Here is a 115,343-nt window from a genome sequence, read left to right on the forward strand (position 1 = left end):
GCGTATTGCGGCAGGGCGATGAGCTCGCTCAAGATCGGACGGCATTTGGTGCTCGCCATGTTGTAGAGCATCTTCACATAGTCAACGCTCACCACCATGTCGGTGCCGTGCTCCTCCGACCACTTGTCGCAGTTGGGGTCGTTGAGGACGGCTTGGCACATGAGTGCGTTCAACAGCAGGCGCGCCTTGGGCAGGAAGGCGTACTTGATGCTGCCTTTGTCCAGGATCTCCTTCGTGATGCGGCCCAGACGCTCTTGGATCTTGTAGCAGAGCACGATCCGTCGCGGGTCGGCATTGAGGCGGCCCGGGGTGAACATCATGTCATAGATCTTGTCGTCCTCGAAGGCAGTGCGCATGCTGCGCATCTTGTCGATCTCGCCTTCGCTGGCCAGGAACGTCTGTGCCAGCTTCAGCAGGCCGATGGCACGGCTTTCACTGATGCCGAGTTCCTCCAATTCCTCGGCGCTGTGCCCTTCAAAGCTGCGCTCCTGCCGTTCGTAGAAGATGCCCAGCTTGCGGAAGGCATCCTGCAGCTGCAGCTGGATCATATCGTTGGCACGCAGGTTCCACGGCTGTATCGGGGTCTGGCGGTTGTTGTTGATCGTCACGCTCACCACGAACTCGTCCGGCGCTTCGCTCACCACTTTGGCCATCACGTGGATGTGCTTCAAACGGTTCTTGATGCGGCTGATGTCCTTGTGGTCTTCGTGCTTTTCGAGGAACCGGCTGATCGTCGTTACCGTCTGAGCACCGTTGAGCAGGCGGGGCTCAATGATCTCGCTCACGCCGTTGGCGTTGTGCGCGAACTTGGTGCAGCTGAAAGTCACTCCGTTGTGATCGAACAGGAAGCGGCTCTCGTCTTGGCTGCCATCGATAAGCATGTCCTTGAAGGCACGCTCCATGGCCCGGTTGGCCGGGCTGGTTTCGGGCATGCCGTACCGGATGTTGCGCTCGAAGAAACGGTCGCCCATCTGTTTGTGCATGGTGTGCAGGTCCCAAAGGCGCATGAACCCTACGTGCAGGCTCTCACCATCGGGGCCTTCGGCGTTCAGCACGCTGCCCAGCTCAAGCTCGAAGCGGTGTGTGCGGTGCTCGGTCGAATTACCGCTCTTGCCCGTAACGCTCTTGAAGACCACCACCATGGTGACCCGCTTCCCGGAGAAGTAGTTGTTGATGACGAACTGCTTGTTCTCGAGGTCTTCGCGCAGTTTGTCCAGCACGATGCCGCGCTCGGCTTCAGCGGGGTCGCCCAAGAAAACGAACTGGAACTGGACCCTGTCGATGCTGTCACGGTCTTCCTTAAGGCTCCTGCGGAGGCGCTTGGTCAGCGCATCATCGGCCGAAGCATTGCTGAAAATGTGCTCCAAACCACCACCCAGAAGTTGCTCGAAAGCAGGGCGGAAGGTGTCCGCATTCTTCGAGTTGCGGAAGATGAACAGGTGGAGGGTCTTCTTCTTGGCGTCAACATGGAAGCCATCGATGCCCGTGGAGCTTCCGCCGAAGGCCACCTGTTCAGACGCTTGCTCCCGGTCAAGGCCAACGATAGCCTCCAGATACAGCAGTCCGAAATAGTCGTTCGGGGCTCCTCCATGCTTTCCCTTCAGCTCTTTATGGGCGGCGGAGATCTTCGCGTCTGTGATGGACATGGCCTTCGTTTTCAGTTAGGGCCGTGAAACTGCACAGTCCCGACCATATCCGCAAGCCTTTTGGTCGGGAAAAGTCACGGCAAGGACCCGTTTAGGGGTCAATTCCCGCTGAAGTAGCGGCAAACAGCCACCCCGTCGGACCCGTCCACACGTGCAAGGAACAGGCCCGCCAACCCGGGAAGTTCGAGCTCGGAAACACCGGCAGCCCAGGTCCCGGCCCAGATCGGTCGACCGGTGGCGTCCAGCACATCCACTTGGGCCGGAACCGCTATGGATCGGAACAGCCGGTTGCCCACCGCCCATAATCGAGGCTTGGGTTCGCCAGCATCGTCCACCCCGGCGCTAAGCCCCCAAATGGCATCAACCCATTGGGGGTTGTCGATGTAAGGGTTGCGGTTCAGTTGGACAGCAAAAATGGCGTTGTTGCGGTCAACCTCCTTATTGTCCACGGGGTCCTGGTTATGCCAGGCATACAACATGCTTTGGGCCCATTGGCTGAATTCGCCTCCGGTGAGCATCGGGCATGGCCACGTGGAGGTCTGGTCCATGTAGCGCGTGAGCATGTAGAAGTAGCTGCGGGCCAGGTCCCCTTTGTACAGGTCGATGGGTTCGAACGCATCTTGTCCTCCGCAGCCTTGGTTCACGCATGGACCGACCTTGCTGCCGTTCTGGCTGGTCCAATCGGGGTTGGTGACTTCACCATAAACAAAGCTGCCCCTCTTCTGGTTCACCCAACCATCGGTCGGGTAAATGTGGAACAGGTCACTGTTCATAGGGGGCTGGTCGTTGAACCAGCTCAGTGGAAAGCTGTGCTCACGATTGAAACAATCGCCTTCGCCCGTGTAGGTGCCGCACTGGTCGACCCCGAACGTGTACAAGTAGGGTTCGTTGGGGCCCGGGACATCGCTGTAGATGTCCCAGACATAACCGTCAGGCCGGTCGTCGGTGCTCTGCATAAGCCCCCAAAGAGCGCTGTACTGCTGAACACTATGGTTGTCGATGATGTCGCGCAGCGCTAGGCGCAAGGGTTCGCCGCTCAGGCCGAACGTGCTGTCGTAATAGCCGGGCGGGGGTTGGGCCACGGCAGTGCTTCCAACGAGCAAGAACAGGGCAGCGCTCTTCATGCCGCCAAAGTACCTCCTCAGGGTGGGAACGACGAAGGCGGACCAGGGCCCGCCTTCGCTTAGCGTTCGTATGGCGATCATTCAACCACGATGCGGGCAGTATGCACCAATATGCCGTTGCTCGTGGCCAGCAGCGCGTAGAGCCCAGTGGCCAGATCAACCGTGATCAGCGTGCCCTTGGAGGTGTTCAAGCTCTGCTGCTTCACCAGCGCGCCGTTGGATGCCACCCACTGGAATTGGGCGCCCGTGAACGAACCCAGGTCAATGGTCAAGGGCTGACCTTCGGATACGAGCGTCGGGAACAATGTCACCGCGTTGTTCCCGGTTTCTTCGATACCGGCCGCAATACCGCACAGCGCACCATCGGCGATGGAGACCGGCTGGAAAGCGATGGCGAGGTCGTTGACGACCATCGGCTCGGTCTGCTGAACCATGGTCGTGGTACCGACCGTGTTGGCCACGCCAAGATTATCAATAACGGTAGCCGAAGCTTCAGTGTACAAGCAGCCAGGAGGACTGTCAGGTGCGAACCGCGCGGCGTAGGCATTTGACTCCCAGGTGTTGTTATCGTATACGTTCCCCGCAAGATGCGCCGCACCACCTTCGCCGCTCAAGCAAAAAAGACCTGAGCTCATGTTCGAATTCTGAACGAACCGGCTGAGGACATCACCATCGGCGTTCACGTGCAGCAGGGATCCGTATGTCCCGTTGGCGATCATGAAGGTCCCATCATCCAAAGGGCGCAACGACTCGAAGTAGTAGTCGTCCATGTAATGCTTCATCCAGAGGATCGTTCCCGAAGGGCTCATCCGCATCATCATCGCGTAGCTATCTTGCATACCGGCGAAGAGCAGGTCCCCGTTCGGCAGGATCTCCATATTGCGAAGGTGACTATAGGTGGTCACTTGATAATAGGTCTGGTTCCAGACCACGTTGCCATTGGCGTCCACCTTTATCACGAAAGGCCAGTCGCGGTCCTTGCCGCAGATCACACAGCCACCATCGTCCGTCGGTTCACAATCGAAGGTGGGGTGCTTGTCATAAAGCGTGTCCTCCGTGCTTGTGAAGCTCTTGGCCCAGATGGGTGCACCATTGCCACTGAGCTTGGCAATGACCGGGTCCATGGTGGCCGGGATACTGAGTAGCAAGTCGCCATTGGTTTGTTCGCTGACCTTGGCCGCACGATAGGAGTAGTCCATATCGTACATGTTCCCGAACTGTAGTTGCTTGGACCAGATGAGGACACCGGTCTGGGAGAACCGGAGCAAAGTGCGCATTTCGCCCATTGAGCCGTATCCGTTCACGAGCGCATAGACGTCTCCGTTCGCGAATTGGCCCATGGTGGAGGCTGTTCCCAAGCTAATGCCTGCTTGTTGCGCGAAGGACCTCGCCCAGATCGGCTCACCGCTTTGGTCCGTGCGCATGACGATGAACGAATTGGTGGCCCAATCCAACATGGCCAAGGCATAGCCTCCATCCGCGAGCAAGGATGCATTGCTCACCTCCAATTGGGTGTTGTCAAGCGTGTATTTGCGCTCGAACTCCTGCGCTGCAACATGCAGTCCGGATAGAACGAGCGCTATCAACGGTAGAGCCTTTCTCATGGTGGTGGGGCGATGCCTTGTGGCAATTCAGTGTGAAAGTAGGGTTTGCCCTGACCAGGGCGCACCAGCCGCACTACCATCTTTGGCATCCTGATGAAGGTCGCGGTGATAGGAGCCGGTGCTGCGGGGTATTTCGCGGCCATTTCCGTGAGGGAGCATTGGCTTGGAGCCCATGTTGAACTGTTGGAAAAGGGTAGCAAGGTGCTGGCCAAGGTCCGCATCAGCGGTGGTGGCCGTTGCAATGTCTCCCACGACCAACCGGAACCTCGGAAATTGGCCCTGCACTATCCGCGGGGCGGTCGATTCCTGAAAAAGGCCTTCGAGCAGTGGAGCGTACAGGACACCGTGGCCTGGTTCGAGGCCCAAGGGGTGGAGCTGAAGACCGAAGAAGATGGACGGATGTTCCCCGTAACGGACGACTCGGGGACCATTGTTGAGGCGTTGCGGTCGGCGGCGCACAAGGCTGGTGTGGTACTGCGGATGAACGCCGGGGTCCGGGCCCTTCGGAAGACCGAAGGTGGGTTCGCCATCGAACTCGAGGGCGGGCAAGGGTTGGTCATGGACAAGGTTATTGTTGCCGCCGGTGGCCACCCCAAAACCGAAGGCTACGCTTGGTTGGCGGACTTGGGTGTTCCAATCGTCCAACCGGTTCCATCGCTCTTCACGTTCAACCTGATGGACAAATCCATGAGCGAGCTCATGGGCGTTGTGGCACCCAAGGCCGTCGTACGACTGGCCGGATTGAAGCTCGAAGAACAGGGGCCGTTGCTCATCACGCATTGGGGCTTCAGCGGCCCGCCGGTGCTGCGCCTAAGCGCTTGGGGAGCCCGCGAGCTGCAGGCCGCGCAGTACCGCTACACAGTGCAGGTGAACTGGGTGGGCCGTCCGGAGAACGAAGCTCGCGCGGAGATGGACAACGACTGGTCCTCACACCCCAAGAAGCAGGTCATCAATGCTTGCCCGTTCGATCTGCCGGAACGGTTATGGGCGTGGCATTTGGACAAGGCCGGCATTCCCGCAACAAAGCCCTGTGCCGAGGTGGGCAAGCATGATCGCAACCGGCTGCTGGACCGCCTGGTGAACGACCGTCATCCCGCCCAAGGCAAAACCACGTTCAAGGAGGAATTCGTTACGGCCGGTGGGGTGGACCTCACCTCAGTGGACCCCAACACCATGCAAAGCCGTACGCTGCCTGGTTTGTTCTTCGCCGGTGAGGTTCTGGACATCGACGGCATCACCGGTGGGTTCAACTTCCAAGCGGCGTGGACCACAGGCTGGGTAGCCGGAAAACACGTTGGCTACTGAGAGGAAAGGTCTAGGCTCGCCAAAGCGCAGGGATTGTGAGGATAACCCAAGCCGCTTCGAGGATTATGAAGCCCCACTGTTTCGCCCGAATGGCATCTATCAGCAGCAAAATGGCACCGAACAGGTTGAACAGATTGTAGGCAAGACTCTCTTGGCTGATCTTCCCAGTCTGTGAAAGTCCGTAGCCAACTAGTAAGAGCGCAGCGCCAATAAGTTGGGGTAGTTGTTTCATGGTGCGCCAAGGTACCCGTGCCGGATACATTCGCGCCCCAATTCAAAAGGACATGGGTCTCCAGTGCGGTATCGTAGGTCTGCCCAACGTGGGCAAGAGCACGCTCTTCAACTGCCTCAGCAACGCCAAGGCGCAAGCGGCCAACTTCCCGTTCTGCACCATCGAGCCCAACGTGGGCGTCATCACCGTGCCCGACAGCCGACTGAACAAGCTGGCCGAACTGGTGAATCCGCAGCGCATTGTGCCCACCACCGTGGAGATCGTGGACATTGCCGGCCTGGTGAAGGGCGCCAGCAAGGGAGAGGGGCTGGGCAACCAGTTCCTCGGCAACATCCGCACTTGTGACGCCATCCTGCATGTGCTGCGCTGTTTCGACGACCCGAACGTTGTGCACGTGGACGGTAACGTGAACCCTGTTCGCGACAAAGAGGTCATTGACACGGAGCTTCAACTGAAGGACCTCGAAACGGTTGAGGCCCGCATCGGCAAGATCGCCAAGCAGGCCACAACCGGCGACAAGGATGCCCGCAAACGCATGGACCTGCTGGAGCGCATCAGGACCGTGCTGCTGAAGGGCCAGAGCGCCCGCGCCGCCGTTGAAGCCAACGACGATCCGGAGATGGTGCGCGAGCTACAGCTGCTCACCACCAAGCCCATCCTATACGTGTGCAACGTGGACGAGAAGAGCGTGCTCACCGGCAACGCCCATGTGGAAGCCGTGAAGCAGGCCGTGGCTGTCGAGAAGGCCGATGTGGTGGTGATCGCAGCGGCCATCGAAGCAGAGATCGCATCGCTGGACAGCCCCGAGGAGCGCGCCATGTTCCTTCAGGACATGGGACTGAGCGAGCCCGGCGTGAACAAGCTGATCCGTGCGGCCTACCACCTGCTGGAGCTTCAGACCTACTTCACCGCAGGTGTGCAGGAAGTGCGGGCATGGACGATCCACAAGGGTGACACAGGGCCCAAGGCGGCGGGGGTGATCCACACGGACTTCGAGAAGGGCTATATCCGCGCCGAGGTTATCGGATACGATGACTACATCACCTTGGGCACCGAGGCCGCGTGCCGTGCTGCGGGCAAGCTGCGCACGGAAGGGAAGGAGTACATCGTGAAAGACGGCGATGTGATGCACTTCCTCTTCAACGTCTAGGACCACCGCCAACCCCGGCCAGTTGATCGCTTTGGTCGAAGCCCCGGGAACGCCCGATCCAACAGACCTACTTTAGCCGTAAGTGCGGCTTTACACGTGGACAACACGCCCAACGAGGCCCAACAACTCATTGCCAGCGGCAAGCTGGAAGCCTTTGTGTTGGGTACGCTACCGGCCGATGAGCGCTTCGCTGTCCTGAGGGCATGTGCCAACCACCCGGCGGTACGCGAAGAACTGGCACGCTTGGAGGCGGCTTTGGAGCGTTCGTCGCAGTGCACAACGGAAGTCACGAAGCCGAACCTGAAGGCCAGCATACTGGAACGATTGAAGTCGGCTGCCTGGCACCAGGACGAGCCCGGCACGCCGCCTATCCTGCACGCCGGTAGCTCCCGCAGTGATTACGCCCAATGGCTTGACCTGCCGGAAATGGTACCGCCCGCAGACTACGATGACCCGTTCTTCATTCCGATCGGACAAACTGCCCAGGCACTCACGGCCATCGTTTGGATGCACAAGGGTTCGCCTGAGGAAGTGCACACCGACGTTATTGAGAAGTTCCTTGTCATCGAAGGCAATTGCGAGATCCGCACTGCCGCCTCAACCACCCGGCTCAGCCCTGGTAGTGTGCACAGCATTCCCTTGCATGTGGTGCACGAAGTAGTGGTGACGAGCGCAGTACCGTGCAAGGTGATCGTGCAGCGCGTAGCGGCGTGACCGGTTGCGCAACAGCGAAGGCCGCCCCGTACGGAGCGGCCTTCGCCTTATTGGGAGAAAGAAGAGGTTACTCGCGGATGAAGCGCTCGGTGAAGAGCTCCCCGTCCACAAGGACCTGCACCAAGTACATGCCTGTGCCGAAGTCCCCACCGAGGCTCAAGGCTGTCTTCAAGGTACCTCCTCCCGTAGCGGTCTGTTGGCCGAGCACACGCTTGCCCATGGCATCGAACACGTCGATCTGGGCGGTGGTGCTTTCCTCGCTCAGGTTGTCGATGACGATGAACAGCGTGTTCTCCCGGTTGGGGTTGGGGTACATGCTCAGGTGCGGAGCATCAGTGCCGAACTCCACCGAGCGCATCATGCCATCATCCAAGCGGATGCGACAGGCCTTGCCGAACTCCTGGTAGTTGCCACCCACGAGCGGGCGCACGCGCACGTTCAGGTCGAAGTTCAACGGCAGGGGCGAGGTCTGGAAGTTCAAGCGGCACTGGGTGGTGGGCTTCAGGATGCGGCGGCTGTACGAGCCGTGCGGATCGAAGAACCAGAACTGGTAGCCCGTTGCCCCGGCAACGCCCTGGCAGTAGATGAAGTCGTTGCGCACCAGATCGGTGCGGTCGCACCAGTTGGGCTTCACGAAAGTGGGCCCTATGGGCACGCACCATTCGTTGGGCGAGGTGCTCATGCTGCCGAAATCGCCGTTAGCATCGATAATGCGCAAGCCCGTGCCATCGGTCAGTACAAAACCACCGCCAGTGATGCCATCCCCACCGGCGTCCATCACGATCAGGTCGTAGCAACCGGCCGAGAGGCAGATGTTCCCGGTCTCCACTGTTCCGCCGGGCGTGTCCATGTAAGGACCTCCGCTGGCAACCAAGACATTGTCGGGTTCGGTCCGTACCTCCCAGGTGGTTTCGCTGCCGAAGTCATCGGTGTTGATGGTCAGGGTTGCCGTATTGAACGCCGACTGCACCTCGTACGCCCCGATATCGCGCGCTGCACCGAAGACGGGCAATGCACGCTGGTCCGGTGAAGCGTCGAGCGGGTTCCCGGCATTGATCGCCGGACTTCCACAGCCAAGAGCGTGGGTCATAGTGCTGCCGCTGTTGCTGGCCAATGCCAATAGCCCGGGATCGCTACCAACGATGTTCCCGTTCACGCCGTTGCTGATGCCCGTGGCACCGCTGCTATTCTCCAGCAATGTGAAGTCGGCAGTCGCGAAGGCACCGTTGAAGTCCGGGCCGGTGGTTGCGCTGTTGTCACCGATGAGCGCGCTGTTCACGTTCACCGCAGTGGCGATCACATTCACGCCGCCACCGGTCGTTGCCGAGTTCGCGGCAATCGTGCTGCCCGTGATGTTGAGCGTACCGCCTTCAACCTGCACGCCACCGCCATTGGTTGCTGAATTGCCGGAAGACGTGCTGTAGTTCATGTTCAGAACGCCCGTTGGCCCAGCTTGCAGGAAGAGACCGCCACCATCGGGCGCCATGTTGTTGCTGGCCGTGCTGCGCACCACCGTCAAGGTGCCGGTGCCGGACCCCCAAAGGCCACCGCCCTCGTTACCGGCCGCGTTGCCGTCCACCGTGCAAGTGGTCACCGTCATGGTGCCTGCGCCTGTGACGTGGATGCCGCCACCATTGCCTGGCGTGGCCGCCGCGATCGCGCCTGCCAGCGAGCAGTCGTTGTCGTTCACCACCGAGTTGGTGATGCTCATCATCGATGCGCCGTTCTCTATACCGCCACCGGCACGCACGGTCTCGTTCATGCTGATGGTGGCGCCCGTGATGTTGAAGGAACCGCCAACGGAGAGGATCCCTCCGCCGCTGCCGAACGTGGCGCCGTCCGCTGTGTTGCCTGTGATCACCGTTGCCCCTATGGAGTTAACGATGTTCACGGTGCCCAGGTTGTTGAAGATGCCGCCGCCGCCTTGCAGGTCCAGCGCACTGTTGGGCATGGCCGGGTTCACGGAGCCGTGTGCCACGTTGCCCATGATGTCGCAGTCGTCAATGGTCATGGTGCCGCTGCCGTTCCAGAGCCCGCCGCCTTCGGCCGCTGCCGCGTTGTTGGTCACGGTGCAGCTCGTCACCGTCATGTTCCCGGGACCCGTGATGTGCACACCACCTCCGTTGCCCGGGGAAGCACCAGTGCTGTTGCCACCGATGATCACGTTGGTGAGCGTCGCCGTTGCGGTTTGCCCCGCTTTGGCAAAGAACTCGATCCCGCCCCCTGCGCGCGTGGCGCTATTGCCGGTGATCGTGCTGTTCAGCAGCACCAAGGTGGCCGTGCTATCGTTCATGATGCCGCCACCGCTGCCGGCCGCTCCTGTTGCCGAGTTGTTCGATATGGTCGTTCCGTTCTGCACCGTCAACGTTCCCTTCAGATTGAAGATGCCGCCGCCACCTTGGTCGGCCAGCGCACCGGCTGCGGTGTTGCCGTTGATGGTGGTGCCGATCACCGTCATACTGCCTGTTCCGTTCCAGAGGCCGCCTCCTTCGGTGGTTGCTGTGTTGCCGTTCACGGTACCGCCCGTGACGGTCGCGCCGCCAGGACCGGTGATGTGCAGGCCGCCTCCGTTCCCGGGGGCGGGCCCGGTGCTGTTGCTGTCCAGGGCCACGTTCATCAGCATGAGCATGGAACCCGCCGCATTCTGCTCAATACCACCGCCAGCGCGCACGGCGCTGTTGCCCACGATGTTGCTGTTGCTCACGCTGAGCTGACCGCCAATGTCGTTGAGGATACCTCCGCCGCTACCTGCTGCGCCGTTGGCGATGTTGTCCATCACCCAAGTACCGTTCTGCACCGTTAGGATGCCGCCGTTGTTGAACAGGCCGCCACCGCCCTGGTCAGCCGGTGCACCGCTTGCGGCGTTGTTGGTGATGATGCATGCATCCACCACCATGGTCCCACTACCGTTCCAAAGCCCGCCGCCTTCGGCCGCGGCCGTGTTGTTGGTAACAGTGCAACTGGTCACCGTCATGTTGCCCGGACCGGTTATGTGGACACCACCTCCGTTGCCCGGAGAAGCTCCAGTGTTGTTTCCGCTTATGGCCACGTTGGTGAGCGTTGCGGTTGCCGTTTGCCCTGCCTTCGCGAACATTTCGATGCCGCCGCCTGCGCGTGTGGCGCTATTGCCAGTGATCGTGCTGTTCAATACCACCAAGGTGGCCGTGCTATCGTTCATGATACCGCCACCGCTGCCCGCAGCGCCAGTGGCCATGTTGTTGATGATGGTGGTTCCGCCCTGCACGGTCAAGGTTCCTTTCAGGTTGAAGAGGCCTCCACCGCCTTGGTCTGCCAGGGCACCGGATGCCGTGTTACCGGTGATCACGGTACCGTTCACGGTCATGCTTCCTGTGCCGTTCCACAATCCGCCTCCTTCAGTGGTGGCGGTATTGCCCTGCACCAGCCCCCCGGTGATGGTCGCGCTGCCCGGGCCGGTGATGTGCACGCCGCCACCGTTGCCGGGTGCCGGTCCTGTGCTGTTCATGGTAAGGCTGGCGCCGGTGAGTATCATGGATGCTCCCGCACCGTTCTGCTCGATGCCCCCGCCCGCGCGCGAAGCGCTGTTTGCTCGACAAAGTGCTCCCGGAAACCGTGAGCGTTCCACCTGTATTGTTGAATATTCCGCCGCCACTGCCCGCTGCGCCCGAGGCTGAATTGCCAGTGATGGCAGAGCCCGACGAAACGGTGGTCGCACAGCCACCGTCGGCATAGATGCCGCCGCCGCCATACGTCGCAGCCGCACCGGCGGCGGTGTTGGCTCGCACCCACGAGCCGGTCAGCATCAGCGAGCCGCCTGTACAGTGGATACCTCCACCGCGCAAGCCTGCACTGCTGTTCGTTACCGCCGTCGCCATCATGCTCACCATGGAGCCGCTACTGACCACCGCGCCACCGTTCGTGGCCGAGGTGCCCATGGTCAACTTCATGGAGTTGATGGCCACGCTGCCTGCGCCCATGATATTGAAGATGCGGCTGGCGTTGTTCCCGCTGACCACCGTATTGGTCGTGTCGTTGCCAGTGATGGTCAACGAGGTGGTAATGGCGATCTCGCCGGTCGTCAGTACGATCGGAATGCCGTTCGTGGCCGCATCGAAGACGATCACATCACCACTTGCGGCTGCAGCCACCGTGGCCCTCAATGAGCCGGGGCCGCTGTCCGCGGTGGTGGTCACGGTAAGTGTGGCCGCGTTGATCGATAAGCCGATCAACATGAATGCAACGACAACGGGCCATGGTTTGCCTGGGGAACTTCGTTTCATGGGTTTGGGTGTAAGGGTTCGAGGGACATACGGGCCATCGGGGGTGATCGGATTGTGCCGACGGTAAAACGAGAGCAGAAGCCTTGACGCTGGACCACGGTGCCGTCAACGGCCTGTTCCAAGGGAATCGACGGTCCTGAAGGGTATAGCGTGTGCCCGGAAAATGAAGAAGCCCCGACCGGACGGGGCTTCTCCTAAGGAAACGATCGTACTTCACATCTGTACAATGTCGCCCCTGAGCGTTTCCACCAGCGCACCGATGTCCGTCACGATGTCGCTTGGCACGTTGTTCTGCGCTGCACCGATCACCAGGTCCTGGATGAACTCATCGTATGCGCCGTCCGTCACCAGTCCGGTCATGCGGTTGTTGGTGGCGGGGTTGTGCGCATCCACCATGTTCATGCCGGTGTAGCTGAAATTCTGGGCCCCTGTAGCCACTGCGAAGAACTCGGTAAGGTTCTCGCTGAGGATCGCAAGGTTCGTGGTGTTCCCGCCGCCGACTTCCGCCAGTAGCACGGCGAAGTAGGGTTGAAGACCAGGGTCAGCGGCAATGACGAAGATGGTACTGTCAACTACTGAGCGCAATCCCAGATAACCGGTCTCGATCATGGTGCCGGTGTTCGCAGGGTCATCCACGAGAGCCGTTCCACCCAAGCGCTGATAAATGGTGGGGGTTGGGGACGGGTTCGGTGCTGGGGGTTCTTCCTCATCTTTTTTGCAACCGGAGAGGAGCATGCCGCAGCAGAGCGCTGAAAGCAGGGCGGTGGAGAGTTTCGTGTTCATGGTCGTTCTGTTATGGTTTCGCGGTTTCAATTGAACCAACCGGCTATCCAATCGCTGAGTTGGCCGGTTGGTGAATTCTTCTGAATGACAGGACAGGTGCCTTCGAGGTCGGAAGCGGACATCGTTACCGCGTGGCAGGCCACGTTCGAGATACCAGCGACACGTTCGAATACTTGTTCCGCGGACTGTTCACCCCGGTCGTACGAATAGGAGAGGGCCCCTTCGGCCACGTTCACGTAGCAATGGCCTACACCGGGCATTCCCTGCACAACGCTCCGTAGGTCAATGGCCTCAGAGCTGTCCAACGGTGCCTCGAACCGGATCAGGGCCAACTGCATGTTGTCGTTGTGCCCGGCCGGTTTGCGGGTGACCGCCTGGATGTGCCATACAAGGAGGCCGAACAAGAGGACAATGGTGACCAGCACGCCGAGGAGGATCTTCTTGAGCATGTTCATCGCGTTCGTTGCGCGGGCGGTTACCCGTTCGCGATGACATACGCGTGATGATCCGTGATCGGATCAGCATACCGGAGGATTTTCGGGGTCCTTACACGTTGCCGAGAAGCACCATGGCTTCCAGCGTAGGCGACGGCACGCCGCCTTCAGCTTCCAGCGTAACCGCGAATGCCTGGGCATCGGGGATGGATTTCATGCGCTGCACTTGGGCTGCGCCGTCCTTGCTGTCGAACATGCCGGCATCGATGGGCACTCCACCGGCCAAGGCCCAGAGCTGGTATTGTTTGCCTGCTGGTGGTTCAGGCAACGAGAGGACGTCCATGTACACGTCGTTGGTCTTCTCGTCCCAGAAGATGCGCGCCTTGGCGTCGAGCGTGGTGCCGACGCCGCCCAACGCCACCATGCGCTTGTGCGGGTCGAGCACCACGGCCAGTTGCGCGTTGCTGGCTTCCATGGCGGTGCGTTGCACTTCCATTTGTTCGGCCAGCACGGTGCGATCGTTCTGCATTACGGCTATCTGCTGTTCCATGGTGCCCACCTTGGAATACAACATCCAGTTGCCGATGCCGCTCACGAACAACGCTGCAACGCTGGCGGCTGCCAACCATTTCACGCTACCGCCGGAAGTCGCGGGCTTCATGCGAACCACGGTCGCCCTGTCCTTAGCCTCAATGGTGTTCATCACGGCCGCACGGGTGCGCAAAGGAGCCGGCTTCGCACTGTGTTCGGCCATGGCTTCCAGGGCGCGCTCAAGGCTGTCCAATTCGGCGCGCACCTCGGCATTCTCGCGGCGAAGCATCTCCACGAGCGCGGCTTCGCTTGCACTGGTCTGCCCCAGCACATGCGCCTCCAACAGGCCCGATGCTATGATCTCCGCGGCGGTCATGCCAGTTCCTTGAGTGCTTCCCTGAGTTCGAGCAGTGCAGTGCGCGTCCTGGACTTCACCGTGCCCAAGGCAATGCCCGTTGCATCGGCGATCTCCTGTTGCGAGTATCCTTGGTAGTAGGCGAGGTCGATCATCTCGCGCAGTTCGGGCTTCAACTTGCCAAGCACCTTATCGATCCCCAGGTTGTCCAGGCGGGCACGCTCTTCATCGCTGCCCAACCGATATACGTGTTTGTCCAGCGTGCGGATCGCTTCGCTGTTCTGGTACTGCTTGGTGCGCACGAGGTCGATGGCGGTGTTCCGTGCGATGTTCACCATCCAAGTGAAGGCGCGCCCCTTGGCCGCGTCGTAGCTGCGCGCGCTGCGCCAGATCTTCACGAAGGTGTCCTGCAACACTTCCTCCGCGTGCTCGCTACTGCCCACAATGCGCAGCACCACACCGTGGATGGCGGCGCTGTACTGGTCATAGAGCCTCCCGAAGGCGTCCTGGTCGCCTTGCTGCACTGCGGTCAGCAACACCCCGCCTTTATCGGCTTCCGGGTTCATGGGAGGGCGCCAATGTAGCGGCGACCGGTCCGAGCGCATGCATGGACCAAGGCTTCAACCGGCGAATTCCAGTACTACAACGGTGGCGTTGTGGAGCATGTGCAGCACCACGCCCACCCAGAGGTGGCCTTCGCGGGCGCGCACCCAACCGTAGAGCAGTCCGGCAAGCAGAAGCCAGTACATGCTCAGCATGCTGAAGTGCACGAAAGCGAACAGGATGCCCGTGACCATGATGGCCGCTTGGGTGCCGCTCAAGCGATCCAACTGAAGGAAGAGGATGCCGCGGAAAGCCAGCTCTTCGGTGAGCGCAGGGAACACAGCCGTTGACACGAGGGAAAGCGCTAGCGGGAACGGCGACCACAGGAAGATCGTCGAGTAGTCCTGGTCTTCGAGGTCGAATAGGTCTATGATCCACGGCATGGTGATCAGTACGAAGAGCGTCAACATGGCCTGCAAACCGAGGTACGATAGCGCACGCGGAACGGACAAGGCCTTCGGCTTCAGCGAAGCGAACAAGGTCCGTCCGAAGACCAGTGCCATGAAAACCACCAACAGGAAGAACCCGAGGTCGAAGGCCAGCACGGCTTTGTAGTCCTCCCAGATGCTGACGAAATAGCTTCCGAGGATGTACGCGGCTATCAGTCCGAAGGCGAGGAAGAACCGCTTGGTGTCCTTCCAGCCATCGCGCGTAGGCCTCGTCCCCACAGGACTTCCACAGGCCGAACAGAAAGAAACACCATCGCGCATGGGTGCACCGCACATAGCGCACGGTGCAGGTCCTTGTGGGGCCGGGTCGGCTTCCTCCATCACTTGCGTGTGGAGGTTACCGGCTGTTTCAACGCACGGAGCGCGTAGATCAGGGCCGAGATGACGATTACCTTCAGGATGATGCCGCTGAACAGGCTGGTCGGGTTTTCTATCGCCGCCAGCACGATGAGCAGCCCGTACAGCGAAAGCGCGGTGATGATCGCGGGAAGGGGCTTGTGCTTCGTCCAGAACGCCAAGCCGAGGAAAATGCCCGAGATGACCAAGCCGGTAACGATCAACACAGCACCTCCTGCAATGAGGTACGGGATCATGTTCAGCGCTGCAACGACGAACAGGGCGTGCCGCGCTTTGCGCACTTGTTCATCGGCCACGGTCTTGTTCCCCTTCTCCAATCCACGGTCGTAGATGAAGTTGCTGCGTTCCTGGTCCGAGCCATGCTGCGGGAAGCCGCACAACGCGCAGAACTTGTCCATTTGCCAGTTCCAAGGCTTGGCGCAATAGCCGCAATGGGCGGGCATGGTGGCCCCGGAAGTCGATGGTGCTGGGGAAGTGGTTTGCTGGTCCATGGTCCTGTTCGGTAGATCGTTTCCCATCACAGCGCTCCACGCGCTTTGATCTCCAGGTACTTATTGACGACGTTCACCGTGAGGTCCTGTGGCCGGGTGAGGATGCTGGCGATGCCATGGCCTTCGAGTTCCTTCACGATGAGGCGCTTCTCGTAAAGGTGCTTTTCCGTGATGGTGTGGGAGTAGAGTTCAACGGTGTTTGTCGGCCGCGCCTTCAGATCGTCCTCCAGTTCGGTGTTCTGGAAGAAGATGACCACGAGCAAGTGTGTTCGTGATAGCCGCTGCAGGAAGGTCAGCTGGCGCCGCAGCGCGTTCACGCTCTCGTAGTTCGTGAAGAGCAGAAGCAAGCTGCGTTGCGTGATGTTCACCTTCACGGTGGCGTACAGCGCCTCCATGTCGGTCTCCATGTGGTCGGTGCGCTGCGCGTAGAGCTGCTCCAGGATTTTCTCCATCTGGCCGCGTTGGCGGCTGGCCCGCAGCACGGTGTCCACCTTGTTGCTGAAGGTGATGAGCCCCGCCTTGTCTTCCTTGTGCATGGCGATGTTGCTGATCACCAAGCTGGCGTTGATGGCGTAGTCCAACAGGCTCAGGCCTTCGAACGGCATTTTCATCACGCGCCCCAGGTCGATGAGCGAGAAAACCTGTTGGCTCCGTTCGTCCTGATAGAGGTTCACCATCAAACGACCGCGCCGTGCGGTGGCTTTCCAGTTCACTGTGCGGCGGTCGTCGCCGGGTACGTATTCCTTGATGCGATCGAACTCAACGTGCTGCGCCAACCTTCGGATGCGCTTGATGCCCGCCATGGTGAGCTTGTCGCTGATGGCGAGCAGCTCGTACTTGCGCAGTTGAAGGAAGCTGGGGTACACGGCCACTTCCTTGCCGGCTTCAAGTACGAACCGGCGCTCGACCAGTCCGATGAGCACGCTCGTGAGCACGTTGATGGCGCCGTAGCCGTAAACCCCGCGCTTGACAGGTCGAACGGCATAGGGGAACCGGAGTTCACCGCCCGCGGCCAATGTGCCGCTGAACACCAGGTCGCGGCGTTGGAACTGCACCGGCAGTTCGTCCAGCACACGCACACGGACCGGCACACCGTAGCGGCTGCGCAAGTGGATCGTCACCGGGTTCTCGTCGCCGTTGCTCCACTTGGCATAGGTGTGCCTTTCGCCCACGATGCCGTTCCGCGCGCGATAGAGCACCAGCAGTTCCAGGCCCATGGCGATGAGCAGGCCGAGGCCCAGGGCCCGCGCAAGGCCGAAGAGCGGTGCGCTGAACCAGCCGGCAACGAACAGCCCCACCAGCAACCAGCCGATGATGAACCCGCGACGGGTGATGAAGAACGAACGCCAGAGACGTTTCACCGGGGCACTTCGATCTTTTGCACCAAGCGTTCGATGATGCTGTCAGGTGTGAGGCCTTCCATCTCGCGTTCGGGTGTGAGCATGATGCGATGGCGCAACACATGCGGCATCACGAAGCGGATGTCCTCCGGCGTCACGAAGTCGCGGCCGTCGATGGCGGCCGCGCTCTTTGCGCCCATGAGGATGGCCAATGATGCACGGGGGCTCGCACCGAGCATCAGTGCGTGGTCGTTGCGTGTCTGGTCCACCACGGCGGCTATGTACCGGATGAGCTTCTCCTCGCAACGCACCGCGCGCGCCAAACCACGGGCATGCTCCAACTCGGCAGGGGAGAGGACGGGCTCCACGGCCGCCGTGCTCAGGTGCTCGCTGCCGCTGCTGTAGCGCGTCAGGATGGCCGCTTCCTGGTCCACGGTAGGGTAGCCCACTTCGATCTTCATGAAGAAGCGGTCCAGCTGCGCTTCGGGCAGCCGGTACGTGCCTTCCTGCTCAATGGGGTTCTGCGTGGCCACGATCATGAACGGTTTGCCCATGATGTGCGTGCGGCCATCGGCGGTGATCTGCCGCTCCTCCATCACTTCAAAAAGCGCGGCCTGCGTCTTGGCCGGCGCACGGTTGATCTCGTCCACCAGCACGATGTTGCTGAAGATGGGCCCCGGCCGGAACTCGAATGCTGTGGTGCGCGGATCGAACACGCTGGTACCGATCACATCGCTGGGCATCAGGTCCGGGGTGAACTGGATGCGGCTGAAGTTGGTCTGCACTGCCTTGGCAAGCAGCTTCGCGGTGAGCGTCTTCGCCAGCCCGGGAGCACCCTCAATGAGCACGTGCCCATCGCTCAGCATGGCAATGAGGAGCAGGTCCATAATGCGCTCCTGCCCCACGATCACCTTGCGCACTTCCGCCCGCACCTTGCCTACGGCGCTTTGCAGTTCGCTCAGGGGAACGCTGGGGGTGTACTCGGTGGTGGAGGAAGAGACCACTGGCGGCGGGCCTTCCACGGTATTGGTGACGACTTGTCGTGGCAGTGGTGTGCCGGTGTTGGGGTCGGTGGGTTGCTGGTCTTGCATGGCGGTTCAAAGGCGTTGGCGGAGGCTGTGCAGGCGGTCGCTGAGCGCCAGCAATTGCCCCTCGTTGATGTTCGGGTTGTTCTCGATGCTCTCGAAGTACTTCAGTTGAGCGCCGAGTTCCACGATGGGAAGGCCGGTACGGCGCGCCAAATGGTTGGCGGTGCGTTCATCGTATGCGAACTGGCGGAGGTAAGCCCGTTGCCGCACATCTTCCTTGAAATGCGCGAGCATCTTGCGGGCCAGGTCCGCATGGTCACCCTTCTCGTAGTAGAGCCGGCCCAGAGTGCCCACGAAATCGCGCGAAGCGTTCTTCAATGGTGCCACGACGGGGATCGCTCGCTGCTCCCTTTTGGCGCGTATGAACACGTACACGATCAACAGGGCAAAGGCCAAGCGGTAGGCCCATTTCAGCGCGGGCTGATCCAGAACGTACTGAACAGGGGAGAGGCTTCCTTCGCGGCCCACCTTGTAGAATTCGTCCCAGAGCACCTTCTCCGCCGGTATCCAGCCAAGTGCAGCCTCGATGAAATCGTTGTTGTCGTCCTTCAGCAGATGGTAGTTGGTGAAGGCGCGTGGTGTGGTGCACAGGTAGAAGTGGCCGAGCCCGTGCCTGACGTGCACCATGGTGGCGCCTCCTTGGGCATTGCGGCAGACCACGGTGGTGCGGCTGCTGTCCAGGTCAGTGAAAACAAAGGGTGAGCCCAGCCGCGCCAAGCTGAACGTGCCACCAACGGCATCGCCACGCACGAAGTGGAGTTCGAGCGTATCGCTCCATCCTTGCCAGCGACGCTCGCCAGCAAGGCCCAAGGTGTCCATCAACTCGGTTCCCGGATCGTTCGCCGCAATAAAGACGTGATCGCCGCGCGCGGCCATATCAAGCAAGTACTCGAGGTCCACCCCATGCGGTTGGAAGCGGTGCGTGATGTACAGCTGGGCGGCGGGTTGCCACTCCTCGTAGTAGGCGGGCTCCCTATCGATGAAAGTCTCGTAGATGGTCTCCTGAACCGGTTCCACCTCATCAAAGAGATCGCCCAGACGGCCAAAGACCAATTGCCCACCGAACGGTTTGTCGTGGAACCGACTGAAACTGTCGCTCCAGTCCACGGGTTTGGGTGCCAGCGCTCCCAGTACGGCCGTGAGCACAACCAGCCCGACGAGCACCCACGCCAGCAGTTTCTCCTTTTTCGTCATGCGGCGCGGCGGTTACGGAAGTCCTGGAAGCCTGCGCTCAGTCGTTCGTACTGGTTGCGGTCAAGCAGCGCCTCGCCGTACCACACCCACTTGAAGATGAACGAAAGCCGGGCGAAACGTTGTCGCTGGTCTTCCTCGCGCAACAGGTCCTGGTAATCGCGGTCTGTGCGCTCAGGCTTCCACTCAATGGCGCCTGTATCGACCAGATGACGCAGCACGAGGAGGTACTGCAAGCGAAGTGCACGGCGCCATTCACCAGCCTGTTCGGCCGCGGCCAGCTGCTGGGGCAGGTCGTCGGCGGTGATGTCTTCCTCCAGTGTCCGCACCGAGCCGATCACAGCTGGCGCCTTGCCGAAGACCGCACTGAACATCCGCTTGCGCATGTGCCAAGCAACCAGCACAAGGGCCGCTCCGCAGATCAGCAACCAGATGTTGTCCCAGAACCAGTACTCAACATCCCAGCCGGTTGCATCCTCCAGCCAATTGAACAGACCGCTGAACCAGTCCTTCACCCACTCCCAGAAGTGGTCCCACCAGTTTGGGGCTTCACGCACATCGCGTTCGTACTGGTAGCGTTCCTGGGCGCGCAGCGCTGCGAGTTCGGCATCATCGAAGACCATCGCCTCGTGCTCCGGCAGCAGTGTGTCGATCCCCGCCCACTCACTGGCGCATGTATCCCCGCTCGCGGCATCCTGCTCCATGAGGATGGCGTTCACCAAGCTGTCCACCGTGCCCTGCTGTGCAGCGCATGGCCTGGCCAGCACGACCACAGCGAACACTATGTATGAACGCAGGAACAAGCCGATCAGACGGTGCCGAGGTTCTGCAAGCGGTCCTGCAGGCCTTTGCCTTCGAACTGCTCCACGAGGTTGTAATACTGCAGTCCTAGGCTCACGCGGAACAACGGGATCAGAAAGAACGACACTACGATCAGAACGATGTACCCGATACCGCCGATGATCGCTGCGACGATCGGGAACTCTCCACCTTGCATTCCAGCGATGAAAGAGAAGATGGCAACGAAGTAGAACGGCAGAAAGCACGCCATTTGAATGGCACCGATGATGAGGGACATCACGAAAACCAGCCCGAGCGTTCCCCAGAAACTTTTGTGCACCAGCTTGAAGCTGCGCCCCATCGAGCCTGTAGCTCCCAGCCGTTCCTCACCATGCGTGATCGGCGAAAGTATGAAGGCAATGGCGATCCAGATGCCCGGCAGGTAACAGAGAACGGCTCCCACTATGGTAGCTATACCTGTCAAGAACTGAATGCCGAGGTAGCTCCAGAACTGCGTATGGCACCGGTGCCGAAGCTCGGCCGTTGACATGCCCGCATGCTCACCGCGTTCATATGCCCGGAAATACTCGTGGGTCAGGGCTTCCATCATAACACCGGCATAGACGAACAGAACGAACACCAGCACGATGGCCAGTACACCGAAAAGCGAACCGAAGACCGCTTCCGGACCTTCGCCGCCGCCACTTGCAACAGTGGTGTAGGCCAAATACCCCATGCCGCCCATCAGCGCCAAGCCGACGAGCATGGGCAAAAGGCTTACGCCCGCGAGCGCTTTCATGATCGGCTTCCAGTTCTGCCGCATGAAAGCAAAGGAGTCGCTGATGGTCTGGCCGAAATCGCGGCGCTGGCGAAGGACAACAGGAGGACGGGTGTTCATCGGTAGTGTAGGGTTTGATGGCGTTCAAAGATGATCGAGGCAGGCCAAATCAACCATTCGCCGCCAACCCGCCGATCTCCGCATCTACGCAACAGTGTCGAAACCTGCTAACTTCTCCTTCAGGCCAACACCCTGGCTGCGCTCCACAATGCTGAAGTAGCGCAGGGAAATAGCCACCACCACAACAGTGTGCACCACCTCTTGCAGGATCCCCGCAATCGAAGTCCACGCTGAGCTGATAACCACTTTCCACATCGGCAGGTCAGGAGAGCCATCGAATCCGGGCTGCCAGAATTCCTCGATCCCACTGAACAACAACGCCGGGAGGTTGAAGGCCAAACTGAGCAGGTAACTAACGACCACGAGCGAGGTGCAAAGACCGAGCAAAGGCCAAAAGCCTGAGTGCGCCAAGGAAACGCTCCGGCCGATCGCATTGCCCACCCCTGACCGCTCGACGGTGAAGACCACCCCTGTCAGGACGAAGATGTTCAGCAAATAGAGCCCGGGAAGGATGCATAAAAAGGCCCCTAGAATGCCGAGCCCCCACGTAAAGACCAGTATGACCAAGTAGGGCAGGAAGCCCCTAAGGCTGGTCACCAGCAGGTCGCTGGTCGTCAGTGTGCGATGTTCTTTGAGGAGGTATGCCCTCAAGTACTGCAGTGTAACGCAGTTCACCAGAGCACGTCCAATGGCGAACGGTATGTACATGATCCCCACGGTGGACCAGATCTCTCTGTTCACTGCCCAGATGTCAGTCGGCGCTGGGTCACTCGGATAGAGCAGCATCCACCCGTTCACGGCTCCGTAAAGGACCATGGGCACAATGGCGATAAGAACCACCGCACGCACCAGAACTGCACCGTTCTGCCTGACGAACGCAATGGCATCGCCAAGGGTCTGCTCAAAGTCGCGCACTTGGCGCAACTGCACGGGTGCGGCGTTCGACATGGTAGGGGTGGATGACGAAATACCACAGGATGAAGGCGGCCGAGAGGCTGATGATGGTGATGCTCACCCAGTCGTTCATCACCGGGGCATGGCGCGTGACGAAACTCTCGAGGAAACCGGCCAAAATGAAGATGGGCACCAGGCCCATGACCACCTTAAGGCCAAGCTTGGCGCCCCGCAGGAAGCTCTCCATGCGGGTGTGCGTGCCGGGGAATATCATGCCGTTGCCGAGCGTGATGCCCGCAGCTCCGGCGATCATCAGCGCGCTCAGTTCCAATGTGCCGTGCACCATGATGGTGAGGATGCTCACATGCCCAACACCCTCGCTGAACATCATGCCGATGAACGAGCCGATGCGGATGCCTTCACGCCAAAGCAGGAAACCCGGAGCGAACGAGGTGAACAAGCCCAGCGCGAACATGAACATGGATACCCGGATGTTGTTCACCGTGATGAACATGAACATGTCGCCTTGGTCCATCGAACCATACACGTCCATGGGCCGTCCGTTGCGGATGTTCTCCAGGGTCATGTTCACGTATTCATCGCCCATCATCAGCCTAACGAACGTGAAATCGTGGAAGACGCTCAGGACGCCGACGCCCAGAAAGACCAGGAAGATGACCGCCGACACCAGAAGCTGCGGTCTTGTTGCTGCCATCGCCAGAGGTACCTCTTCCTTCCAGAACCGAAGGAACCTGTTGCGGTCGGTGCGCTCGTTCCGGTGCAGCATTTGGTGCACTCGCGCGCTCACGCCGTTCAGGTAACTGGTTACGTTGCTGTTCGGGTAGAACGTCCGCGCGTAGCTCAGGTCGTCGGTCAACTCGACGTACAGGTCGTTCGCCTCGTCCGCACTGAGCCTGTCCAGGCCTTCGGCAGCCTTTTCCAGACGCTGCCACTTGGTCTTGTTGCGGTTGATGAAAGCAGCCTCGCGCATTGGGGTGGGGTGAACATAACGGGTTGCAGGATATGGTCATCGCGGCAGATATGGCAACAACTGGTACGTAGGGCCTTCAAGCTACCTTGCACCCGTGGCGCTGGCGCATCTTTCCCTGCTCAACTTCCGCAACCACCGCGAGGCCTCCATCGACCTGGGTCCGCAGGTGAACTGCTTCACCGGTCCGAACGGTGTCGGCAAGACCAACTTGCTCGATGCCGTGCACTACCTCAGCCTGTGCAAGAGCTACTTCGAACCGGTGGACATGCACAACATCCTGCACGGCGAAGACTGGTTCATGGTGAAGGGAAGCGTGCTGGCCGGTGAGCAGCAGGACGAGCTCTCCTGCAGCGTGCGCAAGGGCCAGCGCAAGGTGTTCACCCGTAACCGGAAAGAGTACGATCGCCTGGCAGACCACGTCGGCAAGCTGCCCGTGGTGATGATCACACCGTACGACGGCCAGTTGGTGCTGGATGGCAGCGAGGTGCGCCGTCGGTTCCTGGACGGTCTGATCGCCCAGTTCGACCGCGAGTACCTGGATGCATTGCTGCGCTACAACCGCGCGTTGGCCCACCGCAATCTCCTGCTCAAGAACAGCGGCAGGCGAGGAGTGAGCCGTGAAGAGCTCGAACCATGGGACGAGCAACTGGTGCTTCATGGCGAAGCGGTGCACGCTGAACGCAAGGTCTTCATGGACCAGTTGGTGCCCAGGCTGGCCAAGCACTACACCGGAATCAGCGGTGGGCACGAGGAGGTGGGCTTGGGCTACAAGAGCGAATTGCTGGAACGCAGCATGCGCGAACTGCTTTCACAGTCATGGGACCGCGACTTGGCGGCGCAGCACACAACGGTCGGTATCCATCGCGATGACCTGCTCTTCACCATAGGGGAGCAGCCGCTCAAGCGCCACGGCTCGCAAGGCCAGCAGAAGACCTTCCTGATCGCCCTCAAACTAGCGCAGTTCGACCTCACGGCCGATCGCACCGGTGCCAAGCCGATCCTGTTGCTGGATGACATCTTCGACAAGATCGACCCCCAACGGATGCGCCACCTTCTGGCGTTGCTCGGCGGCGGTGGGTTCGCCCAAGTGCTTATTACCGATACCGACGCGACGCGCCTGCACAAAGTCCTCGATGGACTGGGCCTCGATGTGCGCTTCTTCGCCATGGACCAACACCAGGTAAGCCGTGAAAAGGCAGAACGATCAGTCGCTGGGTGACGCCCTGCGCGGCATGGCCAACGAACTTGGCTTACGTCCCAAGCTTGATGAGCTGGATGCCATCAGCGCATGGGACCATGTGGCCGGTGGCATGATCGCCAAGCACACCCGGAGCATCAAACTCCGCAGCAACAGGCTCTACATCGCCGTTGACAGCGCGCCGCTGAAGCAAGAGCTGAGCTATCGCAAGGAGGATCTCGTTGCACGCCTCAACGAGCGGCTGGGGCGCACGGTGGTGGAGCAGATCGTGCTCACCTGAGCTATGGTGAGGCTGGCGGTATGTCCTTACCGGCTTCTGTTCAAGCACCCGTTCGGTACGGCGCACGGTATTCGGACCGGTACGGACAGTGTATTTGTGCGGTTGGAACAGGACGGGGTTTTCGGCTACGGTGAAGCCACCATGCCACCATACGTTGCCGAAAACCAACGTACTGTGTTGGACCGGTTGGCCGCGTGGTCGGGGTTGCAGTTGTCGCTTCCGAACGATCTAGGCAAGGCGCTAGCTCAAATAGACCACTGGATCACAGAGGCTCCCAGTGCGCGCGCGGCACTCAGTATGGCGCTCGTCGACCTCGCCGGAAAACTGACCAGCCAGCCTGCTTGGCAACTGTTGGAAGCGCCTGTACCGCAAGGCGGGCGGATGATGATGACCTTGGGGCTCTGTGACCTGAGCGAAATCCCATCACGCTTGGAGGAACTGCCTCCAGTGGAAGTCCTGAAGGTGAAGTTGAACGGTGAGAACGACGTGGACCGCCTTCAAGCGGTGGTTCGGGATTGGACGAGGGCGTTGTTCCTGGATGTGAACCAAGGTTGGAAGACAAACGCACAGGCCGAAGACGTTCTGGGCTTTATCAATGGCTGTAAAGTGCTTGGCGTTGAGCAACCTTATGAAAAGAATGACCTTGCACTGAACGGGTGGCTTCAGAGCCGGACCGAACTTGTGGTCTTCGCGGACGAAACGGTGCAGGGTCCAGCGGACGTCCGAGATAAGGGTGCCGGGTTCAACGGTGTGAACATCAAGCTGCAGAAGTGCGGTGGGCCTGACGTGGCGCGGGCAATGGCGAAGGAGATCCTGGGTTTGGGCAAACAGGTGATGCTTGGAAGCATGAGCGAGAGTTCCCTTGGCTGCACGGCTGCGGCGCATCTGAGCGGCCTCGTCGGCTTGCTGGACTTGGATGGGCCATGGCTGATCGGAAACGACCCGTTCGTTGGACTTGAACTGTACCAAGGGTCGGTCAAGATGCCTGATCGGCCCGGACTTGGAACGGAGCTCACGGCTGACTTGAGATTCGCTCCATACGGCGCATAATTTATATTATGTTAATCATGCTCAGTCTGACGATCAGTCCGTCCATCCGTCTTGTCCATTGTTCGCATCCCTGCATTCGACCCAGTTTGCCATGGACGCTTAACCCAAAAGCAGCGAGGCCGCCCCTTTCGGAGCGGCCTCGGTCTTGTCCGTTGAGCGGTTCTAGAACTTGTAGGTCAGCCCCAGACCAAAGGCCTCTTTGAACTGGGTGGTCGGCCCAACCTTGGCAACCCCATCCTCCGTCCGGGCAATGTCGATATCGTGATCGTACAGCAGGATCGTGTTCAGGTTGGCCGCGAACCAGTCGTTCACCTTGAAGGTCCACATCGTTTCCCAGATCACGTCAACGTTCTGTGGTTCGCGCAGGTAGTTGCTGAAGAGCTCCAAGCGCGTGAAGAAGTTGATGTTCTTGGCCAGCTCCTTCTTGTATTGCGCGTTCAGGTATCCCCCGAATTGGAAGTCCACGTTCTCGCCGGCCGAAATGACCTTCCCGGCAGTATCGCGCACGGCGGCTTCCACCCCGAAAGCACCGGCATCGGCCAGATCCTGGTCCAGCACCACAACAGCGCGGGCCATGGCCGGGCTCACGAACAGGCTGAAGTTGTCGTTGGGCTTGTAGTCGAAGCCTACGCCCAGGAGAAAGTAACCTGGCGCCATGAACTTGGAGATAGCGATGGAATCGTCCACCGTTTTGAAGCCCTCCGCGAATTGGCTGCGGAACTGGAACAGTGTGCTGAAATACAGCGACTTCTTCAATTGGTAGCCCCATTTGCTGTTCAGTTCGAGCCGGTCATCGGTCTTGAAGGTGCGTTTACCCTCTTGGGCAAGGAGGCCGTACGCAAGGGCAACGCTATTGTCCCAGTAGGTGCGCCCTTTATGGCGGTTGGCAAAGGCGTTGAACAGGCCGATACCGCTTACGCTGCTAGCACCACCACCCGACCAATTGACCAGTTGCACTTGGCTGAAGTTGAGGCTCGCAACCCCGCCGGTCGTCCAGATCTTGCCGGTCGTATCGGAAGCTGAGCGGGTTTGCATCTGCCCCATTTGGGTGCCCTGTTCAACTTGGGCCGAGGACGTCACGAAAACGAGGCCCAAGGCCCCAAAGAGGATGGTTCTTTTCACGGAGGTAAGTGGGTTATTGGTGGTCTGGAGGTTCAGGGGTGGTTGTGGAGGATCATCTCGCGCTGCGGGCCTTTGATGCCAGCAGAAATGAGGGCTTCACGACCAGCTTCATAGACGCCGAAGTAAACATCCCAGTAATGATCGGGATGGCACCATGGTCGAACTGCCAGCTCCACCCCGTCCTGATTGATCTTCCCAATGGTGACCCCCGGTGCAGGCTCAGCAAGGACTTGCGGATGGTTGCGCATCGCTTGGGTAAGCACATCGCGAGTTTGGGCAATGGACATTCCGTGGCCAATGCCGAAAGTCAGGTCCACGCGCATGCGACCGTCGGCGCTATAGTTGATGATGTTGCCGTTGGCCATTGGGCCATTGGGTATGATGGCCGTTTTGTTTTCCGGCGTGAGCAGCACGGTGGTGAAGATCTGTATCTCCTTCACATGGCCCGTAACGCCCTGGGCCTCGATGAGGTCCCCGACTTTGTAGGGCCTGAACAGCAGGATCAGCGTTCCACCGGCAAAGTTGGCCAGTGTGCCTTGCAGCGCCAACCCGACCGCGAGGCCGGCGGCGCCAATGATCGCCACGAAGCTGGTGGTCTCCACTCCCAGCATCTGGATCACCGTGATGAAGAGCAGCACCCGCAGCGCGATGGTGACCAAACTCCTCAGGAATCGATGCAGCGTGGGTTCCACTTCCCTTTGCTGCATGGTCCTGTCGAGCAACCGGGCAAATAGCTTTATCAGCAGGTGGCCCGCCCAAAGGACCACCAACGCCATGACCACTGTGGGGCCATAGTCCAACACCAATTGCCAGCCTTTGGCGGTCCAGTCATTCACCTTGTCCATGTGTTCGTTCATGCCGGTCTTTTTTGGGCGCTATACCTCCACGTCGGTGCTGAGTACCTCAATGCGTTCCGTCATCAACTGGCGTGTGGGCAACAAAACCACTCTGTCCCCGGTGTTCAAAGCGATGTTCACGCTGTCGATCCGTTCGATGATGCCTTCATCACTCCCGATCCGCAGGCGCATGCCCGGCTTGAAGCGCTCTTTGGCGTAGTAGCTGCCCAGGATGTTCGAGAGGATGTCCCGCGATGCTATTCCGTAGGCCACACTGAAAGCGACCAATATGCCGCCGGTCAGCAACAAGATGTTCGAGGTGATCAAGGTGGTGTCCACGCCTGCCATGTTCAGCGCAGTTATGGACATGAACAGCACGATAACACCAAAGAAGATCCTGCCCAGGATCTTGCCCCCGATGAGGCCAACGGAACCACTGAGCCTAATAGCAAGGTCCTGAACGCGTTCGCCGAGCCAGACACCAAAGACGAAGATCCCGACCGATGTCAAAAGGATCGGCAGGTAGTTGAAGAACCGATGGACGGCCTCCGTAACGAATGCGAGGTCCATGACCTGCGCAGAGGCCAGGATGAAGAACAACTGAATGAGCCAGTACACCAGCGTGCCGGCAACGACCGCCATACCGCCCAAACGGCCAAAGACGCGCTCCAGACCGCTGCGTTCGGCGGCTCCTTGGAGGCCCGTTCGTTGAACAAGCCGGTGTATCAGTTTGCGCACTGCCCTGGCCAATCCCCAACCGATCAACAGCAACAGGAGCCCCGCACCAATGGAAGGTAGGGTTTGGAGGATGCCGCCGACGTAGCTGCGGAAGGCGCCGGTGAGTTGGTCGTAGAAGAAGTTGAAGTCCATGCTTGAGTGGGGAATTGTCAGGGTTTCTTGTTGGCACGTCGGCGACCATCGCTACCGATGATCCGCACATTGTTGAAGAGGGTTGCTGCGTAGTCGGCCATGAACAACTGCGCGAACCGCATCAATAGCATGACGAATTTCACGCTTCCGACCACTTCATTGCGCAGTTCCGGCGGTGGTTCATCCGTTGACCGGATGAGCTTGAACGGATTGGTGCTCATGGCTCTTCCGGATAGAGTTCCTTGTATTTCGCCAACGCCCTTTCCCGGGCCCTAAGGAGGCGCATCTTCACCGCGCTCTCGCCCAAGGCCAGGGTCGTTTGGATCTCTGCTATGGGCAGATCGTCGTCGTACTTCATCAGAAGCAGGGCCCTGTCGAGCGGGTCGATGGCGTGCAGCACCTTGTCCAGCCGCTCCGCGCGCATCGACAAAAGGACCGCCTCGCTCACGCCGTCATCAGGGGCAGCCATCGTGGTGCGCTCATCAATGTCCTCTTCCTTGTGGCGCTGGCTCTTCCGCAAAGAGTCAAGGCAGTAGTTGTACGTGACACTGTAAACCCATGTGCCGAACTTGCTCTTATGATCGAACTTGGTGAGGTTCACGAAGATCTTCAGGAAGATGTCGTGCGTGAGATCCTTGGCAAGGTCCCTGTCCCTGGTCATGCCCACGCACTTCTGGAAGACCTTGGCAGTGTACCGGTCGTACAGCACGGCAAAGCGGTCTGCGTCCATTTGGCGCTGTAGTTCAAGAACCAGCTCCTCGTCGGTGAGGGCCGAACTGTCCTTAGGCTTCTTCCGGAACAAGGCTGGTCGTGTGGGCGGCCTTCAGACGGACCAGCCCTTGAGAGGTCACAAGTGATTTCAGCAGGAGCAGAGGAAGGCCCGGTCCTCGGTTTTGATGATGCAACCAATGATGCACTGGATGGCCAGTGATGCAATGAGGGTGCGCCGGATCATAAAGCGGGAAAATGAACGGCCGCCGATCGCGCGGCGGCCGTCTGTGGGCATTACTGGATTCGAACCAGTGACCCCTACTCTGTCAAAGTAGTGCTCTGAACCAGCTGAGCTAAATGCCCTCAATACCTCCCTCTTTCAGAAGGGCTGCGAATGTAGCCTTATATGCGAAAGCAGCGTCTTGGGAACTGGACGATCGGGCTGTCCTCTGTCATGATCAACCTCATTCGTTGTCCGGGGTAGGTTTGTCTTGGTCGCGTATTGGTCCCAATGCGGAACGACCAGGATCAACGCGCTTGCATTCTTCAACCAACGGCCCTGTCCTGAACGCTTGGAACCCGCGCCGAACGTGCATTCCAGCACTTAACACGAATTAACCGGAGCGCGCTGGTGGAGGGAAAGACGGGCATGGACTTTTGCGTTCATCTTCGCGACCCCGAAACCGGAAACGACCATGCACACAGAGCCCGGGCAACCCCTCACCACCCCGCTTGCTGAGGCACCAACAACCCACAGCGCCGAAGGGATCAGGCTGTTGAACGAACGCATTCAGCAGGCCAGCGCGTTCGTTGACCTCATCGATCGAGAGATGTCCAAGACCATCGTTGGCCAAAAGGACATGGTGCAGAAGCTGATGGTGGCCCTGCTGGCCGACGGGCATATCCTGCTGGAAGGCGTACCAGGTTTGGCGAAGACCCTTGCCATCAAGGCACTGGCACAATCCATCGATGTGGCGTTCAGCCGCATCCAGTTCACCCCCGACTTGTTGCCGGCCGACGTCATCGGAACAATGATCTATAGCCAGAGGAACGAGGAGTTCACCGTGAAAAAAGGGCCGGTGTTCAGCAACTTCATTCTGGCCGATGAGATCAACCGTGCGCCGGCAAAGGTCCAAAGCGCATTGCTTGAGGCCATGCAGGAACGTCAGGTGACCATTGGGCAACAGACGTTCAAGTTGGCTGAGCCATTCTTGGTGCTCGCCACCATGAACCCCATTGAGCAAGAAGGCACCTATCCCCTGCCCGAGGCCCAGACCGACCGCTTCATGCTGAAGGTGGTATTGGACTACCCCCGCAAGGAAGAGGAAAAGCTCATCATCCGCCAGAACGTGCGACCGGAGGGCATGGGGCGTCCGGAGCGTGTGGTGGGGCCGCAGGACATTGTGAACGCCCGCAGGCTTGTGCGTGAGGTGTACATGGACGAGAAGATCGAGCAGTACATCGTCGACATCGTTTTTGCAACACGGAACCCTGAGCAGTACAAGCTCAACGACCTGGCCTCACTCATCAGCTTCGGTGGAAGTCCGCGCGCCAGCATCAATCTTGCTTTGGGCGCCAAGGCTTACGCCTTCACCAAGCGACGTGGCTATGTGATCCCGGAGGACGTACGCGCCGTGTGTGCCGATGTGCTCCGGCACCGTATCGGGCTCACTTATGAGGCCGAGGCCGAGAACGTTTCCGTGAAAGAGATCATTGACCGTGTGCTGAACACGGTGGAAGTTCCCTGATCCGGCATGATGTACTGATGCGGCCATGGGCGCACAGGTACGTGAACACGCGGGCGTATGAGCACTTCGCAACACACCAAGGACCTTCTCAAGAAGGTGCACCGCATCGAGCTGAAGACACGCGGCTTGAGCGAACAGATCTTCGGTGGAGAGTACCACAGCGCGTTCAAGGGCCGTGGCATGACCTTCAGCGAGGTGCGCGAGTACACGCACGGTGATGAGGTGCGCACCATCGATTGGAACGTGACGGCCCGTTTCGGGCACCCTTTCGTGAAGGTGTTCGAGGAGGAACGCGAACTGACCGTGATGCTACTGGCCGATGTGAGCGGCAGCGGTGAGTTCGGCACCGTGAACATGCTCAAGCGGGAGCTGATCACGGAAGCCTGCGCCACCATCGCCTTCAGCGCCATCAAGAACAACGACAAGGTCGGGCTCATTCTCTTCACCGATCAAGTGGAATTGTTCATCCCCCCGAAAAAGGGGCGCAGCCACATCCTTCGGATCATCCGGGAGCTGCTGGAGTTCCGCCCCAAGGGCAAAAGGACCAACATCGCTGAGGCGTTGCGCTACTTGAACAACGTGATCAAGAAGCGCAGCATCGCCTTCCTCATCAGCGATCTGATGGACAGCGGTTACCAGGATGCGTTGAAGATCGCCAACCGCAAGCACGACATCGTGGCGTTGCGCACCTCGGACCCCCGCGAGGAAGAGCTGCCCAACGTGGGCATCGTGCAGTTCTGCGATCCGGAGACCGGCGAAACGCGTTTCGTGGATACCGGAAGCCCCATAGTGCGCCGGGCCTATCGTGCAGAAGCCTTGAAGCTTCAAGCACGGACCAAGGAAGCCCTGCGGAAGTCGGGCGTGGACCACACCGTGATCACCACGCGCGACGGCTACGTGAAACCGCTCATGAACCTGTTCCGCCAACGCGACGCACGATGAGGGAGTGGTGTTCCGTGCTATTTGCGTTGCCCGCGCTGGTCTTTGGTCAGCAAGCCAGCCCGGTTGCGGAGCTCGACACGAACCTTATCCGCATCGGAGAGCAGGTACAATTGACCATACGTGTCGATCTGCCCAAGGGCGCCGACTTCCAATGGCCAGCGCTCGCCGACACCCTGCCGCAGCGCATGGAAGTGGTGCGAGATGCCGGAACCGATACCGTGCTGGGCGGTGCCGACGGTAGCATATCGCTGCGACGGAAGATCGTCATCACGTCCTTTGACAGTGGCACCTGGGCGATAGAGCCCATCCGGATGGTCGTGAACGGCGACAGTGTGGAGACCAACGCGCTGGCACTGCAAGTGGCCACCGTGCAAGTGGATACGACCCAGGCCATTAGAGACATCAAGGGCATATATGAGGTTGCACCGGACCGTTGGGCATGGCTCAGGAAGAACTGGCCTTGGCTCGCCGGTGGCGCCGCCGTGCTGTTGGCCGTGCTTGGCTTCGTCCTTTGGTTCTCCAAGCGCAAGAAGCCGGAGTTGGTTACCCCGCCATCGCCCGTGTTGCCGTTGCACGTGCGCATGCGATCTGCGCTTGAAGAGGTTGAACGCAAACGTTTGTGGCAGCAAGGGCTGCACAAGCAATACCACACGGAAGTCACGGACATCCTGCGGCACTTCGTGGAGGAGCGCTTCGGCACACCCGCACTCGAGAAAACGAGTGACGAATTGTTGCAGGAACTCAAACTGAGCAGCATGAGCGCTGAGCAGCGCGGGAAACTCGGCAACATGCTCCATTTGAGCGACCTTGTGAAGTTCGCGAAGCTGACACCGGCTCCCAGCGAGAACGAGCAGTTGATGGCCTCGGCACTGCGCATGGTCGAAGACCACGCTGTCATCGACAACCCACAACCCCAGAGCGGCCATGCGCGTTGACCGGGAGTTCTGGGTGCTGTTGGGATGGTTGTTGGCTGCATGTGCGGCGGTAGTGGGAGTAGCTGTCTACTTGTATCCCCGTTTCGAATGGGCTTCGCTCCGGGCGGGTTGGGCCGCTGTCGGCCTGATCATGGTCATGGCTTGGTGGTTGTTCCGCCGCAACCGCCGCAGGCCTGCCGTGTACTTGAGCACGATGCCGGCGTTGAACGTTTCCGGCGGTGGTGCCCTCCCCTATTTGCGCCATTTGCCCCCGGCGCTTTCGGTCGTCGGCCTGGGGCTCTTCATCCTGGCTTTGGCACGGCCCCAATTGCAGAACAGCTGGCAAGATGAAACGGTGGACGGCATCGACATCATCATCGCAATGGACTTCAGCGCGAGCATGTTGGCGCGCGACCTGAAACCCGACCGGCTATCGGCTGCGAAGAACGTGGGCATGCGCTTCATCGACGACCGCCCCAACGATCGCATGGGGCTGGTGGTGTACGAAGGCGAAGCTTACACGCAGTGTCCGTTGACCACGGATCACCAGGTCCTGAAAGACCTGTTCGCGCAAGCGAAGTCAGGCAACATTGAAGGCGGTACGGCGGTGGGTATGGGCTTGGCCACTGCAGTGAACCGCCTTCGCGACAGCGATGCGAAGAGCAAGGTTGTGATCCTGCTCACGGACGGCGTGAACAACGCCGGTTCGGTGCAGCCGCTTGACGCCGCGCAGATCGCCCGGCAATACGGGGTGCGCGTTTACACGATCGGTGTTGGCTCGCGCGGCAAAGCGTTGAGCCCGGTAGCCGTTCGCCCGGACGGCACCTACCACTATGACATGGTGCCTGTGGAGATCGATGAGCGCTCGCTGGAAGGCATTGCCGAGGCAACGGGCGGCAAGTGTTTCCGGGCAACTGATGAACGGAAGTTGGCCGCGGTGTACAGCGAGATCGATCGCATGGAGAAGAACCGCCGCAAAGTGACGGAGCACAGCCGTCGCAGCGAAGAGTATGCACCGCTCTTGCTCTGGGGCTGCGGTTTGCTGTTGGGTGCGTTGCTGCTCGACCTTACCCTTTTACGGTCCATGCCATGAGGTACCAGGCACGCTACAGTGTTGAAGGCATGGGCCTGGTGCTTTTGTTGCTGGAGTTAGCTTTCTGGGGAACGGTGATACCGGTCTATTTGCTCATCGACCAATTGGTCCCACCGTTCAAACTGGCCAGGCCTGAATACCTGCCCTTGCAGTTGATCGGACCGGTGCTCGTGCTGCTCTTCCTCCTGAACATCGGTTGGCGCAACCGGGCCATACGCCGCTTCGGCGAGGCTGGACTTGTCGCGCGTTTGGCCCCGGGCCTCAGCAGCGTCCGTAGTGCGGTGAAGTTCATCCTGCTGCGCTTCGGGCTTGCTTGGACGGCCTTCGCCCTCTGCGGTCCGCAGCTCGCCGAAAGGCAAGAAGAAGTGAAGACCAAGGGTGTTGACGTCATCGTTGCGTTGGACGTGAGCAACAGCATGCTTGCCATGGACAAAGGCTTCGGTGTGAGCCGTATGCAACTAGCCACGCGCGCTCTGGAACAGCTCATCAACCAGTTGCGCGGTGATAGGCTCGGCATCGTGGTGTTCGCCGGACAAGCCTTCACGCAATTGCCGCTCACCAGCGATGCCAGTGCTGCGCGGCTCTTCTTGGGCAGCATAGGGCCGGACATCGTTCCTGTGCAGGGTACGGCCATTGGTGCGGCCATCCGCCAGGCGCAGCAAGGATTCGACCCGAACGGCAAGGGCGGGCGGACCATCATCATCATCACGGACGGAGAGAACCACGAGGATGATGCCGTAGCAGCCGCGCGTGAAGCCGCTTCCGCAGGAATAACCGTCAACGCGGTGGGCATGGGATCCCCTTCCGGAACGCCGATCCCTGTCCGGGCCGATCACCCCGAGGACGGCTTCAGGAAGGACAAGGAAGGCAATACCGTTATGAGCAAGCTGAACGTTGGCATGTTGCAGGAGATCGTGGCGGCAGGCAACGGCGCCTTCGTGCAAGCCACACCACAACGCACCGGTGTTGCTCAGCTCGTCGAGGACTTGCGCAACATGGAACAAACCGACCGGGGTGCCATGATGTTCACCGGCCACGAAGACCACTATCAATGGTTCCTGGCGGTCGGCATGCTGCTCATCTTCGCTGCGCTGCTCACGGGCGAGCGCAGCTTCATCCTTCGCTCCTTCAACGCATGACGTTCCGAACGTTCCTTGTCCTCGTGATGTCGTCGGCCCTGCTTGGCGTCTCGGCGCAGGACAGCACGCAAACCGCCGAACAGGCGCTGCGCCAAGGCAACCAGCGTTATGCGAAGGAGGACGCGAAAGGTGCTGCTGAGGCCTACATGAAGGCGGTGGAGGCCGCACCGAAGGACGTGCGCGCCCAATACAACCTTGGCAACGCGCAGTACAAGCAGGAGCAGTACGCCGATGCCGTGAAGCAGTATTCCACAGCGGCTGCGTTGGCCACCGACCCGAAAGAGCAGGCCCGTGCAAACCACAATCTTGGCAATGCGCACCTCAAAGCGCAGAAGCCGAAGGAAGCCATCGACGCCTACAAGAAAGCCCTCCGCCAGAATCCCCAAGACGAGGACACGCGCTACAACCTTGCCTACGCCCAGCGCATGCTGAAGCAACAAGAGCACCAGCAGAAGCAAGACGAAAAGAAGGACGATCAGGAGAAGAAGGACGAGGAAAAGCAGGAACAGGAGAAGAAAGACGAAGGGAAAAACGAGGATGAGCAAAAGGACGGACAACAGCAGGAACAACCGGAACCCAAGGACGGTGAGCAGCAACAGCAGCAACCCGGCCAGATGAGCAAACAGGACGCTGAACGGATGCTGGATGCGTTGAACCGCCAGGAGAAGAAAACCCAGGACAAAGTGCGGCAGAAGATGCGTGCCGTAGTGCGCGTACCCATTGAAAAGGAATGGTGATGAAACGCGTTCTGCTCCTCTTGTCATTCCTGGCCGTTGTGCTCGTCGCGTCGGCACAGGAGATCACCTTCGAGGCGACCGTGGACCGGAACACCGTGGCCGCAGGCGATCGGTTCCGCTACACCCTCACCTTGTCCAACGCCGATGGACAGATCACGCCGCCCAACTGGGGCGCTTTCAGGCAGGCCGGTGGTGCAAGCCAGAGCCAGAGCATGAACATTGTCAACGGCCGGATGAGCCGGAGCACGGCTTACACATGGGTGCTCACGGCCCCCGACAAGGAAGGCACCTACACCATTCCGGCGGCAATGGTGCGAGTTGGTGGGGGGACCATCCAGAGCAAAACCATCAACATGACCGTCACCATGGGTGCGCCACCGGCGGCACAGGGCGGCAGTGGTGTCGTGGTGCAAGGCGGCAACCGCGATCTGTTCATGTCGGTAACGGTAAGCAAGAACGAAGTATTCGTTGGTGAACCCGTGACTGCTGTCTGGACACTCTGGTCGCGCTACAACGAACTGCAACCAGAGAAGATGGATGTGCCTGATCCGGCTGGATTCTGGGTGGAGCGCCTCACCAAGGGAGAGCGGCACTGGGAAGACCGGCTGCGCACGCTAAATGGTCTGCAGTACCGGGTGGCCATCTGGGAAGAGCAGCTCTTGTATCCACAGAAAAGCGGCATCATTTCCATCGGCCCGGCGAACATGTCGGCCCTGGTGGGGCGCAACTTCTTCCATCGGGGCGAGGTCATCGAGTTCACCAGCAACAAAGTGGACCTCAAGGTGAAGCCGTTGCCGCCGGGTGCACCGGTCGACTTCAATGGTGCGGTGGGCAAACTGGAAATGCAGGCGACCGCAGACCGCTCGGAAGTCGGGGCCGATGAAGCCATCACGCTCGCCGTGCGCGTTGCCGGTCAAGCCAACCTGAAGCTCATCAACGCTCCGGAACTGGAGCTTCCCGGCGACTTTGAGAGCTACGAACCGAAGGTGTTGGACAAGATCGGTAACGCTGCTTCAGGTATTAGTGGTTCGCGTGCGTTCGAATGGGTGATCATCCCCCGTCACGAGGGTGAATACGTGATCCCGCCGGTAACCATGAGCTACTTCGACCTCGGAACGAAGTCGTACCGAACGTTGAGGAGCGACAGTATCGTTGTGCGCGTTGGCGCCGGGAGCGGGCAAGCTCAGGTGCCGGGTGTTCAGCGACCGGATCGCAGCGATGTGGAGGTATTGGAGAACGACATCCGGTTCATCCGACAGGGCGATCTGCATCTGCGCGCCAAGGGCGAAGAGTTGTTCGGGTCATGGGCTTATTGGGCAGGCATGCTCGCACCAGGTCTGCTATTCCTGGGAGCCTGGTTCTTCCGGCGCAAGCGCGAAGGCGACATGGCCGACCCGCAAGGCCTGCGGCGCCGCAAGGCCGACAAGCTTGCCCGGCAACGATTGAAAGAAGCACACGGAGCATTGAACGGAGGTGATGCCAACACCTTCCACACGGCGTTGAGCAAGGCGTTGCGGGGCTATCTGGGTGATAAGCTCGGGTTGGGCGCGGCCGAAGTGACGATTGAGCGGTTGAACGAACGTTTCGGTACCGGTCCGGAGGGGATGGCGTTGGTGAAGGACGCAGATACACTGCTAGCAGAATGCGACTTGGCGCGGTTTGCTCCATCGGCTGCCGCACCGAGGCAGGAACTCTATGATCGCGCTGTAGCCCTCATCGGCCGGGCCGAAAACCTGCTCAAGGCATGAAGCGTGCAACCTCCCTCCTGCTTGTTCCCGCGTTCGTGCTGACCGCGCGCGCCGCAACCCCTGACAGCAGCTACATCGCTGGTGACCATGCCGCGGCGCTCAAGGGATACATGGTGCTCGAACTGGACAGCACCTCGGCCGACCTGTTCTACAACATCGGCAATTGCCACTTCAAGCTCGGCAACAAGGCCGAAGCAGTGCTCTGGTACGAGCGGGCCCATCGCCTAGCCCCGGGTGAAGCCGATATCCGCACCAACCTCGACCTCGCACGCGCCCAGGTCGTGGACCGCATCAACTCCACCCCCGGCATAGCCATCGGTGGCGGATTGAGCACCTGGTTCGCAGGGCGCACGATCGACACATGGGCGGTCCGTTCGCTATGGGCATGTACGGCTGCGTTCGTCTTGTTGGCGGTGTCGCTTTTCATCGGGTCAACAGCGAAAAGAGTGTTGCGCGTTGCGGCTGCACTGGCCGGTGCGATCACGCTCCTGGCATTCGGGCTTGCGGCGCGGCGCTCAAGCACGCTTCATGACGATGGTCATGCCATCATCATGGCCCCCAAAGTGGACGTGAAGAGCGAGCCGCGCGCATCGGGAACAACCGTGTTCGTGCTGCACGAAGGCACCAAGGTGTCCTTGACCTCCACGACCGGCGGATGGTGCCGGATCGAACTGGCCAACGGAACGGTTGGTTGGATGAAGCAGGCCGAACTGGAACGGATCTGAGCTCAGGGCACCTGCGCGGTGCGCACTGCGGTAGGCACCGTTCCTCCGATGACCGTCAGCACGAGGTCGCGATCGTTGTCAACACCAACGTACTTCACGATACCGTCCATGTTCACGTCCTCGTTGCGGTACTGCATGGTAAGCACTTGGGTGGGAAGGGTGCCACCAATGGCCGCCAGGATCGGGTCGCGGTCGTTGTTGCCCCCGGTGTAGCGCACGGTCCCATCACCGTTCAGGTCGCCCATCCAGAGTGCACGAGCGGTGCCCACGGTCGTGGTCGGGTTGGTGCCGTACAATGTCGTGGCCGTCGCCGTGAAATCAATCAGTTGACCATTGGTGGCGATGGGTTGTGCCGACATGACACCCAAATGCGTCCGGTGCTTCAACACAAGGTGTTTTCCCATGGTGGCCACCCCGAACGAGATCACGGGGTTTCCGTCAACGCCGATCACCTCGCCGTTGCGGCGAAGGAGCACGGCTTTGCGTTCTGCAAGGGAGTATGTCCCGTCCGGGTTGCGCAACTCCAGCAAGGCCCAGTCCACTAGGCCTGTTGCGCCAGTGGTTTGCAACAGCGCCGTGGGGATCACCGCACCGGGGTTGGCCAGCGCGATGCCCTGCGTCGTGAAAGGCTCGGTTGTGGGGATCAAACCGAGCACCCGAAGATTATCGCCCATCATGCCCGTACCGCTGTTGAACGGCCCGCTCAGGAAAGCCTTCGCCGACACGGTACCCGTTGTGGGCCCGGTTACACAACCCGGCCCCGTGTACAGATAGAGCACTTTGCTCGTGAACGGTTGCAGTGTGATGGTCCCGCTGAAGAGCGCACCGTTCACATCGCTCCAGCAACCGCCCGGCAGGATAATGGTCTGCGCCGTGGTGTTCTCGTTGTAGTAGAGCTTGTGGTTCACGGAAGGATCCACCGGTGTCACGGACACGCGCTTGACGCTCACGTTGTCCATCCAGTACGTGGGATCCGTGTAGTGGTTCGTGAAGAGCACCTTGGCCTGGTCCGTGAGGTTGCCTTGGAAGATGAGCTCCACCTCACGCCTTTCCGGGCTGAACGGTACGCGGGTCGTATGGATCGTGTTCGGGCCGATGAGCTGTGTCATGCCTTTCAGGCTGGCAAACACATGACCGAGCCCGGTGCTTTGCAGGCTGAACTTCATCCTGTACCACTCCCCGTTGGTCACGGCGAACTGGTCCGGGTTCATCACCGAATAGGTGTCGTACAAACTGTTGTTGGGCAACAGTGCTTTGAGGGCGCCATTGTCCAAGTACGTCAGGTCGCGCGTGGACGACGCGTTCGTGGGCCAACCGCCCCACCCCGTTACGTTCGTGGTGAAGCTGCCGTTCACCACCAGTTCACCGCTGAGCTCGCTTGCAACGGTGTGCGCGTTCAAACGCAATGGGCTGCGCGTGGTGCCGCTCTCCTCACCCAGTTCCTGCTGCAATTGCTCCACCGTGTAGTACGTGTGCGTGCCCGCGAAGGTGTTGTGCACCCAGGTGCTCACCTCGTTCCAAGGGTTGAAAAGGCGGTTGTTCGTGAAGGTCCCGAAATCCACAGGCGTGTTGGCGTACACGTTGTACTTCTTCACGCAGAACTGGTCCTTGTTCAAGCAGTAAAGGATGTTGCCCGAGTACACATCATTGAACGCGGGCATATGGAACGGCGGCGTGGCACCAGCCCCGTTGTAATTGCTCGCATCGCTGATGGTCATCTGGTTCTCGTTGTTGAACAGCGTGTTGTCCTTCACCTGGTTGCCGGCGCTGAGCATGGTGTGGTCCACGTGGATGCCGCTGCCGGCGCAGTTCGCCACGATGTTCCGCTGCACCGTGGTGTTCTGGATATTGCTGTCGCCGAAGTAGATACCGTGGCAGATCTTGTGGTAGGCCGGGAAATTCGAGGCACTGCTCTCGATGTTGCCCACCATCCCGTCCACGATGTTGTCTTGGATCACCAACCCGTTGCAGTCATCGAAGGCGATACCACCACCATCGTTCAAGATGCCCATAGCTCCCTTCACCACGTTGCGTTCCACCAACCCCTGCCCTTCCAGCGCAATGCCGATGTAGCCGATGTTGGTCAGTCGATTGCCCCGCACCGTTTGCCCATTGCCGTAGCTCCGCAGGCCGATGTAGCCCCACGTGCTCTCACCAGCCCCGGGGATCAATGCGATGTCCTGGAGCACATTGTCCAGCACCTGGTTGTTGTTGCCGATGATGAAGATGCCCGTGCCCTGCGTGCGCATGATGGTGTTGCCGCTGAACACATCGTTCGTGCTGTACGCCTGCACGCTTTTGAAGAGATCGGTGAACGTGCAGCCCGTCACCGTGTTGTTGTTGCCGCCCTCCTCGCTGATGCCCGCGTAGTTCTGGTGCTGGAACGCGAGGTTCTGCACGTCGATGTGATGGATGTTGGCGTGGATGATGAGCCCTTTTTCACGGATCTGGGCGCGGACGCTGAGACCGTTCGGGTTCGCACTACCGGGTGCCCACAGGTACAGCTGGTCGGTGTTCGCATCGTAGTACCACTCGCCCGGAGCGTCCAGTTCGCTCAACTTGTTGCACAGGTAGTAGCCCCAGTTGTATTGCGCCAGGTTGCTGAACACCGTACCGAAGGTGATCGTACTGCCCGTGTGGCCGGTAATGGTGGGGCAGTCGTAGCTCCAGTTGCTGCTGCGGATCACCAAGCGGGCTCCTGTCCAGTAGCCATTGGATTGATTGATGGAAGCATCCGTGAGGCTCGTCATGGAGCCGTTGTCGTTGGTCAACCAGCCCGTGTTGGGCCAACGGGCCAATTGCTGCATGGCACCGCCCACGAATACCTGTTTCACGTCTTCCGATACAGTGGCCTTCCATATGCTGCCGCTGTGTACCGTCCAAGTGGTCACGGCTTTGCTGCCACTGATGATCGGTGTGTTCCCCGTGCCGTAAGCCCCAACCACAATGTGCTGGCTGGCTGTTCCGCTCAGGGGGATCTCCAACGTACCTTCATAAGTGCCGCCGCGCTTGAACAGGATCTGATCGCCCGGCAAAAGCCCGAAACGGGCCTGGTTCATGCGGTCAATGGTCTTCCACGGCGTGGTGCTCGACGTACCATTGTTGGTGTCGCTACCGTCGTGGGAGACGTAGTAGGTAACGGCCTTCGCTTGAGCGAGTGCCAGAACCAACAGAGCGAACGGGAGGAGGCGCTTCATGGGTGGTCGTTGTCGCGGCGCGAAAATCTTGCGCTGCCTGCACCCTGAACGCACGTCGCATGAGGCTGATCCAACATTTCGACCACTGCGGGCCACGATCCGATGAACGTTCAGTGGCCCCGACTACCGCAGAAAGCGATGGCGACCCCGGCAGGGATCGAACCTGCGACCGTCCCGCCCGGAAGGGCGGGATGTGCTGTCCACCTTAGCGACCCCGGCAGGGATCGAACCTGCGACCGTCCCGCCCGGAAAGGCGGGATGTGCTATCCACCTTAGCGACCCCGGCAGGAATCGAACCTGCGACCGGCTGCTTAGAAGGCAGCTGCTCTATCCACTGAGCTACGGGGTCGAGGCACCAAAGGTGGTGGATCGCTCCCACAGCACGCCTCACAAGTATGGTACGGCCAATGCTTCAACCCCGCATCATCGCCTGGTACTTGCTGATGTTCCCAGGGTCGACGATCTGCAGCGTGTTGAAGATCTTCGCCTTCTCGGCGGGGTCGGCGGGCTTGAAGAGCTCGATCAGCTCATCGCCCTTGGCATTGAACAGCACCTGGAGATTGTAGCTCGCCGGCTTTGCCTGGTGCACCGTGCGCAGTTTCTCGATCGAAGCTGCGACCGCCTTCCTGGCCGTCACAACATTCTCGTGGGCCGTGTCCATGCCTGCGCGATGGTAGTTGTACAACAATTCGCGCAATGGTCTGAACACCGACTGGAGCTGGTTGTCGATGAGCCAGTAGCGGTTCTTGTTCCCCTCGAAGGCCTTCCAGCCGGATTCGTTCGCGTTCTGGGCCTGGCTCACCACCTGCTGCGCGAGGTTGTAGAAGTCGGTGCCGCCGTTGAGCTTGTAGGTGTCAGCATCCACGCCGAGGATGTAGTAGGCGTAGAAGGCCAGCACGCTGGTGAGGTTGCTCGTGAAGCGTTCGGGAGCGAACTCGAGCTGTGTGTTCATGAGGAACTGGAACTCGAAGTCGTTGTCGAGCAGGTTGATCACGCTGCTGCTGTAATCCGTGTTGTAGACCGGCCGTGCGTAGATCACTTGCAGCGTGCCTTTGAAGCGGTCCATCGCGGGCATTTCGGTGATGGTGACCAGCAGGCTCATGTCCAGCCGCTCGGGAGCCGTGAAGTTGAAGTTGGTGAAGCGGCGCGTGTTCATGAACTCGGTGATGGCCGTCTCCATGCTCTTCCACGTCCGAGGGTCGCCGTTGGCGATCTGTGGAGCGATCACGGTCACTTGACAATTGAACTCCTGCGCGGCGCTGCGCAGGCCGATCAATGCGAGCGGCAGGCAGATGGTCAGGTAGAGCAGAAATCGACGCATGATCACAGGAGTTCTTCGAGGCGGTCCAAGATAGCAGCAGCCGTTCGGGCCTTGGTCATCAACGGCAGTTCCTCGGGATCCTTGTCCCGGCGCACGATGGTGACTTTGTTCGTGTCGTGCCCGAAGCCTACGCCCGGTTCGCCGAGCGTGTTGAGCACGATCATGTCCAGGTTCTTGCGCTCCAACTTGCCTTTTGCGTTGGCCAGCCCGTCGTGCGTTTCCAGCGCGAAACCGACCAGTATCTGGCCGGCCGGTTTGCGCGCCCCGATCCCTTTCAGGATATCCACGGTGGGTTCCAACTCCACTGTCAGCCCTTTGTCCTTTTCCTTCCATTTCCGATCGGCAGGGGACTTGGGGCGATGATCAGCCACTGCGGCGGACATGATGATGATATCGCATTGCGTGGCCGAACGTTCGCACGCAGTTGCCATTTCGGCCGCACTGACCACATCGGTCCGTTTCACACCGGGCCGATCGGTTTGCAACGCCACCGGGCCCGTTACGAGTTCAATGATGGCACCGCGTGCAGCAGCTTCTTCGGCCAGAGCGAACCCCATCTTCCCGCTGCTCCGGTTGCCGATGTACCGCACCGGGTCCAGCGCTTCCTGCGTTCCGCCCGCGGTGATCAGCACGCGCTTGCCAACCAACTTGCTCTTCAGCATCAGGTCGGCAACGAGGTGTTGCACGATACCCTCCGGTTCGGTCATACGCCCCTGCCCTTCCAGACCACTGGCCAATTCACCGCTGTCCGGACCGATCGTTTTCACACCGCGCTGGATCAGCAGGTTGAGGTTGCTGCCCGTGGTGGCATCCTTGAACATCTCCAGGTCCATGGCCGGTGCGACGTACACAGGGCAAGTAGCACTGAGGAACACGGACATCAGAAGATTGTCGCAAAGGCCTTGGGCCATCTTGGCCAAAGTGTTGGCACTGGCCGGGGCCACCACCATAACATCGGCCCAACGCGCCAAATGCACATGGTCGTTCCACGTGCCTTCGCCCGAGCGATCGATCATGTGGGTGAGCACCGGTCGCTTGCTGAGAGTGCTCAGTGTAAGGGGCGTAACAAAATCGTGGGCCGCAGGGGTCATCACCACCTGCACCTGTGCACCGGCCTTCACCAGTTCGCGCACCAACGCGGCACTTTTGTATGCGGCAATGCTGCCCGATACGCCCAACAGGACGTTGCGGGTCAAGCGTGCTTCCACCGGAACGGGAATGGCGCTTAGTTCTGGTCAGCGGCCGGCAACTGGGCGGGCTGCTCCGGGCGGCGCACGTAGATCTTGTCGTCCTGAAGTTCCTGTACGGCCATGGCGCTGGGCTTCGGGAGGCGCTCGTAGTACTTGCTCACCTCGATCTGCTCGCGGTTCTCATAGACCTCTTCGAGGTTCTCACCGCTCATGGCGAACTCTTCCAGTTTGGCGCCCAGTTCCTCCTTGATCTCAAGCGCAAGTTGGTTGGCGCGCTTGCCGAGAACGGAAACCGTCTCGTACACGTTGCCGCTGCCCGTATCGAGCTTGCTCATGTCGCGGGTTACGGTGGTCTTGGCGGCGTTCAGGTTGCGGGGGTTCATGGGGCGGAAGCGGATTCGAGTCGTTGGAGTTCTTCGGTCAATTGCTCGTGGAGGCGGTCGGCCTGTTGCCGTCGATCACCCTCCGAAAAAGCGTCGGCGAAAGTATGGTATGCGCGGATCGCGTCGTTCAGGCGGTCCTTCTTGCGGCGACTTACACTGTTCATGGCCAAAGCATGGCTGGCCTCCAGCACCATGAAATAGCCCTCTTCACGGTACTTGCTGTTCGGCCATTTGCGCACGAACTCCGCGCCTGTCTTACTGGCCGCCAGATAGTTACGGGTGTGCATGTACTGCTTGGCGGCAGCCCACTCCTTCGCCTCCAGCTTCACTCGAAGCTTGTCCATAAGGGCATTGCTGCTGTCGCGCAGCTCGGTTTCGGGATACCGTACCAGGAATAGTTGCAGCTTGTCCATGGCCGCTTGGGTCTCCCCTTGGTCCAACTCGTACACCGGGCTGTTGCGGTAGTTGCAGTAGGCGCTCTTGAAGGAGCAATCCTCCGCGCGCGGGCTGTTCGGGAAGGTCTTGGCGAAGTTCTCCAAGTAGTAGCCCGCCATGGTGTAATCCTCCTGATAGAACCAGCTCATGGCATGCAGGTAGCTCACCCGCTCGCTTTCCATGGTGCCCCGGGTAATGAAGAGCAATTCCTCCAGCAGAACGATGCTCTTTTCGTGCTTTCCTTGCTCGAAGTACTTCTCGGCGGCGGCCAGCTTCACCCGGATGTCCGAGCTCTTCATGGCCTTGTTGTACTCCCCGCAACCAACAGCCAGGAGAAGCACTGGCAAAAGCAGGAGGACAGAACGCATGGACAGGGCTTCGGTCAAGGGGCGGCGAATGTAGCAGGCCGGGAACGGAGCGCACGGAACGGTATTCCAGCCCGCCCTGTGAAAATCTGGTAAGCGGCCCCGAACGGACGTCAGTTTCCGCTCAACCGGCCCCGGTTACTTTCGCCGCGCTCTATTGCTGACCGCATGAACGACATCTTCGACAAGATCCGCAAGGACCTCGGTCCCATCGGCAACCACGCCAAGAACAGCCACGGCTACTTCAGCTTCCCCAAGCTCGAAGGCGACCTGGGCCCGCACATGACCTTCCGCGGCAAGCCCGTGCTGGTGTGGAGCCTGAACAACTACCTGGGCCTGGCCAACCACCCCGAAGTGCGCAAAGTGGACGCCGAGGCGGCCGCCCAATGGGGCATGGCCTACCCGATGGGCGCCCGCATGATGAGCGGACAGACCAAGTACCACGAGCAGTTGGAGGACGCCCTGAGCGACTTCATGCAGAAGGAGGACACCTTCCTGCTGAACTACGGCTACCAAGGCTGCATGAGCGCCATTGAGTCGCTCCTCTCCCGCCACGACGTGCTGGTGTACGACAGCGAGTGCCACGCCTGCATGATCGATGGCGCGCGCCTGCACATGGGCAAGCGCTTCGTATTCCAGCACAACGACATGGCCAGCTTGGACAAGCAGTTGGAGAACGCCGCCAAACTCACCAAGGAGACCGGCGGCGGCATCATGGTGATGACCGAGGGCGTGTTCGGCATGGCCGGCGACCAAGGCAAGCTGAAAGAGATCGTTGAGCGCAAGGCCAAGTACAACTTCCGCTTGTTCGTTGACGATGCCCACGGCTTCGGGCAGATGGGCCAGGACGGCCGCGGCACCGGCGACCACCAAGGCGTGCAGAAGGACATCGACGTCTACTTCGGCACCTTCGCCAAGGCCATGGCCAGCATCGGCGGTTTCGTGAGCGGCCCCGAGGACGTGATGATGTTCCTTCGCTACAACATGCGCAGCCAGACCTTCGCCAAAAGCCTACCGATGCCCATCGTCATCGGTGCACTGAAGCGCCTGGAGATGATGCGCAGCATGCCCGAGCTGAACACCAAGCTGTGGGACATCACCCACGCGCTCCAAAGCGGCTTGAAGGAAGCCGGGCTCGACATCGGCAATACCAACAGTTGCGTTACGCCGGTGTACATGAAGGGCAGCATCCCCGAAGCCACAAACGTGGTGATGGACCTGCGCGAGAACCACGGCATCTTCGGCAGCATCGTGGTGTATCCCGTGGTGCCGAAAGACACGATCCTGCTCCGCCTCATCCCAACGGCGTCGCACGCCTTGGAGGACGTGCGCCGCACCATCGAGAGCTTCAAAGAGGTGAAGAAGAAGCTGGAGGCAGGGGCCTACAAGGCGGAGAAGGTGGCGACAGTGTGATACCATTGATTTTCCAACGACTCGACCCTCCCATGAAGAAGTCTCTCGGCGTTGCGCTGCTCATGCTTTCCCTTACGGCCAGCGCTCAATTCGACATCGGCACGGACACTCCAAAAAAGGAATGGGAAGATGTGCTCACCCAGTTCAAGGGCACCACGACAATCTTCTTCTTGCGCTCAGGCGATGCACGCAACGCGGCCGAATGGGAAACGGCACTGAAGAAGGCTTGGACTTTGACACCGCTTGAGGTGCATCCCCTCAATGACTTCGGGAAGTACACAGAGAACATGAAAGCTCTGAGCGGCTATTCGTTCATCACGATCACGCCGGTGCAGCTTTGGGTTAACGGCTTCGTCACGCAAGAGCCGCGTATGGAGATCTGGCTGCCATGGGCAAAGTCCATCTACCGCGACAATGTAGAACAGTTCAAGCGGACCTTGGGGTACTCACTGCTTGACATCTCCATTCGCACGGCCAACTGGGACAAGGCCGGGCACTTTGGCAAGATGGAAACAGAAGGTGAGATTCTGCCCTACCTGTACAGCGACGCCGAGATCCGTAATTGGACACCACAACTCGTTGCGAGCAGTCTGAAACTAATGTCCATCATGCTTTCCAACGGCGAGCGCAAGTTGTTCTTCAACAACATCTGGGAAGAAGCCGATTACCGCGCCGCCCGAACCGACTCCTTGTTCGTTCGCGCGGACATGATGGAAACGTGGGATATCGAAAAGGAAGCATGGTGGTTCATTGTGACCAAAGACAAGAATCTTGCACTGACGTGCCCAAAGGATGTCCGTGTCCTATCTGCAGAGGAACTTGAAAGGAAGTTGGCGAGCAACGAGCGATTCCAATTCGTCACGGCCATTCGCTCAGGTAGATCACAGATCATCATGGTCCAGAACAGTTGGGACAGCGAGGTGATCTACCTTGACAAGGACTACCATTTACAGAGCGAGAAAATGTGGAAGCGGCTCTGCACCAGGGAGAAACTCTAGGCCCATTGCTCTTTCGTCATCAGCGCGGCGGCCCTGCACACCGCCAGATGCGCCATCAGTGTGGGGCGCAACTTCATAGCCCGTAACGGTATCGAGCACCATATGCCTCTTCGCCTTTTTGGACGTGAGCGCTGTGGCCTTCCCTGGCCATAAGCGTCTCGGGCATTGGCGATCCAGGACCTCACATGATGGAATCCGGCAGTCGCATGACCTGAGCAATGTCAGGTATCCCACCGCCTAGGTTGCGTTACTAGCGATACACGTCATGCGAACAATGATCCTCCGCGCCAGCGCAACTTTCTCCAGAAGCAGCGCGGCCATCAACGAACTGGCTTTGGTGCGCGGCAGCATCGCCCTGTGCTACCTGTGGTTCGGGGCGTTGAAGTTCTTCCCGGCCGTAAGCCCTGCCGAAGGATTGGCCGCTGATACCATTGGTGTTCTGACGTTCGGGGCCATCACCGGCAGGACCGCCGTGGTGCTGCTGGCGGTGCTGGAGTGCGCGATTGGTGCTGGCTTGCTGATCGGTCTGCGCAGCAAGCTGGTCGTCTACGCCCTGCTGGGCCACATGGCCTGCACGTTCGCGCCCATGGTCTTCTTCCCTGATCTGACGTTCACCAACGTTCCGTTCGGCCTCACCTTGGTGGGCCAGTACATCGTGAAGAACCTGGTGTTCGCCAGTGCAGCGCTCCTGCTCCTGCGGCCGAAACGCGCCTGAAGCTCACTCCTTCCCCATCCACTCGAACGCTGCGTACACCGCCCGGTGCAGGATGGTGGCATGGCTCTCCTTCTCGAAGTACTCGTAGTGCCATTTGAAGGGCGCTTGCGTGTGGGCCTTGAACGCGGCCACTTCGGCTTCGCCTTGCGGTTTCATCCAATCATCATCATGTGCCATGGCCAGGAACACCCGCTTGCGTGCCTTGCTGTTCGCTTTGGCCCAGCCTTCGGCCTGCGAGGCCAATGAGCCATTGTCCCACCACAGGCTCGGGCTCACCAGCACGTAGTTGTCGAAAAGCTCCGGTCGTTTGAAGAGGATCTCGTTGGCCAACAAGCCACCGAGCGACTGGCCAATGATGGTGCGCGTGCCGTTGGTCTTGAAGGTCTTGTCCACGTATGGCAGCACCTCATCGGCGATGTAGTTGATGAAGGCATCGGATCCTCCGCCCGTGGGGATCCACACCAGATCGCTGTCGCCCCTGGTCGCGTGGGTGAAATCGTGGTAGCGCGACTTGCCGTTGTTCGCGATGCCTACTACGATGCTCGTCGGCAGCAGCTCGTACATGTTCATGAACTGCACCAAGCCAGCGATGTGCGGGAAGTCCTCGTTATGGGTGCCGTCCAGTACGTAGATCACCGGGTACTTGGCGGCGCTGTCAGGCGAATAGCCGTCCGGGAGGTACACGTTCAGCACCCGGTCCTGCTCCAAGACCGTGGATCGGAGCGGGTGTACCTCGCCGAAGACGAAGGGTTCCACAACCGGTTCCTGCGCGGTGCACAACACGGGTATTGCACAAAGCGCGACAATGAAGAAGTGATGAGCAAATCGCATGAGCTTGGGTTCGTCCGCGAAAGGTGCGAACGATCTTCTTGCACCAGTTCAAGAACGTGGAAGGGCCCGAGCCGGACCTTTGCCGCATGGAATTCGGCATTTACACCTTCGTTGACCACACTCCCGACCCCTTCACCGGCCAGAAGATCAGCGCCGAGGAACGCCACCGCAACCTCCTGGAAGAAGCCGAACTGGCCGACCGCTTGGGTATCGATGTCTTCGGTGTGGGCGAGCACCACCGCGAGGACTTCATCGCATCGGCACCTGCCGTTGTATTGGCGGCCATTGCTGCGCGGACCAAGCGCATCCGCTTGTCAAGCGCCGTCACTGTCCTCAGCTCGGACGATCCCGTGAGGGTGTTCCAGCAATACGCTACGCTCGACCTGTTGAGCAATGGCCGCGCGGAGATCATGGCGGGCCGAGGCTCCTTCACCGAATCGTTCCCGCTCTTCGGTTTCGACCTGAAGGACTACGACACGCTCTACGCCGAGAACCTGGAGCTGCTGTTGAAGTTGCGGACGGAGGAACGCATCACGTGGAAGGGGAAGCACCGAGCACCGCTCAACGGTCAAGCCGTGCATCCGCGTCCGGTCCAAAACCCATTGCCGGTGTGGATCGCGGTAGGCGGCACACCCGAAAGCGTGGTGCGCGCCGCCACCCTAGGGCTGCCAATGACGCTGGCCATCATCGGCGGCGAACCGGCGCGTTTCAAACCCTACACCGACCTGTACAAAGCCGTGTGGCAGGAAAGCGGGCACGACCCGAAGAAGCTACAGCTGGCGATCGGCTCCCACGGGTTCATTGCGGACACGTTCGAGGAGGCAGCCGAACTCACCTGGCCGCGGTACCAGATGCAAATGGGCCGGATCGGCAAAGAGCGCGGTTGGGGACCAGTGGGTCGGCCGCAGTTCGATTTCGAAGTGTCGCCGCAAGGAGCAATGCTGCTCGGCGACCCGGACACGGTGGCGAAGAAGATCTTCCGCGAATACCAGCTCTTCGGCTTCACACGCTTCAGCCTGCAGTTCAGCGTTGGCAGCATGCCGCACGACAAACTCCTGCGGTGCATTGAACTTTATGCCACAGAGGTGATCCCGAAAGTGAAGGCGATGATCGCATCTTCGTGAGCGATGGACATTGCTTCAGCGCGGGAAACGACACTGGCCAACTGGCCATGCGAGGAGTACGACCACTTCGGCAAGGTGGCGTTCCGCTTGAAGGCGAAGAAGCCCGGTGGAAAACCGGGACGCACGTTCATGACGCTGTGGTTGGACGAAGGCTTTGCGGTGCTGATGTTCGACAAGGCGCTCCAAACTGAATGGCTGGACCACCGCAGCGGGGCCTTCGTTCAGCACCCGAGCAAATGGGGTCTCAGTGGGGCCACCATCATGCACTTGGGCAAAGTGCCGGAGAAGGTCTTTCTCGAAGCAGTGGCCGCTGCCGTTGTGCATGCAGGCAGGAAGTGACGGAACGTGAAGATCAGTGAACGTTCATGTGCCGGGGCAGCGCGCGGCACGATGAACAACGTCATCACCTCGACACGACCAACATGAAAGCACTCTCAACGCTCCTCTTCATCGCTTCCGGCACCGCAACGATCGCGCAATGCCCGTTCGACCCGACCATCACACCGAACAATCTGATCTTGTGCCCCGACGATGTGGGCGTGCTCATGACGCAGGTGTATGACAGCTACCAGTGGTACAAGGACGGTAACATGATCACCGGCGCTACCAGCCAACAGCTGCCCGTCTCATACGCGCAGGACGCGGGCTCGTCGTTCAGCGTGGAAGTCACCGACAGTGGTTGCACGGAGATGTCGCCTTCGGTATTGGTGGATGGCTGGGCGTTCATTGGCTTGACGGTGATGACCGCAGGCGATCCGTTGCACGTCGACAGCATGGCCAACTTCTACTACTGTGAAGGTGACACGGCCATACTGATCTTGATGCCGCCCTATGACACCAATATCCAGTGGTACGACAACAACCAACCGATCCCCGGGGCTACGGACGACACGCTGATCGTCACCACGACCGGCAACTACACGGTATCAGGTGCGCCAGCCATCTGCCCCAATTTCAACCAGACCTTGGGCGTAGTCCTGTCGTACAGTTTCTATCCAGCACTGCCTGTGGCGATCGTGCAGAACGGCGGTCAACTATGTGTCGACCCGCCAACGGCCAGTCTGCAGTGGTACCTGAACGGCGCACCCATCAACGGGAGCACCTGCATCACACCGACCACCAGTGGCTCATACACCGTAACGGCCTACTACGGCACTGAATGCCCGAACTACAGCGCACCGTTCGACTTTGTGACGTCCGTACGCGAGGATCCTGCGGCAGCGGGTCTTGTTGCATGGCCGGTACCGGCCCGCGATGAATTGACCATCAGCAGCGGCAAGCCGATGACCGGCGCGTGGCAGCTGGTGGACATCACCGGACGCACCGTGCGCAGCGGGCAGGCGAACAACGTCGCCCGCCTGCGCATCGACCTCGGTGGTGCAAGCACCGGCCGCTACTGGTTCAGTTTGCAAGGAGAGAAGCCGGTTGCGGTGACGGTGGTTCGTTGATCACTTACTTCAGCAGTTCCGGCTGCTTCGCCTTGAAGTCCTCGATCCGTGGCATGCTCACATTGCGCACGTAGCCCGCACCCGGGTTCTGCTGCACGTAGTTCTGGTGGTACTCCTCGGCGGGCCAGAACTTCTTGAAGGGCACGACTTCTGTGACCACAGGCCTGGAAAAGGTCTTGGCTTCTTCGATGTCCGCGATGGCCCTGCGGATGGCCGACTCTTCCTCGGGTGTCTGGAAGAACGCGATGGACCGGTACTGCGAGCCGTCATCGGGGCCTTGGCCATTGAGCACGGTGGGGTCGTGGCTGTCGAAGAATACCTGCACCAGCGTTGCGAAGGACACTACCGCCGGGTCGTAGTACACCTCCACGGTCTCGGCGTGCCCTGTTCGTCCGGTACCCACCTCTTCATAGGTGGGGTTTTCCTTCGTGCCACCGGCGTATCCGCTCACGGCTTCCTCCACCCCACGCACGCTTTCGTACACCCCTTCCACGCACCAGAAGCAACCGCTGGCGAAGTAGGCTTTGCTGAAACGGGAAAGGTCCTTGGCGGGATCGGCTCGCGCTTCGCCCTGTAAGCCGGCGGTGCTGGGCACCGGCGCTGGAGAGTTCGCGCAGGCAGCCACAAGAAGGACAAGGGAGGCAAGAATGTGTGTGCGGGTCATGGTCATTGCTGGTCGGCAAAGTTCAACTACGGACAACGACCGGTGAACGGATGCGTGCCGCTTGTTAAGAAGCCACAACCCACCCCGACTACTTTCGACCGTCTTCTGACCATGACTACACGCTTACGCCCTACCCTGCTGGCTTTGGCATCCTTGCTGACCGGACCAATGTGCCACGCGCAATGCCTTCACGACCCGATGGTGATCCCCGACAGCCTTGTCCTTTGCCCCGACGACACCTTCACGCTGAGCACTATGGCCGGGGATGCCTATCAATGGTTCCGGAACATGGACCCCATACTTGGCGCCACCAACCAAACCTTGGAGGTGTACGGAAGTCTGGACGCTGGTTCGTTCTTCAAGGTGCATGTGACGTTGGACAGCTGCACGGAAAGCAGCCCGACCATGGCCATCGATGGTTATGCTTTCATTCAACCGCAGGTGTACTACAGCGGCGACGTGCTTTCCGTGGACAGCACACAGCTGACCATCTGCGCCAACGACACGCTGCTGTTGCTGGCGCAGCCGCCCTACAACACCGGGTTCCAGTGGTACGAAGACAGCGTGTTGATCAGCGGGGAGAACAATGACACATTGATCGTGACGGCACCGGGCACGTACACCCTGACCGCACAGCAGAACGGCTGCCCCAATGTGCAAAGCGAGATGAGCTACCCATGGATCATTGTGCAGGAACCAGTGATGCAACCGACGATCAGCATGGTGGGCACCGAGCTATGCGCCGACCCGGCCGGGAATTCGTATCAATGGGCCATCAATGGGATACCGGTTGTCAACGGAACGACCCAGTGCATCTCAGCGTCGTTCCAAGGCGGAACATACACCGTGTCCGTTGACTATGGCAGTCCGTGCCAGTTGGACAGCGAGCCGTTCGTTGTGCAATCGACGGTCGACCTTGCATCCAGTGGGCTGAGCGTTCACCCGAATCCCGCCAGCACCGATCTGTGGTTGTCGCGCGGCGATGGACGGCCCATCGGCCAATGGCGTATGCTCGATGCCTTAGGGCGCCAGGTGCTCGCCGGTGCAGGGCTCACTTCAACCCACCATGTGGATGTTGGCGGGTTCACACCCGGGCACTACACGCTCATCACGGACGCGCGTGCAGTGGTGCCTGTGATGGTGCATTGAACGCTCAATACCCGAAGATCTCCTCCAGACCCAGCTTGGTCAGAGGCCCAAGACGCTCCAGAGCGGCCATGTCCAACTTGTCCGCTTTGCCGATGACCATGTAGGTGTAGTTGCGCCCCGCGATGTTCTCCTTGAAGAAGGCGCCCATACCGTTCAGATCGGCCGACTTCATCGCTTCGTACAGAGCCTTGTTTGGATCCTCGCTCAGCCCGAGCCGCTGCGCACTTTCCCAACTCCAGTAGATGGCCTCCTTGGTGGCGCGCTGGCTGGCAAGGTTTTTCAGCGCCGCATCCTTGCTCCCGTTGAACATGCGTTCATCGGCTGGCATGTTGTTCATGAGGTCCAGCATGGCGGTCACCGCGTCGCCGAGCTTGTCATTCTGCGTGCCGATGTAGGCGCGCACGTAGTGGGCGTCCTCCTTGCGCTGCGGTCGGCTGAATTGCGCGTTCGCGGAATACGCCAACGCCTTGGCCTCGCGGATCTCCTGGAACACGATGGAGGAAAGTCCGCTGCCGAAGTACTCGTTGAAGAGCGTGCCATAGGGCAGCTTGCCCGCGTCGAACGCGCCAGCATGGCTCACGAGCATCATCTCGGTCTGCACCATGTCGTAGTCCACGAAGAGCACGCGGTTCTCTTTTGTTTCAAGCTCGGTGTACGGCGCATCCTGCCTGTACTTCTTCAACGGTGCGGTCACTTTGTGCTCCGCCTCCAGGGTCGCCACGACCTTGGTCATCGGTGCATTACCGTAGTAGAAGATGCGGTGTTCATGCGCTGTGAGGCCGTGGATAAGGCCTACCAACTCCGCTGGATCAACTGCGTCCAATTCGGCTTGTGAGAGGATGTTGCGGAAGGGCGAGCGTTCCCCGTAGCGCGCATAGCTCAGCATGGCGCTGCTCATGATGATGCCCTTGTTCTTCTTGTTGTTCGCGCGTTGTTTGGCGATGTCCTTCACCAGTTCGGCCCACGCTTCCTTGTTCGGTTGTGCGTTGGCGAGCAAGTGCTCCAGCAAGGCCAGGCCCTGCACCATGTTCTTCTCCAGTCCGGTGAGGGTGATCGTGTTGCGGTCGGTCCCGCTCTGCACACTGAACTCCAAACCCAGCTTGAAGAACTCCTGTTGCAACTGGGACGCGCTGTACTTCTCCGTGCCGAGGTAAGGCAGGTATTCCACGGCCAGCTTCAGTTTCGGGTCGTGGTGCTCCCCGAGGTCCTGCACCATCACCAGGGTGAAGAGGTCGTTACTGGTGTTCGGGATGCTGGCAACCGGAACACCAGACTTCAGCGTTCCGCGCTGGATGGACTTGTCGTAGTCAACGAACGCCGGTTCGATGTCCTTCATGCCTGCGGCCTCCCACTCCTTGAACCAGTCGCTCTGCGCATCGCGATTGATGGGAATGGCGGTAATGGCTGGCTTGGTCACCTTGAAGGTGTTCTTGTCCTCGCCGGTGCGTTTGAACACGCAGACGTAGTTGTCGCCGAAGCGCTCCTTCGCAAAGGCCATCACCTGCTCCTTGGTGATCTTGCCCATGCGGTCGAGGTAGCCGACCACGTCAGCCCAGTCCTTGCGCAGGATGAACGCATTGGTGAGCGCACTGGCGCGCATGCTGTTGTTCTCGTTCCAGAAGCGGGTCTGCTGCTGGCGCTTGTCGTTCACCACGGCCTCGATGAGCCAATCGTCGAACTGGCCGTTGCGCACCTTGGCGAGTTCAGCGAGCAAGAGGTCGCGCGCTTCTTCCAAGGTCTGGCCCTGCTTGGCGTTGGCGCTCATGCCGAACTGTGAGTAGTCCGTGCTCTCGAAGCTGAACGCCCCGGCGTCGAGCACCTTCTGCTGCTGGATCAGGTCGATGTCGATGAGGCCGGCCTGCCCGTTCTTCAGCAGGCCCGAGATGAGGTCCATCATGATGGCATCGCCGCTCTTCACCCCACCGAAGCGCCAACCAAGGCTCACCCATTCGGCCATGGGGCCCATGACTTCCACAGCTTCGGGTTTTGCGATGGGATCTTCCGGTGTGAACGTGAACGCGGGCACCGGCTTGCTCTTCCACCCGCCGAAGTATTTGTCCACCATGGCTATCGTGGCATCGTAGTCGATGTCGCCCGCCAGCACCACCGCCATGTTGTTCGGCACGTAATAGGTGTCGAAGTACTCATGGATCTTCACCATGCTGGGGTTCTTCAGGTGCTCGCCCGTGCCGATGGTGGTCTGCGTGCCGTAGGGGTGCTTCTTGTAGAGGTGCTCGGCCATGGCGGTGAACGACTTGCGTTGGTCGTTGTCCTGCCCCCTGTTGAATTCTTCGAAGACCGTCTCCAGTTCCGTGTGGAAGAGGCGCAGCACGAGTTCCTGGAAGCGCACGCTTTCGATCATCATCCACTTCTCCAGTGCGTTGCTGGGGATGTCGTTCACATAAACCGTACGCTCGGTGCTGGTGAACGCGTTCGTGCCACTGGCTCCCAGCGAAGACACCATCTTGTCGTACTCGTTGGGGATGGCGTATTTGGCAGCTTCGTAGCTCAGGCTGTCGATGCGCTTGTACAAGGCCTCGCGCTTCACTTCATCGGTGGTGTTCCGCCGTTGCTCGTAGGTGTCACTGATCTGCTTCAGCAGGGCGCTTTCCTTGGCCCAGTCCATGGTGCCGATGGAATGGGTGCCTTTGAAGAGCATGTGCTCCAGGTAGTGCGCCAAACCAGTGGCCGATGCGGGGTCGTTCTTGCTGCCTGCCCGTGTGGCGATGTTCGTCTGCACGCGCGGCTTGTCCTTGTTCTGGCTCAGGTACACCTGCAGGCCGTTCTCCAGCGTGTAGATGCGCGCGCCCATGGGATCGTTGGGCACGCTCACATAGGTGTACTGCTTCTGGGCTGTGGCGGGGGCCAGTGCGGCGACAAGCATCAGGGTGGGCAGGGTTCGGTTCATGGTGGAGCGATCGGGTGGTGAAGATGCGCAACCTCGTGAACCCCACAGGCAATGATCGGGCTGCCCGGTGCGTCTTACGGCCGGTCCAACCATATTTGCCCGCCTTGATCATCGTTCGCACCCTCCTGTTCGTCCTGGTTGCCGGGGCATTATGCCTCACCGGGTGCCGCAAGGACACGCAGTTCACCGAGGACCGCGTGGAGCTGGTGTTCAGCCAGGACACCATCCTTTACGACACCATCTTCACCACGGTGGGGTCCATCACCAAGCGGTTCACGGCCCGCAACCCGAACAGCAATGCCGTGAAGGTGGACATTGCCTTGGCCGGTGGAAGTCCCAGCCCCTACCGCATCAATGTGGACGGCTCTTCGGGCACCTTGTTCAGCGACGTGGAGATCCTCGGAGGCGACAGCATCTATGTGTTCGTTGAGGCCACCCTCGATGCCAACAACGCGAACAACCCGTTCATCATCGAGGACAAGATCCTGTTCAATACCAATGGCGCCGAGCAGAACGTGCTGCTGCTGGCCTGGGGCCAGGATGCCCACTTCCACTACCCCGACCAGTTCATCCAAGGCTTTCCTGCGTTCAGCTACATCGTCGGCGGTTTCGATGGCGGTGGAAACCAGATCTGCGGCGAGGTGGAGGTGTGGACCAACGACAAACCGCACGTCATCTACGGATACGCTGTGGTGGACTCCTGCAATAAGCTGGAGATCCAACCCGGTGTGAAGGTGTACTTCCACGGCGGCGGTGGTCTGTGGGTGTACCGCGGCGGATGGATCGAAGCCTTGGGCAACACCTCCGACCTCATCACCTTCCAAGGTGACCGCTTGGAAAGCCTCTACGAGAACCTGCCCGGCCAGTGGGACCGTATCTGGATCAACGAGGGCGACTTCGCCAACGAGGACAACCGCTTCGAGAACGTGGAGATCCGCAACAGCCTCATCGGCATCCAGTGCGAGACGTGGCCGCTCGATGTGGATGAGCCCACGACCATCAACAAGCTGGTGCTCAACAACGTGAAGATCCTCAACTGCTCGGCCGCAGGCCTCCTGAGCCGCAACTACCGCATCACGGCCAACAACCTGCTGGTGGGGGATGCCGGACAGTACAGCGTTGCGCTCACCGGCGGTGGCGAGTACCAGCTGAACCACTTGACCGTTGGCAACTTCTGGGACTGGGAGGTGCGCAACACACCGGCGTTCATCGTCACCAACTACTTCCAGGACATCAACGGCACGGTGCAGGTGCGCGACATCAGCAGCAGCGAGTTCCGCAACAGCATCATCCACGGCACCAACAGCAACGAGTTCGAGCTGGACCTGGACAACCTCGGCACCAGCACGCTCAACTTCCACGACATCATGCTTAAGACGGACGAGAACGTGAGCGGGCCGTTCTTCACAAGCAATGTGTACGTGGACCAGAACCCCGCCTTTGCCGATGGCCCGGCCGACGACTATCACCTGACGTCCGGCTCGTATGCCCGCGAGCGCGGCCTACCTAGCACGGCCGAGGCCTTCCTTGATATTCAGGGTAACAGCCGATGCGAGATCTGGCCCGACCTCGGCTGCTACGAGTTCTGCCCTTAGAGCTTCACGAAGCCGCGGCTCCACGCCTTGCTTCCTGCGCGTACACGCACCACGTATGATCCCGCTGGCAAGCCCCCAACATCCAGTGCTTGCGACTTTCGGGTGAACATGGAGATGGCCATTTGACGTCCCAGGGCATCCGAAATGGTGACCTCCGCCAGCCCGTCGAACCCCGTGTTAACGTTCAGAAAATCAGAAGCAGGCACAGGGTACAAGGCTCCTGTTAGGCTGCTAAGTTCAACCTGATCAGTAATGATACCCGTAGTGCGCAACGGCCGGATCTGCCCACAAGCGTACCCGTGCGCATCATCGAAGAAACGGACGTCGTACAGCCGTCGGGCGCTGTTCAGGCCACTGGTGTTGTAGTTCTCGGACCACGTTGCCCCATCATCCGTGCTGATGAAGACGTAGCCGCTCAGTCCATCGGTGCGGTAGCCAGTGGCGAAGCCGGTACCATCAGATCGGAACGTCAATGAAGTCATCACGATGGGTGCAGGTAGGTTGACCGAGGCCGGCAGCCACGTATTGCCACCATCTGTCGTGCGCAGGACGGCGCCATCATTGCGCGTTGCTGCTCCGATCTGGTCGTTCACGAATTCAACATCGGAGAAACCCGTGGCCGTATCGCTGAGCACCTGCGCCCAATTGAGGCCGCCATCGGTACTTCGGTAGATGGCGCCGCTGTCCGGTATGGCGATGCCGTTGTTAGTGAGCCTGCTGTATCCCCCGGTCGCGGCAAACGCCAACGTATCGTTGACGAAGTGCAGACGCGAGACAGGCTGACCCGGAAGAAAGGCGATGTTCGTCCAGGTGGCGCCGGTATCAGTGCTCATGTCGATGATGCCATTGCCCGCCTGATCGGCGCCGCCGGTGAACGCCACCAGGTCGTTGCGCATGCGGATGGCGCGGTAGTATCGGCCGGTGCCTGTGCGAACGCTGTCGAACCCGAAGGGATACGCCGGGAACAAATAAGGCCGCACCACGATGCTGCGGTTGTAGAGCTCGTGCCCAGCGGCCATGTACAGCGGTTTCCCTCCGGTCATCTTCACATCGATGTCCTCCAGGTTCGTGGAGGGCTCGTACCAGATGAAATACCCGCCCGAAGCGGCACCGTCATCGGTTAGCACGATGCCCCCTTCCGTGGCCGGGGCGAACGGTCCGGGATTGTTGGCGCCATACACGAACAAGCCTGAATCCAGGTTGTGGAAGGCCGAAGCCTGGTAATGGAGCGTGCTGGAAAAGAGCCCAGCAGGCACCCACTGGCCAACGGTAGTAAAGGCGATGAAGAAGAAAGCGACGACGGAGTTCCGTTTGTTCATGGCGGCGAAGTTGGGCAGTGAATACACGCCAACCCGCATCGCGTTCATGACCACCTTTGGACGCATGTCGTTCAAGCAGATCACCGCCATTGAACAGGCGACGCTCACGTTTCTCAAAGACCTGTCGCGCAACAACGATCGCGACTGGTTCACGAAGCACCGCGACCGGTACGAGGCCGCCCATGCGAACATGATATCGTTCGCTGATGCGCTGTTGGAACGCATGGGGAAGCATGACCGCTTCGACACGGCGAGCGGACGCAAAAGCCTGATGCGCATCTACAACGACCTGCGGTTCCACAAGCACAAGCCGCCCTACAACCCGCGTTTCGGCGGCAACCTGGACCGGGCCAAGCCCGCGCTCCGCGGGGGCTATTACTACCACGTGGAGCCCGGTTGGTCTTTCATTTCCTGCGGCTTCTTCGGTCCGGAGCCTGCCGACCTGAAGCTCATCCGCTCGGACATTGCTTACGATCCCGGCACCTGGGCCAAGCTCATCGCTTCAAAGGCGATGAGGGCAACGTTCGAACCGCTGGCGGGTGATCAGGTAGCCACTGTTCCAAAGGGCTTCACGAAGGACCATCCGGCCATCGACCTCCTGCGCAGGAAACAGTTCATCTTCCGTCGACGGTTCACTGACGCACAGGTGTTGTCCAAGTCGTTCTTGTCCGATGTGGAAGCAAGTTTCCGGACCGTTCGCCCGTGGTTCGACCACATGAGCGCAGTGCTCACAAGCGACGCGAACGGTGCTTGACCCCGCTACGGCTTGGCGGGCGACAGCGACAGGTCGCGGTGCACCAGCATGATCGCGCTCTCGTTCCGGTAACCGTTCTCCTCCCCCGCTTTCTGCATCTTGAACCCCATGTGCAGCGGTTCGGCAGCGACGGTGGCGTAGCGCTGGGGGAAGGTGCGCCCTTCGTCATACAGCGCCTTCAGATAGAAGTACGTGACGTCGAAACCGAGGAAGGCGTATTCCCCCGCATCGGTATGGAAGCGCTCCCGGAAGACCTTGTCGAAAGCGGCCACACGGGCATTGCTGCGGTCGATGTGGGTGCTCACCGCGAAGTGCAGTTGCACGGCATCGCGCTTGGCCGCATCCACGCTTTCGATGTTCATCCATTGCTCCAGGCCGAAGACGACGATGCGGTGCTTATCGGTTGCGTCGGCAAGAACGTTCACCAGACCGGTCACGAGCTCCACATCCTCGGTGGGGGCCACCACCACGTTCAGTTTGCTGGTGGACAGCTTGGCCAGCACCGAGGAGCCCTGCCGCTTGCCCGAATAGGCAATGGTGGTGCTGTCGATCACAGCGTCGCTACCAGCCGCGTGCAGGGCGTCGCGCAACATGCGCTCCATCTGGTCCTGCAGTTCCTTCTCGCCGGTGATGGCCGAACGCAGCAGGATGATGTTGTCGTTGCCGTGGTACTTGGCCACGTAGCGTGCGGTGTACTGAACCTGTTCCGTACGACCGCTCACAGCCTTGCTGACCTGTGGCCGCCCGAGAAGCACTTTGTTGCTCTGGGCCACAGGGCAGATGATCTGACCACTGCCGGCCATGCCCGCCACCTGCTCGATGGCAGCGCGGTGGAAGGGGCCGATGTAGAGATCGAGGTTGCGCAGGTCGGGGTCCTTCAGTGCCTTGCTCCAACTGGCGGGATCGTTGCCCACGTCCACCACACGGATGTCGACCTTCAAGCCCAGCGCTTTCAGCGAATCCAAAGCAAGCTGCGCACCAGCGTAGAACTGCGCTGCGATGCTCGTCAGTTCGTACCAATCGTCGGAATTTGGACGGGCAAGCACGCTGTCGTTGCGCTCGATGCTGAAGGGCAGCAGCAGACCCACCGAGTAGCGGTCCCGCTTGTCCATGCCGACGGCCGGGTCCACAAACACGGGTTCGGTTTTTTTTGCCGGGATACGCAGGTAGGTGCCCACCTTCAATCCCTCCGGCAGGCCTCCGTTGGCAGCGCGTAGTTCCTCCTCGGTAATGCCGTGTTGTTTGCACAGGCCGTAGATCGTCTCCTGTGCCTGCACCGGGTGGCTGATACTGCCGTCATCCGCAGCTGGCGCCACCACGGTCGCCGATGTGCCCGTGACTTTCGCCACGGGGATGATGAGTTCCAAGCCCACCTTCAAGCCATCGGCCATCTGCGGGTTGCGGCCCAGCAGGTCGGCTTCCGGCACAGAGTACTTCCTCGCGATCCCATACACGGTCTCCTTCTTCTGCACCACGTGAACGAGTTCGCCATCGCGCAGCTGCGGCGCGGCCTTCGCTTCCTTTTTGCTCACCCCATCCACCGGTATGATGAGCACTTGGCCAATGCTCAACCCTTGCGATGCGGCAGGGTTCGCCTTCACGATCACCTCGGTTGGCACTGCGTAACGCTGTCCGATGGCGAAAAGCGTTTGCCCCTTCTCAACCGTGTGCAGGATGTACTTCTTGCCATCGCGCGTTTGCGTCACTTGTGCAGTGCCGGTGATCAGGCACAACAGCAACGGCAAGAGCATCACCAACCTGTTCATTCCCATTCGATGGTTGCGGGCGGTTTGCTGCTGATGTCGTACACCACGCGGTTCACGCCTTTCACCCGGTTGATGATGTCGTTCGAGATCCGTGCCAGAAGCTCGTAGGGCAGGTGGCACCAGTCGGCCGTCATGCCATCGGTGCTGGAAACGGCGCGCAAAGCAACGGCGTTCTCGTACGTGCGCTCGTCGCCCATGACACCCACGCTGCGCACGGGCAGCAGGATGGCGCCCGCCTGCCAAACCTGATCGTAGAGTCCGGCCTCGCGCAGGTGCTTGATGTAGATGTGGTCGACCTCCTGCAACAGCGCCACTTTCTCGCCGGTCACTTCGCCCAGGATGCGGATGCCAAGGCCCGGTCCCGGGAACGGATGGCGCCCGAGGAGCGCAACATCCAGGCCCAGTTCCTTCCCCACCCTTCGCACTTCGTCCTTGAAGAGCAGGCGAAGCGGCTCCACCACCTTCAGGTTCATCCGGGCAGGCAATCCGCCTACGTTATGGTGGCTCTTGATCGTGACGCTGGGGCCGTGCACGCTTACGCTCTCGATCACGTCCGGATAAATGGTGCCTTGCCCGAGCCACTTCACGTCCTTGATGCGCTTGGCTTCATCATCGAACACATGGATGAAGGTGGCGCCGATCGCCTTGCGCTTTTGTTCAGGATCCTCCTTGCCTTGGAGCGCGGCGTAGAAGCGCGCCTTGGCGTCCACACCCGTGATGTTGAGGCCGAGGTGCTTGTAGTTCTCCAGTACGCTCTCGAACTCTCCTTTGCGCAGGAGGCCATTATCAACGAACACGCAATGCAGGCGCTCGCCTATCGCCTTATGGAGAAGGATGGCGGCGACACTGCTGTCCACGCCACCGCTGAGGGCCAGTACGACCCGGTCGTTGCCCAATTGCTGGCGGAGCCCGTCCACCGTGCTTTCCACGAACGAAGCCGGGGTCCAATCGCCTTTGCAACCGCATACGCCCTGCACGAAGTTCCGCAGTATGGTCAGGCCATCGGTGGTATGGAACACCTCCGGGTGGAACTGCACGGCAAACGTGTTTTCGCCCTTCAACCGAAAGGCCGCCACAGGCACCGCGTGGGTGCTGGCCATTACCTCCATGTTGCCGGCCACAGCGGTAATGCTGTCGCCATGGCTCATCCACACCTGCGTTCCGGGATGGACACCATCGAACAGCGGCCCGCTGACCATGATATTGTCCAGGTGGGCGCGGCCGTATTCACGCACGGTGCTCGGCAGCACTGGCGCACCACTTCTTTTGGCCAGAAGCTGCGCGCCGTAGCAGATGGCCAGCACCGGTAGACGGCCTTGGAACACGCTGATATCGGTATCCGGCGCATTGGTATCGTGCACGCTGAAGGGGCTACCGCCAAGGATGACGCCCTTGATGGACGAATCATCGGCGAACCGGGCCGCTTTGCTGAACGGGTGGATCTCACAGTAAACGTTGAGCTCGCGCACACGACGGGCAATGAGCTGCGTGTACTGGCTGCCGTGGTCGAGGATGAGGATCTTCTCCAAAGGGAAACAGGGGGAATGTGCGGAAGCGCGAAGATGGAATTGTGGCCCCGGGCATGACGGACCGGTGTGCGACACGTCAAGAGAACGGCGGCCAAAAGTATCCGGGGCGGGCAACGTGGTCCGGTGGATGACCGACTAACTTTCAACGCCATGCAACCCCGACGGACATACCCGTGCGCAAGGGCAAGAGCCTTAGCCGTGCTCTCGCTCACCTTGTGCCTGTGGTTGAACGCCAGGGCACAATTGGTCATTTGGGCCGATGAATTCGAGAACGGGTGCAATACCGGTTGCTACGCCTCGGCCTACACCACAGGGGTGAACGGCATTTGGACCGTGACGAACGTGGGTGCCCAAGGGACCTGTCCCAACCAGTGGTTCATCAGTTGCCGCGAGAACGGCAATGCCACCAGCACCTGCGGTACGGACTGCACCACCAACAATGAATCGCTGCACATCGGCAACGAACTGGTGGGCGTATGCGCAAGCCCCAACGGCTGCATTTTCTGCCCGGCGGGTGACTGTGGTGCAGCCTACGATGCGGGGTGTCCGCCTGCTTTCTGCACCTTCTGCCTGTGCGGCTGCCTGAACACCACAACGAACAAGCGGGCTGAATCCCCGACGATCAATCTGTCAGCCTACACGAACGTTACGCTCAATTTCAAGTACATGGAGAACGGCCAGACCACCAGCGACGACTTCCTGGTGGAGTATTGGAACGGCGCGGTGTGGGCGGCCCTCAGTAACCCGCCCAAGACACCGGCTGGAGGCTGTGGCAGCCAAGGGCAATGGACCCAGTACAGCGTGGCCCTGCCAGCTAGCGCCAACAACAACCCTGCTGTGCGCGTGGGCTTCCGGTGGCAGAACAACAACGATGCAAGCGGGGCCGACCCGAGCGTGGCCATCGACGATGTACAACTGACCGTAGCATACGTTCCCACTTGTGTTGGCCCCTTCGTGAACGAGGTGAGCAACGGCCCGGCCACGGAGAAGGAGTACATCGAACTGATGGTCTGCGGGCCACCGTGCACGACCGTGGACCTGCGCAACTGGAAGATCGACGACAACAACGGCGCTGCTTGGAACGGGTTCGGGTCGGTGATGGTGAACAGCGGGGTGAGCACCGGGCACCTGCGTTTCGCCAACGTTGCGCAATGGGCGGCCGTGCCCACGGGATCCATCATCGTCATCTACAACAACACCGACCTCAACGCCCTGTTGCCGCCCAACGACCCGAACGACAGTTCGCCCGTTGACAGCGTGTACGTGCTGCCGGTGAACCATGCTTCCATCCAAAGCTGCGCCACCCTGCCGAGTGCCACCAGCAGCAGCGGCTACAATCCCTGTGGCTTCGGGGCGGGGAACTGGACGCGCGTGGTGATGCGCAACGATGGCGATGCGGCCCAAGTGCGCTACCCCAACGGGCAGTATTTCCATGGTGTGAGCTACGGTCCCAACACCCAGAACATGAACACCGGCGGCGCCGACGCGCTGCGCATCAGCACGGTGAACCATGCCGGCCGGGTCATCTACTTCAATGCCCTTGACCCGCGCTCGGCGGCCAACTTCACCAGCGCCGTGGTGGCGGGGAACGAAACGCCGGGCGCTGCCAACAACGCGGCGAACCTGGCCTTTCGGCGCGCGCTCCAATGTGCAACATCCCTGCCGGTGGAACTCCTTTCGTTCACCGCCCGCAACGACGGCCCTGCCGTTCTGTTGGAATGGAGCACGGCCTCTGAGAAGGACAATGCGCACTTCACGGTGGAACGGAGCAAGGATGGCCAGCGGTTCAATGACCTACTGCACCTGCCGGGTGCTGGGGACAGCCAGACCACGCTGCACTACCGCGCCCATGATGTTGACCCGGTGGCGGGCACCACGTTCTACCGCTTGCGCCAAACCGACCATGACGGGGCGACCTCGCACAGCAACATCGTAGCCGTGCACCGGAGCACCGCCAGCAACGGTCTTTCAGCAACACTCTCAGGCGATCATCTGGTACGCATTGAACACCCTTGCCAACTGGCCTCTTGGGAGCTGCTGGACCCATTGGGACGAATGATCGGCAAAGGCACCTCCGGTGAAGGTCCGGTAACCGATTGGAACGCACCAACCCACATCACCGGGGCCATGTTCCTGCGCGTGCATTGCGGTGCGGAAGCCGCAACCTTCAAATTGGTGTTCTGAACCGATCGCGGAAGTCAACAGGTGTTGATGATCCGACAACGATCGGCCCGGGGGATCGAGCGACTTTTGCAGCCGGAAGGGATAGTGATGCGCGCAACCGGGAAAGTCCTTCTTGCTGGCATGTTGATGGCGACCGTTGCAGGTGCCCATGGCCAACAGCTCCTGGACGACTTCGCTCGCGCGAACGGGACCGTTGTCGGCGGCGGGTGGACGGAAGGCGGTATTGGTTCTTCCGGCGCCATCCTGAGCAACGCTTTGGATCTCCCAACGGGCGGGTTGAACGGTGCCGATTGGGTTTCGCAGGACGTGTCAGGGCTTTACAATACGGTGTTGAACACCAACACCTGCGTGCTTACCTGGCAGTTCAACATGCGCACTTCGCGAGCCGACCCCAGCGGTTTCGCAGCCGGTAACTACGGCAACGCGTTCATTCTTGCTGGTAGTGCGCTGAATCCGGCTACTGGGACAGGCTACGCCGTGGTACATGGTGAGGCGCTAACGAACGACAGGCTTCGCTTGATCCGATACAGCGCTGGGGTTGCGACCAACACCACCATCATCACCGGCACTACTGATTTCGGCAACGAGTACTTGGCTGTGCGCGTGGTGTACACGCCAAGCACCAACACTTGGCAGATGTACTCGGCCAGCGGCGCTGGTTTCCCAGCCCCTGCTTCGGCTGCGTTCCAAGAGGGCGGCAACGTGGTGGATGCAACCTACACGGGCGTGAACCTGCCCTTCGCGGGCTGCTACTTCCAGCACAATACCGCTGCTGCCGACCGCGCAACATTCGACAATGTATATGTCCCCTTCGATTGCTCGAGCACCATTGCCACGTTCGCATCCTCTTCCAGCAGCAATAGCGAAGCCGCAGGAACCGTGACGGTGAACATCAACCTGAGCGCGGCCGCCACGGTGAACGGCACTTATACCGTGACGGTGGCCAACGGCGCAGGTGCCACCTACGGTCCGGCTTCCGATTACACGACCGTTCCAGCAGTTGCAGCCTCCACCATTTCAGTGCCGGTGTCCATTGGTGATGTTGTGCTGGGTTTTGATGTGGTGGTGAACGACGATGTGGTCACGGAAGCGAACGAGGTCATCACGTTCACCTTGACCAGCGCTTCAGCCGGCCTGTACATCGGGGCGAGCACCACGCATGCGTTCACCATCGTGGACAACGACATCACGCCTACGGTCACCTTCGCAACGGTGAACGTGAACGCGGTGGAAAACGCCGGGAGCATCACCTTCCAGCTCAATGTGAGTCCGGCACCAACAGCCGCCGGCAGCGTGGACATCTTCGTAAGCAATGGCGCCGGTGTCACGTACGGTGCCGGTAACGACTATACCACAACCCCGGGCACCGTGCTGAGCCAATTCACCGTGAACATCCCCATCGGTGCCACCTCGGTGAGCTTCACGGCCAACATCAACGACGACGCCGTGATCGAGAGCACGGAGAGCGTTGGCTTCTCCATCCTCGCTGTAAGCGCAGGCTATGCCATCGGGGCCAGTACGAGCGCCACGTTGGTGATCCTGGACAATGACAGTCCACCGACGGCGCTGCAGCGTGGCGACCTTGTGATCGTGGGTGTGAATGCGAACACCAATGCCTGTGGTGGTGGTGTAGGCGATGACGAGGTGAGCTTCTTCTGTTTCAAGGACATCACCACGGGCACCACCATCGACATCACGGACAACGGTTACGAGCGTTGCAATGCAGGCCTTTGGGGCAATAACGAGGGAACCGTCCGCGCATCCCGCATAGGCCCGACCATTCCACGGGGCACGGTCATCACGTTCAGGTTCACCGCTACCGGCGTTTACAGTTCGCTTGCTCCCGATGCGTCCTGGGGCTTCACCAATCTGAACGGCGGGGGCAACGTGCTCAATATGAACAGCGGCGGCGACCAGCTGTTCTTCGGGCAAGCCGGGGTTTGGGGACCCGGTGGTGCGGGTCTGCACAACGCAACCTACAGCGGCACTTGGTTGTTCGGGTTTTCAAGCTATGCGGCATTCCCTTGGTCGGCCAGTTGTGCGACCAATCCGACCCAGCGCAGCAACCTGCCTTTCGGCATGGATTGTTTCAGCATGGCGCCTACCAGTGCCACTGACTTCGCGAAGTACACCGGCCCACAGACTGTGGCCACGCAGCGCGATTGGATCCTGCGCATCGAAGACCCCGCCAACTGGACCACTTACGGCACGTGCGGTGCCTACAACGCCGGTGGCACGAACTGGTTGACGGCACCGGTGATGCCCATCACCCTCGGCGGCATGGTCAATGGCCTGTGGACGGGTGCAAAGACCACGGATTGGTTCCAATGCCAGAACTGGGACGATGCTGAAGTGCCCATCGCCACAAGCAACGTGGTCATCAACAGCACTGCCATCCGCGACTGCGTTGTGGGCATTGCAGCCGGGTCAACCGGTGTGTGCGCCAGCTTGTACATGGGCGCTACCAATGCCACCGGCCGCACGCTCACCATCCAGAACGCCAGCACGCTGAACGTGGGCGGCAACACCACGGTGCAGCGCACGCTTGGTACTGGGGCATTCGGCATTACGCTCTTCGGCCTCAGCACCCTGAACGTGGCCGGTAACCTGAGCCTGCAAGGACCAACGGCCGGGTTGTACGAAGGCTACCTGCGGAACGAGATCGCCGGGAATACGGTGAACGTGACCGGCAATGTGACGATCCAGAACGGCGGCCTGCTCGATCTACAAGGGCCGGTGGCGGGTGGAAGCATCAATGTGGGCGGCAACTGGCTCAACAACCATGGCGCGGCGGCTTTCAACGAACTCTTCAGCACCGTGACGTTGAACGGTGGTGGAGCCCAGACGATCAACACATCGGGTTTCGCGGAAGAATTCGGCCGACTGCGCATCAACAAAACCGCCAATGATGCTACCCTGCTGCAGCCCTTGCTCATCCGCACGGATCTGAACCTGGTGCAAGGGCGCCTCTTCACCGATGCCACCAACCTACCTACTGTCATTGACGGCGCTACTGCCACCAGTGCCAGCGATGCGAGCTTCGTTCACGGTCCCATCATCAAGCTCGGCAACGACGACTTCACCTTCCCGGTGGGCAAAGGCACTCAATACCGTTACGCAAGGATCACCGGCCTCACCTCGGGTCTGACGGATGGCTTCCGCGGTGAGTATTTCCCGGGTGACCCCGAAGCGCTCTTCGGACCAGCATTGGAACCCACGCTCGACCACATCAGCAATTGCGAGTACTGGATGATCGATCGCGAAGTGGGTACGCCCAATGCATTCGTTACGCTCAGCTGGGACAACAACAGTTGCGGTGTAACGGCCATGCCCGATCTGCGCGTAGCCCGTTGGGATGCCCTGGGCACCATCTGGCGCGACCGAGGCAACGGTGGCACCACTGGCACCATTGCGGCTGGTGATGTCATCACGGCAGCACAACAGAACCTGTTCAGTCCATGGACGCTGGCGAGCATCAACGCCAACAACCCATTGCCCATTGAACTGCTTGCGTTCAATGCCCTACCGAACGGTAGCGTGGTGGACGTGCGCTGGAGCACAGCCACGGAGATCAACAACGAATGGTTCGATGTGGAGCGCAGCGCCAACGGCGAGGATTTCACCTCCATTGGACGTGTGGCCGGTGCCATCAACAGCCAGAACACGCTGAACTATGCCTTCGTGGACGGTAGCCCGCTCGGTGGGACAAGCTTCTATCGGCTGCGCCAAACCGACCTTGACGGTTCCAGCACCACGAGCAATGTGGTGGCTGTGCAATTCGGTTCTGGCCCACGTCCATTGGTGCTTATCGGTGCCGGGGAAGAGCTGATCGTGCAACACGGCTTCAAGGGCGGGTCCACGCTTCGGTTGTTCGATGCCAGCGGCCGCATGGTGTTCAATGGCCAAGTGCCTTCGGACGGTGCCTTCTCGCTCGACCTGTCCACCTTGGGCCACGGGGCCTACGTGCTGCAAATGACGGACGGCGTGGGCAGTGCTGTGGGCCGGTTTGTCCGCTGAGAGCACAACGATCCCAAGGGTCGCTGCGTTCGCCGCCTCTACATTCGGCGCAATGATGCCTTTGAAGACCGCGGCAACACTATTGGGCCTACCTGTCCTGTGCCTTCTCTCATGCAGCGGCACCGCCCCCGTGGTGGATGCCATGCCCGACTACTACGAGCCGCAGGCCGATATCCGGTATGAGGACCGCACATACGTGGAAACGGTGAAGACCGTTCTGCTCTTCAAAAAAGGCTTCGAGATGAGCGTGCCGGCCTTCGAACTGGGCAGCGGGGAATCGCTTGAACTGCACTTCGATGACCTCTCCCCTAATCCTGAGAACTTGTGGTGGACCATCATCCACTGCGACCCGCACTGGAAGCCGAGCGACCTCAGCCAGGGGCAGTACATCGAAGGTTCGTTCAGCGACTTCATTCCGCCGCCCGTGCAGAGCTACAACACCCGGCAACCGTACCTGCACTACGCCGTGGAAGTCCCGAGCTTCATGACCAAGCCGCGCATCAGCGGCAACTACATCCTGAAGGTTTTCCGCCAAGGTGACGAAGAGGACGTAGTGCTGACGCGGCGCTTCTACGTCTTCGAGAACAAGGTTCAGGTGGACGCCAAAGTGATGGCGAGCCGCGATGTGGACCGCCGGAACACCTCGCAACAAGTGGATCTCGTCATCCGGCATCCGCAATTGCAAGTGCCCGACCCGTTCGGCGATCTAACGGTGACCGTGCTGCAGAACATGCGTTGGGACGATGCGCGCACCGGAGCCCGCCCCCGCTTCGTCCGTGGCAGCGAACTGGTGTACGACTTCCCCAACGAAACCCTCTTCGATGGCGGCAACGAATGGCGGCCGCTGAACGCGAAGAGTTGGCGGTTCAATGCACCGGGCATCGGCAGGATCGTGTTGGACAAGGAACTCATCGAGGTGTACATGGTGCCCGACCTCAAGCGCAACATCCGCGTGTACCTGGACCAGCCGGACCTCAACGGGCGCTATCTGGTGAAGACCGACGACGGCTACGACAATATGCTGGAGGCGGACTACATGAACGTGATCTGGCAACTGCCGATGGATGCGGCGCTCTACGGTGACGTTTACGTGTACGGTGCCTTCACCGACTTCCAGTGCAAGAAGGAATTCCGCATGACGTGGGATACCGAGAACAAACGCTATGTGCTCGGTGCGCTGGTGAAACAGGGCTTCATGGACTACCAGTACGCTTTCATGGCGCCCAACAGCGAACTACCCGACCTCACCACCATCGAGGGGACGCACTTTGCCACGGAGAACGACTACTGCGTGCTCGTGTACTTCAACGACTGGAACGTGCGTGCACAGCGGCTGGTGTCGATGCGCTTCCTCAACAGCAGGCAACAGCAGTAGCCTCAGCGGGCAAGCTTCAACACCCGAACCACCGCCTTGCCTGTCCGGAGCGTGTAGAGGCCATTCCGAAGTCCTGACAAGTCCAGCACGTTCAGCCCCACTGTGGGTTGAACGGTCATGACCACACGACCGGTCGCATCCATCACTTCCACGTTCGCCCTTTCGTGCACCGTGATGTTGAGCGGGCCTTCGGTGGGGTTGGGATAAGCGACCAGTTCCGGTTCAACGGTTTCCTCAACGCCGGCATAGATCGTCCCGCAGTTGCCATTGCCGTTGCAGACCTGCTCGGCGAGGAAATCGGTAACGTGCGCGAACGAGAACTCGGGATCAGAATTCAAGTAACCCACATGCCCATTGCCGGGATATTGCAGATAACAGTTCTCCACCCCCATGTTCTCCATGCGAAGGTGCACGTCGTGGCCACCGCTTGCATACAATCCCGTGGGAAAGCCGATCACCTCCACCATCTCGGTGAAACACGGCACCACTTCATCACCCGATTCGTGCACGCTCACCAGGGGCTCGTCACCGGGTTGGATCCACGACGTATCGCCGAGCGCACCGCTCATGCTCCAACAGGCCAGCACGTTCTCCGGATAGCCCGGTGAGCCGCTGTTGCCGCTGATGCCCCCGAGCGTGGCCGTATCAGGATAAAGCACCGGGGGTAGCTCGCTGCTTTGATCCAGATAGGCCACATGGAGCGCTCCAATGGCTCCAGCACTGACCCCACCCACGATGATCCGCGCCGGGTCAATGCGGTAAGGGTTGTTGTCGTCGATGACGCTCTTGTGCAGGTAGCGGACGCAGGCGAGCATATCGTGCGAGCAACGCATCACCGCCTGCGTGGTGGTAGCGGCGTTGGGCAGGAAAAAGCCCACGCGGTAGTCGTGTGCAACGGCCACATAGCCGAGCTGGGCAAAGGCGATGCACAGCGGTGCAACGTCGGCGCGCGAGCCACCGATGAACGATCCGCCGAACGCTACGAGCACGCAGGGGCGGGTGGAAACGGTGTCGCCTTCGGGCTCATAAATGTCCATGTACAAGGTCTGCATGCCTCCCCCGCTCACGGGAACGTTGCTGCCGAAGGCGATGCCCGATGTGGTCGTCACCGCATCGAAGAACGTCGGGGTGATGTATCGGCCCGAACCGCAGTCGTTCTGGGCAGTAAGCACAATGGGAAACGACAGGAGCACTGAGGTGGAGTACAACTTCTTCATGTATGGTCAGATGAGCAATGAACGCAGTGATCAGCACCGATCAACGCAACACCACTTGAGCATGAATGCCGGAACGCGGAACAACGATCGAATAGAGTCCGGGCACTAGCGTCGACAGATCGATCACCCCATTGGCCGCCACCGTGCTCAAGACAAGGCGGCCCGAGGCATCCAACACCTGCACCCCACCAAGTGCCCCGCGGTGTCCGGCCAACCGGACCAACCCGTGGGTCGGATTCGGGAAAACGACGCCGTTGCTTACTTCCGGTTCCTCAAGGCCGTTGATGCACGCCGCTACATCGAACAAGGTGATCGTGTTATTGCCCGCATTGGCCACGCACACGCGGCCGTTCACCTCATCGAAGTCGATATCGGCGGGGTTGGCCAGCCCAGCGGCACCAAGGCTGATACCAGCGGTTGAGAAATCCGCAGGGAAGGCATGGAGCTGGTCGTTGCCCCAGTTCGCCGTGATGAACCGTCCTAGGCAGTCGATGGTGATGCCATCGATATTGCTGAAACCCGAATTGATCAACAAGGACTGCGCACCGGTGTTCTTGTCCACCTGGGTAATGGGCGCGTTGCCGCCCCATGCCACCACCACCAGACGGTCGCCCACAGGGTCGTAAACGATGCCGTTCGGTGTGAAGGATGTGCTGGCCAGTGGGCTGAAGGTGTTCCCCGCGACATCCACCTTCAGGATCTCGTCGTTGCCGAAATCCGTCACGTACAGAAAGGTGCCGTCCGTGGTGATGCCATTGAGGAAATTGCCGCCGAGGTTGAGGTTGAACACCTGCGCACCGGTGCTCAGCGCATAGCCCTTCACGGTGCCGCCGCTGCACGCGTAAATGGCGGTGTCCATGATCTCAATGCCATAGGGCGCGGGGCTCACTGTCACGAAGTCGGTGACCGTGCCCGCTTGATCGCGCTGGCGGATCTTGCCGTTCCCGGTGTTGCTCACGAAATAGCGGTCGCCAACAGGGTCGTGCTCCACGCTTTCGGGGTTGCTGTACTGGGCATTAGCGCCGAGCGTGGCTGACACCAGGAGCGCTGACGAGAAAATGCGGAGGAATGATGGCGGCATGGGTCCGTGTTGGTGCGGGCAATGTACATGTGGCCGCGACGCGCTTACTTCGTTCTCCATGTTGCGTCCCTCCCTCCTGCTCGTTTCCTCCTTGGCGGTGCCCTGCGTTTCGGCGCAAACCGCCCAGTTCGACATCACCTACGGGCCCATGCCGCCGGAGTTCGTGACGGCGTTCGATCATGCCGCTGCCATCTGGGCCGGCATCCTCGTTTCGCCCGTGCCCATCAAGGTGAACGTGGCCTTTTTCCCGCTCGGTGCCAATGCGCTCGGCATCACCTTCCCCAACGGGCGTCGCGACTTTCCGAACGCGCCAGTGGCGAACACATGGTATGCGTCCGCCTTGGCCAACAGCATTGCGGGTTCAGAGCTCAATCCCGGCGAGAACGACATCGACATCTACTTCAGCAACGGACCGAACTGGTACACGGATACGGCTGGCACCCCTGCCGCGAACCAGCACGACTTCGTTAGCGTGGCCTTGCACGAGCTGGGGCACGGACTTGGTTTCGTCGGTCTTGCAAAGAAGATTGGCGCTGAAGGATCGTTCGGGCTGTTGCAACAAAGCGACTTCGCGCCGCTAACGACCACTTTCCCGTGGCCCCAGCTAGACACGCTCCCGGGCATCTTCGACCGGTTCATCCAAGCGCCAACGTTGGAGATGCTGGTGGACGTTCCCAATCCCAGCACCCCGCTCGGTTCGTTCTTCACCTGCAACAACCTGAACTGGAACGGCCCTTTTGCCCTGTCCGCCAGCGGTGGCGCTGAAGTGCGCATCTACGCGCCAAGCGTGTTCGCGCTCGGGAGCAGTTGTGTGCACTTGAACGAAAGCACATATCCGGTGAACAACCCCAACGAATTGATGACACCCTTCAACAGCGCTGGCGACGTGAACCATTGGCCCGGCACGATCTGCTTGGGGATCCTGCAGGACATCGGGTGGACCTTGGCACCAGGGGTCGGCGTGCATGAACACGGAACCCGGTCAACGCTCACCATCTTCCCGAATCCCGTCGAAGACGAACTCTCCATTCGTACCTCATCGAACATGGTGAACGATGTCGCGCTCATCATCGACGCGCATGGTCGACGGGTCGCTGAAGAGAGCGCGTTGGAGGCTATCGACGTCTCCCGATTATCACCGGGCATCTATTCAGTTGCTCTGCGCATCACCGGTGCCCATGCACGTTTCGTGAAACAATGACAACGATGGAACACCACTATGCCCTTTCAACCGAGTGGACCGGCAACAACGGCACCGGTACGGACGGCTACCGCAACTACGGCCGCAACCACATCATCCGCATCGAAGGCAAGCCCGACTTGCAATGCTCTGCTGACCCCACGTTCCGCGGGGACAAGTCGAAGCACAATCCGGAGGAGCTGCTCGTTGCCGCACTGAGCGCCTGCCACATGCTCAGCTACCTGCACGTGTGCGTCAGGAACGGTGTGGTGGTGACGGCCTACAGCGACAACGCCACCGGGCGCATGGTCACCGAAGGCGATGGCGGCCGGATGACGGAAGTGACGCTGCACCCGCAGGTGACCGTGCGCGATGCCGATATGGTGGAGAAAGCGAATTCGCTGCACAGCGAAGCGAGCAAGCTCTGCTTCATCGCCAGTTCAGTGAACTTCCCTGTTCGGCACGAGCCAACATGCAGTGCTGGCTGACTTGTTGGTCAGAGCAACTGAAGTTACCTTCAGCCTTCCATACCACACCGGGCCATGAAGAAACAAAATACCCTCGCCACCACTGTTCTTCTCACTGTGCTGTTGAACCAACCGGCCGTTGGCACTGCTCAGGTCATCACCGACGCGTTCGATGGCGTCGGCAACGAGACGTACACCGGCGTCAATGGCTTCGGTCCGTTCAACTGGGTGAACGCCATCAATTTCAATTTCCCCACTCAGCAGGGCAGCAACGCATTCCTGTCGAACTACACTGGGTTTCCCATTCCCAATATCGGCATGGTGAAACTCTTCGCGACCACGATGGACGCCACCACATACCGCGTGGCCTTCTATTGTTCACGCTATTCGAGCACGAACACGCTGGCCTATTCGGATTACGACACGCTCTACATCGGCTCTCCCGATGGCACCATGGTATGGGACACGGTCCCAACGCCTGCCGTGGACTATGAATGGGTTCGCTGGTCGGGCTTGTACACCCCGGCACCGAGCGACATCGGTGAGCCGTTCAAGTTCGGGTTCTCGGTAACCATCAACAGTGGAACATCATTCGCCCTGGACGGCCCGGTCACCGCAACGGACATCAGTACCGGCATCACCACGCAGCTGGACAACGAAGAACAACTCATGGCCTTCGCCGACCTTGCATCCCAAACCATTGTGCTGCGGGCCGCTGAGCCCATGGCCGCAATGGAATTGTTCGACGCTCAAGGTCATCGGGTGCTGGCGCGGTCCTTGGGGAATAGCACGGTAGCGCATGTGATCCACGCTGGTTTGAGCACTGGGCTTTATGTGGCCCGAGTGCGGAGCATGGACGGCACCCTGCGCACGGCACGTGTGGTGTTGCAGTAAGGCTCAGGCCAACGCACGGCGCAAACTGGCCGCTGCCGAAGCACGCACCTTGTTCTTCAGCACGGGGCTCCAACCCAACAGTGTTCCGGTGATGCCGAGCGCCTGTCGGCTCCATCGCCAGAAGCCGAAGTGATCACGCTGGCGCACGATCAGCCCATCACGCAGGTCGAACTTGCTGCGGATGATGTTGTGCACCTTCCTGCCCGACTTGCTGAAGGTGTAGAAAGCTTCCCACTCGCACACACCGCGCTCGGCGGTTTCCTCCACAACGCGGAACGTCACCTTGAGGTCGGTGCCGGTGGTGAGGAGCATCTTCCACATTGCGCGCACACCCGTGGCATCCAGATCGGGAAACACCGGGTCGCTGAAGCGTGCATCATCGGCATAGCACGCACCCATGATGGCCCAGTCGCGCTGCGCGAAGGCGGTGTAGAAGCGGGTGAGGGTGGACATGGGACAATGGTATCACAGGTTGTGATACCAACGTTGTGCTCCAAGGCGCTGTAGGCTTTCCTGAAATGCGCGCTGGCCAAGGAGTTCGGATGGTATCACATATCGTGACACCGACGGGGCTTGGGCATAACTAGAAACCCAATGCTGGCAACGCTCACAAGGGGAAAATGGGGTATCACAAATTGTGATACCCCCTGTGGATCGCGGCCTTTCGTCAATCCTCTCGACCGTCGATGCGGTCAGCCCACAACTGCAAGACAAGCATCCGTCGACGTAGGGAGTCGACCGGCTTGGTCCGAACTAGGACATAGAGATTACGACAACTCCTTCTTCACAGGAGCATCACGATACTCTGTGATTTCATACTTCGTCGAATCCATGAACCTACTGAGCACCACAACATCAAGTTCACCAAGCGCACTGCGGTTGAAGTTCTCCCACGTATCCTCCACCCTGAACTGGATGAGCGGTGTTAATCCATTCCCGTTTGCGACCGCGCCCTTCGCCTGACATAGAATGCCGAAAAACCAACTTCCAGCATCCGACCGATTCACGTTCAGTCCGACCGGCTCGTACGCCTCCACGTCGATGTGTTGTGCTGCATATGTCCGAAGACCGCCCATGCCAGTCCCTCCTTTCGGACTCTTGAACTCCATTTCGGCTGTTCCACGGAAGTCATTATGTGATGTGCTTGCCTCTATCATCTGTTTGTCTTTAGGCCACCAAGACGTCAAGAATCGACCCAAGCAAACGGCCTGACAGTTCGTCAGAATCACGGACGCTTTCATGGAAGAGTCACTACTTCAATGACTGTGGAAAAGTGATCCTCACCCCTCCCCTTCATGCCGGTAGTTTCGCGCTCCGCCATGAAGTTCTCCCATCTCCACGTCCACACTCAGTTCTCTCTCCTCGACGGCGCCGCCAGCATTCCCGCGCTGTACAAAAAGGCCGTCGCCGATGGTCAGCCCGCCGTGGCCATCACCGACCACGGCAACATGTTCGGGGTGTTCAAGTTCGTGGCCGAGGCCGGAAAGCACAAGAACGAGGATGGCACGCCGAAGGTGAAACCGATCGTGGGTTGCGAGTTCTACCTGGTGGCCGACCGCCACCGCAAGACCTTCACCCGCGAAGACAGGGACCAGCGCGTGCACCAGCTGCTGCTGGCCAAGAACACCGTCGGTTACAAGAACCTGAGCCGGCTGTGCTCGCTCGGCTACATCGAGGGCTTCTACAGCAAGTACCCGCGCATCGACAAGGAGCTGCTGGTTCAGCACAAGGAAGGGCTCATCGCCACCACGTGTTGCTTGGGCGCTAGCGTGCCGCGCACCATCCTGCGCAAGGGCGAGGCCGAAGGCGAGAAGGAATTCCGTTGGTGGCTCGACCAATTCGGCGAGGACTACTACGTGGAGCTGCAACGCCATGGCATTCCTGAGCAGGACCAGGTGAACGTGCTGCTGGTGAAGTGGGCGCGGCAGTACGACGTGCCGATCATCGCCAGCAACGACAGCCACTACGTGGACCAGCAGGACGCCAACGCGCACGACATCCTGTTGTGCGTGAACACCGGCGAGAAGCAGAGCACGCCCAAAGCCGACGACGGTGACGAGGACGGCTCGCAGAAAGGCAAGCGCTTCGCCTTCTACAACGACGAGTTCTTCTTCAAGACACAGGCCCAGATGGCCGCGACCTTCCACGACCTTCCTGAGGCGTTGGACAACACCAACCTCATCGTGGACAAGGTGGAGGCCTTGAAGCTGAAGCAGGATATCCTCCTGCCGAACTTCCAAGTGCCACCGGGCTTCTCCGATCAGGACGATTACCTGAAGCACCTGACGTACCAGGGTGCGATCAAGCGGTGGTTGACCCCATCCCAGCCTTCCCCGGAGGGGAAGGAGCACGCGGGTGGGGAAGTCTTGGGCGGTGGTATCGATTCACTGGACCCTGCCATCAAGGAACGCCTCGATTTCGAGCTCTTCACCATCAAGACGATGGGGTTCGCGGGCTACTTCCTCATCGTGCAGGACTTCATCAACCACGGGCGCGACATCGGCGTGCTGATCGGTCCGGGCCGTGGTAGTGCGGCGGGGAGCGCGGTGGCCTATTGCATCGGCATCACCAATATCGACCCGATCAAGTACGACCTGCTGTTCGAGCGCTTCCTGAACCCGGACCGCAAGAGCATGCCCGATATCGATACGGACTTCGACGACGAAGGACGGCAGAAGGTCATCGATTACGTGGTCGAGAAGTACGGCAAGCAGCAGGTGGCGCAGATCGTCACCTACGGCAGCATGGCCGCCAAGAGCAGCATCCGCGATGTGAGCCGCGTGCTCGACCTGCCGCTCAACGAAGCCGATCGCTTGGCGAAGCTCATTCCCGAGCGACCGGGCATCGAACTGGAACGCGTGCTGCACGCACCGCTCGATGGAGAAGGCAGTTTGAAGACGAAGGAGAATTTGAACAGCGACGAGCTCGACCTGGTGAAGCAGCTCCGGAAGATCGCCGAGGGTGAAGACCTGCATGCCGATGTGCTGCGCGAAGCCGAGAAGCTGGAAGGTTCCGTGCGCGGCACGGGCATCCACGCCGCCGGGATCATCATCGCGCCGAAGGACCTGATGGAGATCCTGCCTGTGTGCACCAGCAAGGAATCGACGTTGCTGCTCACGCAGTACGATGGCAAGGTGGTGGAGGACGCAGGCGTCATCAAGATGGACTTCCTTGGGCTGAAGACGCTCACCATCATCCGCGATGCGCTGCGCCTCATCGACCAGAACCACGGGATCCAGATCGACATCGATGGTATTCCGCTGGACGACCCGAAGACCTACGAGATCTATCAGCGCGCGCAGACGAACGGCACGTTCCAGTTCGAAAGCGTGGGCATGCAGAAGTACCTGCGCGACCTGAAGGCCGACCGCTTCGACGACCTCATCGCCATGAACGCGCTGTTCAGGCCGGGGCCGCTGGAGTACATCCCCAGCTTCATCCGCCGGAAGCACGGCCAGGAAAAAGTGAGCTACGACCTCCCCGAAATGGAGGACCTGCTGAAGGATACATACGGTATCACCGTCTATCAGGAGCAGGTAATGCTCCTCAGCCAGAAGCTAGCGGGCTTCACGAAGGGCGATGCGGACACGCTGCGGAAGGCGATGGGCAAGAAGGACCGCGCCACGCTGGACAAGATGAAGGGCAAGTTCATGGACGGCACGGCCGCCAAAGGACTTGACCCGAAAGTGTGCGAGAAGGTGTGGAAAGACTGGGAAGCGTTCGCGCAGTACGCCTTCAACAAGTCGCACTCGACCTGCTACGCGTTCGTGGCTTACCAAACGGCGTGGTTGAAGGCCAACTACCCGGGCGAGTACATGGCCAGCGTGCTCACGCACTCGCAGGGCAGCATCGACAAGATCACGTTCTTCATGGAAGAGTGCCGCCGCATGGGCATCCCCGTGCTCGGCCCCGATGTGAACGAGAGCGGTCTTCAGTTCGGTGTGAACAAACAAGGGCAGATCCGTTTCGGCCTGGGCGCGGTGAAAGGCGTGGGTGAAGCGGCCGTGCAAGCAATCATCGAAGCGCGTCAGACCGACGGACCGTTCACCAGTGTGTATGACCTGATGCGCCGCGTGAACTTGCGCTCCGCGAACCGGAAAGCGCTGGAAAGCCTCGCCTACGCAGGCGCGTTCGATGGATTTGCGAAGACGCACCGCGCGCAGTTCTTCCACAGTGCTGGTGAAGGCAAGCCGACCTTCATGGAGACGCTCACACGTTACGGTCAACAGCACCAGGACGGTGAGGACAGCAGCCAGGTGAGCATGTTCGACATGGCTGCGGAAGGTGCGGGCATCCCGGAACCGCCCCTGCCGCAGATCGATCCGTGGAGCGCGCTGGAAAAGCTGCACCACGAAAAAGAGGTCGTTGGCTTCTACCTCAGCGGCCACCCGTTGGATGACCATCGGTTGGTGATCAATCACCTGTGCAACACCACACTACCCCAGCTCCAGGACCTCAAACCCTTGGCTGGTCGCGAGATCTGTTTCGCGGGGATCGTCACCAAGGCAGAGCACCGCATTGCGAAAAGCGGCAAACCCTTCGGAACGCTCACCCTGGAAGATCACGCAGGATCCCACGAGTTCATGCTCTTCAGTGAGGACTACCTCAAGCACAAGCTCTACCTCAGTACCGGCACTACCCTACTGCTGAAGGGACGGGCATCGGAGCGCACCTGGGGCCGGGATGAAGGGCAGCTCGAGTTCAAGTTCACGAGCATGGACCTGCTGAGCGATGCCAAGGAGAAGTTCTTCACCAAGCTGAACCTCCGCGTGGATGCCGACCGGGTGAGCGACGATCTGACCCACGAACTGGCAGCCCTGTTCAAGGAGCATCCAGGCAAATGCAAGGTGAACGTGAGCCTGTACAGCACTGCCGAGAACGTGAGCGTGGACCTGAACGCCAAGGCGATGACCGTTGGCGTTAGCGAGGAATTGATGGACCGGTTGACCACCATGGCCGATGTGGAGGCCAAGCTTGGCTGACCAACTGTCAGGTGAAATGGGCACGGCAGGAACCTTGAAGGCCCCGGGCCACGAACGAACTTTGTACCGGTTGAAAAGTTGAACCAGTTCAAGCCTCAAGCAACGTCCCCGGGCTCAACTTGCAGCCGCTAACCGAACAAACCCTCAACGCGCAAGAGCGCACAGCAGAACATGGCACTCGAATTCACGGACAGCAACTTCGAAGAACTCGCCCTCAAGAGCGACAAACCCGTTATGGTGGACTTCTGGGCGGAATGGTGCGGCCCCTGCCGCATGGTCGGCCCAGTGGTGCAGGAACTCGCCAGCGAGTACGAAGGCAAGGCGGTCATCGGCAAACTGAACGTTGACACGAACCCGCAGGTGGCCATGAAGTACGGCATCCGCAGCATCCCCACCATCCTGTTCCTCAAGAACGGCGAAGTGGTGGACCGCAGCGTGGGCGCAGTGCCCAAGGCCACGTTGGCCACCAAGCTGCAAGGTCAACTGGCCTGAGCACGAGCACAACTTGATCGAACAAGCCCCGGTACGCCGGGGCTTTTTCGTTCTTTGCCTTACCGCTACATGCCCATCGACAACAAGGAAGTGCAAGCGCTCAGCGCGCTGGAGTTCAAAGCCCGCCAAGTGGTGGAAGGCTTTCTGGCGGGCCTTCACAAGAGCCCCTTCCATGGGTTCAGCGTTGAGTTCGCGGAGCACCGCATCTACAACCCGGGCGAGAGCACGCGCCACATCGATTGGAAGCTCTATGCTCGCACGGACAAGCTCTTCGTGAAGCGGTACGAGGAGGAAACGAACCTGCGCTGCCAATTGGTGGTGGACGCAAGTTCCTCGATGTACTACCCGCAACTGAAGCCCGAGGACACCGAAGGCTTGAACAAGATCCGCTTCAGTGTGTACGCCGCGGCAGCGCTCACACAGCTCATGCGCAAACAGCGCGACGCCGTGGGCCTCACCGTCTTTACTGATGAGGTGAAGGTGGCCGAGCAAGCACGCAGCAATGCGGTTCATCTGCGGCACATCACGTCGCATTTGGAGAGCCTGCTGGCCATCGACGCCCCGGCACAAGGCCAGAAGACCTCCATCGTGGATGCGTTGCACGATATCGCTCACCGTGCACCGCGGCGCTCGCTCGTGGTGATCCTCAGCGATATGCTGGACGGTGGAGACCAGGCGGCCATGTTCGACGCCTTGCAGCACCTCCGCTTCAACAAGCACGACATCATCCTCTTCCACGTGGTGGACCGGAGCAAGGAGCTCGAGCTCCAGTTGGAGGATCGGCCCTACACGTTCGTTGACCTGGAGAACGGGGAGCAGGTGAAAGCCCATCCGAGCGAAGTGCGGGAGGCCTACCGCAGTGCCATGGCCGAGCACTGGCACCAACTGAAGCTCAAGTGCGGCCAATACCGCATCGACCTGGTTGAAGCGGACATCAACAAGGGCTTCTCTCCCATCCTGCTGGAATTCCTACTCAAACGAGCACGGCTGTACTGACCTGCTGCTTCCTCTTTTCAAAGGGTGTTGCGCGGATCGGATGCGCGGCTACATTTGCCCCGCTTTTCGGGGAACCGGGAAGTCAACGGTTCGGTAGTTCAGCTGGTTAGAATGCCGGCCTGTCACGTCGGAGGTCGCGGGTTCGAGTCCCGTCCGGACCGCTTGAGATGAAGCCCCTGCAAAGGGGCTTTGTCGTTTCGGGCTTCTGAAAACATGGCATCGAACGATGCGATGCGCGGTCGGATCGGCAGCCAGGGTGCAGCCCGGATGACGAAAAGACCACTGGACGATCAGTGGGCACCAGCGGTACGATCTTCGAGCAGGCCGCTGCACCGACGATCGGCAATAACATGGACCTGAACAAATTCACCCTTCGCAGCCAGCAGGCGGTTGAGGCCGCCCAAAGAATGACCATGGAGCATGGCCACCAAGCCATTGAGACCGGTCACCTCCTGAAGGCCATTCTTGAAGTGGACAAGGACGTGGCGCCCTTCCTACTGAACAAGCTGAACGCAAACCTTCCCGTGCTCTCACAAGCGCTCGACCGCATTGTTGGTGGTTATCCGAAGGTGCAAGGCGGACAGCCGGGACAGGTCTCACGCAACTCGGCCACGGCCCTTCAGAAAGCCATCGGCTCCTTGAAGGAGTTCAGCGACGAGTACGTGAGCATCGAACACCTGCTGCTCGGATTGCTCGATGGTTCGGACAACACGGCCCAGTTGCTCAAGGACAACGGCATCACGCGCAAGGATCTCGTGGCGGCCATCAAGCAACTGCGGAAAGGCGAGCGTGTAACGAGCCAGGGCCAGGAGGAGACCTACAACGCACTCAACAAGTACGCGAAGAACCTCAACCAGTTGGCGCGGGAGAACAAGCTCGACCCGGTGATCGGCCGCGACGAGGAGATCCGCCGTACGCTGCAGATCCTCAGCCGCCGCACCAAGAACAACCCCATCCTCATCGGTGAGCCCGGGGTGGGCAAAACCGCCATCGCGGAAGGCATCGCACAGCGCATCGCCACCGGGGACGTGCCGGACGACCTGCGGACCAAACAGGTGTTCAGTCTCGATATGGGTGCATTGGTGGCCGGGGCCAAGTACAAAGGCGAGTTCGAGGAGCGGCTGAAGGCCGTTGTGAAGGAGGTCATCTCGGCAGAAGGCAACATCGTGCTCTTCATCGACGAGATCCATACGCTCGTTGGTGCTGGCGGTGGTGAAGGCGCCATGGATGCGGCCAATATCCTAAAGCCTGCACTGGCCCGAGGGGAGTTGCGCGCGATCGGCGCCACCACGCTGAACGAGTACCAGAAGTTCTTCGAGAAGGACAAGGCGTTGGAACGCCGCTTCCAGAAAGTGCTCGTGGACGAACCGGGGCGCGAGGATGCCATCAGCATCCTGCGTGGCTTGAAGGCCAAGTACGAGCACCATCACAAGGTGCTCATCAAGGATGCCGCCATCATCGCAGCGGTGGAACTGAGCCAGCGATACATCACCGACCGGTTCCTGCCGGACAAGGCGATCGACCTGATGGACGAAGCCGCGAGCAAGCTGCGCATGGAAATGAACAGCAAGCCGGAGGAGCTCGATGAGATCGAGCGCCGCATCATGCAGTTGGAGATCGAAAGGGAAGCGATCAAGCGTGAAAACGACGAAAGCCAGCTTACACACCTGAACAAGGAACTGGCCGAGCTCGGCGCGCAGCGTGATGCGTTCAAAGCACGCTGGGAGGCGGAGCGGCAGCTAGTCCTGAAGGTGAACGAGGCCAAAGAAAAATTGGAGCAACTGACCTTCGATGCAGCACAAGCCGAGCGGGAAGGCGATTTCGGCAAGGTGGCCGAGCTGCGTTACGGGCGCATGAAGGAGACCGAGGATGCTCTTGCGAAGGCCAAGTCCGAGCTGGCGGCCGTGGAGAGCGCCAGCAAGATGATCAAGGAAGAGGTGGACGTGGAGGAGATCGCCAACGTGGTGAGCCGCTGGACAGGCATACCTGTGACCCGCATGATGGAGGCCGAACGCACGAAACTCCTGCGCCTCGAGGACGAACTGCAGAAACGCGTGGTGGGCCAGGAAGAAGCAGTGCGCGCCGTAGCCGATGCCGTGCGCCGCAGCCGGAGCGGTCTCGGTGACGAGAAGCGGCCGGTCGGATCGTTCATTTTCCTGGGCACCACAGGTGTTGGCAAGACCGAACTGGCCAAAGCCCTGTGCGGGTACCTCTTCAATGACGACAACGCCATGGTGCGCATCGACATGAGCGAGTACCAGGAACGGCACACGGTGAGCCGGTTGGTGGGCGCCCCTCCGGGCTACATCGGCCACGACGATGGTGGACAGCTCACCGAAGCCGTGCGTCGCAAACCGTACAGTGTGGTGCTGCTCGATGAGATCGAGAAGGCGCACCCTGATGTCTTCAACGTACTGCTGCAGGTGCTCGACGATGGACGACTGACCGACAGCAAGGGCCGTGTGGTGAACTTCAAGAACACCATCGTCATCATGACGAGCAACATCGGCAGCAACATCATCCAGGAGAACTTCGAGAAGTTGGATGCGCACAACAGCGATGAGGTGATCGAACGCACCAAACGCGAAGTGCTGGACCTGCTGCGCCGCAGCGTTCGACCGGAGTTCCTCAACCGCATCGACGAGACCATCGTGTTCCGTCCGCTCAACCGCAACGATGTGCATGCCATCGTGCGACTGCAATTGGATGAACTGATGAACAAGCTCGCCGAGAAGGACATCCATCTCACCCCAAGCCCCCAGCTCATCGACCACATTGCCGAGAGCGGATATGATCCACAGTTCGGGGCGCGGCCCATCAAACGCATGATCCAAAAGGAACTGCTCAATGAGCTGAGCCGCCAGATCATCGCTGGCAAAGTGGAGACCGGCGTGCTGCAGGTGATGGACGTGTTCGACGGACGCATCGTGTTCCGCAAGCCCATTGATGAAAATGAAAAGAACGGGCACGGAGTTGCAGCGGATGGCAAGACGAAGGCGAAGAAGTGAAGTGACCGGCCCGACAGTCAACATTGATGGCTGTTGGATCGATCGTGCATAAACGCTGGCGATCGGTATGGCATGCGCATGCATGCGCGGCTAGTTTGCCAGCCGAACGATGTACTGAACTGCTTTGATCGACACACCGACCTTCACCTCCCAGCTGGATGAATTGCTGGTGGCACTGCGCCAAGTCTGCCAACGCCATTACACTGCGCCCGACCCGCGCCAACATCAGCTACCCACCGACCCGAGCATCTTCCTGGAGGATGTCCTCTATTACGTGATGGACCAGTGGTCCGAGGAGCTTGCAGCCCAAGGTCACGTGCTGGAACTGGACACTGCGTGGCAGAACCCGACCACCCCGTTCCCGCGCTACCACCTGCGCATGGCAGGTGGCAAGGTGTTGAGCCTGCTCTTCAGCGGCGAGTATCCTATGAGCCTCTCGCTCACCATCTCCAAAGGCCTCCGCCGTGCCGAGCAGTTCAGCGATGCGCGCTTGGTGCAGGTGAACCTGCGTATGAGCCTCGACCCCAATATCCTCATGCAAGGGGTCTTGGAGGGGCTGAAGCAATTCAGGCAGTTGCCTTGACCCCGACACGCCCATGCTCACGCTGTACCTCATCCGGCACGCGAAGAGCAGTTGGGACGACCCGCTGCAAACAGACTTCCACCGCCCTCTGAACGCGCGCGGCTTGCGTGATGCACCGGCGATGGCTGCTCATTTTGCAGCAAGGAGGGAACCCGTTGATCTGTTGATAAGCAGCCCTGCAACCAGGGCCCTTACCACTTCGCAACACGTTGCGGCTGCTTTGGGTGCAACGGACGACAGCATCGTACAAGAGCCCAGGCTCTATTTGGCCGACTTGTCCACGTGGCGTTCAGTGTTGAACGACCTGCCCGCGAGCGCCAGAAGCGTCGCGCTCTTCTCGCACAACCCCGGGATAAGCGAGTGTTGCGAATGGCTAAGCAGTGCTGGATTGGGCGAGTTGCCGACCTGCGCCATGGTATGCATCGACATGGGGGTAGATGAGTGGAAGGCCCTTGCCCGCGGAACCGGCACCGTGCGCTGGCACGACTACCCGAAGAAACATCCGCACCTCCAATAGCATGGCGCCATCCGCAAGGGTGATCCGGCTTTGGCGACGGTAAGGAATAACAAAGCCCCACTGAAGGGGCTTTGTCGGGGTGAGAGGATTCGAACCTCCGACTTCGTCGTCCCGAACGACGCGCGCTAACCGGGCTGCGCTACACCCCGATCGGTGAAGGGCCGCAAATGTAGGTTTCTTGGAGTTCCGGCGCGGATCAGAACCGCAGGATCGTCATCTGCTTCTCCAGCGGATCAATGGCCAGCAATCTGTCCAGCAATGCAGGACCATGCTCAACATACCAAGGCAAGAAGTTGTCCCGACGCTCGTGGAGCGCACCGCCAGGCAGAAAGCGCTCGTGGATCTTGGCCAACCGTGATAGAGCCAGTTCCTGATCTCGCTTTGCCGCACGGACGAACTTGCCGCCAACGGACTCCAACCCCTTCAGGGCCTTCTGGCCTTCTCCCAGCACACTTGCTTCGAGGGTAGGATCGATCCCTTTGGCCCGTGCTGCGAGCTTGGAATAGAACGCTGACAATTCCGTGTGCTCAATGGAAAGGTCGGTATCGATCGTGCTGAGCGAACTGGCCAGCCGGGCATTCACCGTATCCAAGGGAGCAAAGAGATCCGAAGGAGCCAACCCGAGTTCCTTGAGCCGGTCAACATCCGCTCGTGACATCAACTGGGCGCTGGTCCGTAGCACCACCACCGGCATGGGCACCCGCATCCCTTGGAAAAGCCAACGTAGTTGAAGCCAATAGGCCACTTCGCCGCCACCGCCGATGTAGGCCACGTTCGGTAGAACGGTCTCTTGGTAAACGGGGCGGAGCAGAACGTTCGGGCTGAACAGTTCCGGCGCTTGCTGCGATAGACCGACAAGTTCGTCCGCACTGTGCTTGCGCGCTTCACCGGACACCGAATATCCATTGTCTTCCACGGAGATCCGGTCCCTCCTGCCCTCGCCGAGCAGGAACAAGTTGATGTCGCGCACGTGCGCCTGTTCGCTGTAGTGTTCGCCCAGTTTGGCGTTGGCGTATTGCACCGTGCGCGCTGTCACCTGATTCAACAGTTCTTCACCCAATACGGGGGTGAACTGGCGCTTCAGGTGCGGGTCGTCCCCATCCAAGCACACCACCCCGTAACGGCCGAACATGGCATTGATGAAGTGCCTGGTGGCCTCGGTGAGCGTGCGGTCTTCGGTGTACGCGGCACGCAGGTGCCCTTCGATTTCTTCCGCGAAGGGGCCCTTTCCCAGAAGGGCGATGGCGTTGTCCAGCACCGCGCCGATACCCTGGAGCTTCATCCGTCCAACCGCACCGCCGGCAATGCCCGTCCATTCCACCTTCTTGCCGTGCAACCAGGCGTGGTCCACTTCAGCCCGGTCGTGGTCCTCGCTGGCCAGCCAGAAAACCGGTACCACGGCGCGACCCGTCCATGAAGAAAGGTCACGGGCCAGCCTCACCGTGTTCATGATCTTGAGGGGCACGTAAAGTGGGCCCGTGAACAGACACAGCTGGTGACCAGCGGTGACCGTCAGGGTGCCATCGTTCGCCAGCCGGTCGATGGTGGCACGCACTGCTTCGTGCGGTTGAAGGCCGGAGTATTGCCGGGCCAGAGCCGCCACCAGTTGCTGCCTGGCATGGGCCGGGAATTGCCGCTCAGCCACGGCCTGCATCAAGCCCTCTTTGCTGAAGGCGTACTGACGGTGTTCACGAAGACGCTCGTCATCGTTCAAGTAGTCCAGGACAATCGGCGCGAAACGTCCCGTTGCGGCATAGCTGATGCGCTCCAAGGCTGTGTGCCGGTGATCGTACCCCCGGCGCGCCGAAAGTAGCCGTGCCGCATCCACCCCTCCGGCTACATTCGAGCGCAGAACCAATGACCATGTTCAATCGCTTGGCAAGCACCTTGGTGCTGGGCTTCGTCATCACCTCCTTGACAGCCCAAGACACTGTTCGTGTGCAAACGCTCACCTTCGACAGCATCACCACACGGCGCGGCTGGTGGGTATTCCCGGACACGACGCACACCTACCGAAAGGTGCTGATGCACCACACCTTGAAATGCGACCCGCAGACCACCCAGGACCAATACGCCTGCGGGGAATGGGACTACCTCACCTACAACATGGTGCACCTGCACACAGGTCTGTTGGACAGCAACGCTGTGCAGCACCCTTGGTTCAAGGTGGGCGTTCAAGCGCCCGACAGCGCTGAGCAGTCCGTTGTTCCGGGTTCGCACCAGTATGCACGGCTGGTGCTTAGCGGCAGTGTGCTCAGCGTGAACACTGAGACCATCAGCGCTCTTGGAACGGGCAACGCCCTGGATACAATGGCATTGGACCATGCCGAGGCCACGGTGCGCTCGCAATACCTCTACTCCGCTGGCGACCTGGTCGGCGCCGGAATGGTGGGCGGGGTACCGATCAACCAACTACGGTTCCCGATCACTTCAGGGGCCGGTTCCGCCCGTGTCGTTGTGAGCTTGGGCACAACCACCAATACGGTGCTTGCCGACTTTGAAGAAACCATGGTGCGCGTTTTCGACAATACGGTGGACCTGGCCGCGGACACGCTGGTTTTGACCCTTGGACAGCCGTACCACTTTGACGGCACGGGGAACATCGTGCTGGAACTTGCACTGTACAATGAGAACCCCCTCGTTGGCGCCGCTCTGGTTGCCAGCGACGATGGCCAGCCCGTGGGTGTGCAGCAGGCCGGTGCAGATGGTTTTGTGCACCTCAACAATGACTTCATCGGTGTGAAGGCCGACAGCCTTGCCACACTGGGGAGTGCCGTTACGATCACGCTGCGTGTTTGGGGTGATGATGCCCTTCCAATGAGCACTACCGTGCTTGAAGCCGTGGACGCCCAAGAACGGCGCATCCTGAACGTGCATTTGCCTTGGAGCGACAGCCGCGTGTACTGGGATGCCGGTAACGATGGTAGCGGCTACGACCGTATCGACAAGGCGGCGTCCGCTTCCAACATCAAGGGACAGTGGAACGACTGGGCCTTCGTAAAGAACACGGCGACGGGCAGCATGAAGATCTACCTGAACGGGGCGCTCTGGCACAGTGGAACCGGCAAAACCAAACCGCTCTCCGGTATCACCCGGTTCAAACTGGGCAGCGATGCCAACGGCAATGTTCCGTACCAAGGCAAGCTCGATGAGGTGAACATCTTCCGCACTGAAGTGAGCGCCGCCACCATTGCAGCCTGGGCCGGCCGTAAGGTGGACCCTTCGCACCCCGACCACAACGCGCTTTTGCAACAATTCAGTTTCGATGAACCGCACACCGTTCAACACGCGACCAATGTGGCCAACCCCGCCGAGATGGCATGGTGCATGGGAACGGTGCGCCGCGATCGCGTCCCCGCAACCGAACTCAACACTGCACCGCAGCAACTTACACATCGGCCTGATGTCATCTTCGTACAAGGCGACCATGTGATCCAACTGGACACGAACATGGTGCTGGACGAAGTGCCCCGCGAGCAGTTGAGCGTAGAACACTTCGCGGTGCAGGGGAACAGCGTTGTGCCCATTGACACGCTCTTCGGCGGTCTTGGTGGGTGGAACTACACCCACGATACGGGCGGGAACGTGGTCGATTCGAACTACTGGGCAGGTACCTGGCACTTCAACAACACGCTGTACTACTTCAGTATACCCTTCCCGGAGGTCATCGACTATGAGATCGGGCGCTACATCACACCGTACGGCATCGGCCTTTCGCTGGGTGCGAGCGGCTTCCGTTGGACGTTCGATGTCACCGACTACCAATGGCTGCTGCATGACAGCGTGGAGCTGAGCGCAGGCAACCAGCAGGAACTCATCGATCTGGAGTTCGAGATGATCGAAGGCATGCCTGCACGGCCTGTCGTGCAGCATACACGCCCATGGGGCGGATTGAGTTCATTCAGCTATGCCAACCTGGACAATGACGTATCCCTCCCGGCCGTAACCGTGGCAACCCACCCGGACGCAACGCAGTGGAACCTGCGCGCACGCTTCACCGGGCATGGGCACAACAGCAACAATGGCCAGTACCCGCATTGTTGCGAGTGGAAGGACAACACGCACTACGCTTTTGCGAACGGCTCGCAGATCGACGAGTGGCACATCTGGCAGGAGAACGATTGCGCCCTGAACCCGGTGTACCCGCAAGGTGGCACTTGGCTGGGCAGCCGCGAAGGCTGGTGCCCCGGCGATCTGGTGAAGGACCACAGCATCGAGATCACCCCGTATGTGAGCGGAGGACAAGTCACGCTGGACTACGACATCACACCCGTGCCCACCAACAATCAAGGCATGGGCGGCGGCAACTACGTGGTGAACATGGACCTCTTCGAGTACGGGCCAAGCACGCACGCTTTGGATGCCGAGGTGTACATGGTGAAGCGCACCAATGATGAAGCCTACTACGGACGTGAGAACCCCATGTGCACGCCGCCCTTGGTGACCCTGCGCAACGCGGGAACCACGACATTGACGAGTGTGACCTTCACCTACGGTGTGAGCGGCGGAAGCGCGCTGACGCACACCTGGAACGGCACCATGGCCATCGGAGAGCAAGAGGATGTTGAACTGCCCGTGACCGATGGCGCCTTCTGGCAAGGCGATGGCACCAACCAGTTCACCGTGAGCGTGAGCGCACCGAACGGAGGAGCCGATGCCTACGCGGACAACAACAGCTACACCACGCACTTCGAACTTCCCGAGGTCTTCGCAGGCAACTTCATCATCAACTACCGCACGAACAACCGGCCGTGGGAGAACACGCTCACCATAACGGACATGTGGGGCAGCGTGGTGCACAGCCGCGCCAACCACACGGCCAACACGGTATACAGCGACACGCTCTCCTTGTGGGACGGGTGCTACACGATGGAGTTCCTCGATAGCGGCAACGATGGGCTCACCTACTGGGCCGACACGCAGCAAGGCAGCGGCTACTTCCGGTTCCGCAGCCTAACGGGAAGCCTGCTCGAGAATTTCGAAACGGAGTTCGGGCGGCGCATCTTCAAGGCGTTCGTCATCGGTAACATGGTCGGGGTTGAAGAGCAGACCATTACCGCCGGCTTTGCGGTATACCCCAACCCCAACGATGGGCGCTTCACCCTACGTGCGGACGGCTTGGACGGCCCCCAACAACTTCGTGTGCTCGACATGAGCGGGCGCGTTGTACTGAGCGAACAATGGAACACCACGACTTCCACGGTGCGCACCATCGACCTCGGTGACGCCGCCAACGGCATCTACGTCGTAACGCTCTCTTCACCGGACGGAACGCTCCAACAGCGCATCCTCGTGGATTGATCGACCTCTGTCCCCCGAACCAACCCATTCCCACACATGCCCATCAGAATGACCCCGGACGAGCCGGGCGATGACCAACGCCAACGGCCCCAGATGCCCCGCCAACGCGGTGGCGGTTTCCCGAACATCGGTGGCGGCGGCGGCGGCGGCATGATCGGCATGCTGCTGCCGATGCTTTTGAAGAACCCCAAGCTGCTGCTCATCGGTGTGGCCATCCTGGCCGTCATCTATTTCATGGGCGGCATGGACGGTTGCGGTGGTGCCATGCCCGACGACCCTAACAACCCGGGTGGCGGTGGAGGCATCACCGATGTCATCAGCAACCTCTTCAACAAGGGCGCAACGCTGGACCCTGCCGAGTACGACAAAGCAGAAGTGTACGAGCCGCTGGCCGACAACGTGAAGAACCCGCTGCCGGAACGCGCCTCTCTCGATGCCTTCGCCCCACCCCGCTTGAACCAAGGACAGCAAGGCAGCTGTGTGGCATGGGCCAGTGCCTACGCCGCACGCTCCATAGTGCAGAACAAGGCTACTGGCGCGGCGCCGAACAAAGGCACGGCCTTCAGCCCAAGCTTCATGTACAACCGCATCAAGATCGAGAACAGCGGTTGCCAGGGGAGCTACATCCTGCGCGCCATGGACGACATGCTGAAGCGCGGCGCGGTTCCCCTCAGCCAGTTCGCCTACACCGACCAGAGCTGCAGCACCCGGCCCGACGCCGCTGTGGAACAGAGCGCATCGCGTTACAAGATCAAGGGTTTCCAGCGCCTGAGCAAAAGCGACGACCCGCAGAGCCCCGTGGACATGGTAGCCATGAAGCAATACCTGTCACAGGGTTCCCCCATCGTCATCGGCATGATGGTCGGTGGCACCTTCATGCAGGAGATGCAGGGCCAGGACGTATGGCTGCCCTCGGCCAGCGACCAGCGCATGGCGGGCTTCGGCGGCCATGCCATGTGCGTGATCGGCTACGACGACTACAAGCTGGGCGGCCAAAACGGTGGCGCCTTCCAGATCATGAACAGTTGGGGCACCGAGTGGGGCAAGAACGGCATTGCCTGGGTGCCCTATGACGCTTTCCAGTACTTCACCAAGGAGGCCTACGCTGTTTATCCGATGGGCGAAAGCGCCGAGGTGAAGCCCGCCAACTTCGACATCCGCTTCGGCCTGGCCGTGGTGGACGACAAGGGCAAGGCCACCGGCGAGAACATCGCTCTCAAACACATGGACGGCCGCACCTTCCGCACGGAGCGACCGCTGCCAAAGGGCACACGCTTCAAGGTGGAAGTGACCAACAACCTGGAGTGCTACACGTACATCTTCGGGCAGGAAACGAACGGCACCACCTACACACTGTTCCCTTACACGCCCAAACACTCGCCGTACTGCGGCGTTACCGGCACGCGTGTCTTCCCCAAGGACTTCAGTCTCGAACTGGACGATGTGGGCACCATGGATGTAATGGCCATCATGGTCACCAACCAGCCGTTCGACTACCCCGCCATCAATAAAGCGCTTACCGCGAACGCGGGCCAAGGCCTGAACGCAAAGCTCGAAGCGGTGCTGGGCGGCGAACTCACCGGTGCGAACTCGGCGCAATACCAGCAAGGCGCCACGTTCGGAGCGAAGGCACCGGCAAGCGCGAACGCGTTGGCCATTGTGATCGAAGTGGAGAAGCGTTAGGGAGAAGCGTTAGGGGGCCGAAGTGGACCGGGGCATTGGACGACCACTAGGTAGCCTGTACGACACGTGTGCTTTCAGGTGATCGCTCGACCGGTCATGGCCTCTTATCGAGCCCTGTGCACGGTTCATCCACCTGTGCACCCCGTGCGGAACGTTTTGTCACTGTTGCCGCTACCTTGGCAACCCCTAAATGCGCAACACCAACCCCAAAAACCTTTACACATGAACAAGATCTACACAACGCTGGCCGCTTTGGGGCTGGCAGGTGGTCTGCAGGCGCAGGTCATCGTTTACGTGCAGCAACCCCCGGCCTTGGAGGGCAGCTATGCATACACATGGGCCGATCCCGGAGGCGGCTGGGGTACCAATGACCTCAACGACCCGCAGTACGCCGTAACTGACACTGCAGTCTTCGTTGATGACGGCACACCCGCTGACTCGCTTGGATGTGACACCCTCATCAACGGTGCAGCAGTGAACGGCAAGATCGCCGTGGTTTATCGAGGCGAATGCAATTTCAGCTTGAAAGCCCTGATGGCACAGAACGAAGGCGCGGTGGCCTGCGTCATCATCAACAACATTCCAGGTGCTCCGGTGGGCATGGGCGCTGGTACTTACGGGGCGGACGTGAACATCCCGACGGTGATGATCAGCCAGGATGCCGGCGCGCAGCTGAAAGACGAGATCAATGCCGGCAACGTGGTGATGTTCATCGGCGCCATCAATGGTGCCTTCACCAACAACCTGAGCATATACAAGCCGGATCCCTTGTTGGTCAAGGCTTCGGCTTACCCCGCGGCGCTCTGCGGTAGCGCTACGGAGTTCAACTTCACTCCGGGCAGCTGGGTGCATAACTACGGCACTGCTGACCAGTTCGGTGTTACGCTCACGGGCGATGTGGACAACGGTGGCCAGCTTTACAACCAAACGTCCTCTCCCACCGACATTCCCGCAGGTGACAGTGTCTTCTTCGATCTGCCGGAGTTCAACCAGTCGAGCTACAATGGTTTCTACACCTTCACCTACACGACCGGGAGCTTCGGTGGTGCGGATGACGTTCCGGGCGACAACTCCTACGTGAACCAGTTCCTTATCGACTCGCTCTTCGCCTACGGCAAGATCGACCCGGGCACCCAACTCACGGTGCCGGCCGACTTCTACCAGCCCACGGGCCTTACGGGAACGTTCCAGCACTGCATCCACTTCCAGGATGCCAATGCCAGCCGCATTGGTGCCATGGGCATGTGGGTATCGGTCACAGCCAGTGGCACCGATTCACTCACCGGCGAGCTCATCGAGGTGCGCGCGTTCGAGTGGAACGATGTGTTCACAGGGATCACCGATGCCACCTTCGATGACCTGAATGAAGTGGCCTTTGCGGATTACACCTATTTGGACAACACTTTGGAAAGCAAGAATCTGTACGTTCCCTTCGAGCAAGGCTTCCAACTGGTGAACGATAGGCGTTACCTGTTCTGCCTTACCACTTACAACACGGTGCAGTTCCATGGGTTCGACAACTACTACAACTACGACGAGAACACCCTGGCCAACGATCAGCCCACGACGGTTGTTGACAACGACGGTGCTTGGGCCCCTGCTGGTTTCGGCAGCGATGTTCAGAGCTCCATTGGCGTGGTGTTCGGTGCGCCCGACGTAAGTGTGAACGAGAACAGCAACAACGTTGACCTCACGGCTTACCCTAACCCTGCCCGCGACATGGTGCGCGTGCCCTTGAGCGGTTTCAATGGTGCCGCCGATCTGCGCGTAGTGGACGTGAACGGGAAACTCGTGAAGCAGCAGCGTGTGAATGTGGGCAACCAGGTGCTCGTGCTCGACGTGACCGACGTGGCCGCGGGCACCTACACCTTCAACATGGCATTCGCCGACGGACGCAACAGCACGTTCCGCGTGGTGGTGAGCAAGTAAGGTCACCATTCCTCGAACAAGAGAGCCACGGAAGTCCGTGGCTTTCTTGTTCAAGGACACCTTGTCCCTCCCCAACTGGCGGTTTTTTTTTGGGTTGCCTGAGACGGACGGATCTGTGGGGTCATGCGCGATCTAACTGCCGGCCGGTGAGGAACGAACATGAAACACATAAGGCCCCTTCCGGGGCCTTACGCATAACGTGTTGAGGGTGGAACTACTTCTTCACGATCTCCACCAACTCCATCTCGAAAACCAGCGTGCTGTAGGCCGGTATTGCGGGTGTAGGGCTTTGCGCGCCGTAAGCCAGGTTGCTGGGGACATAGACCTTGTAACGTGAGCCTACGTGCATGATCTGAAGGACTTCGGTGAAGCCTTTGATCCAATCCTTCACGGGGTACTCCGTCGGAGCTCCGCGCTTGTAGCTGCTGTCGAATTCGTTGCCATCGATGGTCTTGCCGCTGTAGTGCACCTTCACCACATCCTCGATCGTCGGTTTCGGGCCCGTGCCTTCCTGCAGCACTTCGTATTGCAGACCGGTTTCAGTGGTGATCACACCCGGACGCTTCCCGTTCTCGGTCAGGTAAGCTTCCCCGGCTTTGATATTGGCTTCGCCCTTCTTCTGCTCAGCTGCCATCACCTCCTGCTGCTTCTTGATGAGGAAGGCGTTCAGGGTGGCGGTGAGCTTCTCCTTGTCAACACCGGCCGCGCTGTCCAGTGCATCTTGGAAACCTGCGGCCATGGCCACATGGCTCATGGAGTCCATGCTGCTCCTCATCAGCTCCGAGCGAAGGTTGGAGCCGTAGTCGTGACCGATCGCATAGCTCACGGAGTCAATGGTGGTCTTCAGGTCGGTGCGTCCGCCTTTCTGGCCGGTGACGTCGTTGGAGCAAGCACTGAGGATGGTGAGGGCCATCGTGGCCGTGGCGATCCGGAAAGTCATGTGTTCGGGTTTGGGGTGCCGCTGGATGCGGAACGGCCGCGAATGTAGAAGGCGCCCCGGGGCGGAGCGCCTTCACAACCTTTGGACAGTCCGCGGGCAACCGGGCTCAGAACACCATGGGCTCGTTGGTGCGGCCCACGACCATGCGGCGCGTGCGGTCCACGGCCACGCAGCCACCATCCTTGTCGAAAGCGATGTTGCCCACCGGGCCGGCGTACTTCTGGCCGGCCATGAGCCTCTCCAGTTCCAGGATGACCGCCATGCGCAATCGCCGCGTTCCATCCTCGAACTCCCCGGCGTTGGCTCCATGGGTGTCCACAAGCACCTCCTTGGCAAGGTGCCCAGGGTGCTCGAACCGGAGCACGGCCTCGGCTCCTACAGGCAGGTCGATGTCGAACCGGCCCATGGGCGTGATGGGGACCCAGTGCTCCTCACCCTTGATGTGCAGCAATACCCGGGTCTTCTCGAAACCAATGTCCTCCACATGCACCCAGCCGGTGATGTGAACGGCGTCGAGGGTATTGCCGGGCGCAGCGAAGGAGGACGTGCTGGCCATCAAAGCGAAGGCAAGCATGGTGGGAACTAGGGTGAGGTTGCGGGGCCGAGGGGTGCGCATGCGGTTGATTTTCCCACCTGAACGGCACATCGCGCTCTACCGTTCCCGGGATCCGACAGAGACCGTCGACATCTTCGCCGAACAAGCCGGAACGGCAGTCGACCACTGCGATCGCTTCGACCTCAGTAGCGCAGGCGTTCTTCGATCTCTTTTCGCAGCGCACCCCCGTGCACCGCGGTCATCAACGCAGTGCTCAGGGCCATCAGTGGCGACAGCAGGAAGGCCGCCACAGGCAGGAAGATGCTGAAGGTGCTCACCCGGCGCTCGCGGCTGCGCTGGCCCTTCCGGGCACCGGCCATGATGAACGCCCTGTATTTCGCGAAGAGCTTCAGCGCCCGTTTCTCCAGCACCAATAGCGAGGGTTTGATGCGCGAGGAACCGGCAGCCAGTAGATCCGCATTGAGTTCCGCAACGGTTCCCGCATTCAAATGGCGAGCGATGATCGGGCCGAAGCGGGACATGCCCGCGATGTCCTGTTCGCGGATGCCCGCGGCAGGGAAGACCAGGAACGGGTCCTTACGCCCGTAGAACATCCAACGGATAATGGTGACCAAACTGACGACGTTGGGGCTGCGGTCCTCGGCCAGGATGTTACCCACCACCCGGCCACCGAGCCCGCCCACCATGGCGCGCACTTTCTCCTGGGCATGCACCCACATGTTGCGCGCGCCGATCACCGTGAGGACCGGCTTGTTCGCGAAAACAGCCGCCGCCGCAGGGTGCTTCAGGAACGAATTGACCGGAATGCTCGGGTTGAGGTACCAGATTGTGTAGCCGAGTATGACGAGGTCATAGTCGTGCTGCGGCACGTTGAACGGCTTCAGTTCGACCGGATCACCATTGACGGATTCGGGGAACACACCGAAGAACCGCATGCGCGACCATGGGAAGTCGAACGCAACGGCGGGTTCGATCCGCAGGTGGTCCACAGCGATGCCCTGGTCCAAGAGCGGCGCGGAAATGGAATCGAGCACCCGGGTGAGCTGGCCGGTCTGGCTGTAGTGGATGACGAGCACGCGCTTCATGGTTCAGCTGCGCTTGAAGTACTGCCACAATTTGCTGATCGGCTTGCGCACCACGATGAGCGGGCTGACCTGTTCGCCGTTCAACTTCCACGCCTTGAACACCTCCAAATTGGCCCGCCAGACGTGCGCCAGGGAGCGATTGCTCACGCCGCCCAACCGGAACCGCACAAGCACTTTGGGAACATACCGCGCACGCAAGCGGTGCTTGTACAGGAAGCGGAACATCAATTCGTAGTCGGCGCTCACCTTCAGGTCTTCCCTGAAGTGCCCAAAGCGCTGATAGGCGGTGCGGCGGATGTACGTGCCCAAGTGCGGCGGCATCCAACCCTTGCGGAAGTTCTCACGATCGTAGTCGCCACCACGCCAATAACGCCTCACGTTGGTGATGTCCTCGGGATCCACCATCAACGCGTCGCCGTAGATCACATCGGCATCGTTCCGATCGAACTCCTTGACCATCGCCGTAAGGACATCCCTTCGTGCGATCATGTCACCTGCGTTCACGAAGGCCACAACCTCGCCCGTTGCAAGGTGAAGGCCTTTGTTCATGGCATCGTAAACGCCATTGTCACGCTCGCTCACCACATGGGCCAGGACTTCCCGGTAGCGTTCAACCTTGGCCATGGTCCCGTCCGAACTACCACCGTCCACCACGATGTGCTCGATATCGCGATGGTCCTGCATCACCACGCTGCGCAACGTTTCATCGATGTGCGCTTCGGCATTGAAGCAGATGGTGATGATGGAAACCTTCACTCGCTGATGACCCGTTCACGGGCCGGCTTGGCGGGGTTGCCACGATAGATCATGTAGGGTTCCAGGTCGGTGGTGGCCACACTGCAGGCCGCCAGCACGCTGTGGGTTTTCATGCGCACCCCAAGGAGCACCATGGCCCCCGCGCCCACCCAGCACCCACGTTCAAGCACGACCGGCTTGCTCATCGTCGGGTAATCGACCTTCTTGTAGTCGTGGCTACCGATGATGATCATGGCGCCTTGGCTGATCACCACATGGTCTTCCAAAGTGAGTTTGTCGATGTTGTCCAGCCAAGCCGCCTGGCCGATCCAGCAATGGTCGCCGATGGTGAGCTTCCAAGGGAACTTGATGTTGACACGCGGGTGGATGACCACCCCCTTGCCCACCTTGGCACCAAAGAGCCGGAGCAACCAGGGCTTCGGTGTGCGGAAAGGGAACAGCGGGTTTAGGAAGAACAACGCGTTGGTGAAGTACCAGAGCGTGTACTTGACGGCGCCAGCACCGATGCTGAAGTCGGAGTTGTCGAACCGGCTGAGGTCCACCGAGCGGCGTTCTCCGTTCATGGGATCAGCATTCGTGCGGTTCGTTCAACAACTTCGGGAGCCGCCAAATATCGTGCTGCCATGGCGAGAGCACCGTCGCGCAGCTTTGTTTGGCCAAGTTCATCCAACTCCACTGCGAGGTGCAGTGCCTTCACGAAAGCCGCCCGGTCGTCCAGTGGCAGGTCCCACCCGGCATGGGCGGCTTCCAGCCCCTTCCACGGCGTGCGGTTGCTAATGAGCAGCGGAAGCCCGCGAGCCAGCGCCTCGGCCATGGTGTGCCCGAAGTTCTCCCCCTGGCTCGGCATGAAAAGCAGGTCGTATTCGTCCATCAACCCCGGGACTTCCTCCGGATGCGCCGTGCCTTTGTGGCTCACATGGACGTTCGGTGGTAGTTGGGCCATGGCTTCTTGGCATTGGCGCCAGTAGTCCTCATCATAGATAGGACCGTACAGGTCGAACGTGATACCACCCGTTAGCCCTCGCAGGCACTGGATGGCGAAGAGTGTGTTCTTCTCCTTGGCAATGCGGGCCACGCTCAGCAGCTTCAGTTCACCCGGGACCTTGGCGCGTTGTTGGGTGCTGTGTGCTACCGGCATGCGGCCCAAGTTCGGGATGGAATGGACCACGCCATCCGGTTCGAGCCAGTGCCTGATGTCCTGTTCCTCTTCAGCGTTCGTCGCCTGGAACTCCACGCCCTTGTAGCATCCGAAGGTGCGCATCCCTGCCAGGAAAGCCCGCTTCTTGAACCGTCCGTGCTCCATCATTCCGCTGGCGAGCATGCCGCGGGGTGCAACCACCCGGCGCTGCTTGCCGCCGTTCAGCAACCACAACGGCATGATACTGAACCACCGCGAGTAGAGCCCGTTGACGTACACGCAACTCCACTCCTGCTCCTCCAACAAGCGCTTCCAAGCGCCTTTGTTGGTGCCACCGGTGGATGCGTACCATACGTGCTCTCCGCCCACCAATGTGGTCCACCGGTCCGGGGTGATACCGGAATACGGCGTCGTCTCCGTGTACTCGGTATCGCTCGTCACGATGTGGAAGTCGATGCGCTCGCTCAAGTGGTCCACCATGTTCACCATGCTTCGCACCGGACCACCGGCCTTGTAGCCGGGCGTGTACCAATCGATGAAGGCGAGCACCTTGGGCTTCATGTTCTTCGGTTGCTTGGGGCCGCCAAAGACACAGCCAGCTTGGCCCATTCCGCAGGTGACCATCGGGCACCAATGGCGGCTGAGGAAGCACCCATCAGGGCGAGCGTAGTCCCGTTCAGCTTGAACACGTTCAGCAAGGCTTCGCGCAAAGAGCTTTCGTCACCTGCGCGGAACGTCCAACCGTTGCGGCCTTCTCCAAGGAACCGCTCACGAGCACCCACGGCATCACTGAGCACCAGGGGAAAACCAGCGCATGCATGTTCGTGCACCACCACACCCCAAGGCTCGTAGGTGCTGGGCAGGATGAACACACCGCATTGTTCCAATAGTTCAGGCATGTCATCAGCCTGCACGAAGCCCAAGTGCTTGATGCGTGGATGGCGACCGCTTTCGGAGCGCATTACATCGTCATGGAGTTCACCCGTGCCAGCGATCCACAACTCCCATTCACCGGCCACACCTTCATTGCACAGCTTCGCGAACACGTCGCAGAGCAACTGATGCCCTTTGGTGGGTATGTAGCGGGCCACGCACAGCAGCCGCTTCGGGAACGAAGCCTGCTTTGCTTCCTGGAACTGCGCTGCCAACGGCGCGAACCGGTCCACATCGGCGGAATAGAAACCTGTGCGGACGTGCTCCTGCCGGAAGCCGAGCTTGCGCGCGTACTTGGCTTGGGCTTCCCCTGTTACCCACGCATGCGTGAAGGTGCGCTTGAGCCAGAGCCGCGCTGCAATGGTGGCGGCAAGCTGCCGCAGGTCACCACGCCAAGCCGTATCGCTGCACATGATGGTGGGTTTTCCGCGACGCCGCATGGCGCGACAACAGCGCAGGTAACCCTTGTCCACCCAGCCACTGGCGAAGACCGCGTCGGGGTTTATTCGCACCACCAGGTCCAGTAACGCGGCATCGTCCAACTGAGACCGGTCATGCACCTTCAAGCCATCCCCGAACTGCAGAGCGAACGGTGCTTCCTTGTTCACCGGCCACCGCACTATATGCACCTCGGCACCGTGGTCGCGCACCAGCCGTTCCGCGCAAGCGAGGAAGTACGGGGCGAGTTCGGTGTAGAGGAAGAGGAAGGTCATTCCTGGATCAAGTGTCAAAGCTCAAGTTCCAAGTCCCAAGCTCAAAGAACGAAGCCGGTCAACCAACTGGCGTGGACGACTGTTCTTCGCGATCAGCTCGAAACGGCACACGGAGGCACGGAGGCACGGAGCACCGGTGCGACCGGCAATTCTCCGCGCCTCTGCGCCTCTGTGTGAGTTGCATTCAACAGGCGCCATGCGCAAGGGGGTGTTTCCTGGTATGCTCGACAAGCAGTTCGGCGAAGGTGGTGAAGCGGAAGTCGTCGAACAGGCGGCGCATCTTGGGTTCGGTGGTTCGCAAACCGACGTAGGTCATGAAGCGGCGCTTGGCGCTCATGGGCAGCCTGGGTTGGGCCGGGTCGATCTCGCGTGGATGCAGGTAGAACACAACGCTCCGGCCTTCGTGCTGCACGGCGCGGACACGGTTACTGATCAGCCAGTACGGGAAAAAACGCATGTAACCGCCACCGAAGAAGTACATGCGTTTGCCAAGCAAGCTGCCCAGCGAAATGGGGAATTCCACGAGGTCGCCGTGGGTAGTGCTGATGACGTGCGGCACCGGCTTGGCATTGGGCAGACCGCCATGGCCGCGACTTCCGGGAAACACACTACTGTCGTAGAGGTAGCCCGCGGCGCGCACCTCGTCGAAGAACCATGGCGTCTCCTGGGTGACGCTGAAGCCCGGGCAACGATAGCCTTTCACGGCCACCCCACCGGCCTGCTCAATGATGTCCTTCGCCTTGCGTATGTCGTCCGCGAACCGTTGCCTGGTTATTGTGTACACCAGTTCGTGCGCGTAGCCATGGCTCGCGATCTCGTGGCCATCGGCCAACGCTTCACGCACCAGATGCGGCCATCGTTCGGCTACCCAGGCTAAAAAGAACAGCGTGCACTTCACGTTCTTCTCCCGGAAGATGTCCAGCATGCGACGCGTGTTGCGCTCCACATCGCTTTGCAACAATGCCCACTTCTCGAGCGGCGGTGTGCTGGGCAGGTCAAGGATGTGGAACCAGTCCTCCACATCGACGGAGAAAACGCAAGGAGGTGAAGAGCGCTGGTTCAAGTGTCAAAGTCCAAGTTCCAAGTGTCAGGGCTCAAGGGCTGCAAGCCGCGCGAAGAAACGCAAGCCAGGGATGTTAGCAGCATACCGCCACCCACACCCTCGTCATCCCGACGAAGGAAGGATCCCGCCCGATCCAGTGCCATTGACAGTCTGTGCAGCATCTTCCAGTACCAAGCATCACGCGGCATCCTTCGTCGGGGACACCTCGGTATGACGGGGCATCAGGGAATATCCACCGCCAAGCATTCCTTGAAATTTGAAACTTGACACTTGGAACTTGGACTTTGACACTTACAGTGCCCCTCACCCGCCCAGCTTCACCTTGTAGTCGTCGTAAGGCGTGCGATGGTTCTTGTAGCGGTTGTTGAAGTACCGCGTAACGAGGAGGATGCCCGGCACTCCGAGCAATGTGGGCCACAACCAGATGAGCCACGCCGGCAGCCATGGGAACCAGCCCGGGAAGTTGACGGCACTGAAGGCGCTCATGGTGGCGATGTACCCCGCCAGCATACCGATGATGTGCTCTATGAGCCAGGCATGCCGCTCGTGTTTGCGCTTGAAGAACAGGAACACTGAACGCGCAACGAGCAGGGTGCCCAGCAGCCCGAACACCACAAAGACCGGGTAAAGCGGGCTACGGTCGTGCTTGAGGACCAAACCGAAAGTGCCCCACAGCAACAGGCAGAAGTTGAATGCCCCAGCCGTGCCATGGAGCACCCAATCCATGCGTTGGGCGCGCTGGCCCTTGTGCAGCTTCTTCAGGTACAGTCCCCGCCAGCCACTGGCCACCAAATGGAAGCTGAACACCGCCACCAAAGCCATAACGAAGTTCTCGCGTGCCACACCGACCACGATGGCCGTGGCGCACACCAGCATCATGGTATAGACGAACACCTTGCCCCAGAGACGGTGCCAGCGCCCACCCTTCCGCACGGCCATGGCCAGTGGTGCCGCCACCAGCGCCACGCCGCCGCTCAGGGCGTGCAAGGCCATAACGAATTGATAGCTCGGTTCCCCTGGCTCCATATCAGCGCTCCTGCGGAAGACGAACGTAAGGGCCGGAAGGAAGCCTGAAGGAAGGGTCGTTCATTTTGGGGAGGGTCAGAGGACAATTAACCTCTCCACACCAAAGTGAGCGCCATCCCTCAGTACCGAAACGAAATACTGTCCTCGCGGAAGGTCTGTGAGCACTAGTCCGTCTCCCGCTGGCCTCATGAATAAGCGCGAAACCAAGCGGCCAGCAAGGTCCCTGACTTCAACTTGATAAGTGTGTGCAGGTTCGAACCCACTGACCCAAACGGATTGTCCGAGTAGCGATGGGTTCGGCGAGGTGGTCACTGCCCCTGTGTCTAAGTGTTCGACCACCGTCGTCGGATCAGCATACGGCTCAACATCCAGTCCATCTGTTTGTCCCGTGGAGTCCGTCTTTACTACATACACGGAACGAATACCTGGGCCATACCCCTCGCACCAACCAGCGACCACAAAGCCGCCATCTGAGGTTGGCTGAATGCAATACCCATCCGCTGGTTGACCGTTGCCGTAATTGTTACCTACTAAGAACCAACCCTCTGGTTCTGTTCGGGTGAAGATCATATCCCGGGCCCCAAGGTTCAGGGTATTGTATCCGGTGAGCACGAGATCACCGTTTGCGGCCCGGGCGATAGCCGCCCCCCCTGCGTCGACCGTGTTTCCAATGACCTGTTCCCAAACGAACTGTCCGGACAAGTCAACTGAATACAGATGAATGAACTGGACATTGGACTGGCTGATCGTGTTGCCGATAGCCACATAGCCCACAGAGGGGACTTCGACTATGCCATGGAACACATCCGTGCTGTCCCCAACGTGCTGCTCGCTCCAAACCTGGTTCCCCTGAGCATCAAGCTTGACCATTAGCGCGTCGGAATAGGTTCCGGCCCCGTCTATCTGACCGACAAGCACCACCCCATCATCCAAGGTTGCGGTCAGGCCACGACATTGGCTTGCGTAGGGTTCACCAAGCGAAAAGCTCCAAGTCGTCGTCCCGCTCAGGTCCAAAGAGAGAACGTTGGCCGATCCATAGGGCGAGTCCATGCCGTACTGAACGCCACCAAGAAGTATCCTGTCTGTCGTGACATCCAGCGCATGGCAGATATCCCAGTCCTGCCCTCCATAGGACTGTTCCCATTGAAGGTCGCCCTGGAAATCGAGCTTCGCCAAGTAGTAATCGTAACCCCCAAAAGCCCCAGTAGTCGTAGTACCGGCTACGACGAAACCGTCCGAAAGTTCGCCGCCGCCTATGCCGCTATCCACCCCAGGCCCTCCAATTGCGCGTGTCCATGCAGGTTCGCCAGCAGCGTCAAGCTTCAAGACGTAGATATCAGATGAGCCATTCCCGAAACTGCCAGTACTCCCTACCACAAGAAAACCACCATCACTGGTTTCGATCACTGAATGGGCAACACTCGTTCCAGTCCCGCCATAAGACCTTCTCCATGTGTCCTGCGCACTGGTGATAGTGGCTGCGTGAATGACCAACGCGCTCGACACGATCCTGAAGGTTTGGCTCGGGGTCATGGGCATGGTTCTGGGAGGCAAGCTAATCGCGAAGACGCCGGGTGGTTTTCCTCCGCTGCCTTCAGTTGACGTGCTCGGGTACATTCGCTTCCTGTATGGAGATTGGAGCAAGCGATCTTCCCGGTGAGCCCAGTAGGTCAATTGAGCGGAGTGCTTGGCTGCCATTCCTGCCTGATTGGGTATTCGCGGTTCTGTTGGTCGGCTTCATTGGAGCCAAGGCAGCGTACCTAAACCTGCCCTACTACTGGGACGAAGCTTGGGTCTATGCACCTGCGGTCCATGCCATGCACGCATCCGGACCTACTCTGCTTCCCGACAACATCAGCACGTCTCTTTCAAGAGGACATCCCCTGATGTTTCATTTTCTCGGGAGTCTCTGGTTATCCGTGTTCGGTCCGTCGCGCGAATCGTCGCACGCGTTCGTGCTTGTCACCGCCGCAATACTGTTGGTCTTCGTGTATCGGTGGGTTGCAAAGCTGAGCGGCAAGTGGTCGGGCATTGCGGCTGCGGCCGTTGTTGGCGGTAACGAATCCTTCTTGGCTCAGAGCGGTATCCTGTTGCCCGAGTCCCTACTGGCGTTGTTCACCCTGCTCTCGTTCGCCGCTTACCACTCTGATCGACTCTGGTTGTACGCTCTAGCGTCCTCCGCCTGCGTGCTTACAAAAGAGTCCGGCGTGGTGATCGTGTTTGGCCTGGTCTGCTGGCACCTCTACGCAATGATCAGGGATGCTCAGCAAGGATTGGAACAAAGACGACGATGGAGATGGTTGCTAGTGCTTCTCCTACCCGTGGGCGTGCTTTCGAGTTTCCTCTTCTACCAAAGGGTCCGGTTCGGCTGGTTCCTTTTTCCCGAGCATACTCAACTCGTGAGTTTGAACCTTAAGGACGTCATCTACAAACTGAAGCTGTGCCACGCCTTCCTATTCGAATGGAACGGAATGGAGGCAGCCACCTATGCGTTCGCCTTCGTCTTCCCGTTAGCATGGCGCGGTTGGAACCGCTGGTGGTTATTGGCAGCGGGTCTTGCCTTGGTGGCGGCAATCAAAATTCTCTACGGGCGCTGGGGTCTGCCACAGGATTTCACGATCCCAGCCGTACTCGCCTGTCTTTTCTTGTACCAAGTTCTCTTCTTGGAGAAACTGAGAATGGCGAACCGTGTTCTAGGGGCAGTTGTCTCTTCCGGGTTGGCTTGCGTTGTTGCCTTCTCGCTGTTCTCGGCGTTGAACTTCTACACGGAGCGCTATCTCCTATGCCTGATCCCACTGATCGCTGTGGTGTTCATTCCTGCACTCGAATTCGCATTGCGCGATTACCCTAAGCCCGTCTTTGCCGGTGTAGCGCTTTGCGTCCTGTTTCCGATAGCGTGGTCCATCGGCAAACAAGGCGGCATCAAAGACGTCAACCTAAACTATGCCGACGACATCCGTGCACGGCAAAGGGTCATTCGCCTGTGTGAGTCGCTGGGACTGAAGGATGACCCGGTGGCTGGATCCTTCTTGGAACTGTACTACATGACCGATCCGCTCCTTGGCTACCTCTCTGGCGAATCAGTGTTTACCAATGTCCAAAGTTCTATCGGGGCTGAAACAGAGTTTGCGATCGTTTCAAGCGTGACCAGTGCAGAGGAACTTTTGCGCGCCCATCGATCTGGTCTAAGGGTTCTCAATGTTCAGGTCTCCGGTTCAGCGTGGTGTGCTCTATTGGGTCGAACCACCACCCACCCCGCTGCCCCACCGCCCGTGGGATCTTCGGCTTCCGGCCGCTGAGCAGCTGCTCCTGCGCCTGACCTTCGTGCCCTCTTTGCACGCATGCGCAGCATATTCGGATTCCTCGTCTTCGTGGGCATCATCGTGCTCATTGACCTGTATGCCTACAAGGGCATGAACACGGCCCTGGCCGGCTGGACCGACGTGGGTCGGCGCTGGATGCGCTTCATCTATTGGGCCGTCAGCATCGGCCTCATTGCCACTTGGGTGTGGCTGTTCGTGAACATCGCTGAACTGCGGGCCAACCGCAACTACTCGTTCGTGTTCTCGCTCGTGGCCGTGAGCATGCTGTTCTTCCTGCCCAAGCTCGTGGTGGTGGCGTTCCACCTGGTGGAGGACCTACTGGAGCTTCTGCGGTGGGCCGCCGCCAAAATGCAGCCCGGTTCCGAAGTTGTCACTTCGAGCGGAGGCGAGAAGCAACCTATCTCCCGCATCCGTTTCCTCAGCCAAGTGGGTCTTGCGTTGGCCACCATCCCGTTCGCTGGGGTGCTGTACGGCATAACGCACGGCCGCCGGAACTTCAGGGTGGAACGCGTGACGATACGATCGGACAAGTTACCGGAACAGTTCAACGGGCTGCGCGTGGTGCAGATCAGCGACATGCATCTGGGCAGCTTTCCCACCGACAGCGACATCGTTCAGCGTGGTATCGACCTCATCAACGCCGAGGAGCCCGATCTGATCCTCTTCACCGGCGATCTTGTGAACGACTACAGCGAAGAGGCGGAGCCATGGCTTGAGCAGCTTACGAAGCTGGAAGCGCGTATCGGCAAGTTCAGCATCCTGGGCAACCACGATTACAGCGACTACGCCCGCTACCCCAGCCGCGAGGCCAAAGCCGCCAACCTTGAACGCCTGAAGAAGCACCATGCTACCATGGGCTTCCGGCTGATGCTGGATGAACGCCTCAACATCGAGCGGGACGGAGAGCATATTGAGCTCCTGGGCGTTCAGAACTGGGGCACGAAATTCCAGCAGTACGGCAACCTGGCCAAGACAGTGGCGGGCAGCAACCCTGAACGCTTCCGCCTGCTGATGAGCCACGACCCCAGCCACTGGGAAGCGCAGGTGTGGGCCGAGAAGATCGACCTGATGTTGAGCGGGCACACCCACGGGGCGCAGTTCGGCATTTCCATCAACGGCCAGACCTACAGCCCGGCACAGTGGTTCTACAAGCACTGGGCTGGCCTCTACGAGCACGAGGGCATGCGCCTCTACGTCAACCGCGGCTTCGGCTTCATTGGTTTCCCGGGCCGCATCGGTATGCCGCCGGAGATCACGGTGCTGGACCTGCGGAAGGCCTGAGCAGTCACTGTTTTTCTCACGCAGAGACGCAGAGAACGCGGAGAAAAGGCCACTTCGGCTTTGCCATGAGCCTAGGCGGGAGCAGAATAAACCCGGGTCTGTATCGCTCTTTGTCCCCCGCGCCCCAGCGTAAGGCCGTATTCGTATTTCTCTGCGTCCTCCGCGCCTCTGCATGAGGCTGTATTCCCTGGTCTCCGCGACCTTGCCGTGAAGTTCGCATTCACCATGAAGCGGTTGTGCGCTGATGCTAAGTGCAGAGTGTATGGCCCCTCCTCTTGTTCCATACCAAGGAACCGCCTGAACGGTGACCCAACGAGCACGTACTTGTCGGAACAGCACACGATCTTCGTTCCACCCATGCGCACATCATCCGTCCTTCTCGCGTTCGGAGCCGTTCTGGCCCTGCATGCCCAAGACTACGTGACACCGGACCAGTACACGTTCAGGGTGGACAGCAACGTGGTCTATGGCGTCGACACGAATTACCTGGGCCTCACGGACACCTTGTTGCTTGACGTTTACACGCCCAACAATGCCGATACCAAGCGACCGCTGGTGGTCTTCGTGCACGGCGGCAATTGGCTCGGGGGCTGCAAGGACGACCCCTCCGGCATCGTTCCGTTACTGCACCAGTTCGTGAAGCGGGGTTATGTGGTGGCCAGCGTGAACTACAGGCTGGGCTGGCACAAGGACGATTGGGTGGGCGACCCGGTGGCGGGCTGGCCCATCAGCTTGTGGCCCATCACATACCGCACCTTCTATGCGGCCGATAGCCTGGAAATGGTGCGCGCCATCTATCGCGGCCAGCAAGACGTGAAGGGTGCGATCCGCTTTATGAAGGGCCGCGCCGAATTGGACAGTGTTTGCACGGACAAGGTCTTCGTAGGCGGCGAGAGCGCTGGGGGCTTCGTGGCGTTGGCTGCGGCGTTCCTCGACTCGCCCAATGAAAAGCCCTTGGCTTGCGGTGCGCTTCCCGATGCGCCCATTCCCTATTTCAAAACGCTTAATGGCACCGCATTCAACTGCGTGGTGGACAGCTTCACGGCTGGTTCGCAGGAATTGGCGCGGCCCGACCTAGGGCCCGTGGATGGCGACCTTAACCAGAACGGCCATGATGCCAGTGTGAAGGGCGTGGCGAACTTCTATGGTGGTGTTCCTCACGATGCCTTTGCCCTGGATTGGTGGCAGGGGGCCGACACCCCGGCGGTGTACCTCTACCACCAAACCTGCGACGGCATCGTGATGTTCGACCGCGGCCGACCGATCACCACCATCAGCGCGTACTGCAACCTGGGCAGCACCCCGTGGCACACCAACTATCCGTTCCTGTTCGGCAGTGGCCGCATCGCCGACACGTTCGCTGGTATGTCCGCGCCCCCCACCTACACCACCGACTTCGAGAGTTGTGCCATGTTCGACCCCAACTGGGCCCTGTTCGAGTGCCAGCGCTACGGCAACAACGGCAGCTACCACTACACGGCGAACCACGCGCTTCGCGGGCAGAACCTCGCCACGTTCTGGGCGCCTATGGCCAGCGACCCCGGGGCTTGCTTAGGCATGGGCCAGCTCGCAATACCTATAGCGGCATTCGCGCTATGGCCCAATCCGGCTAGCGATGTCGTGCAATTCTCGCATCCAGACCTGGGCGCCGGTCGCATCTTGGTGGAAGTCCTGGACGCTCCCGGACGGCTCGTACACAGCAACTCGATCGTAGTAACCGATAACGCCGGCTTGTTGGACCTGCCCCCGGGTCTCGCGCCGGGACTCTACCGGCTGCGCTTGGTCCGATCCACGGCGTTGCTTTGTGGCGCCTTCAGCATTGTGCGCTAGCAGTTCCTTATAGGCCTTGCGGTTTATCTTGCCGGACCCTACCCGCAACGCTTACCCGTTGCCCTCCACCAACCCCCATCGCTCGATGAAGTTCGTTCCGACGGCTGCCTGCCTGGCCCTCTGCGCCTCACTGCCGATGGCCCTGTATGCGCAGGACGTAAAACCGCGCAACCATGGCCATCTGACGATCCAAAAAGGCCTCGAACTGGAGGAGAAGGACGACCTGGCCGGGGCCGTCACCCTATACGCCACCGTGAACCGGAACGACAGCTTGTACGAGCGCGCCCTGCTCCGTCAAGTGAACGTCCTCGCACGGTTGGACCGCTATGCTGAGGTCCTGGTGGCCACCGACCGCGGCCTTGCCCTAGACAATGAGCGCAAGCACTACTTCCTCCTGAACAAAGCGCTCGCCCTGCACGAGCTGAAGCGCTACGACGAGGCCATTGCCCTGCTCAAGGAGGGCATGCAGCGCTATCCGGGCAATTTCCACATGCACAACATGTATGCGGCCACCCTGGAAAGCAAAGGCGATATGGCCGGCGCTTTCGAGGCGTTCAAAACCAACGTGTTGCATTTCCCATTGTCGCAGGAAGCTCACATGAACCTGGGCAACCTCGCCATCATGGAAGGGCGTACCTCGCAAGCCGCCTTATCCTATTTCATGGCGCTCACCGTTTCGTGGGGCGATACCCGGAGCGAGCGGGCACTGATCCGCGTGGACGAATTGCTGAACAACAACTTGGACGCGGAATCCAAGGGCTACGACCTGGGCAACGGCGATGCTTACACGGAGCTGGACCTTTTGCTGAAGAACAAGGTGGCCATGAACAAGGGCTATAAGCTGAAGCCAGACCTGCCCTACCCCTGCGTGCGACAGGGCCACTTCCTGCTCTCCACGCTCACCAAGCAGGAACCCGGCAGCGACTTCTGGGGCTCGTTCTACATGCCCTTCTTCAACAAGCTCATGCAGAACGGGCAGTTCGAAGCCTTTGCCCACCACATCCTCAGCAACAGCACGAATCCGAAGATCAACGCATCCTACAACAAGAACAAAGGGATGGTGGAAACCTGGCGCAAGACGTTGTTCGCCACGTTCAATGAACTCTACGCCACATACCCGGACAGCTGCGGCGGAACGGTGAAACCCGTCTTCCACCTCTGGAACGATGATCACAACCTCTTGGCCGTTGGCGAGGGGAACATGCACCAGGATGAACAGGTGGGCCCTTGGAAGTTCTATGGTGACAATGGTGCCGTTTCGATGAAAGGGGAATACAACGCCGAGCACAAGAAACAAGGCGAGTGGAAGGCCTATCACGACAACGGTTCGGTTTCCCGCGTGAACAATTGGGCCAACGGAGAAGAGAACGGTCTGTTCCGGACCTGGTACCGCAACGGAGCGCCCAAGGACAGCGTGAACGTGGTGGCGGGCAAAGGCGATGGCACCTACACCGAATTCTGGGACACCGGCCGCATCAAGAGCAGAAAGACCTTCACGAACGGTGATCTTACAGGGCCGGCTTCCTTCTACCATGCGAACGGCGCGTTGGAGTTCAACGTCGCCTTGGTGAAGGACGAGTACGACGGCGCAGTGAAGGCCTACACCCCTGACGGCAAGGTGAAGTACACCGGTTCGTTCGCAAAGGACAAGAGCACCGGCGAAGTGGTGCGCTTCCATCGGAACGGCAACAAGGAGTCCTCGTACCAGTTCGTTGACGGCAAACGCACCGGCCCCTTCACGGAATGGTTCGTGAACGGCACCAAGGAGAGCGAAGGCACCTACGCGGCCGATAAGCGCACGGGCAAGCACGCGGCGTGGTACCCGGACGGTACGTTGCGAACTGAAGGCGAGTACGACGCACAAGGCCGCGAACAGGGCGTGCACAAACAGTACAACAGCGACGGCACGTTGCACTCGGAGTTCGAATACCGCGGAGGCCTCCTGATCCGTTACCGTTACCTCGATCGGTCAGGCAAAGTGCTTGGGGAAGGAAAACGGGCCAAGGGCCGTTTCCAATTCGTGGGCTTCACCCCTGACGGTGCGAAGCGCATGGAGGGCAGTTACCTGGACGAAGGGGCGAAAGACGGTCCGTGGAAATGGTACTGGCCTGATGGAACACTGCAGGAAGAAGAGAACATGAAGAACGGTGAGCAGGACGGCACCCAGAAGGTCTATCGGGAAAACGGCAAACTGTTGCGCGAATACCGGTACGTGCCGGGCAAGCAGGGCGAGGGAACCTACCATGAATACTGGCTCGACGGATCACCTGACGACCTGGGGTACCTGGAGAACGGCCGATTGAACGGCGAGAACCGCCAGACCCATCCCGATGGCAAACCGTACGAGGTCGAGTATTTCGCCGATGGCGATCGAGAGGGCTGGCAGAGCTACTACGATGTGGACGGTGTGCTGATGACGGAGGAACGGGTGCACGACGGTGTGATGCGCGAATACGTCGGCTATGATGCCGCCGGCAAAGAGCACGACCGTGTGGTGCTGGGGCACGGTGCGATGGTGATGGAAACGAAATACCCCGATGGGAAGGTGAAAAGCCGCATCGAATACCTGAACATGGTCCGTCATGGCAAGGGCACCTGGTTCTATCCTGACGGAAGCAAGGAGCAGGAAGGCCAGTACGTGAACGGCGATGCCCATGGGGCTTGGAAAGGCTGGCATCCCAACGGGAAGATCCGGTTCGAGCGCACGTACGACATGGATGAGCTCACAGGGGTGAGCAAGTTCTACACGCTGGAAGGGCTCCTCGAGAGCGAGGACACGTACGAGAACGGCTGGAGCACCGGTTACAAGGAGTTCCACCGCAACGGGAAACCGGTGGTGGAACGTCAGCGCCGCTTCGGCGAGGAGCACGGAACCACCAAGAGCTGGAACATGGCCGGTGAGCTGCAATTGGTGCGCTACTACTGGGACGGCCGCCTGATTGGCTACAGCCACTCCGGGGCCGACGGCAAATTGGTGGACACCATTCCCCTTGGGGAAGGGCTCGTGCAGCTGCGGCCCAAGTACGCCAATGGCACGGTGAGCAGGGAGATGGACTTCCGCAACGGGGAGCTCCACGGCACCTACAAGGAATTCTACAGTGATGGCAAGGTGATGGAAGTGAGCAACTACGATTGCGGCGTACGCACCGGCACGGGCACCGAGTATTGGCCTTCGGGCAAGATCGCGGGCACCAGCAACTGGCAGAACGGTATGCGGCACGGGGAGTTCATCGACTACTGGGAAACGGGCCAACCCATGGACAAGTGCACCTGGAAGTTCGGTGAACGCCACGGTGAGCGGATCCTTTATGACAAAACCGGCAAGCCAACGCTCATTCTCACCTACCGCGACGACGAGGTGATGGGCATGCGCAAGCCCTGAGAACATGCGAACCCCCATCCCGATCTTCCTTGTGCTTTTCTCCGCCCGGGTGTGGGCCCAGGACCCGACCCAGGTGCTGGAGGAGTACCGCAGCCAGTGGAAAGACCAACCCGGGGTGTTCATCAAAATGAACACCACCGTGCGCATCCAGAAAACCGACGACGGCGTGGTGGCCACCAAGACCGTTGAGCACGAGCGCATAGCCTTGAAAGCCCCCTCGGGCCAAAGCGAGCAGGATGAGGTGGGCTACAGCGGACTTGTCCCGTTGGAAGAGATCAACGCCTGGACGATGGTGCCCAAGGACAAGAGCTACAAGAAGTTCACCGTCACCGAGTTCAAGCACCGCGACGAGATCGACGACCAGGTTTTCCATGACGATAGCCGTAGCGTCCAGTTCCTCTACCCGGCCATGTCCACCGGTGCCATTGCGCACTTGGACTATACAGTGCGGTATCCCGATGCCCGGATGGTGACCGGCCACTACTTCGCCTCGGGCTACCCCGTCAAGGAAAGCATCCTCACGGTGATCGTGGACAAGGATGTGGACGTTGACGGTACCGTCTTCCACGCGCCGGAGGGGGCCTTGAAGCGCGAGACCACGACCGAGCGCGGCAAGACCGTTCATCGTTGGACGATGAGCAATGTCGCGGCCGTTCAATTCGAGGATGATGCTCCGGGGTTCAGGTACTTCATGCCGCACGTGCAACTGGTGGTGCGCAAGCCGGGCGAAAAAGGCGGCACCGACCTGGAGCGCATGTACGCGTGGAACCGCGAGCACATCCGCAGTGTGATGCTCGATGACGACACTGCCCTTGTGCGCATTGCCAAGGACGTCACTGAAGGACTGTCGGACGATCGCGCCAAGGCGGCTGCGCTCTACACCTGGGTGCAGGACCACATCAAGTACATCGCCGTGGAGGACGGCATGAACGGCCTGATTCCAGCGAAGCCGGCTGAAGTGTGCAAAGCGCGTTACGGCGATTGCAAGGGCATGGCCAATCTGTTGCGGAGCCTTTTCGCCAACGCAGGCCTCAAAGCGCACTTGGTATGGGTGGGCTCACGTGCACTACCGTACCGCTACGACGAACTCCCCTCACCCGTGGCCGATGACCACATGATCACGGCGTGGGAGCACGACGGGGAATTCCTGCTGTTGGACCCGACGAGCAACGAAACCCCGTTCGGCATGCCCAGCGGCTTCATCCAAGGCAAACAGGCGCTCATCGCGCTGGACGAGGAGCACTTCAAGGTGGTGGATGTCCCCGTCATGCCAGCCGTCATGAACAACATGGTGGATACTGTACGAGCGCGTCTTGAGGGCGGCGTCCTGAAAGGTACCGGGCACATGACATTCACCGGTTACCAGCGCGGGTACATGAGCGATCTGTTCAAAGCCGTTGAGAAAAAACGCTGGAAGGAAGTGCTGCGCACGCGGTTCATGAAGGTGAACAACCGCTTCCAGTTGGACACCGTGTATGTGACCGGTCTCAACGACCGCACAGGGCCATTGGTGATGCACTACACGTTCACATTGCCCGGCGCCACCACGTCCACTGCTGACGAGGAATACTTGCCCCGCGTGATGGTGAACTCCCTGCGCAACCGCAACTACAGAAAGGACCGCCTATTGCCCGTTGAAGAAGACTACCTCTGGATGCACGAGGAGCACGTCTTCATTGACCTGCCCCCGGGAACGATCGTCGCCCATGTGCCGCAACCCGCTGTCCACGATGGCCCTGGCCATGGCTACTCCATGACCGCTTCCTCAACCCCGGCCACCAAGGACCATGGCGCCGTGCTGGAGGTCCACAATGCCTTCCGCATGGAGAAGCTCATGCTCCAGCCCGTGGACCTGGTCGCTTGGCGTACCATGATGGACCAACTGGACCGCGACATGAACCGCACCATCGTTCTGAACATCAAACCATGAAGAGTTCCCTCCTCACTGTTGCTTTCGTGCTTGCCGGCCTGGGGT

The 115,343-nt window shown here is 60.0% G+C and carries 94 protein-coding genes and 4 tRNA genes (2 of these 98 running past the window's edge); 45 read left to right on the plus strand and 53 right to left on the minus strand.

Features of this window, described 5'->3' with window-relative positions; translation table 11 throughout:
* The 3 genes from IPJ76_16630 to IPJ76_16640 all read right to left on the minus strand — a co-directional run.
* A protein-coding gene (locus IPJ76_16630; GenBank protein QQR86200.1) for an AIPR family protein crosses the window boundary here: on the minus strand, nucleotides 1-1,646 show its 5' portion. It extends 112 nt beyond the left edge of the window; the window shows 1,646 of its 1,758 coding nt (coding positions 1-1,646); the start codon lies at nucleotides 1,644-1,646; its stop codon lies beyond the left edge, outside the window.
* Between the two features lie 98 nt (nucleotides 1,647-1,744).
* Entirely contained in the window at nucleotides 1,745-2,770 is a 1,026-nt protein-coding gene (locus IPJ76_16635; GenBank protein QQR86201.1) for an endonuclease, read from the minus strand.
* 77 nt (nucleotides 2,771-2,847) lie between these two features.
* Nucleotides 2,848-4,374, minus strand: a complete 1,527-nt coding sequence (locus tag IPJ76_16640) for a hypothetical protein (GenBank protein QQR86202.1) — start codon at nucleotides 4,372-4,374, stop codon at nucleotides 2,848-2,850.
* Between the two features lie 93 nt (nucleotides 4,375-4,467).
* Between IPJ76_16640 and IPJ76_16645 the strand changes: the two genes are divergently transcribed.
* Nucleotides 4,468-5,679, plus strand: coding sequence for an NAD(P)/FAD-dependent oxidoreductase (locus tag IPJ76_16645; protein QQR86203.1), 1,212 nt, complete (start codon nucleotides 4,468-4,470; stop codon nucleotides 5,677-5,679).
* A gap of 10 nt (nucleotides 5,680-5,689) precedes the next feature.
* On the opposite strand, the gene IPJ76_16650 is transcribed toward IPJ76_16645, so the two are convergent.
* On the minus strand, nucleotides 5,690-5,911 hold the full coding sequence (locus IPJ76_16650) for a hypothetical protein (protein QQR86204.1): 222 nt from the start codon (nucleotides 5,909-5,911) through the stop codon (nucleotides 5,690-5,692).
* Nucleotides 5,912-5,963: 52 nt separating this feature from the next.
* Between IPJ76_16650 and ychF the strand changes: the two genes are divergently transcribed.
* Complete coding sequence (gene ychF, locus IPJ76_16655) at nucleotides 5,964-7,061, plus strand: redox-regulated ATPase YchF (protein QQR86205.1); 1,098 nt, start codon at nucleotides 5,964-5,966, stop codon at nucleotides 7,059-7,061.
* Nucleotides 7,062-7,157: 96 nt separating this feature from the next.
* Nucleotides 7,158-7,775, plus strand: coding sequence for a hypothetical protein (locus IPJ76_16660; protein QQR86206.1), 618 nt, complete (start codon nucleotides 7,158-7,160; stop codon nucleotides 7,773-7,775).
* A gap of 67 nt (nucleotides 7,776-7,842) precedes the next feature.
* Here IPJ76_16660 and IPJ76_16665 read toward each other — a convergent pair whose 3' ends face one another.
* From IPJ76_16665 to IPJ76_16735, 15 genes are all read right to left on the minus strand, one after another.
* On the minus strand, nucleotides 7,843-11,259 hold the full coding sequence (locus IPJ76_16665; protein ID QQR86207.1) for a T9SS type A sorting domain-containing protein: 3,417 nt from the start codon (nucleotides 11,257-11,259) through the stop codon (nucleotides 7,843-7,845).
* Complete coding sequence (locus IPJ76_16670; protein ID QQR86208.1) at nucleotides 11,150-12,034, minus strand: hypothetical protein; 885 nt, start codon at nucleotides 12,032-12,034, stop codon at nucleotides 11,150-11,152. Before IPJ76_16670 ends, IPJ76_16665 begins: the two co-directional genes overlap by 110 nt.
* A gap of 213 nt (nucleotides 12,035-12,247) precedes the next feature.
* The gene (locus IPJ76_16675) at nucleotides 12,248-12,817 is read right to left on the minus strand and encodes a group 1 truncated hemoglobin (GenBank protein ID QQR86209.1); all 570 of its coding nucleotides are present in this window, start codon (nucleotides 12,815-12,817) and stop codon (nucleotides 12,248-12,250) included.
* 26 nt (nucleotides 12,818-12,843) lie between these two features.
* On the minus strand, nucleotides 12,844-13,266 hold the full coding sequence (locus IPJ76_16680) for a hypothetical protein (protein QQR86210.1): 423 nt from the start codon (nucleotides 13,264-13,266) through the stop codon (nucleotides 12,844-12,846).
* A 97-nt stretch (nucleotides 13,267-13,363) separates the two neighbouring features.
* Nucleotides 13,364-14,158 carry an anti-sigma factor gene (locus IPJ76_16685; GenBank protein ID QQR86211.1) on the minus strand — a complete coding sequence of 265 codons (795 nt, stop codon included), beginning with the start codon at nucleotides 14,156-14,158 and terminating at the stop codon, nucleotides 13,364-13,366.
* Nucleotides 14,155-14,703 (minus strand): sigma-70 family RNA polymerase sigma factor, encoded by a 549-nt coding sequence (locus IPJ76_16690; GenBank protein ID QQR86212.1) that lies wholly within the window; start codon nucleotides 14,701-14,703, stop codon nucleotides 14,155-14,157. Before IPJ76_16690 ends, IPJ76_16685 begins: the two co-directional genes overlap by 4 nt.
* 54 nt (nucleotides 14,704-14,757) lie before the next feature.
* A complete protein-coding gene (locus IPJ76_16695; GenBank protein ID QQR86213.1) occupies nucleotides 14,758-15,510 on the minus strand; it encodes a CPBP family intramembrane metalloprotease in 753 nt (250 codons plus the stop codon).
* Nucleotides 15,510-16,037, minus strand: a complete 528-nt coding sequence (locus tag IPJ76_16700; protein ID QQR86214.1) for a hypothetical protein — start codon at nucleotides 16,035-16,037, stop codon at nucleotides 15,510-15,512. Before IPJ76_16700 ends, IPJ76_16695 begins: the two co-directional genes overlap by 1 nt.
* A gap of 26 nt (nucleotides 16,038-16,063) precedes the next feature.
* Nucleotides 16,064-17,398, minus strand: a complete 1,335-nt coding sequence (locus IPJ76_16705; GenBank protein ID QQR86215.1) for a DUF58 domain-containing protein — start codon at nucleotides 17,396-17,398, stop codon at nucleotides 16,064-16,066.
* Entirely contained in the window at nucleotides 17,395-18,468 is a 1,074-nt protein-coding gene (locus tag IPJ76_16710; GenBank protein ID QQR86216.1) for a MoxR family ATPase, read from the minus strand. The genes IPJ76_16705 and IPJ76_16710 overlap by 4 nt, the downstream gene beginning before the upstream one ends.
* Before the next feature lie 6 nt (nucleotides 18,469-18,474).
* Entirely contained in the window at nucleotides 18,475-19,659 is a 1,185-nt protein-coding gene (locus IPJ76_16715; GenBank protein ID QQR86217.1) for a hypothetical protein, read from the minus strand.
* A complete protein-coding gene (locus tag IPJ76_16720) occupies nucleotides 19,656-20,459 on the minus strand; it encodes a DUF4129 domain-containing protein (GenBank protein QQR86218.1) in 804 nt (267 codons plus the stop codon). Before IPJ76_16720 ends, IPJ76_16715 begins: the two co-directional genes overlap by 4 nt.
* A gap of 5 nt (nucleotides 20,460-20,464) precedes the next feature.
* Nucleotides 20,465-21,334, minus strand: coding sequence for a hypothetical protein (locus IPJ76_16725; GenBank protein QQR86219.1), 870 nt, complete (start codon nucleotides 21,332-21,334; stop codon nucleotides 20,465-20,467).
* An 84-nt stretch (nucleotides 21,335-21,418) separates the two neighbouring features.
* Nucleotides 21,419-22,282, minus strand: coding sequence for a hypothetical protein (locus tag IPJ76_16730; GenBank protein QQR86220.1), 864 nt, complete (start codon nucleotides 22,280-22,282; stop codon nucleotides 21,419-21,421).
* On the minus strand, nucleotides 22,236-23,219 hold the full coding sequence (locus IPJ76_16735; GenBank protein ID QQR86221.1) for a stage II sporulation protein M: 984 nt from the start codon (nucleotides 23,217-23,219) through the stop codon (nucleotides 22,236-22,238). The genes IPJ76_16730 and IPJ76_16735 overlap by 47 nt, the downstream gene beginning before the upstream one ends.
* 94 nt (nucleotides 23,220-23,313) lie before the next feature.
* Between IPJ76_16735 and recF the strand changes: the two genes are divergently transcribed.
* Genes recF through IPJ76_16750 form a run of 3 tightly spaced genes read left to right on the plus strand, consistent with a single transcriptional unit; the run spans nucleotide 23,314 to nucleotide 25,747 of the window.
* Complete coding sequence (gene recF / locus IPJ76_16740) at nucleotides 23,314-24,438, plus strand: DNA replication and repair protein RecF (GenBank protein QQR86222.1); 1,125 nt, start codon at nucleotides 23,314-23,316, stop codon at nucleotides 24,436-24,438.
* On the plus strand, nucleotides 24,407-24,697 hold the full coding sequence (locus IPJ76_16745) for a DUF721 domain-containing protein (GenBank protein ID QQR86223.1): 291 nt from the start codon (nucleotides 24,407-24,409) through the stop codon (nucleotides 24,695-24,697). Before recF ends, IPJ76_16745 begins: the two co-directional genes overlap by 32 nt.
* Before the next feature lie 3 nt (nucleotides 24,698-24,700).
* Nucleotides 24,701-25,747, plus strand: coding sequence for a hypothetical protein (locus IPJ76_16750; GenBank protein ID QQR86224.1), 1,047 nt, complete (start codon nucleotides 24,701-24,703; stop codon nucleotides 25,745-25,747).
* A 162-nt stretch (nucleotides 25,748-25,909) separates the two neighbouring features.
* On the opposite strand, the gene IPJ76_16755 is transcribed toward IPJ76_16750, so the two are convergent.
* The 6 genes from IPJ76_16755 to IPJ76_16780 all read right to left on the minus strand — a co-directional run bounded on the left by IPJ76_16755 (nucleotide 25,910) and on the right by IPJ76_16780 (nucleotide 29,649).
* Nucleotides 25,910-26,869: a DUF3078 domain-containing protein gene (locus tag IPJ76_16755; GenBank protein QQR86225.1), complete on the minus strand. Its 960-nt coding sequence runs from the start codon at nucleotides 26,867-26,869 to the stop codon at nucleotides 25,910-25,912.
* Between the two features lie 32 nt (nucleotides 26,870-26,901).
* On the minus strand, nucleotides 26,902-27,714 hold the full coding sequence (locus IPJ76_16760; GenBank protein QQR88492.1) for a mechanosensitive ion channel: 813 nt from the start codon (nucleotides 27,712-27,714) through the stop codon (nucleotides 26,902-26,904).
* Between the two features lie 30 nt (nucleotides 27,715-27,744).
* Nucleotides 27,745-28,575 (minus strand): mechanosensitive ion channel family protein, encoded by an 831-nt coding sequence (locus IPJ76_16765; GenBank protein QQR86226.1) that lies wholly within the window; start codon nucleotides 28,573-28,575, stop codon nucleotides 27,745-27,747.
* 17 nt (nucleotides 28,576-28,592) lie between these two features.
* Complete coding sequence (locus tag IPJ76_16770; GenBank protein ID QQR86227.1) at nucleotides 28,593-28,796, minus strand: hypothetical protein; 204 nt, start codon at nucleotides 28,794-28,796, stop codon at nucleotides 28,593-28,595.
* Nucleotides 28,793-29,377, minus strand: a complete 585-nt coding sequence (locus IPJ76_16775) for an RNA polymerase sigma factor (GenBank protein ID QQR86228.1) — start codon at nucleotides 29,375-29,377, stop codon at nucleotides 28,793-28,795. Before IPJ76_16775 ends, IPJ76_16770 begins: the two co-directional genes overlap by 4 nt.
* A gap of 197 nt (nucleotides 29,378-29,574) precedes the next feature.
* A tRNA-Val gene (locus IPJ76_16780) sits at nucleotides 29,575-29,649 on the minus strand.
* Nucleotides 29,650-29,981: 332 nt separating this feature from the next.
* On the opposite strand from IPJ76_16780, the gene IPJ76_16785 reads away from it, so the two are divergent.
* Genes IPJ76_16785 through IPJ76_16820 form a run of 8 tightly spaced genes read left to right on the plus strand, consistent with a single transcriptional unit; the run spans nucleotide 29,982 to nucleotide 38,332 of the window.
* Entirely contained in the window at nucleotides 29,982-31,034 is a 1,053-nt protein-coding gene (locus tag IPJ76_16785; protein QQR86229.1) for an AAA family ATPase, read from the plus strand.
* Nucleotides 31,035-31,091: 57 nt separating this feature from the next.
* Nucleotides 31,092-31,976 (plus strand): DUF58 domain-containing protein, encoded by an 885-nt coding sequence (locus tag IPJ76_16790; protein QQR86230.1) that lies wholly within the window; start codon nucleotides 31,092-31,094, stop codon nucleotides 31,974-31,976.
* Complete coding sequence (locus IPJ76_16795; GenBank protein ID QQR86231.1) at nucleotides 31,973-32,911, plus strand: hypothetical protein; 939 nt, start codon at nucleotides 31,973-31,975, stop codon at nucleotides 32,909-32,911. Before IPJ76_16790 ends, IPJ76_16795 begins: the two co-directional genes overlap by 4 nt.
* A complete protein-coding gene (locus IPJ76_16800) occupies nucleotides 32,901-33,983 on the plus strand; it encodes a VWA domain-containing protein (GenBank protein ID QQR86232.1) in 1,083 nt (360 codons plus the stop codon). Before IPJ76_16795 ends, IPJ76_16800 begins: the two co-directional genes overlap by 11 nt.
* Nucleotides 33,980-35,122 (plus strand): VWA domain-containing protein, encoded by a 1,143-nt coding sequence (locus IPJ76_16805; GenBank protein QQR86233.1) that lies wholly within the window; start codon nucleotides 33,980-33,982, stop codon nucleotides 35,120-35,122. The genes IPJ76_16800 and IPJ76_16805 overlap by 4 nt, the downstream gene beginning before the upstream one ends.
* A complete protein-coding gene (locus IPJ76_16810) occupies nucleotides 35,119-35,859 on the plus strand; it encodes a tetratricopeptide repeat protein (protein ID QQR86234.1) in 741 nt (246 codons plus the stop codon). Before IPJ76_16805 ends, IPJ76_16810 begins: the two co-directional genes overlap by 4 nt.
* A complete protein-coding gene (locus IPJ76_16815; protein QQR86235.1) occupies nucleotides 35,859-37,607 on the plus strand; it encodes a protein BatD in 1,749 nt (582 codons plus the stop codon). The genes IPJ76_16810 and IPJ76_16815 overlap by 1 nt, the downstream gene beginning before the upstream one ends.
* Nucleotides 37,604-38,332 (plus strand): tetratricopeptide repeat protein, encoded by a 729-nt coding sequence (locus IPJ76_16820; GenBank protein ID QQR86236.1) that lies wholly within the window; start codon nucleotides 37,604-37,606, stop codon nucleotides 38,330-38,332. The genes IPJ76_16815 and IPJ76_16820 overlap by 4 nt, the downstream gene beginning before the upstream one ends.
* A gap of 2 nt (nucleotides 38,333-38,334) precedes the next feature.
* Here IPJ76_16820 and IPJ76_16825 read toward each other — a convergent pair whose 3' ends face one another.
* The 6 genes from IPJ76_16825 to bamD all read right to left on the minus strand — a co-directional run bounded on the left by IPJ76_16825 (nucleotide 38,335) and on the right by bamD (nucleotide 45,226).
* Nucleotides 38,335-41,529, minus strand: coding sequence for a right-handed parallel beta-helix repeat-containing protein (locus IPJ76_16825; protein QQR86237.1), 3,195 nt, complete (start codon nucleotides 41,527-41,529; stop codon nucleotides 38,335-38,337).
* A gap of 276 nt (nucleotides 41,530-41,805) precedes the next feature.
* Nucleotides 41,806-41,878, minus strand: a tRNA-Arg gene (locus tag IPJ76_16830).
* A 63-nt stretch (nucleotides 41,879-41,941) separates the two neighbouring features.
* A complete protein-coding gene (locus IPJ76_16835) occupies nucleotides 41,942-42,850 on the minus strand; it encodes a DUF4835 family protein (protein QQR86238.1) in 909 nt (302 codons plus the stop codon).
* A 2-nt stretch (nucleotides 42,851-42,852) separates the two neighbouring features.
* Nucleotides 42,853-44,046 (minus strand): bifunctional phosphopantothenoylcysteine decarboxylase/phosphopantothenate--cysteine ligase CoaBC, encoded by a 1,194-nt coding sequence (coaBC, locus tag IPJ76_16840; protein QQR88493.1) that lies wholly within the window; start codon nucleotides 44,044-44,046, stop codon nucleotides 42,853-42,855.
* A 29-nt stretch (nucleotides 44,047-44,075) separates the two neighbouring features.
* Nucleotides 44,076-44,423 carry a DNA-directed RNA polymerase subunit omega gene (locus IPJ76_16845; GenBank protein QQR86239.1) on the minus strand — a complete coding sequence of 116 codons (348 nt, stop codon included), beginning with the start codon at nucleotides 44,421-44,423 and terminating at the stop codon, nucleotides 44,076-44,078.
* Nucleotides 44,420-45,226, minus strand: a complete 807-nt coding sequence (bamD, locus tag IPJ76_16850) for an outer membrane protein assembly factor BamD (GenBank protein ID QQR86240.1) — start codon at nucleotides 45,224-45,226, stop codon at nucleotides 44,420-44,422. Before bamD ends, IPJ76_16845 begins: the two co-directional genes overlap by 4 nt.
* 165 nt (nucleotides 45,227-45,391) lie before the next feature.
* Between bamD and IPJ76_16855 the strand changes: the two genes are divergently transcribed.
* The 3 genes from IPJ76_16855 (at nucleotide 45,392) to IPJ76_16865 (ending at nucleotide 48,349) form a co-directional block, all read left to right on the plus strand.
* Nucleotides 45,392-46,636 (plus strand): aminotransferase class I/II-fold pyridoxal phosphate-dependent enzyme, encoded by a 1,245-nt coding sequence (locus IPJ76_16855; protein ID QQR86241.1) that lies wholly within the window; start codon nucleotides 45,392-45,394, stop codon nucleotides 46,634-46,636.
* A 32-nt stretch (nucleotides 46,637-46,668) separates the two neighbouring features.
* The gene (locus tag IPJ76_16860) at nucleotides 46,669-47,634 is read left to right on the plus strand and encodes a hypothetical protein (protein QQR86242.1); all 966 of its coding nucleotides are present in this window, start codon (nucleotides 46,669-46,671) and stop codon (nucleotides 47,632-47,634) included.
* A gap of 274 nt (nucleotides 47,635-47,908) precedes the next feature.
* A complete protein-coding gene (locus IPJ76_16865) occupies nucleotides 47,909-48,349 on the plus strand; it encodes a doxx family protein (GenBank protein ID QQR88494.1) in 441 nt (146 codons plus the stop codon).
* Between the two features lie 3 nt (nucleotides 48,350-48,352).
* Here IPJ76_16865 and IPJ76_16870 read toward each other — a convergent pair whose 3' ends face one another.
* The gene (locus IPJ76_16870) at nucleotides 48,353-49,180 is read right to left on the minus strand and encodes an alpha/beta hydrolase (protein QQR86243.1); all 828 of its coding nucleotides are present in this window, start codon (nucleotides 49,178-49,180) and stop codon (nucleotides 48,353-48,355) included.
* Nucleotides 49,181-49,266: 86 nt separating this feature from the next.
* On the opposite strand from IPJ76_16870, the gene IPJ76_16875 reads away from it, so the two are divergent.
* The 3 genes from IPJ76_16875 to IPJ76_16885 all read left to right on the plus strand — a co-directional run bounded on the left by IPJ76_16875 (nucleotide 49,267) and on the right by IPJ76_16885 (nucleotide 51,752).
* Nucleotides 49,267-50,304: an LLM class flavin-dependent oxidoreductase gene (locus IPJ76_16875; protein ID QQR88495.1), complete on the plus strand. Its 1,038-nt coding sequence runs from the start codon at nucleotides 49,267-49,269 to the stop codon at nucleotides 50,302-50,304.
* A 3-nt stretch (nucleotides 50,305-50,307) separates the two neighbouring features.
* On the plus strand, nucleotides 50,308-50,643 hold the full coding sequence (locus IPJ76_16880) for a hypothetical protein (protein ID QQR86244.1): 336 nt from the start codon (nucleotides 50,308-50,310) through the stop codon (nucleotides 50,641-50,643).
* Nucleotides 50,644-50,726: 83 nt separating this feature from the next.
* Nucleotides 50,727-51,752 carry a hypothetical protein gene (locus IPJ76_16885; protein QQR86245.1) on the plus strand — a complete coding sequence of 342 codons (1,026 nt, stop codon included), beginning with the start codon at nucleotides 50,727-50,729 and terminating at the stop codon, nucleotides 51,750-51,752.
* Nucleotides 51,753-51,756: 4 nt separating this feature from the next.
* Here the strand turns inward: IPJ76_16885 and msrA are convergent, their stop codons facing one another.
* Nucleotides 51,757-52,422, minus strand: a complete 666-nt coding sequence (gene msrA / locus IPJ76_16890; GenBank protein QQR86246.1) for a peptide-methionine (S)-S-oxide reductase MsrA — start codon at nucleotides 52,420-52,422, stop codon at nucleotides 51,757-51,759.
* A gap of 105 nt (nucleotides 52,423-52,527) precedes the next feature.
* Between msrA and IPJ76_16895 the strand changes: the two genes are divergently transcribed.
* Nucleotides 52,528-53,565 (plus strand): T9SS type A sorting domain-containing protein, encoded by a 1,038-nt coding sequence (locus IPJ76_16895; GenBank protein QQR86247.1) that lies wholly within the window; start codon nucleotides 52,528-52,530, stop codon nucleotides 53,563-53,565.
* 4 nt (nucleotides 53,566-53,569) lie between these two features.
* Here IPJ76_16895 and IPJ76_16900 read toward each other — a convergent pair whose 3' ends face one another.
* Nucleotides 53,570-56,473, minus strand: a complete 2,904-nt coding sequence (locus tag IPJ76_16900; protein QQR86248.1) for an insulinase family protein — start codon at nucleotides 56,471-56,473, stop codon at nucleotides 53,570-53,572.
* Between the two features lie 104 nt (nucleotides 56,474-56,577).
* Between IPJ76_16900 and IPJ76_16905 the strand changes: the two genes are divergently transcribed.
* Complete coding sequence (locus IPJ76_16905; protein QQR86249.1) at nucleotides 56,578-58,068, plus strand: hypothetical protein; 1,491 nt, start codon at nucleotides 56,578-56,580, stop codon at nucleotides 58,066-58,068.
* On the opposite strand, the gene IPJ76_16910 is transcribed toward IPJ76_16905, so the two are convergent.
* Complete coding sequence (locus IPJ76_16910) at nucleotides 58,065-59,387, minus strand: T9SS type A sorting domain-containing protein (GenBank protein QQR86250.1); 1,323 nt, start codon at nucleotides 59,385-59,387, stop codon at nucleotides 58,065-58,067. The two genes, IPJ76_16905 and IPJ76_16910, sit on opposite strands and share 4 nt — an antisense overlap.
* A gap of 64 nt (nucleotides 59,388-59,451) precedes the next feature.
* On the opposite strand from IPJ76_16910, the gene IPJ76_16915 reads away from it, so the two are divergent.
* A complete protein-coding gene (locus IPJ76_16915; GenBank protein ID QQR88496.1) occupies nucleotides 59,452-60,141 on the plus strand; it encodes a DUF2461 domain-containing protein in 690 nt (229 codons plus the stop codon).
* 5 nt (nucleotides 60,142-60,146) lie between these two features.
* On the opposite strand, the gene IPJ76_16920 is transcribed toward IPJ76_16915, so the two are convergent.
* Nucleotides 60,147-61,907 (minus strand): LysM peptidoglycan-binding domain-containing protein, encoded by a 1,761-nt coding sequence (locus IPJ76_16920; protein ID QQR86251.1) that lies wholly within the window; start codon nucleotides 61,905-61,907, stop codon nucleotides 60,147-60,149.
* On the minus strand, nucleotides 61,904-63,436 hold the full coding sequence (guaA, locus tag IPJ76_16925) for a glutamine-hydrolyzing GMP synthase (protein QQR86252.1): 1,533 nt from the start codon (nucleotides 63,434-63,436) through the stop codon (nucleotides 61,904-61,906). Before guaA ends, IPJ76_16920 begins: the two co-directional genes overlap by 4 nt.
* A 150-nt stretch (nucleotides 63,437-63,586) precedes the next feature.
* Between guaA and IPJ76_16930 the strand changes: the two genes are divergently transcribed.
* The 3 genes from IPJ76_16930 (at nucleotide 63,587) to IPJ76_16940 (ending at nucleotide 71,012) form a co-directional block, all read left to right on the plus strand.
* Nucleotides 63,587-65,620: a hypothetical protein gene (locus IPJ76_16930; protein QQR86253.1), complete on the plus strand. Its 2,034-nt coding sequence runs from the start codon at nucleotides 63,587-63,589 to the stop codon at nucleotides 65,618-65,620.
* Between the two features lie 126 nt (nucleotides 65,621-65,746).
* Complete coding sequence (locus IPJ76_16935; GenBank protein ID QQR86254.1) at nucleotides 65,747-69,637, plus strand: hypothetical protein; 3,891 nt, start codon at nucleotides 65,747-65,749, stop codon at nucleotides 69,635-69,637.
* A gap of 52 nt (nucleotides 69,638-69,689) precedes the next feature.
* The gene (locus IPJ76_16940; GenBank protein QQR86255.1) at nucleotides 69,690-71,012 is read left to right on the plus strand and encodes a DUF5103 domain-containing protein; all 1,323 of its coding nucleotides are present in this window, start codon (nucleotides 69,690-69,692) and stop codon (nucleotides 71,010-71,012) included.
* Between the two features lie 2 nt (nucleotides 71,013-71,014).
* Here the strand turns inward: IPJ76_16940 and IPJ76_16945 are convergent, their stop codons facing one another.
* On the minus strand, nucleotides 71,015-72,229 hold the full coding sequence (locus IPJ76_16945) for a T9SS type A sorting domain-containing protein (protein QQR86256.1): 1,215 nt from the start codon (nucleotides 72,227-72,229) through the stop codon (nucleotides 71,015-71,017).
* 40 nt (nucleotides 72,230-72,269) lie between these two features.
* A complete protein-coding gene (locus IPJ76_16950; protein QQR86257.1) occupies nucleotides 72,270-73,310 on the minus strand; it encodes a T9SS type A sorting domain-containing protein in 1,041 nt (346 codons plus the stop codon).
* A gap of 58 nt (nucleotides 73,311-73,368) precedes the next feature.
* Between IPJ76_16950 and IPJ76_16955 the strand changes: the two genes are divergently transcribed.
* The 3 genes from IPJ76_16955 to IPJ76_16965 are packed head-to-tail and all read left to right on the plus strand — an operon-like array spanning nucleotide 73,369 to nucleotide 75,851.
* Entirely contained in the window at nucleotides 73,369-74,511 is a 1,143-nt protein-coding gene (locus IPJ76_16955; protein QQR86258.1) for a T9SS type A sorting domain-containing protein, read from the plus strand.
* On the plus strand, nucleotides 74,508-74,978 hold the full coding sequence (locus tag IPJ76_16960; GenBank protein QQR86259.1) for an OsmC family protein: 471 nt from the start codon (nucleotides 74,508-74,510) through the stop codon (nucleotides 74,976-74,978). Before IPJ76_16955 ends, IPJ76_16960 begins: the two co-directional genes overlap by 4 nt.
* Nucleotides 74,979-75,032: 54 nt before the next feature.
* Nucleotides 75,033-75,851, plus strand: a complete 819-nt coding sequence (locus IPJ76_16965) for a hypothetical protein (protein QQR86260.1) — start codon at nucleotides 75,033-75,035, stop codon at nucleotides 75,849-75,851.
* A gap of 3 nt (nucleotides 75,852-75,854) precedes the next feature.
* Here the strand turns inward: IPJ76_16965 and IPJ76_16970 are convergent, their stop codons facing one another.
* Both IPJ76_16970 and IPJ76_16975 read right to left on the minus strand, forming a co-directional pair.
* On the minus strand, nucleotides 75,855-76,304 hold the full coding sequence (locus IPJ76_16970; GenBank protein ID QQR86261.1) for a nuclear transport factor 2 family protein: 450 nt from the start codon (nucleotides 76,302-76,304) through the stop codon (nucleotides 75,855-75,857).
* Nucleotides 76,305-76,618: 314 nt separating this feature from the next.
* The gene (locus IPJ76_16975; GenBank protein QQR86262.1) at nucleotides 76,619-76,960 is read right to left on the minus strand and encodes a hypothetical protein; all 342 of its coding nucleotides are present in this window, start codon (nucleotides 76,958-76,960) and stop codon (nucleotides 76,619-76,621) included.
* A 210-nt stretch (nucleotides 76,961-77,170) separates the two neighbouring features.
* On the opposite strand from IPJ76_16975, the gene dnaE reads away from it, so the two are divergent.
* The 7 genes from dnaE (at nucleotide 77,171) to IPJ76_17010 (ending at nucleotide 86,429) form a co-directional block, all read left to right on the plus strand.
* Nucleotides 77,171-80,833: a DNA polymerase III subunit alpha gene (gene dnaE / locus IPJ76_16980; GenBank protein ID QQR86263.1), complete on the plus strand. Its 3,663-nt coding sequence runs from the start codon at nucleotides 77,171-77,173 to the stop codon at nucleotides 80,831-80,833.
* A 171-nt stretch (nucleotides 80,834-81,004) separates the two neighbouring features.
* On the plus strand, nucleotides 81,005-81,325 hold the full coding sequence (gene trxA, locus IPJ76_16985; protein ID QQR86264.1) for a thioredoxin: 321 nt from the start codon (nucleotides 81,005-81,007) through the stop codon (nucleotides 81,323-81,325).
* 69 nt (nucleotides 81,326-81,394) lie between these two features.
* Nucleotides 81,395-82,321, plus strand: coding sequence for a DUF58 domain-containing protein (locus tag IPJ76_16990; GenBank protein QQR86265.1), 927 nt, complete (start codon nucleotides 81,395-81,397; stop codon nucleotides 82,319-82,321).
* Nucleotides 82,322-82,408: 87 nt separating this feature from the next.
* Nucleotides 82,409-82,482: transfer RNA gene (locus tag IPJ76_16995), tRNA-Asp, on the plus strand.
* Nucleotides 82,483-82,671: 189 nt separating this feature from the next.
* A complete protein-coding gene (gene clpB, locus IPJ76_17000) occupies nucleotides 82,672-85,329 on the plus strand; it encodes an ATP-dependent chaperone ClpB (GenBank protein QQR88497.1) in 2,658 nt (885 codons plus the stop codon).
* A 124-nt stretch (nucleotides 85,330-85,453) separates the two neighbouring features.
* Nucleotides 85,454-85,912 carry a hypothetical protein gene (locus IPJ76_17005; protein ID QQR86266.1) on the plus strand — a complete coding sequence of 153 codons (459 nt, stop codon included), beginning with the start codon at nucleotides 85,454-85,456 and terminating at the stop codon, nucleotides 85,910-85,912.
* A 13-nt stretch (nucleotides 85,913-85,925) separates the two neighbouring features.
* Nucleotides 85,926-86,429: a histidine phosphatase family protein gene (locus IPJ76_17010; GenBank protein QQR86267.1), complete on the plus strand. Its 504-nt coding sequence runs from the start codon at nucleotides 85,926-85,928 to the stop codon at nucleotides 86,427-86,429.
* 74 nt (nucleotides 86,430-86,503) lie between these two features.
* On the opposite strand, the gene IPJ76_17015 is transcribed toward IPJ76_17010, so the two are convergent.
* Together IPJ76_17015 and bshC are read right to left on the minus strand one after the other, a co-directional pair.
* Nucleotides 86,504-86,578, minus strand: a tRNA-Pro gene (locus IPJ76_17015).
* Between the two features lie 47 nt (nucleotides 86,579-86,625).
* Entirely contained in the window at nucleotides 86,626-88,200 is a 1,575-nt protein-coding gene (gene bshC / locus IPJ76_17020) for a bacillithiol biosynthesis cysteine-adding enzyme BshC (protein QQR86268.1), read from the minus strand.
* A gap of 86 nt (nucleotides 88,201-88,286) precedes the next feature.
* On the opposite strand from bshC, the gene IPJ76_17025 reads away from it, so the two are divergent.
* The 3 genes from IPJ76_17025 (at nucleotide 88,287) to IPJ76_17035 (ending at nucleotide 95,342) form a co-directional block, all read left to right on the plus strand.
* A complete protein-coding gene (locus IPJ76_17025) occupies nucleotides 88,287-91,730 on the plus strand; it encodes a T9SS type A sorting domain-containing protein (protein QQR86269.1) in 3,444 nt (1,147 codons plus the stop codon).
* Between the two features lie 36 nt (nucleotides 91,731-91,766).
* A complete protein-coding gene (locus IPJ76_17030; protein QQR86270.1) occupies nucleotides 91,767-93,413 on the plus strand; it encodes a peptidase C1 in 1,647 nt (548 codons plus the stop codon).
* 222 nt (nucleotides 93,414-93,635) lie between these two features.
* Complete coding sequence (locus IPJ76_17035; GenBank protein ID QQR86271.1) at nucleotides 93,636-95,342, plus strand: T9SS type A sorting domain-containing protein; 1,707 nt, start codon at nucleotides 93,636-93,638, stop codon at nucleotides 95,340-95,342.
* Between the two features lie 214 nt (nucleotides 95,343-95,556).
* On the opposite strand, the gene IPJ76_17040 is transcribed toward IPJ76_17035, so the two are convergent.
* The 10 genes from IPJ76_17040 to IPJ76_17085 form a co-directional block, all read right to left on the minus strand.
* Nucleotides 95,557-96,282, minus strand: coding sequence for an FKBP-type peptidyl-prolyl cis-trans isomerase (locus IPJ76_17040; protein ID QQR86272.1), 726 nt, complete (start codon nucleotides 96,280-96,282; stop codon nucleotides 95,557-95,559).
* 106 nt (nucleotides 96,283-96,388) lie between these two features.
* Nucleotides 96,389-96,898 (minus strand): hypothetical protein, encoded by a 510-nt coding sequence (locus IPJ76_17045; protein ID QQR86273.1) that lies wholly within the window; start codon nucleotides 96,896-96,898, stop codon nucleotides 96,389-96,391.
* A 122-nt stretch (nucleotides 96,899-97,020) separates the two neighbouring features.
* The gene (locus tag IPJ76_17050; GenBank protein ID QQR86274.1) at nucleotides 97,021-97,923 is read right to left on the minus strand and encodes a dialkylresorcinol condensing enzyme DarA; all 903 of its coding nucleotides are present in this window, start codon (nucleotides 97,921-97,923) and stop codon (nucleotides 97,021-97,023) included.
* Nucleotides 97,924-97,926: 3 nt separating this feature from the next.
* Nucleotides 97,927-98,679, minus strand: coding sequence for a glycosyltransferase (locus tag IPJ76_17055; protein QQR86275.1), 753 nt, complete (start codon nucleotides 98,677-98,679; stop codon nucleotides 97,927-97,929).
* The gene (wcaF, locus tag IPJ76_17060; protein QQR86276.1) at nucleotides 98,676-99,242 is read right to left on the minus strand and encodes a colanic acid biosynthesis acetyltransferase WcaF; all 567 of its coding nucleotides are present in this window, start codon (nucleotides 99,240-99,242) and stop codon (nucleotides 98,676-98,678) included. Before wcaF ends, IPJ76_17055 begins: the two co-directional genes overlap by 4 nt.
* On the minus strand, nucleotides 99,239-100,378 hold the full coding sequence (locus IPJ76_17065; protein ID QQR86277.1) for a glycosyltransferase: 1,140 nt from the start codon (nucleotides 100,376-100,378) through the stop codon (nucleotides 99,239-99,241). The genes wcaF and IPJ76_17065 overlap by 4 nt, the downstream gene beginning before the upstream one ends.
* Nucleotides 100,375-101,463, minus strand: coding sequence for a glycosyltransferase family 4 protein (locus tag IPJ76_17070; GenBank protein QQR86278.1), 1,089 nt, complete (start codon nucleotides 101,461-101,463; stop codon nucleotides 100,375-100,377). Before IPJ76_17070 ends, IPJ76_17065 begins: the two co-directional genes overlap by 4 nt.
* A gap of 184 nt (nucleotides 101,464-101,647) precedes the next feature.
* The gene (locus IPJ76_17075) at nucleotides 101,648-102,526 is read right to left on the minus strand and encodes a DUF3473 domain-containing protein (GenBank protein ID QQR86279.1); all 879 of its coding nucleotides are present in this window, start codon (nucleotides 102,524-102,526) and stop codon (nucleotides 101,648-101,650) included.
* Between the two features lie 303 nt (nucleotides 102,527-102,829).
* Complete coding sequence (locus IPJ76_17080) at nucleotides 102,830-103,519, minus strand: hypothetical protein (protein QQR86280.1); 690 nt, start codon at nucleotides 103,517-103,519, stop codon at nucleotides 102,830-102,832.
* A 108-nt stretch (nucleotides 103,520-103,627) separates the two neighbouring features.
* Nucleotides 103,628-105,085, minus strand: a complete 1,458-nt coding sequence (locus IPJ76_17085; protein QQR86281.1) for a T9SS type A sorting domain-containing protein — start codon at nucleotides 105,083-105,085, stop codon at nucleotides 103,628-103,630.
* A 95-nt stretch (nucleotides 105,086-105,180) separates the two neighbouring features.
* Between IPJ76_17085 and IPJ76_17090 the strand changes: the two genes are divergently transcribed.
* The 6 genes from IPJ76_17090 to IPJ76_17115 form a co-directional block, all read left to right on the plus strand.
* Complete coding sequence (locus IPJ76_17090) at nucleotides 105,181-106,851, plus strand: glycosyltransferase family 39 protein (GenBank protein ID QQR86282.1); 1,671 nt, start codon at nucleotides 105,181-105,183, stop codon at nucleotides 106,849-106,851.
* A gap of 42 nt (nucleotides 106,852-106,893) precedes the next feature.
* Nucleotides 106,894-108,156, plus strand: coding sequence for a metallophosphoesterase (locus IPJ76_17095; GenBank protein QQR86283.1), 1,263 nt, complete (start codon nucleotides 106,894-106,896; stop codon nucleotides 108,154-108,156).
* A gap of 357 nt (nucleotides 108,157-108,513) precedes the next feature.
* Nucleotides 108,514-109,986 carry an alpha/beta hydrolase gene (locus IPJ76_17100; GenBank protein ID QQR86284.1) on the plus strand — a complete coding sequence of 491 codons (1,473 nt, stop codon included), beginning with the start codon at nucleotides 108,514-108,516 and terminating at the stop codon, nucleotides 109,984-109,986.
* A gap of 85 nt (nucleotides 109,987-110,071) precedes the next feature.
* Nucleotides 110,072-113,368, plus strand: a complete 3,297-nt coding sequence (locus tag IPJ76_17105; GenBank protein QQR86285.1) for a hypothetical protein — start codon at nucleotides 110,072-110,074, stop codon at nucleotides 113,366-113,368.
* Between the two features lie 4 nt (nucleotides 113,369-113,372).
* Complete coding sequence (locus IPJ76_17110) at nucleotides 113,373-115,298, plus strand: transglutaminase domain-containing protein (protein QQR86286.1); 1,926 nt, start codon at nucleotides 113,373-113,375, stop codon at nucleotides 115,296-115,298.
* Nucleotides 115,295-115,343, plus strand: the 5' portion of a protein-coding gene (locus IPJ76_17115; GenBank protein QQR86287.1) for a DUF3857 domain-containing protein. The gene runs 1,910 nt beyond the window's last position; 49 of the gene's 1,959 nt are visible here — the first part of the coding sequence; its start codon is at nucleotides 115,295-115,297; the stop codon falls past the right edge of the window. The genes IPJ76_17110 and IPJ76_17115 overlap by 4 nt, the downstream gene beginning before the upstream one ends.

The organism is Flavobacteriales bacterium (assembly GCA_016699575.1).
Classification (GTDB): Bacteria; Bacteroidota; Bacteroidia; order Flavobacteriales_F; family PHOS-HE28; genus PHOS-HE28.

Coding starts and splice junctions, on each gene's coding strand:
- IPJ76_17040 (QQR86272.1), bottom strand. CDS start 96,282: ATGACTTTCCGGATCGCCACGGCCACGATGGCCCTCACCATCCTCAGT.
- IPJ76_17035 (QQR86271.1), top strand. CDS start 93,636: ATGAACAAGATCTACACAACGCTGGCCGCTTTGGGGCTGGCAGGTGGT.
- IPJ76_16665 (QQR86207.1), bottom strand. CDS start 11,259: ATGAACAGCACAGGACCGGCACCCGGCAACGGTGGCGGCGTGCACATC.
- IPJ76_16635 (QQR86201.1), bottom strand. CDS start 2,770: ATGAAGAGCGCTGCCCTGTTCTTGCTCGTTGGAAGCACTGCCGTGGCC.
- IPJ76_16670 (QQR86208.1), bottom strand. CDS start 12,034: ATGAAACGAAGTTCCCCAGGCAAACCATGGCCCGTTGTCGTTGCATTC.
- IPJ76_16820 (QQR86236.1), top strand. CDS start 37,604: ATGAAGCGTGCAACCTCCCTCCTGCTTGTTCCCGCGTTCGTGCTGACC.
- ychF (QQR86205.1), top strand. CDS start 5,964: ATGGGTCTCCAGTGCGGTATCGTAGGTCTGCCCAACGTGGGCAAGAGC.
- IPJ76_16855 (QQR86241.1), top strand. CDS start 45,392: ATGAACGACATCTTCGACAAGATCCGCAAGGACCTCGGTCCCATCGGC.
- IPJ76_16970 (QQR86261.1), bottom strand. CDS start 76,304: ATGTCCACCCTCACCCGCTTCTACACCGCCTTCGCGCAGCGCGACTGG.
- IPJ76_16640 (QQR86202.1), bottom strand. CDS start 4,374: ATGAGAAAGGCTCTACCGTTGATAGCGCTCGTTCTATCCGGACTGCAT.
- wcaF (QQR86276.1), bottom strand. CDS start 99,242: ATGAACGGAGAACGCCGCTCGGTGGACCTCAGCCGGTTCGACAACTCC.
- IPJ76_16790 (QQR86230.1), top strand. CDS start 31,092: ATGAGCACTTCGCAACACACCAAGGACCTTCTCAAGAAGGTGCACCGC.
- IPJ76_16940 (QQR86255.1), top strand. CDS start 69,690: ATGATGCCTTTGAAGACCGCGGCAACACTATTGGGCCTACCTGTCCTG.
- IPJ76_16690 (QQR86212.1), bottom strand. CDS start 14,703: ATGAACCCGGAAGCCGATAAAGGCGGGGTGTTGCTGACCGCAGTGCAG.
- clpB (QQR88497.1), top strand. CDS start 82,672: ATGGACCTGAACAAATTCACCCTTCGCAGCCAGCAGGCGGTTGAGGCC.
- IPJ76_16710 (QQR86216.1), bottom strand. CDS start 18,468: ATGCAAGACCAGCAACCCACCGACCCCAACACCGGCACACCACTGCCA.
- IPJ76_16725 (QQR86219.1), bottom strand. CDS start 21,334: ATGAACACCCGTCCTCCTGTTGTCCTTCGCCAGCGCCGCGATTTCGGC.
- IPJ76_17050 (QQR86274.1), bottom strand. CDS start 97,923: ATGAAGCGCGTGCTCGTCATCCACTACAGCCAGACCGGCCAGCTCACC.
- IPJ76_17010 (QQR86267.1), top strand. CDS start 85,926: ATGCTCACGCTGTACCTCATCCGGCACGCGAAGAGCAGTTGGGACGAC.
- IPJ76_16650 (QQR86204.1), bottom strand. CDS start 5,911: ATGAAACAACTACCCCAACTTATTGGCGCTGCGCTCTTACTAGTTGGC.
- IPJ76_17025 (QQR86269.1), top strand. CDS start 88,287: ATGACCATGTTCAATCGCTTGGCAAGCACCTTGGTGCTGGGCTTCGTC.
- IPJ76_16875 (QQR88495.1), top strand. CDS start 49,267: ATGGAATTCGGCATTTACACCTTCGTTGACCACACTCCCGACCCCTTC.
- IPJ76_16990 (QQR86265.1), top strand. CDS start 81,395: ATGCCCATCGACAACAAGGAAGTGCAAGCGCTCAGCGCGCTGGAGTTC.
- IPJ76_16895 (QQR86247.1), top strand. CDS start 52,528: ATGACTACACGCTTACGCCCTACCCTGCTGGCTTTGGCATCCTTGCTG.
- IPJ76_16770 (QQR86227.1), bottom strand. CDS start 28,796: ATGAGCACCAATCCGTTCAAGCTCATCCGGTCAACGGATGAACCACCG.
- IPJ76_16950 (QQR86257.1), bottom strand. CDS start 73,310: ATGCCGCCATCATTCCTCCGCATTTTCTCGTCAGCGCTCCTGGTGTCA.
- IPJ76_16975 (QQR86262.1), bottom strand. CDS start 76,960: ATGGAGTTCAAGAGTCCGAAAGGAGGGACTGGCATGGGCGGTCTTCGG.
- IPJ76_17110 (QQR86286.1), top strand. CDS start 113,373: ATGCGAACCCCCATCCCGATCTTCCTTGTGCTTTTCTCCGCCCGGGTG.
- dnaE (QQR86263.1), top strand. CDS start 77,171: ATGAAGTTCTCCCATCTCCACGTCCACACTCAGTTCTCTCTCCTCGAC.
- IPJ76_17070 (QQR86278.1), bottom strand. CDS start 101,463: ATGACCTTCCTCTTCCTCTACACCGAACTCGCCCCGTACTTCCTCGCT.
- IPJ76_17045 (QQR86273.1), bottom strand. CDS start 96,898: ATGCGCACCCCTCGGCCCCGCAACCTCACCCTAGTTCCCACCATGCTT.
- IPJ76_16880 (QQR86244.1), top strand. CDS start 50,308: ATGGACATTGCTTCAGCGCGGGAAACGACACTGGCCAACTGGCCATGC.
- IPJ76_16800 (QQR86232.1), top strand. CDS start 32,901: ATGCGCGTTGACCGGGAGTTCTGGGTGCTGTTGGGATGGTTGTTGGCT.
- IPJ76_16730 (QQR86220.1), bottom strand. CDS start 22,282: ATGTCGAACGCCGCACCCGTGCAGTTGCGCCAAGTGCGCGACTTTGAG.
- IPJ76_16900 (QQR86248.1), bottom strand. CDS start 56,473: ATGAACCGAACCCTGCCCACCCTGATGCTTGTCGCCGCACTGGCCCCC.
- IPJ76_16735 (QQR86221.1), bottom strand. CDS start 23,219: ATGCGCGAGGCTGCTTTCATCAACCGCAACAAGACCAAGTGGCAGCGT.
- IPJ76_16915 (QQR88496.1), top strand. CDS start 59,452: ATGTCGTTCAAGCAGATCACCGCCATTGAACAGGCGACGCTCACGTTT.
- IPJ76_16815 (QQR86235.1), top strand. CDS start 35,859: ATGAAACGCGTTCTGCTCCTCTTGTCATTCCTGGCCGTTGTGCTCGTC.
- IPJ76_16930 (QQR86253.1), top strand. CDS start 63,587: ATGCAACCCCGACGGACATACCCGTGCGCAAGGGCAAGAGCCTTAGCC.
- IPJ76_16810 (QQR86234.1), top strand. CDS start 35,119: ATGACGTTCCGAACGTTCCTTGTCCTCGTGATGTCGTCGGCCCTGCTT.
- bamD (QQR86240.1), bottom strand. CDS start 45,226: ATGCGTTCTGTCCTCCTGCTTTTGCCAGTGCTTCTCCTGGCTGTTGGT.
- IPJ76_16860 (QQR86242.1), top strand. CDS start 46,669: ATGAAGAAGTCTCTCGGCGTTGCGCTGCTCATGCTTTCCCTTACGGCC.
- IPJ76_16885 (QQR86245.1), top strand. CDS start 50,727: ATGAAAGCACTCTCAACGCTCCTCTTCATCGCTTCCGGCACCGCAACG.
- IPJ76_16675 (QQR86209.1), bottom strand. CDS start 12,817: ATGAACACGAAACTCTCCACCGCCCTGCTTTCAGCGCTCTGCTGCGGC.
- IPJ76_16715 (QQR86217.1), bottom strand. CDS start 19,659: ATGACGAAAAAGGAGAAACTGCTGGCGTGGGTGCTCGTCGGGCTGGTT.
- IPJ76_16865 (QQR88494.1), top strand. CDS start 47,909: ATGATCCTCCGCGCCAGCGCAACTTTCTCCAGAAGCAGCGCGGCCATC.
- IPJ76_16795 (QQR86231.1), top strand. CDS start 31,973: ATGAGGGAGTGGTGTTCCGTGCTATTTGCGTTGCCCGCGCTGGTCTTT.
- IPJ76_17090 (QQR86282.1), top strand. CDS start 105,181: ATGGAGATTGGAGCAAGCGATCTTCCCGGTGAGCCCAGTAGGTCAATT.
- IPJ76_16955 (QQR86258.1), top strand. CDS start 73,369: ATGTTGCGTCCCTCCCTCCTGCTCGTTTCCTCCTTGGCGGTGCCCTGC.
- IPJ76_16920 (QQR86251.1), bottom strand. CDS start 61,907: ATGAACAGGTTGGTGATGCTCTTGCCGTTGCTGTTGTGCCTGATCACC.
- IPJ76_16765 (QQR86226.1), bottom strand. CDS start 28,575: ATGGACTTCAACTTCTTCTACGACCAACTCACCGGCGCCTTCCGCAGC.
- msrA (QQR86246.1), bottom strand. CDS start 52,422: ATGACCATGACCCGCACACACATTCTTGCCTCCCTTGTCCTTCTTGTG.
- IPJ76_16760 (QQR88492.1), bottom strand. CDS start 27,714: ATGGACAAGGTGAATGACTGGACCGCCAAAGGCTGGCAATTGGTGTTG.
- IPJ76_17030 (QQR86270.1), top strand. CDS start 91,767: ATGCCCATCAGAATGACCCCGGACGAGCCGGGCGATGACCAACGCCAA.
- IPJ76_16845 (QQR86239.1), bottom strand. CDS start 44,423: ATGAACCCCCGCAACCTGAACGCCGCCAAGACCACCGTAACCCGCGAC.
- IPJ76_16960 (QQR86259.1), top strand. CDS start 74,508: ATGACAACGATGGAACACCACTATGCCCTTTCAACCGAGTGGACCGGC.
- IPJ76_16965 (QQR86260.1), top strand. CDS start 75,033: ATGAAGAAACAAAATACCCTCGCCACCACTGTTCTTCTCACTGTGCTG.
- IPJ76_16870 (QQR86243.1), bottom strand. CDS start 49,180: ATGCGATTTGCTCATCACTTCTTCATTGTCGCGCTTTGTGCAATACCC.
- IPJ76_16645 (QQR86203.1), top strand. CDS start 4,468: ATGAAGGTCGCGGTGATAGGAGCCGGTGCTGCGGGGTATTTCGCGGCC.
- trxA (QQR86264.1), top strand. CDS start 81,005: ATGGCACTCGAATTCACGGACAGCAACTTCGAAGAACTCGCCCTCAAG.
- IPJ76_16910 (QQR86250.1), bottom strand. CDS start 59,387: ATGAACAAACGGAACTCCGTCGTCGCTTTCTTCTTCATCGCCTTTACT.
- IPJ76_16695 (QQR86213.1), bottom strand. CDS start 15,510: ATGGAGGAAGCCGACCCGGCCCCACAAGGACCTGCACCGTGCGCTATG.
- IPJ76_17065 (QQR86277.1), bottom strand. CDS start 100,378: ATGAAGCCCAAGGTGCTCGCCTTCATCGATTGGTACACGCCCGGCTAC.
- IPJ76_16685 (QQR86211.1), bottom strand. CDS start 14,158: ATGACCGCCGCGGAGATCATAGCATCGGGCCTGTTGGAGGCGCATGTG.
- IPJ76_16680 (QQR86210.1), bottom strand. CDS start 13,266: ATGCTCAAGAAGATCCTCCTCGGCGTGCTGGTCACCATTGTCCTCTTG.
- IPJ76_16785 (QQR86229.1), top strand. CDS start 29,982: ATGCACACAGAGCCCGGGCAACCCCTCACCACCCCGCTTGCTGAGGCA.
- IPJ76_16835 (QQR86238.1), bottom strand. CDS start 42,850: ATGCGTCGATTTCTGCTCTACCTGACCATCTGCCTGCCGCTCGCATTG.
- IPJ76_16935 (QQR86254.1), top strand. CDS start 65,747: ATGGCGACCGTTGCAGGTGCCCATGGCCAACAGCTCCTGGACGACTTC.
- IPJ76_17080 (QQR86280.1), bottom strand. CDS start 103,519: ATGGCCTTGCACGCCCTGAGCGGCGGCGTGGCGCTGGTGGCGGCACCA.
- IPJ76_16825 (QQR86237.1), bottom strand. CDS start 41,529: ATGAAGCGCCTCCTCCCGTTCGCTCTGTTGGTTCTGGCACTCGCTCAA.
- IPJ76_17095 (QQR86283.1), top strand. CDS start 106,894: ATGCGCAGCATATTCGGATTCCTCGTCTTCGTGGGCATCATCGTGCTC.
- IPJ76_16700 (QQR86214.1), bottom strand. CDS start 16,037: ATGGACCAGCAAACCACTTCCCCAGCACCATCGACTTCCGGGGCCACC.
- IPJ76_17085 (QQR86281.1), bottom strand. CDS start 105,085: ATGACCCCGAGCCAAACCTTCAGGATCGTGTCGAGCGCGTTGGTCATT.
- IPJ76_16805 (QQR86233.1), top strand. CDS start 33,980: ATGAGGTACCAGGCACGCTACAGTGTTGAAGGCATGGGCCTGGTGCTT.
- IPJ76_17100 (QQR86284.1), top strand. CDS start 108,514: ATGCGCACATCATCCGTCCTTCTCGCGTTCGGAGCCGTTCTGGCCCTG.
- IPJ76_17105 (QQR86285.1), top strand. CDS start 110,072: ATGAAGTTCGTTCCGACGGCTGCCTGCCTGGCCCTCTGCGCCTCACTG.
- IPJ76_16945 (QQR86256.1), bottom strand. CDS start 72,229: ATGAAGAAGTTGTACTCCACCTCAGTGCTCCTGTCGTTTCCCATTGTG.
- IPJ76_16750 (QQR86224.1), top strand. CDS start 24,701: ATGGTGAGGCTGGCGGTATGTCCTTACCGGCTTCTGTTCAAGCACCCG.